Annotated in this window: 93 protein-coding genes, 9 tRNA genes and 3 pseudogenes (1 of these 105 running past the window's edge); 66 read left to right on the forward strand and 39 right to left on the reverse strand. The window is 58.4% G+C overall.

Going from position 1 to position 115,343, the window contains the following annotated elements; translation table 11 throughout:
* Window positions 1-193: 193 nt before the first annotated feature.
* The 5 genes from L6D81_RS14605 to pvdM all read right to left on the reverse strand — a co-directional run bounded on the left by L6D81_RS14605 (window position 194) and on the right by pvdM (window position 8,157).
* Entirely contained in the window at window positions 194-2,650 is a 2,457-nt protein-coding gene (locus tag L6D81_RS14605; protein ID WP_236180422.1) for a TonB-dependent siderophore receptor, read from the reverse strand.
* Between the two features lie 117 nt (window positions 2,651-2,767).
* A complete protein-coding gene (locus L6D81_RS14610) occupies window positions 2,768-4,417 on the reverse strand; it encodes a cyclic peptide export ABC transporter (protein ID WP_236180424.1) in 1,650 nt (549 codons plus the stop codon).
* A gap of 148 nt (window positions 4,418-4,565) precedes the next feature.
* Window positions 4,566-5,474, reverse strand: a complete 909-nt coding sequence (gene pvdO / locus L6D81_RS14615; RefSeq protein ID WP_236180426.1) for a dihydropyoverdine dehydrogenase — start codon at window positions 5,472-5,474, stop codon at window positions 4,566-4,568.
* A 32-nt stretch (window positions 5,475-5,506) separates the two neighbouring features.
* Window positions 5,507-6,790 (reverse strand): pyoverdine-tailoring periplasmic protein PvdN, encoded by a 1,284-nt coding sequence (gene pvdN, locus L6D81_RS14620; protein WP_236180428.1) that lies wholly within the window; start codon window positions 6,788-6,790, stop codon window positions 5,507-5,509.
* Window positions 6,787-8,157 carry a pyoverdine-tailoring dipeptidase-like protein PvdM gene (gene pvdM, locus L6D81_RS14625; RefSeq protein ID WP_236180430.1) on the reverse strand — a complete coding sequence of 457 codons (1,371 nt, stop codon included), beginning with the start codon at window positions 8,155-8,157 and terminating at the stop codon, window positions 6,787-6,789. The genes pvdN and pvdM overlap by 4 nt, the downstream gene beginning before the upstream one ends.
* Window positions 8,158-8,331: 174 nt before the next feature.
* On the opposite strand from pvdM, the gene pvdP reads away from it, so the two are divergent.
* Window positions 8,332-9,951, forward strand: coding sequence for a pyoverdine maturation tyrosinase PvdP (gene pvdP, locus L6D81_RS14630; protein ID WP_236180432.1), 1,620 nt, complete (start codon window positions 8,332-8,334; stop codon window positions 9,949-9,951).
* A 77-nt stretch (window positions 9,952-10,028) separates the two neighbouring features.
* On the opposite strand, the gene L6D81_RS14635 is transcribed toward pvdP, so the two are convergent.
* From L6D81_RS14635 to L6D81_RS14645, 3 genes are read right to left on the reverse strand one after another with little or no spacing between them, the layout of a single operon-like run.
* Window positions 10,029-11,423: an efflux transporter outer membrane subunit gene (locus L6D81_RS14635; protein WP_236180434.1), complete on the reverse strand. Its 1,395-nt coding sequence runs from the start codon at window positions 11,421-11,423 to the stop codon at window positions 10,029-10,031.
* Between the two features lie 7 nt (window positions 11,424-11,430).
* Window positions 11,431-13,404 (reverse strand): MacB family efflux pump subunit, encoded by a 1,974-nt coding sequence (locus L6D81_RS14640; protein ID WP_236180436.1) that lies wholly within the window; start codon window positions 13,402-13,404, stop codon window positions 11,431-11,433.
* Window positions 13,405-14,577, reverse strand: coding sequence for an efflux RND transporter periplasmic adaptor subunit (locus L6D81_RS14645; protein WP_236180438.1), 1,173 nt, complete (start codon window positions 14,575-14,577; stop codon window positions 13,405-13,407).
* 318 nt (window positions 14,578-14,895) lie between these two features.
* On the opposite strand from L6D81_RS14645, the gene L6D81_RS14650 reads away from it, so the two are divergent.
* From L6D81_RS14650 to L6D81_RS14680, 7 genes are all read left to right on the forward strand, one after another.
* Complete coding sequence (locus L6D81_RS14650; RefSeq protein WP_276574210.1) at window positions 14,896-15,378, forward strand: sigma-70 family RNA polymerase sigma factor; 483 nt, start codon at window positions 14,896-14,898, stop codon at window positions 15,376-15,378.
* A gap of 113 nt (window positions 15,379-15,491) precedes the next feature.
* Window positions 15,492-16,829 (forward strand): lysine N(6)-hydroxylase/L-ornithine N(5)-oxygenase family protein, encoded by a 1,338-nt coding sequence (locus L6D81_RS14655; RefSeq protein ID WP_236180440.1) that lies wholly within the window; start codon window positions 15,492-15,494, stop codon window positions 16,827-16,829.
* 550 nt (window positions 16,830-17,379) lie between these two features.
* A complete protein-coding gene (gene mgtA / locus L6D81_RS14660; RefSeq protein ID WP_236180442.1) occupies window positions 17,380-20,079 on the forward strand; it encodes a magnesium-translocating P-type ATPase in 2,700 nt (899 codons plus the stop codon).
* Window positions 20,080-20,133: 54 nt separating this feature from the next.
* Window positions 20,134-20,850, forward strand: a complete 717-nt coding sequence (locus L6D81_RS14665) for an MgtC/SapB family protein (RefSeq protein ID WP_236180444.1) — start codon at window positions 20,134-20,136, stop codon at window positions 20,848-20,850.
* A gap of 109 nt (window positions 20,851-20,959) precedes the next feature.
* Entirely contained in the window at window positions 20,960-21,433 is a 474-nt protein-coding gene (locus tag L6D81_RS14670) for a chemotaxis protein CheY (RefSeq protein WP_236180446.1), read from the forward strand.
* A gap of 100 nt (window positions 21,434-21,533) precedes the next feature.
* Window positions 21,534-22,160: a response regulator transcription factor gene (locus L6D81_RS14675; protein WP_236180448.1), complete on the forward strand. Its 627-nt coding sequence runs from the start codon at window positions 21,534-21,536 to the stop codon at window positions 22,158-22,160.
* 13 nt (window positions 22,161-22,173) lie between these two features.
* Window positions 22,174-25,398 carry an ATP-binding protein gene (locus tag L6D81_RS14680; protein WP_236180450.1) on the forward strand — a complete coding sequence of 1,075 codons (3,225 nt, stop codon included), beginning with the start codon at window positions 22,174-22,176 and terminating at the stop codon, window positions 25,396-25,398.
* Window positions 25,399-25,402: 4 nt separating this feature from the next.
* On the opposite strand, the gene dkgB is transcribed toward L6D81_RS14680, so the two are convergent.
* Window positions 25,403-26,206: a 2,5-didehydrogluconate reductase DkgB gene (gene dkgB / locus L6D81_RS14685; protein ID WP_236180452.1), complete on the reverse strand. Its 804-nt coding sequence runs from the start codon at window positions 26,204-26,206 to the stop codon at window positions 25,403-25,405.
* A 221-nt stretch (window positions 26,207-26,427) separates the two neighbouring features.
* Here dkgB and L6D81_RS14690 point away from each other — a divergent pair, with 221 nt between their 5' ends.
* From L6D81_RS14690 to L6D81_RS14705, 4 genes are all read left to right on the forward strand, one after another.
* Entirely contained in the window at window positions 26,428-27,294 is an 867-nt protein-coding gene (locus L6D81_RS14690; protein WP_236180454.1) for a pirin family protein, read from the forward strand.
* A 139-nt stretch (window positions 27,295-27,433) separates the two neighbouring features.
* Complete coding sequence (locus L6D81_RS14695) at window positions 27,434-28,876, forward strand: mechanosensitive ion channel family protein (RefSeq protein ID WP_236180456.1); 1,443 nt, start codon at window positions 27,434-27,436, stop codon at window positions 28,874-28,876.
* A 74-nt stretch (window positions 28,877-28,950) separates the two neighbouring features.
* Window positions 28,951-29,745 carry an exodeoxyribonuclease III gene (gene xth, locus L6D81_RS14700; RefSeq protein ID WP_236180458.1) on the forward strand — a complete coding sequence of 265 codons (795 nt, stop codon included), beginning with the start codon at window positions 28,951-28,953 and terminating at the stop codon, window positions 29,743-29,745.
* Between the two features lie 101 nt (window positions 29,746-29,846).
* Window positions 29,847-30,674 carry an arylamine N-acetyltransferase family protein gene (locus L6D81_RS14705; protein ID WP_236180460.1) on the forward strand — a complete coding sequence of 276 codons (828 nt, stop codon included), beginning with the start codon at window positions 29,847-29,849 and terminating at the stop codon, window positions 30,672-30,674.
* Window positions 30,675-30,677: 3 nt separating this feature from the next.
* On the opposite strand, the gene L6D81_RS14710 is transcribed toward L6D81_RS14705, so the two are convergent.
* Window positions 30,678-31,007 (reverse strand): BrnA antitoxin family protein, encoded by a 330-nt coding sequence (locus tag L6D81_RS14710; protein WP_236180463.1) that lies wholly within the window; start codon window positions 31,005-31,007, stop codon window positions 30,678-30,680.
* A gap of 347 nt (window positions 31,008-31,354) precedes the next feature.
* Between L6D81_RS14710 and L6D81_RS14715 the strand changes: the two genes are divergently transcribed.
* Window positions 31,355-32,875, forward strand: a complete 1,521-nt coding sequence (locus L6D81_RS14715; protein ID WP_085690393.1) for a nucleobase:cation symporter-2 family protein — start codon at window positions 31,355-31,357, stop codon at window positions 32,873-32,875.
* A 122-nt stretch (window positions 32,876-32,997) separates the two neighbouring features.
* Here L6D81_RS14715 and L6D81_RS14720 read toward each other — a convergent pair.
* Window positions 32,998-33,073: transfer RNA gene (locus L6D81_RS14720), tRNA-Asn, on the reverse strand.
* A 228-nt stretch (window positions 33,074-33,301) separates the two neighbouring features.
* Here L6D81_RS14720 and L6D81_RS14725 point away from each other — a divergent pair.
* Window positions 33,302-33,532, forward strand: a complete 231-nt coding sequence (locus tag L6D81_RS14725; RefSeq protein WP_236180465.1) for a hypothetical protein — start codon at window positions 33,302-33,304, stop codon at window positions 33,530-33,532.
* Here L6D81_RS14725 and L6D81_RS14730 read toward each other — a convergent pair.
* Both L6D81_RS14730 and L6D81_RS14735 read right to left on the reverse strand, forming a co-directional pair.
* Window positions 33,529-33,729 (reverse strand): hypothetical protein, encoded by a 201-nt coding sequence (locus L6D81_RS14730; RefSeq protein WP_007956421.1) that lies wholly within the window; start codon window positions 33,727-33,729, stop codon window positions 33,529-33,531. The two genes, L6D81_RS14725 and L6D81_RS14730, sit on opposite strands and share 4 nt — an antisense overlap.
* Before the next feature lie 111 nt (window positions 33,730-33,840).
* A complete protein-coding gene (locus tag L6D81_RS14735; protein WP_039770139.1) occupies window positions 33,841-35,037 on the reverse strand; it encodes an amino acid aminotransferase in 1,197 nt (398 codons plus the stop codon).
* 337 nt (window positions 35,038-35,374) lie between these two features.
* On the opposite strand from L6D81_RS14735, the gene uvrB reads away from it, so the two are divergent.
* On the forward strand, window positions 35,375-37,390 hold the full coding sequence (uvrB, locus tag L6D81_RS14740; protein WP_236180467.1) for an excinuclease ABC subunit UvrB: 2,016 nt from the start codon (window positions 35,375-35,377) through the stop codon (window positions 37,388-37,390).
* A 60-nt stretch (window positions 37,391-37,450) separates the two neighbouring features.
* On the opposite strand, the gene L6D81_RS14745 is transcribed toward uvrB, so the two are convergent.
* Together L6D81_RS14745 and L6D81_RS14750 are read right to left on the reverse strand one after the other, a co-directional pair.
* The gene (locus L6D81_RS14745) at window positions 37,451-39,001 is read right to left on the reverse strand and encodes an MDR family MFS transporter (RefSeq protein WP_476748320.1); all 1,551 of its coding nucleotides are present in this window, start codon (window positions 38,999-39,001) and stop codon (window positions 37,451-37,453) included.
* Entirely contained in the window at window positions 38,991-40,040 is a 1,050-nt protein-coding gene (locus L6D81_RS14750; protein ID WP_236180469.1) for an HlyD family secretion protein, read from the reverse strand. Before L6D81_RS14750 ends, L6D81_RS14745 begins: the two co-directional genes overlap by 11 nt.
* Before the next feature lie 230 nt (window positions 40,041-40,270).
* On the opposite strand from L6D81_RS14750, the gene gltX reads away from it, so the two are divergent.
* The 12 genes from gltX to L6D81_RS14810 all read left to right on the forward strand — a co-directional run bounded on the left by gltX (window position 40,271) and on the right by L6D81_RS14810 (window position 49,697).
* The gene (gene gltX, locus L6D81_RS14755; RefSeq protein WP_007956429.1) at window positions 40,271-41,752 is read left to right on the forward strand and encodes a glutamate--tRNA ligase; all 1,482 of its coding nucleotides are present in this window, start codon (window positions 40,271-40,273) and stop codon (window positions 41,750-41,752) included.
* Between the two features lie 202 nt (window positions 41,753-41,954).
* Window positions 41,955-42,030, forward strand: a tRNA-Ala gene (locus tag L6D81_RS14760).
* 79 nt (window positions 42,031-42,109) lie between these two features.
* A tRNA-Glu gene (locus L6D81_RS14765) sits at window positions 42,110-42,185 on the forward strand.
* Window positions 42,186-42,238: 53 nt separating this feature from the next.
* A tRNA-Ala gene (locus tag L6D81_RS14770) sits at window positions 42,239-42,314 on the forward strand.
* Between the two features lie 78 nt (window positions 42,315-42,392).
* A tRNA-Glu gene (locus tag L6D81_RS14775) sits at window positions 42,393-42,468 on the forward strand.
* Window positions 42,469-42,651: 183 nt separating this feature from the next.
* Window positions 42,652-43,191 carry a TetR/AcrR family transcriptional regulator gene (locus tag L6D81_RS14780; protein ID WP_236180471.1) on the forward strand — a complete coding sequence of 180 codons (540 nt, stop codon included), beginning with the start codon at window positions 42,652-42,654 and terminating at the stop codon, window positions 43,189-43,191.
* A 30-nt stretch (window positions 43,192-43,221) separates the two neighbouring features.
* The gene (locus L6D81_RS14785) at window positions 43,222-44,055 is read left to right on the forward strand and encodes an alpha/beta fold hydrolase (protein ID WP_236180473.1); all 834 of its coding nucleotides are present in this window, start codon (window positions 43,222-43,224) and stop codon (window positions 44,053-44,055) included.
* A 47-nt stretch (window positions 44,056-44,102) separates the two neighbouring features.
* A complete protein-coding gene (locus tag L6D81_RS14790) occupies window positions 44,103-44,564 on the forward strand; it encodes an acyl-CoA thioesterase (protein WP_039770148.1) in 462 nt (153 codons plus the stop codon).
* A gap of 35 nt (window positions 44,565-44,599) precedes the next feature.
* Window positions 44,600-45,559: a tRNA dihydrouridine synthase gene (locus tag L6D81_RS14795; protein ID WP_236180475.1), complete on the forward strand. Its 960-nt coding sequence runs from the start codon at window positions 44,600-44,602 to the stop codon at window positions 45,557-45,559.
* A gap of 120 nt (window positions 45,560-45,679) precedes the next feature.
* On the forward strand, window positions 45,680-46,123 hold the full coding sequence (locus L6D81_RS14800; RefSeq protein WP_236180477.1) for an Hsp20 family protein: 444 nt from the start codon (window positions 45,680-45,682) through the stop codon (window positions 46,121-46,123).
* Between the two features lie 185 nt (window positions 46,124-46,308).
* Window positions 46,309-47,004, forward strand: coding sequence for a DUF1266 domain-containing protein (locus L6D81_RS14805; protein ID WP_236180479.1), 696 nt, complete (start codon window positions 46,309-46,311; stop codon window positions 47,002-47,004).
* A complete protein-coding gene (locus L6D81_RS14810) occupies window positions 47,001-49,697 on the forward strand; it encodes a J domain-containing protein (protein WP_236180481.1) in 2,697 nt (898 codons plus the stop codon). The genes L6D81_RS14805 and L6D81_RS14810 overlap by 4 nt, the downstream gene beginning before the upstream one ends.
* On the opposite strand, the gene L6D81_RS14815 is transcribed toward L6D81_RS14810, so the two are convergent.
* From L6D81_RS14815 to L6D81_RS14825, 3 genes are all read right to left on the reverse strand, one after another.
* Window positions 49,694-51,385 (reverse strand): molecular chaperone HscC, encoded by a 1,692-nt coding sequence (locus L6D81_RS14815; RefSeq protein ID WP_236180483.1) that lies wholly within the window; start codon window positions 51,383-51,385, stop codon window positions 49,694-49,696. The two genes, L6D81_RS14810 and L6D81_RS14815, sit on opposite strands and share 4 nt — an antisense overlap.
* 108 nt (window positions 51,386-51,493) lie before the next feature.
* Window positions 51,494-54,772, reverse strand: coding sequence for a bifunctional diguanylate cyclase/phosphodiesterase (locus L6D81_RS14820; protein WP_236180485.1), 3,279 nt, complete (start codon window positions 54,770-54,772; stop codon window positions 51,494-51,496).
* 68 nt (window positions 54,773-54,840) lie between these two features.
* The gene (locus tag L6D81_RS14825; protein WP_236180487.1) at window positions 54,841-55,731 is read right to left on the reverse strand and encodes a LysR family transcriptional regulator; all 891 of its coding nucleotides are present in this window, start codon (window positions 55,729-55,731) and stop codon (window positions 54,841-54,843) included.
* Window positions 55,732-55,871: 140 nt separating this feature from the next.
* Here L6D81_RS14825 and leuC point away from each other — a divergent pair, with 140 nt between their 5' ends.
* The 23 genes from leuC to L6D81_RS14940 all read left to right on the forward strand — a co-directional run bounded on the left by leuC (window position 55,872) and on the right by L6D81_RS14940 (window position 80,602).
* Entirely contained in the window at window positions 55,872-57,290 is a 1,419-nt protein-coding gene (gene leuC / locus L6D81_RS14830; protein ID WP_074687686.1) for a 3-isopropylmalate dehydratase large subunit, read from the forward strand.
* Window positions 57,291-57,300: 10 nt separating this feature from the next.
* Window positions 57,301-57,945, forward strand: coding sequence for a 3-isopropylmalate dehydratase small subunit (gene leuD, locus L6D81_RS14835; RefSeq protein WP_236180489.1), 645 nt, complete (start codon window positions 57,301-57,303; stop codon window positions 57,943-57,945).
* A 34-nt stretch (window positions 57,946-57,979) separates the two neighbouring features.
* Window positions 57,980-58,744: a class I SAM-dependent methyltransferase gene (locus L6D81_RS14840; RefSeq protein ID WP_236180491.1), complete on the forward strand. Its 765-nt coding sequence runs from the start codon at window positions 57,980-57,982 to the stop codon at window positions 58,742-58,744.
* Between the two features lie 69 nt (window positions 58,745-58,813).
* On the forward strand, window positions 58,814-59,896 hold the full coding sequence (gene leuB, locus L6D81_RS14845) for a 3-isopropylmalate dehydrogenase (protein WP_236180492.1): 1,083 nt from the start codon (window positions 58,814-58,816) through the stop codon (window positions 59,894-59,896).
* A 66-nt stretch (window positions 59,897-59,962) separates the two neighbouring features.
* On the forward strand, window positions 59,963-61,075 hold the full coding sequence (gene asd, locus L6D81_RS14850) for an aspartate-semialdehyde dehydrogenase (protein WP_003226428.1): 1,113 nt from the start codon (window positions 59,963-59,965) through the stop codon (window positions 61,073-61,075).
* Window positions 61,076-61,274: 199 nt separating this feature from the next.
* Complete coding sequence (locus L6D81_RS14855; RefSeq protein ID WP_236180494.1) at window positions 61,275-62,285, forward strand: aspartate-semialdehyde dehydrogenase; 1,011 nt, start codon at window positions 61,275-61,277, stop codon at window positions 62,283-62,285.
* Between the two features lie 209 nt (window positions 62,286-62,494).
* Window positions 62,495-65,149, forward strand: a complete 2,655-nt coding sequence (locus L6D81_RS14860; protein WP_236180496.1) for a motility hub landmark protein FimV — start codon at window positions 62,495-62,497, stop codon at window positions 65,147-65,149.
* 150 nt (window positions 65,150-65,299) lie between these two features.
* Window positions 65,300-66,124 carry a tRNA pseudouridine(38-40) synthase TruA gene (gene truA, locus L6D81_RS14865; RefSeq protein WP_236180788.1) on the forward strand — a complete coding sequence of 275 codons (825 nt, stop codon included), beginning with the start codon at window positions 65,300-65,302 and terminating at the stop codon, window positions 66,122-66,124.
* Between the two features lie 64 nt (window positions 66,125-66,188).
* The gene (locus tag L6D81_RS14870) at window positions 66,189-66,803 is read left to right on the forward strand and encodes a phosphoribosylanthranilate isomerase (RefSeq protein ID WP_236180498.1); all 615 of its coding nucleotides are present in this window, start codon (window positions 66,189-66,191) and stop codon (window positions 66,801-66,803) included.
* A 192-nt stretch (window positions 66,804-66,995) separates the two neighbouring features.
* A complete protein-coding gene (gene accD / locus L6D81_RS14875) occupies window positions 66,996-67,916 on the forward strand; it encodes an acetyl-CoA carboxylase, carboxyltransferase subunit beta (protein ID WP_236180501.1) in 921 nt (306 codons plus the stop codon).
* On the forward strand, window positions 67,913-69,220 hold the full coding sequence (gene folC, locus L6D81_RS14880; RefSeq protein ID WP_236180503.1) for a bifunctional tetrahydrofolate synthase/dihydrofolate synthase: 1,308 nt from the start codon (window positions 67,913-67,915) through the stop codon (window positions 69,218-69,220). The genes accD and folC overlap by 4 nt, the downstream gene beginning before the upstream one ends.
* Entirely contained in the window at window positions 69,204-69,866 is a 663-nt protein-coding gene (locus L6D81_RS14885; RefSeq protein WP_236180505.1) for an SPOR domain-containing protein, read from the forward strand. Before folC ends, L6D81_RS14885 begins: the two co-directional genes overlap by 17 nt.
* A 98-nt stretch (window positions 69,867-69,964) precedes the next feature.
* A complete protein-coding gene (locus L6D81_RS14890) occupies window positions 69,965-70,525 on the forward strand; it encodes a CvpA family protein (protein WP_236180507.1) in 561 nt (186 codons plus the stop codon).
* 41 nt (window positions 70,526-70,566) lie between these two features.
* Window positions 70,567-72,072 (forward strand): amidophosphoribosyltransferase, encoded by a 1,506-nt coding sequence (gene purF / locus L6D81_RS14895; protein WP_007956466.1) that lies wholly within the window; start codon window positions 70,567-70,569, stop codon window positions 72,070-72,072.
* Window positions 72,073-72,151: 79 nt separating this feature from the next.
* Window positions 72,152-73,363, forward strand: coding sequence for an O-succinylhomoserine sulfhydrylase (locus tag L6D81_RS14900; RefSeq protein WP_236180509.1), 1,212 nt, complete (start codon window positions 72,152-72,154; stop codon window positions 73,361-73,363).
* Entirely contained in the window at window positions 73,360-74,136 is a 777-nt protein-coding gene (locus L6D81_RS14905; protein WP_115077215.1) for an SDR family oxidoreductase, read from the forward strand. The genes L6D81_RS14900 and L6D81_RS14905 overlap by 4 nt, the downstream gene beginning before the upstream one ends.
* A gap of 90 nt (window positions 74,137-74,226) precedes the next feature.
* Window positions 74,227-74,302, forward strand: a tRNA-Val gene (locus L6D81_RS14910).
* Between the two features lie 55 nt (window positions 74,303-74,357).
* A tRNA-Asp gene (locus tag L6D81_RS14915) sits at window positions 74,358-74,434 on the forward strand.
* Between the two features lie 93 nt (window positions 74,435-74,527).
* Window positions 74,528-74,604 (forward strand) — tRNA-Asp (locus L6D81_RS14920).
* A gap of 422 nt (window positions 74,605-75,026) precedes the next feature.
* Entirely contained in the window at window positions 75,027-77,858 is a 2,832-nt protein-coding gene (locus L6D81_RS14925; RefSeq protein WP_236180511.1) for a xanthine dehydrogenase family protein molybdopterin-binding subunit, read from the forward strand.
* Window positions 77,851-78,390: a (2Fe-2S)-binding protein gene (locus tag L6D81_RS14930; RefSeq protein ID WP_007956473.1), complete on the forward strand. Its 540-nt coding sequence runs from the start codon at window positions 77,851-77,853 to the stop codon at window positions 78,388-78,390. Before L6D81_RS14925 ends, L6D81_RS14930 begins: the two co-directional genes overlap by 8 nt.
* A 2-nt stretch (window positions 78,391-78,392) precedes the next feature.
* On the forward strand, window positions 78,393-79,628 hold the full coding sequence (locus L6D81_RS14935) for a c-type cytochrome (RefSeq protein ID WP_236180513.1): 1,236 nt from the start codon (window positions 78,393-78,395) through the stop codon (window positions 79,626-79,628).
* A 2-nt stretch (window positions 79,629-79,630) separates the two neighbouring features.
* Complete coding sequence (locus L6D81_RS14940; protein WP_236180514.1) at window positions 79,631-80,602, forward strand: XdhC family protein; 972 nt, start codon at window positions 79,631-79,633, stop codon at window positions 80,600-80,602.
* A gap of 52 nt (window positions 80,603-80,654) precedes the next feature.
* Here the strand turns inward: L6D81_RS14940 and L6D81_RS14945 are convergent, their stop codons facing one another.
* Window positions 80,655-81,938, reverse strand: coding sequence for an NAD(P)/FAD-dependent oxidoreductase (locus L6D81_RS14945; RefSeq protein WP_236180516.1), 1,284 nt, complete (start codon window positions 81,936-81,938; stop codon window positions 80,655-80,657).
* A 184-nt stretch (window positions 81,939-82,122) separates the two neighbouring features.
* Here L6D81_RS14945 and L6D81_RS14950 point away from each other — a divergent pair.
* Window positions 82,123-82,199 (forward strand) — tRNA-Val (locus L6D81_RS14950).
* Between the two features lie 875 nt (window positions 82,200-83,074).
* Window positions 83,075-83,530 (forward strand): DUF2214 family protein, encoded by a 456-nt coding sequence (locus L6D81_RS14955; RefSeq protein ID WP_236180518.1) that lies wholly within the window; start codon window positions 83,075-83,077, stop codon window positions 83,528-83,530.
* 207 nt (window positions 83,531-83,737) lie between these two features.
* Here L6D81_RS14955 and csrA read toward each other — a convergent pair whose 3' ends face one another.
* Window positions 83,738-83,932, reverse strand: coding sequence for a carbon storage regulator CsrA (gene csrA / locus L6D81_RS14960; protein ID WP_186532595.1), 195 nt, complete (start codon window positions 83,930-83,932; stop codon window positions 83,738-83,740).
* Between the two features lie 250 nt (window positions 83,933-84,182).
* On the opposite strand from csrA, the gene L6D81_RS14965 reads away from it, so the two are divergent.
* Entirely contained in the window at window positions 84,183-84,548 is a 366-nt protein-coding gene (locus L6D81_RS14965; protein WP_236180520.1) for an SPOR domain-containing protein, read from the forward strand.
* Window positions 84,549-84,567: 19 nt separating this feature from the next.
* Window positions 84,568-84,708 (forward strand): hypothetical protein, encoded by a 141-nt coding sequence (locus tag L6D81_RS14970; protein WP_236180522.1) that lies wholly within the window; start codon window positions 84,568-84,570, stop codon window positions 84,706-84,708.
* Window positions 84,709-84,854: 146 nt separating this feature from the next.
* On the opposite strand, the pseudogene L6D81_RS14975 reads toward L6D81_RS14970, so the two are convergent.
* Together L6D81_RS14975 and L6D81_RS29585 are read right to left on the reverse strand one after the other, a co-directional pair.
* Window positions 84,855-85,187: pseudogene (locus L6D81_RS14975) on the reverse strand (endonuclease); the annotation flags it as partial.
* A gap of 546 nt (window positions 85,188-85,733) precedes the next feature.
* On the reverse strand, window positions 85,734-86,210 hold the full coding sequence (locus L6D81_RS29585; RefSeq protein ID WP_309295822.1) for a helix-turn-helix domain-containing protein: 477 nt from the start codon (window positions 86,208-86,210) through the stop codon (window positions 85,734-85,736).
* A gap of 246 nt (window positions 86,211-86,456) precedes the next feature.
* On the opposite strand from L6D81_RS29585, the gene L6D81_RS14985 reads away from it, so the two are divergent.
* The 3 genes from L6D81_RS14985 to L6D81_RS14995 all read left to right on the forward strand — a co-directional run bounded on the left by L6D81_RS14985 (window position 86,457) and on the right by L6D81_RS14995 (window position 87,754).
* Window positions 86,457-86,861 (forward strand): DUF6957 family protein, encoded by a 405-nt coding sequence (locus L6D81_RS14985; RefSeq protein ID WP_236180524.1) that lies wholly within the window; start codon window positions 86,457-86,459, stop codon window positions 86,859-86,861.
* Between the two features lie 132 nt (window positions 86,862-86,993).
* Window positions 86,994-87,347 (forward strand): hypothetical protein, encoded by a 354-nt coding sequence (locus tag L6D81_RS14990; RefSeq protein WP_236180526.1) that lies wholly within the window; start codon window positions 86,994-86,996, stop codon window positions 87,345-87,347.
* Window positions 87,348-87,376: 29 nt separating this feature from the next.
* The gene (locus L6D81_RS14995; RefSeq protein WP_236180527.1) at window positions 87,377-87,754 is read left to right on the forward strand and encodes a hypothetical protein; all 378 of its coding nucleotides are present in this window, start codon (window positions 87,377-87,379) and stop codon (window positions 87,752-87,754) included.
* A gap of 88 nt (window positions 87,755-87,842) precedes the next feature.
* Here L6D81_RS14995 and L6D81_RS15000 read toward each other — a convergent pair whose 3' ends face one another.
* Entirely contained in the window at window positions 87,843-88,100 is a 258-nt protein-coding gene (locus L6D81_RS15000; protein ID WP_236180529.1) for a hypothetical protein, read from the reverse strand.
* Between the two features lie 222 nt (window positions 88,101-88,322).
* On the opposite strand from L6D81_RS15000, the gene L6D81_RS15005 reads away from it, so the two are divergent.
* A complete protein-coding gene (locus L6D81_RS15005) occupies window positions 88,323-88,979 on the forward strand; it encodes a hypothetical protein (protein WP_236180531.1) in 657 nt (218 codons plus the stop codon).
* A gap of 39 nt (window positions 88,980-89,018) precedes the next feature.
* Here L6D81_RS15005 and L6D81_RS15010 read toward each other — a convergent pair whose 3' ends face one another.
* The 5 genes from L6D81_RS15010 to L6D81_RS15030 form a co-directional block, all read right to left on the reverse strand.
* Window positions 89,019-89,357, reverse strand: coding sequence for a hypothetical protein (locus tag L6D81_RS15010; RefSeq protein WP_236180533.1), 339 nt, complete (start codon window positions 89,355-89,357; stop codon window positions 89,019-89,021).
* Window positions 89,358-89,424: 67 nt separating this feature from the next.
* Entirely contained in the window at window positions 89,425-91,596 is a 2,172-nt protein-coding gene (locus tag L6D81_RS15015; RefSeq protein ID WP_236180790.1) for a DEAD/DEAH box helicase, read from the reverse strand.
* Between the two features lie 43 nt (window positions 91,597-91,639).
* Window positions 91,640-92,935 carry an ATP-binding protein gene (locus L6D81_RS15020; protein ID WP_236180535.1) on the reverse strand — a complete coding sequence of 432 codons (1,296 nt, stop codon included), beginning with the start codon at window positions 92,933-92,935 and terminating at the stop codon, window positions 91,640-91,642.
* Window positions 92,932-95,349 carry a tellurite resistance TerB family protein gene (locus tag L6D81_RS15025; RefSeq protein WP_236180791.1) on the reverse strand — a complete coding sequence of 806 codons (2,418 nt, stop codon included), beginning with the start codon at window positions 95,347-95,349 and terminating at the stop codon, window positions 92,932-92,934. The genes L6D81_RS15020 and L6D81_RS15025 overlap by 4 nt, the downstream gene beginning before the upstream one ends.
* A gap of 744 nt (window positions 95,350-96,093) precedes the next feature.
* Window positions 96,094-96,312, reverse strand: a complete 219-nt coding sequence (locus L6D81_RS15030; RefSeq protein ID WP_236180537.1) for a hypothetical protein — start codon at window positions 96,310-96,312, stop codon at window positions 96,094-96,096.
* Window positions 96,313-96,531: 219 nt separating this feature from the next.
* Between L6D81_RS15030 and L6D81_RS15035 the strand changes: the two genes are divergently transcribed.
* Window positions 96,532-97,287 (forward strand): bestrophin-like domain, encoded by a 756-nt coding sequence (locus L6D81_RS15035; RefSeq protein ID WP_236180539.1) that lies wholly within the window; start codon window positions 96,532-96,534, stop codon window positions 97,285-97,287.
* A 285-nt stretch (window positions 97,288-97,572) separates the two neighbouring features.
* Window positions 97,573-97,938: a histone-like nucleoid-structuring protein, MvaT/MvaU family gene (locus tag L6D81_RS15040; protein ID WP_236180541.1), complete on the forward strand. Its 366-nt coding sequence runs from the start codon at window positions 97,573-97,575 to the stop codon at window positions 97,936-97,938.
* A 147-nt stretch (window positions 97,939-98,085) separates the two neighbouring features.
* On the opposite strand, the pseudogene L6D81_RS15045 reads toward L6D81_RS15040, so the two are convergent.
* Window positions 98,086-98,653: pseudogene (locus tag L6D81_RS15045) on the reverse strand (isochorismatase family protein).
* Between the two features lie 325 nt (window positions 98,654-98,978).
* On the opposite strand from L6D81_RS15045, the gene L6D81_RS15050 reads away from it, so the two are divergent.
* Window positions 98,979-99,323: a hypothetical protein gene (locus L6D81_RS15050; protein WP_236180544.1), complete on the forward strand. Its 345-nt coding sequence runs from the start codon at window positions 98,979-98,981 to the stop codon at window positions 99,321-99,323.
* Window positions 99,324-99,769: 446 nt separating this feature from the next.
* On the opposite strand, the gene L6D81_RS15055 is transcribed toward L6D81_RS15050, so the two are convergent.
* The 10 genes and pseudogenes from L6D81_RS15055 to L6D81_RS15100 all read right to left on the reverse strand — a co-directional run bounded on the left by L6D81_RS15055 (window position 99,770) and on the right by L6D81_RS15100 (window position 110,861).
* Window positions 99,770-100,600 carry an alpha/beta fold hydrolase gene (locus L6D81_RS15055; protein ID WP_236180793.1) on the reverse strand — a complete coding sequence of 277 codons (831 nt, stop codon included), beginning with the start codon at window positions 100,598-100,600 and terminating at the stop codon, window positions 99,770-99,772.
* 453 nt (window positions 100,601-101,053) lie between these two features.
* Window positions 101,054-101,953: pseudogene (locus L6D81_RS15060) on the reverse strand (LysR family transcriptional regulator); the annotation flags it as partial.
* 361 nt (window positions 101,954-102,314) lie between these two features.
* Window positions 102,315-102,695, reverse strand: coding sequence for a response regulator transcription factor (locus L6D81_RS15065; RefSeq protein WP_276574211.1), 381 nt, complete (start codon window positions 102,693-102,695; stop codon window positions 102,315-102,317).
* 113 nt (window positions 102,696-102,808) lie between these two features.
* The gene (locus L6D81_RS15070; RefSeq protein ID WP_236180548.1) at window positions 102,809-103,453 is read right to left on the reverse strand and encodes a response regulator transcription factor; all 645 of its coding nucleotides are present in this window, start codon (window positions 103,451-103,453) and stop codon (window positions 102,809-102,811) included.
* A complete protein-coding gene (locus tag L6D81_RS15075) occupies window positions 103,446-105,290 on the reverse strand; it encodes a PAS domain-containing sensor histidine kinase (protein ID WP_236180550.1) in 1,845 nt (614 codons plus the stop codon). Before L6D81_RS15075 ends, L6D81_RS15070 begins: the two co-directional genes overlap by 8 nt.
* 268 nt (window positions 105,291-105,558) lie before the next feature.
* Entirely contained in the window at window positions 105,559-106,167 is a 609-nt protein-coding gene (locus tag L6D81_RS15080) for a lecithin retinol acyltransferase family protein (protein ID WP_236180552.1), read from the reverse strand.
* A gap of 282 nt (window positions 106,168-106,449) precedes the next feature.
* A complete protein-coding gene (locus L6D81_RS15085; protein ID WP_236180554.1) occupies window positions 106,450-108,342 on the reverse strand; it encodes a monovalent cation:proton antiporter-2 (CPA2) family protein in 1,893 nt (630 codons plus the stop codon).
* A gap of 664 nt (window positions 108,343-109,006) precedes the next feature.
* Window positions 109,007-109,804, reverse strand: a complete 798-nt coding sequence (locus tag L6D81_RS15090; protein WP_236180556.1) for an alpha/beta fold hydrolase — start codon at window positions 109,802-109,804, stop codon at window positions 109,007-109,009.
* A 258-nt stretch (window positions 109,805-110,062) separates the two neighbouring features.
* Window positions 110,063-110,314, reverse strand: a complete 252-nt coding sequence (gene grxC, locus L6D81_RS15095) for a glutaredoxin 3 (RefSeq protein WP_236180563.1) — start codon at window positions 110,312-110,314, stop codon at window positions 110,063-110,065.
* Between the two features lie 28 nt (window positions 110,315-110,342).
* Window positions 110,343-110,861, reverse strand: a complete 519-nt coding sequence (locus L6D81_RS15100) for a carboxymuconolactone decarboxylase family protein (RefSeq protein ID WP_236180572.1) — start codon at window positions 110,859-110,861, stop codon at window positions 110,343-110,345.
* A gap of 133 nt (window positions 110,862-110,994) precedes the next feature.
* On the opposite strand from L6D81_RS15100, the gene L6D81_RS15105 reads away from it, so the two are divergent.
* The 5 genes from L6D81_RS15105 to L6D81_RS15125 form a co-directional block, all read left to right on the forward strand.
* Window positions 110,995-111,822 (forward strand): AraC family transcriptional regulator, encoded by an 828-nt coding sequence (locus tag L6D81_RS15105; protein ID WP_236180574.1) that lies wholly within the window; start codon window positions 110,995-110,997, stop codon window positions 111,820-111,822.
* A 105-nt stretch (window positions 111,823-111,927) separates the two neighbouring features.
* On the forward strand, window positions 111,928-112,509 hold the full coding sequence (locus L6D81_RS15110) for a TetR/AcrR family transcriptional regulator (protein WP_236180575.1): 582 nt from the start codon (window positions 111,928-111,930) through the stop codon (window positions 112,507-112,509).
* A 135-nt stretch (window positions 112,510-112,644) separates the two neighbouring features.
* Entirely contained in the window at window positions 112,645-113,172 is a 528-nt protein-coding gene (locus L6D81_RS15115) for a nuclear transport factor 2 family protein (RefSeq protein WP_236180578.1), read from the forward strand.
* Window positions 113,173-113,196: 24 nt separating this feature from the next.
* Window positions 113,197-114,309, forward strand: a complete 1,113-nt coding sequence (locus tag L6D81_RS15120; RefSeq protein WP_236180580.1) for a Gfo/Idh/MocA family protein — start codon at window positions 113,197-113,199, stop codon at window positions 114,307-114,309.
* Window positions 114,310-114,378: 69 nt separating this feature from the next.
* Window positions 114,379-115,343 carry the 5' portion of a quinone oxidoreductase family protein gene (locus tag L6D81_RS15125; protein ID WP_236180582.1) on the forward strand. The gene runs 1 nt beyond the window's last position, so the window shows 965 of its 966 coding nt (coding positions 1-965); its start codon is at window positions 114,379-114,381; only part of the stop codon is in view: it crosses the right edge, with 2 bases visible at window positions 115,342-115,343.

The following is a 115,343-nucleotide window of genomic DNA, read 5'->3' on the forward strand; positions in this document are numbered from 1 at the left end:
GTGAGTGAGTCGGTCTTGATCTACAACCGTGAGCGTCCGCATCTGTCGTTGAAATACAAAACGCCCGATGCGATGCATCGGGCGTTGGGGTGAAACAGGTGTAAACCTATTTCAGGACTAGACACCGGGCATTGCTTTCGCGCAGACAGCAAAACGCCGGCTGGTGCCGGCGTTTTGTTTGACGCTGAGCGTGTTACCAGTTGTAGGTCACGTCGGCGGTCATGGTCCGGCCTTCGCCGTAGTAGCAGTCCAGCGTGCTGTTGCAGCTGGCGACGTATTTCTCGTCGGTGAGGTTTTCCAGGTTCATCTTCACCTTCACGCCTTTGACGTGCAGTGGCGATTTTTCCAGGTCGTAGGAGACCATGGCGTCATACACGGTGTAGGACGGGATCTGGAAGGAATCTTCCTCGTAGTCCGAGCCGTAGCTGCTGCGCACGTAACGGGTGCCCAGGCCCATGCCCAGACCGGCCAGCGACGTCGAGATGTCGAAGTCGTAGTTGATCCATGCGGAGGCGGTCAGCGGCGGGCTCATGGCCAGGGTGCGACCTTCGCGGCCATCGTTGACGCTGCGCCATTTGATCTGGTTACGCGACACCGAGGCCAGCACGCGCAGATTCTGCGTGACGTTGACCTTGCCTTCCAGCTCCACACCGCGCGAACGCACCGAACCGCTCTGGATGCTGAAGCCCGGGTTTTGCAGGTCGTTGGTCAGCATGTTGTTCTGGTCGATCTGATAGGCCGACAGCTGGATGAAACCGTCGATCGACTTCGGCTCGTACTTGATGCCGACTTCGTATTGCTTGCCTTCGGTCGGCTCGAACCCGCGACCGTTCATGTCGGCACCGGTTTGCGGCAGGAACGATTCGGCATAGCTCACGTACGGCGTCATGCCGTTCTCGAACTCGTAGCCAAAGCCTGCACGACCGGTGAACTTCTCGTCCTTGAGGTTCGAACGGTTGCCGCCCAACGGTTCCTTGTTGATGGTCTCGGCGAAGTCATAACGACCGCCAAGGGTCAGGAACCACTGGTTCCAGCGCATCTGATCCTGGGTGTACAGGCCGGTCTGCTTGACGGTGTTGTCCCACTTGTAAGGCTGGCGGAAATTGAACTCGCTGCCGTAGACCGGGTTGTACAGGTCGATGGCCGGGCCCGTGCGGTCATAGCGACCGAGGAACTTGGAGTTGAAGTGGTAGTAGTCCACGCCCAGCAGCAGGGTGTGGTCCAGTTCGCCGGTCTTGAACTTGGCCTGGGCGATGTTATCGATGCCGAAGACCTTGTTGTGCTGCGCCCAGTCCACGCCGTAACGGGTCTGGTAGCTGTTTTCGTCACCGGTGACCGGGTTTGTTTCGAACGAGTAGCCGTGCAGCGGCGCGACGTAACGGTCGTTGACGTCGGCGTAGCGGGCGTTCTGCTTGAGGGTCCAGACGTCGTTGAGTTCATGGGCGATCTCGTAGCCGATCACGAACTGTTCGCGGTCGTACTTGTTCACGCCCGGCTCGCCGATGAACAGGCTGCGGCTGATGCGCCCGGCACTGCTGCGGTGCACGGTGCCGTCGGCCGGCAGACCCTGGGCTTCCGGGGTGTCGCGGTCTTTCTGGTACTGGCCGTAGAAGGTGATGCTGGTGCGGTCGTTCGGCAGCCACGTCAGGCTGGGCGCGAGCATCATGCGGTTCTGGTCGGCGTGGTCGATCTGCGAGTTGCTGTCGTTGACCACACCGGTCAGGCGATAGAGAAACTCGCCCTGGTCATCGATCGGGCCGCCCAGGTCGAAGGCGCCGTATTTGCGGTCATAGCTGCCGCCACCCAGGATCACTTCGTGCAACGGTGTGGCAGTCGGACGCTTGCCGACCATGTTGACGATGCCGCCGGGCTGGTTCTGGCCGTACAGTACCGATGCCGGGCCTTTGAGCACTTCGATGCGCTCCAGGCTGTACGGGTCGATCTGCAGCGAACCGCCGGTGCTGCCGCCGCCGTAAGGCAGGTGCAGGCCGTCGAGGTAGAGCGGGGTAGGCGAGAAGCCGCGGGACGTCGGTTCGTCGAAGATTTTCACCCGGTCGGAGAAGCCGCCGCCGGTCATGCCTGCGGTGTAGCGCAAGGCCTCGGTGACCGACTGCGAACCGCGCATCTTGATTTCGTCCTGGGTGACGACGTTGATGGTCTGCGGGATTTCCTTGAGCGCGGTATCGGTTTTCGAGCCGGTGGCGCTGCGTTTCGCGACGATCCCGTCAACCGGGCCCCACGCCGATTCCTGGGCTGCTGTAATGTTGGTCGGCGCCAGGTCCAGGCTTGCGCTGTTGCCACTGGCGCGCAACGCAACGTTGTTGCCCTGGACGCTGTAGGCGATGCCGGTGCCCTGCAGCAATTGCGCGATCGCCGCGGTCGGTTCCAGGTTGCCGCTGACGGCGGCGCTCCGCAGGCCGCTCACTTCGTCCGGGCTGTACAGCACTTGCAGATTGGTCTGACGGCCGAATTCCTGCAGTGCGCTCCCCAGCGACTGAGCAGGAATATCGATCGCCACGGCCGCTGCCTGCGCCTGGCCGATCATCGGCAGGGTGAGGGCCAGGGCACATACGGCGGGAAGGGTGGTGCGCAAGGAGCGGCGGATCAGCAGAGCCTTGGCGAGTGGGTGGAGTCCGTGCGGTGCGGGCATTGTTCTTCTACTCTTCAAAGTATTGACTGAGAACTATTTCTATTAACTGTAAGTAAGACGTTGAGCCTTCCGAAAACCGGAAAGGCTCAACGCATTTTTTTTACAAAATTTTCACAATCAGGCGGGTAGCAGCTCGGTGACCACTTTGCCGGCGCTCATGCGCACCAGTTGGTCGGCGACGTCGAAGTAACGGTCGTCGTGGGAAATGACGATGATGGTCTTGCCCAGACGCTTCAGGTCCGGCAGCAGTTCGGTGTAGAAAATCCGCCGGAACGTCGGGTCCTGGTCGGCGGCCCATTCGTCGAACACCAGCACCGGGCGCTCTTCCAGCCACGCGTTGATCAACGCCAGACGCTTGCGCTGGCCGGTCGACAGATCGGTGGTGGTGAATGAGCCGTCGCGCACGCTGACCTTGTGCGCAATCTCCAGGCGCTCGAGGTATTTGTTGGCGTCTTGCGGAATATGCGTATCGCCCTGCACCACGTCGTCGAACAGGTAATAGTCGGCGAAGATCGTGGTGAACAACTGGCGATAGTCGTCGCGGGTGAGGGCGGTCACCACTTGATCGTTGAGGCGGATCTCACCCTGCTGCGGCGCATACAGGCCCAGCAGCAACTTGATCAGGGTGGTCTTGCCGCAGCCGTTTTCACCGACGATGAAGATGATGTCGCCCTGATCGATTTTCAGGTTCACCGGCCCCAGGCGGAACGGCGCAGCGCCGTCCACGGCCGGGAAGCTGTACGAGACGTCGGTCAGTTCCAGGCTGTGCACCGGGGTTTTCTGGTTGCCCTGATCACTGAGCAGCAAGTGCGGTTCAGGTGACGAAAACTGCTCGGACAACTCAGCGATCCGCCGGAACGCGATCTGCGCACGACCCACGATCGGCAAAGCCGCCATGACATGTTCCAGTGGGCCCTTCATGTACAGCAGCACCAGCACGAAGCCGCTCATCACCGCTTTGTCGGCGCTTGGCCACAGCGATTGCAGGGCCAGCGCCAGGCCGATCACCACAAAGAACAACATCGAGCCGAGGGTCTTGGCGACCACGTAAATGTTCACCGAGCGCACCTGGGTCTCGCAGATCTGGTCGGCGGTGGTCTGAATACCCGAAACGAACATGCGATTGCGACGCGGGCGGTGGATGCGCAGCTCCTTGGCGCCTTCGGCAATCGCGTTGTAGTGCTTCTGCAGGTCGTCTTCATGGTCGCGGGCCTTCATGAAACCCTGCATGCCACGGCCCTGGGCAATGTACTGGATGATCGTGCCGATCAGCACCGCCACCGCCATCATCAGGAACATCGGCCACGACAGCATCGCCAGATAACCCATGCAGCCGAGGGTGACGGTCATGGAAATCGCCAGCGGCGAAAACGAGAAGGCGAAATCGCTGATGGTGTCGACGTCGTGGGTCAGCACCGGGATCAACCGATGACTGCGATAGCGTTCGATCTGCTCGATGGGCGCCGACAGCACTTTTTCGCCCAGCTCTTTGCGCAGTCTGGCGATGATGTGCTGGCCGACGAAGTTGGTGCCGATGTCGGAGAAGATCGAGCTGGCCAGGGCCAGCAGGCACAGGCCGGCGAACACCGCGACCACGGTGCTGGTCAGGCCGGCTTCGGAGTGCAGCGCGTTGTTGATCGTCGCCAGCAGCGCCGTGACGCTCAGGCCGCCGACCATGCCGAGCAGGATCGAACCGACAACGATCAGCCGAAAGGGTTTGAGCAGGGCGAACAATTCATTGATCACCCCGCGTGTTGGTTTGCTCATGGAGGTTCCCTGCGTGAAAGAGCGGCGAGGTCCGGGATGGGCTGCGGGCTTCGCCTGGGTGACGTAGAGGGCAGTGGCGCGTCGCAATGGAGCGCGCCATCTGTAGAACGACTGGCGGGAGGGTTAATTTAGCGTGGCGGCGGGGGCGTTACAGATCCCGCGCGACCCGGAAACCGATCCAGTCGCCGCGCTCGGTCGGCACCAGCGCATTGCGGTTGCCGGAGCGAGAGAACACCGGTGCCTCGCCCCAGTCGTTGCCGCGAATGCGCTTGAACTGGCACTTGCCGGTCTGCCACGCACTGCCGTCGCTCGGCGCGCCTTCGTAGTTGTCGTTGTAGCAATCGGCGGTCCATTCGTAGACGTTGCCGTGCATGTCGTACACACCGAAGGCGTTGGGCGGGAAGCTGCCGGCCGGTGCGGTGAAATTGTAGCCGTCGGCTGCGCCGTAGGTATTGGCGTGCTTGGCGATGCTGTATTCCTTGCCTTCATCGAACGGGAAAGGGAACGGCCCGCTGGTGCCGCCTCGGGCGGCGTATTCGCGCAGGGACTCACTGACCAGCCGGTATGACTTGCCGGTTTTTTTCGACAGCCACGCCACATAGGCGTTGGCCTCGGCGAAGTCCATGCACACCGCCGGGTGCCTGTCGGTGTACTGCTTGCGCGGGTCGCTGCCGGCGTAATCCGGGATCCCGGCCTTGCATGCGCGGCCCGGGCGGTCATCGCCGTCGGGCATTTGGTAGCCGGTGTCCTTGAGGTAGGCGAACCATTCGCCCTTGAGTACCTGGAAGCGGCTGATCGCCAGCGGCCTGGCGAATGTCACCGGGTGCATCGGGCCTTCGTCGGGCTCACGGCCGACTTCGTCTTCCGGGGTGCCCATGGTGAACGTGCCGGTGGGCAGCACGACCATTTCCGGGCAGTCCTTGCAGTCCTTGAACACCTTGCCCGGTGCCGGCGGAGTGGCGGCCTGTGCAGCATTCGGCAACAGGCTGGCGGCGAGGGCGGCGAACATCAGCGCCGGCAGGGTTTTCAGGGCAGAGCGAGGCAGTTCACTGTTCATTTCGAATCTCGTCAAAAGGAAAAAGGTTCGGCTCACAGCACCTGATCCAGCACCGCCAGCAGGCGGTCGATCTGGGCTTCGTCGTTGAGCAGGCCCGGCGCGGTACGGATCACCGGCCCGACATCGCGCTCGACCGCGTCGGCCACGACCTTGTTGGTCATCAGGTGCGCCGCGATCGTGTCGCTGTTCTTGCCCCTGACCCGGAAGAAGGTGAAGCCGGCGGAAAATTCCGGGCTCAACGGCGTAATCAGCTCGATCTGCGGACGTTGCAGCAGGCGCGTTTTCAGGTAGGTATTGAGCTCATGAATGCGCGCCTGAACGTCGGCCTTGCCCAGTTGCAGGTGCAACTTGAATGCCTCGGTCAGCGCCCAGCGATGTTCGAAGGCGTGGTAGCCGCCCGGCGTCATGGTGGTGGAGAAGTGCTCGGCCTCGGAAAAGGTCGGGATGATCGGCGTGATGTATTTCACTTCCGGCGTGCGGCTGACCACGATCCCGGTGCCGCGCGGGCCGAACATCCACTTGTGGGTGCCGGCGATGAAGAAGTCGCAGTTCATGGCCGGGAAGCTCAGGTCCTCCACGCCGAAACCATGCACCCCGTCGACGACATACACGATGCGATCAGCTTCGCTGCGCCCTCGGTTGTGTTTGTCGACCAGCGCACCGATGTCGGCGAGGGGCAGTTTCACGCCGCTGCCCGAATGCACCCAGCACATGCCGAGCACGCGGGTCTGCGGGCGGATGCTGCGGTCGATGTTTGCCAGCAGCTCTTCCTTGCTGATCTGGTACGGATCCTTGAACAGGCGGATCTTGCGCACCTTGGTGCCGTCCCGCTGGGTGCGCAGTTCGAGGATGGTGTGGGTCGCGTAGTGTTCGTGTTCGGTGGTGAGGATTTCCTGATCGGGGCGCACCTGGACACCGCCGTAAATTATCGCCAGCCCTTCGGTGGTGCTGCCGGTGAGCGCAATCTGCCGGGCATCGGCCTGCACGTATTGGCCGGCCAGCACGCGCACGGCTTCCTCGCGTTTTTCGGTGACGCCGTGGTCCCAGTCCATTGCCAGCCCAGGGTTCTTGTCGAGGGCGGCGCGGTGCATTTCGATCGCCTCGCGCACCGGGCGCGGGTGGGTGGTGATCAGAAAGTTGGAGAAGTGCAGCCACGCCGGATCCTGATCGAACAGTTGCTGCAACTGCACCCATTTGTTACGTGGCGTCGGGGCGGCGGCGGTCGAAGCGCTGGCGAGGTTCGGCAGGCTCGCGCCCAGCGGCAAGGCAGCGGCGAGGATCCCGGCCTGCTTGAGAAAGTCACGACGGTTGCTCATGGCTTGGCGGCTTCCCGGGCAGTGGCCAGTGCCGGTTTGGCGGATTTCTCGACCTGATCCCAGACCCGCAGGAAGTTGCCGCCCCAGAGCTTGGCGATGTCCGCTTCCGAGTAGCCGCGCGACAGCAGTTCAGCAGTCACGTTGCGGATCTCGCCGACGTTCTCCCAGCCTTTGACGCCGCCGCCTTCGTTGAAGTCCGAGCTGATGCCGACGTGGTCGATGCCGATCTTGCGGACCGTGTAATCGATGGCGTCGCCCAGGTCTTTGAGGCTGGCTTTCGGCTCTTCTTCGAGGATCGCGTAGAGCTGGCCGGCATACTCGCCGAATTTCTGCTCCGACCAGGCCGCGATGATCGGATCGCCCGGCATCAGGGCCACGGCCAGGTTCGGCAGCGGCGGCAGGTCGAAGCGTTTACGCAGTTCGTTGAGCTTGTCCTGGGTGCCTTGGGTCAGGGGCCGCAGGTATTGCGAGAAGCCGACGATCTGCACCACGCCGCCGCTGTTCTTGATCAGCTGCATTTCCTTGTCGCTGAGGTTGCGCGGGATATCGACCATGGCCCGCGGCGCCGAGTGTGACGCCACCAGCGGGGTACGGCTCAGTTGCGCGACTTGCTCCAGGGCCTTGGTCGACATCTGCGACACGTCGATGATCACGCCCAGGTCGTTCAGGCGCTTGACCGCTTGCTTGCCCAGGTCCGAAAGGCCGTCGAGGGCGTCCGGCGAGTCATTGAAGAACGGCAGCGGGCGCGACGAGTCGGCCCAGTCGTTGTTGCCGATATAGCTGAAGCCGAACATGCGCATGCCGCGCGCGGCCCACAGGTCCAATTGGTTCAGGTCGTGCCCCAGCGGATAGGCGTTGAGCATGCTGATGAAGATCGCGAACTTGCCTTCGCCGTGCAGGCGCCGGAAGTCGTTGGCGGTGTAGGCGATGCCGACCTGGTTGGGAAAGTCGCGGACCATCCCGGAAATGATCTTGTAGCGGATTTCCTGCTGGTTGCGCGCCTCGTCGACGAAGCCTGCGGTGGGCTTGTGCGGAGCGTTCGGGCCGTTCCAGATTTCCGGCCAGCCAAAGATCGTCAGTGCCGCACCGGACAGCCGCCCGCGATTGGCCTTGACCAGGTCGAACTGGTCGCTGCCGTCCCTGTCGACTTCGTGGCCGGTGGTGCCGAAGTTCTGGGTGATGGTGATGTGGCTGTCGAACGAAAGCATGTGCTCGTGCAGTTCTTCGGCCTGCTGCATGACTTTGACCGGGTAGCCGGGGTTGTCCCTGAACCCGATGTCCCAGACCGCGAAACCGGCGCCGGCGCTGAGCGCCAGGGCTAGTGGCAGGCCGATGAATAGAGCCTTTTTCGAACGTGGTTTTGTCATTGCCATCTCAGTCAGGTTCGCCGTCGAGGTGCAGGCACAGAGGCCTTTGCTATCTGGGAAGAACGAGCGGGCGCGGCAGAAAATTAGTCCGCCCCGGTGGCGCTTAAATTTGTTCGGCCAGCAAACGTTCTAGCTTGGATAAAGCCTGCTTCAGGGCTGAACACAGGTAGGGCAATGAGGATTTCTCGACGATGGTTCATGGCAGGCCTGGCGCTGACCGGCGCTGCCGTACCTGCAGCTTATTTCGGGCATCGCGAATGGACGAAGCCCGACCCGACGATCACCCCCGGTGAGGCGTCGTTCGATGTCGCCGACGTGGCCGGGCAGCGCCTGGCGAATGCGTTGCGCGGGGTCTGGAAGATCCGTTTCACGGGGCGTGACGCGGGCCTGGACGGCTTGCCGACCCAGGGCCTGGAAGTGTTCATCGACATCGGCCAGAAAGGCCGGGGCGTGTGCGGTTTTCTCGACACGCCGGAGCGTCTGCGCTCTGCCGACACCCCCCGTTACCGGATTCTCGGCGATCTGGCCGGGGCCGAGGCATCCACACTCAGTTGGCGACTGCTGGGTGCCGGCGGCAGTGTGGACTACGAACTGAACATGATCCTCGATGAGGTCTGGGCCGATTTCGGCAATGCCGGCAGCGGCACCCTGAGCGGCACCGTGCAACGTCTCGATCGCTCGCTGGCCCTGCCAACGCAGGATCACCGTTTCGTGGCGGTCAAATGCCTGTTCCCGGAAGCGCGACAGCGTACGCCGTTGAACCCGACGCTGCTGGCGTGGCTGGTGTCGCCCGAGCATCGGCTGTTCCACCAGGTCTGGCATGCGACGCGGGATAAATGGCACACCCTGTCCGAGGACAAGCGCAATGCCTTGCGCGGCCTCGGCTGGCAGCCCGGCCCACGCGACCTGGAACGGGATGCCCGCGGTCCGCGCAAGGATCGCAATGGTTCGGGTATCGACTTCTTCTTCATGCACCGACACATGCTCGGCACGGCGCGCTCGATGCAGGATCTGCCGTCGTGGAGGTTCTTCCCGTTGCCGCAGCCGGAACTGGTACGCGACCGTGTCGGGTTTGCCCGGTACTTCGATAACCACGACGGCACTTCGCTGCCGCCGACCTGGCTGGCCGAAGGTGATGACGAGTACGCGCAATGGGTCAGCGACATCAAGACCGCCGAGACCTACCAGAGCAACTTCGAAGTCTGGGAGTCGCAGTACCGCGATCCGCAATACCTGTCGAAGCTGACCCTCGGCCAGTTCGGCTCCGAAGTCGAACTGGGGCTGCACGACTGGCTGCACATGCGCTGGGCGTCGGTGCCGCGCGATCCGTCCAACGGTCAACCGGTGCCCCTGGCCCGGGATCTGGACGATTTCGCCGCACGCTGGTTTGCCCCGGAGAACGACTTCCTCGGCGATCCGTTTTCCTCCCATGTGAACCCGGTGTTCTGGGCGTTCCATGGCTGGATCGATGACCGTGTGGAGGACTGGTTCCGTGCTCACGAGCGTTTCCATCCGGGGCAGGTCACACGGCTTGAAGTCAATGGCGTGCAATGGTTTGCCCCGGGGCGCTGGGTTGAAGTGGCGGATCCGTGGCTGGGCCCCACCACTCATGGTTGCAGCACGGTGCCGGGCTTGCAGGTGGGCAAGTCGGTGGAGATGGACCCGGAAACCATGAAGCTCGCGCTGCGCATCACCTTTGGCGAGGACGAGAAGAAACTCGAAGGGTTGTTCCGGCGGGTGCCTAAGCGGCCGTGGTACGCGCGTAACCTGAAGGCCAAAAACAGCGCGGTCTGAGAACCGCGTTATCGTTCAAGCGTCGCAACGCCGCCCGAAGCCAGTCCGCTTCGGGCGGCATTCGCGGTGGCGCACGATTACAGAGCCTGCCAGCCTCCACCCAGTGCCTTGTACAACCCGATACTCGCCTGCAATCGCAACAGGCGCAGTTGCACATTCAGATCCTGCGCCGCGTACAGCGTGCGCTGGGTTTCCAGTACCGTCAGCAAATCCTCGGCGCCGGCCTGATAGCGGCGCCGGGCGATATCGAACGCGGCCTGCGCCTGATTCAATTCTTCACTTTGCCATTGCCGCTGTTCGTCGAGCCCGCGAATCCCGTTCAAGGCTTTTTCGACGTCGGCGAAACCGTTGATGATCGCCCCGCGATAGGTTTCCAGCAGTTCTTCCTGGCGAGCCGTGGCCTTGTCGCGTTCGGCGCTCAGGCGACCATTGTTGAAGATCGGTGCAACCAGTCCGGCGGTGAGGTTGTAGAAAGGGCTGCGAATCATGTCATCGAACTGGTTGGCCCCGGAGCCCAGTTGGGCGGTAAGGGTCACGGTCGGCAGCATGGCGGCGCGGGCGACTGTGACATCGGCCTCGGCCGCCGCCAGTTGCGCTTCGGCGCGGGCAATGTCCGGGCGACGACTGAGCAGATCGCTGGGCACGCCGGCATCGATGGTCGGCCATTGCAGGCGATCGAACGGTTCCGCGCCGGTTTGCAGCTCCTGCACCGGCCGGCCGAGCAGCGCGGCGAGGCTGATCAGGGCATCCCGGGCCTGTTGTTGCACCTGTGGCAGTTGCCGTTGTTGCGCAGCCACCAGACTTTTCTGCTGGGCCAGCTCCAAAGCGGTGGCCGAGCCTGAGTCGTAGCGGGTCTGCACCAGTTTCAGCACGTTTTGTGCATTGGCCAGGTTCAGTTCGGCGATGCGACTTTGCTCACGCAGCGACAAGACTTGCGCATAGGTGTTGGCCACGCCGCTGAGCAAGGTCAGTTCCACGGTCGCCCGGTCGAACTCGCTGGCTTGCAGGGCAAACTGCGCGCTGTCGCGTGAGGCGCGTTTGCCGCCCCAGAAGTCGATTTCGTAGGACGCGCTCAGGTTGGCATCGAAATAATCCACCGCCTTGTTGCTGCTGTCCGCGTCGAGCTGGGAGTAGCCATTGCCGCGCAGCAGTTTCTGCCGATTGGCGTTGGCCCCTGCCTTGATTTCCGGCAACTGCGAGCCGCCGGCAATCACCGTGCCGGCCTGGGCCTGGCGCACTCGGGTAACGGCGGCCGCGAGGTCGAAGCTGCCGAGGCGGGCCTGTTCGATCAGGCGGTCGAGCTCGGGGCTGCCGAACTGCTTCCACCATTGCGGATCGACGCGGGCAACGCTGGCGTCGTGAGGCGACTGCCAGGTGGCGGGCGGTTGCAGGCCGCTGTCGGGGCGCTGGACGGGACTGCCGCAGGCGCTGAGCATCAGGCACACGGTCAACAGGCTGAGGCACGATTTCATAGATCGATCATTCACTGGTAAGGGCCGTCACCGGGTCGAGCCGGGCGGCTTTGCGGGCCGGCATGAAGCCGAAGACAACACCGGTCACGAGGGCGCAGCCGAAGGCGCCGAACACCGCCATCAAGGAAAACGCCACGGCGACTTCGCTGAGGATCAGCACGCCGCCGACGATCAGCGCCAGGGCGATGCCGGCAATCCCGCCGACCACCGAGAGCATCACCGCTTCGGTCAGAAACTGGCGAAGGATGTCGCGCTGACGGGCACCAGTGGCCATGCGGATGCCGATCTCGCGGGTGCGTTCGCGCACGGTCATCAGCATGATGTTCATCACCCCGATGCCGCCTACCAGCAGCGAAATCGCGGCAATCGAGCCGAGCATCAGCGACAGGGTGTTTTGCGTGCGGGCTTCAGCCTGGATCATCGCGGCGTTGTTGGTCAGCTCGAAATCCTTCTTGCCGTTGTGCAGGCGCAGCATCAGTTGTTCGATGGCGTGTTCGGCTTCCTTGACCTTGCGCGCATCGGCGGCGGCGATCGCCACGTATTCCGGATTGCGTGTGCCGAACAGGCGGACGCTGGCGGCGGAGTAGGGCACGGCGATCCGGTTGTCGCTGTCGGAGTCGCCGGAGCTGGCGCCTTTTTCCGCCAGTACGCCTACGACCTGGAACGGCACGTTCTCGATCAGGATGTATTGGCCGATGGGGTTGGCGACGTCCTTGAGCAATTTGGTGCGGACTTTGTGACCGATCACTGCGACCGCTGCGGCATTGCGCTCATCGGCCTCGGTGAAGTAACTGCCCTGCACCACGGGCCAGTTGAAGATCGCCGGGAAGTGGGTGTCGTTGCCGCCGACGTAACTCAGGTAGTCGGCATTGCCGAAACGTACCCCGGCCTCGGCGCCGTTGACCGGCATGATCCGCATGACCTGCGGCAGGCTCGCCAGCGCCGCCACGTCATCGAGGGTGACGATGCCTTGCGGTGTGCGCGGGTTGGGTGACGAGCCGCTGAGGTAAATGATGTTCGAACCGAAGGCGCCCATTTGCGCCATCACCTGGCGCTTGCTGCCTTCGCCGACGGCGAGCATGACCACCACCGACGCCACGCCGATGATGATCCCCAGCAAGGTCAGGGCGGTGCGGAAGCGGTTGATCCACATCACCCGCCAGGCGGCATGCAGGGCGTCCACCAGCTCGCCTTTCCAGGCGCCGGAAGCTTGCGCGCCTTCGCTCAGGCGTTTGCGCAGATCCACCGCCTGCAAGGCGCCGGGGTTGGCGCTGGTCTGGACCTCGGGGTTGTGGCGGGCGCTGTCGCTGACGATCAGGCCGTCGCTGATTTCGATGATGCGTTTGGCCCGTGCGGCCACTTCGCGGTCGTGGGTGATCAGGATGACCACATGGCCCTGGCTTGCCAGTTCGTCGAGCAGCGCCATGACCTCTTTGCCGCTGTGACTGTCGAGGGCGCCGGTGGGTTCGTCGGCGAGAATGATGTGCCCGCCGTTCATCAATGCCCGGGCAATCGACACCCGTTGTTGCTGGCCGCCGGAGAGCTGATGCGGACGGTTGCGGGTGCGCGAGGCAAGGCCCAGGCGGTCGAGCAGGGCGGCGGCGCGGGCGTGGCGTTCGGCGGCAGGTGTGCCGGCGTAGATCGCCGGCATCTCGACGTTTTCCTGGGCCGAGCCGGACGGAATCAGGTGATAACCCTGGAACACGAAACCAAAGGCCTCGCGTCGTAGCCAGGCCAGTTCGTCGGTGTCCAGGCCGGCGACGTTTTCCCCGGCGAAACGGTATTCGCCGGAGGTCGGTCGGTCGAGGCAGCCGAGGATGTTCATCAGCGTCGATTTGCCGGAGCCGGAAGCGCCGACAATTGCCACGAATTCGCCGGCGTGAATCGACAGGTCGATGCCGCGCAGGACATGAACCTCGGGCGCGTCGCCGCCGCCGTAGGATTTGCGGATGTCCTGCAGGTCGATCAGAGGCGTTTGCATTTAACCTCCGCTGCCGGTGGCCGGGCCGATCACCAGGTGATCGCCCTCGTTGAGGCCTTCGATAATCTGCACTTTGAGGCGGTCGCTGATGCCGGTGCGCACTTCGCGGGTTTCGATCTTGCCGTTGGCGCCGATCACCTGCGCGGTCTGCAGGTTGTCGCTGGTGCTGCCCTGCAGTGCGGCCACCGGTGCGGTGAGCACATTTTGCGCCTGGTGGGCGACGAAAAAGACTTGCGTGGTCATCTCCGCCATCAGCGCGTTGTCGGCGTTGTCGACGTCCAGCAATACGGTGTACAGCACCACGCGGGCACTGCCGCTCTTGCTGGTACTGGCGGGGCTGCCGCCGCCCTGGCTGGTCTGGTCCAGTGGCTTGGGCGGCACGGGCAGGATCTGCCGTACGGTGCTGCTCCAGCGTCGGTTACCGCCGCTGAGTGTGGTGAAGTAGGCGGTCATGCCCGGTTTGACGTGGCCGATGTCGGCTTCGGAAACTTCCGCCCACACGGTCATCGGCGACAGCTTGGCGATCCGCAGGATCAGCGGTGTCTGCTGCTGGGCGTTGAGGGTCTGGCCTTCGCGGGCATCGAGAGCAACCACGGTGCCGGCCATCGGCGCATAAATGCGGGTGTAGCCGAGTTCGGCCTGATCGCTGCGCAGGCTGGCTTCGGCCTGACGGATCTGGGCCTGGAACATGTCGATGCGCGCCTGGGTGGCTTTCAGTTCGGCGCGGGCGGTCTGTACGTCTTCTTCGCGGGTCGCTCCGCCGGCCGCGAGATTCTGCTGGCGCCGGTATTTCTGTTGCGCGAGTTCGTGCTGGGCTTTCTGCTCCTGCAATTGGGCCTTGAGGTTTTCGATGGAAAAACGCCCGGCGTCGAGTTTGGCCTTTTGCGTGGACGGATCGATCTCCACCAGCAGTTGACCTTCCTTGACCACGTCACCGACTTCGACGTGGATTTTGCGGATCTGCCCCGACGCCTGGGCGCCGACGTCCACATAACGCCTTGGCTGCAGCGTGCCCAGCGCGGTGACGCTGCTTTCGATGTCGCCGCGGCTGACGGAGACGGTGGCGAATTGATCGCGACCGGGCGGCAGGACTTGCCACGCCGCAATGGCAAGGACGGGGATCAGGCAAAGAGCGATAAGCAGGGCGCGTCGGGCGGGGCGGGGACGTTTCATGCGGGGTTCCGGCCAGTGTGAATCGGCCCGTCATCCGCCGGGCACCGCAAGCGGGCACGACCGGATGCTGTCGCAGGGCACGACAGACACGGGAGGGCTGTTGGTTAAACGACAGAAGGGGCGGCGAATTTAAGCGCTGAAAAACGCGGTAACAGGTATAGGCGAGAACAATTTGTCGGGCAAACCGAAACAGTACTTTAAATCTATATGAGAATTACTATAAATTACGCACTGAATTTGCCACCATCGTGCTACTGCCTGTTCCGGCCGTCGCCGATCTGGCTCAAGGATCGAAACCGCACGCGGCGGCGGGGAGTCATGTTGGAAAACTACTATCGCGAGTTGGTGTGTTTCCTGAACGCCAGGCTCGGCAATCGTCAGGTGGCCGAAGACGTGGTGCATGACGCCTATCTGCGGGTGCTGGAACGGTCCAGCGAAACGCCGATCGAGCAACCCCGGGCATTTCTTTATCGCACGGCGCTGAACCTGGTGATCGATGATCATCGGCGCAATGCCCTGCGTCAGGCCGAGTCGCTGGAAGTGCTCGACAGCGAAGAGCGCTATTTCACCCCGTCTCCCCACAACACCTTCGATCAAGGTCAACGACTGGAGATGCTCCAGCGTGCCCTGGCAGAACTTTCGCCGCTGTGTCGCGAAAGTTTTCTGTTGCGCAAGATCGAAGGCCTGTCGCACCCCGAAATCGCGCAGCACCTCGGGATTTCCAAGGCTCTGGTGGAAAAGCACATCGTCAACGCGATGAAGCATTGCCGCCTGCGCATCAAACAATGGGATGCCCATTGAGCCGTCGTCGTTAAATTTTTTTTCACTGTCCTCGTTCCTACTCAACAGACGATCTGCTGTCCTGCTCAAGGCCGGTCAGGTCACTCAGGCTTTTCGTCCAGAGGACACTGGAAATGACACAGGCAATTGCATCGCCCATCATCCACGACTTGATCGGCGTCGGTTTCGGCCCTTCGAACCTGGCGCTGGCCATCGCTCTGCAAGAGCGCGGCCCGACCCAGGGGGAACTGGATGTTCTGTTTCTCGACAAACAACCCAACTACAGCTGGCACGGCAACACCCTGTCGACCCAGAGCGAGTTGCAGATTTCCTTTCTCAAGGATCTGGTCACCTTGCGCAATCCGACCAGCCCGTACTCGTTCGTCAACTACCTCAAGCACCACGGCCGTCTGGTGGACTTCATCAACCTCGGCACCTTCTATCCATGCCGCATGGAGTACAACGACTACCTGCGCTGGGTGGCCGCGCAGTTCACCGAACAGAGCCGCTATGGCGAAGAAGTGCTGACCATCGAGCCGGTGCTGCACAACCATCAGGTCGAAGCCCTGCGGGTGATTTCCCGGGATACCGAAGGCCAGCAGTTTGTGCGCACCGCGCGCTCGGTGGTGGTCAGCGCCGGCGGCACGCCGCGCATTCCCGAAGCGTTCAAGGCGCTGAAGGGCGACGGTCGGGTGTTCCATCACTCGCAGTACCTGGCGCAAATGGCCAAACAGCCGTGCATCAACAACCAGCCGATGAGCATCGCGATCATCGGCGGCGGACAGAGCGCGGCGGAAGCCTTCATCGACCTGAACGATTCGTTCCCGTCGGTGCAGGTCGACATGATCCTGCGCGGCTCGGCGCTGAAGCCGGCGGACGACAGCCCGTTCGTCAACGAAGTGTTCTCGCCCGAGTTCACTGACCTGATCTTCCAGCAGGACAGCAGCGAGCGTGAGCGTCTGGTCAACGAGTACCACAACACCAACTATTCGGTGGTCGACATCGATCTGATCGAGCGCATCTACGGCATCTTCTATCGCCAGAAGGTTTCCGGTGTTGCCCGCCATGCGTTCCGCACCCTGACCGCGGTCGAGAAAGCCGCCGCCACCGAGCAGGGTATCGAACTGACCGTGCGCAACAACGCCACCGGCGAAGTCACCGTGCGTGCCTACGACGCGGTCGTGCTGGCTACCGGTTACGAGCGCCAGATGCACCGCAAACTGCTGGCGCCGCTGGAAGAGTACCTGGGTGACTTCGAGGTCGACCGCAATTACCGGTTGATCACCGACGAGCGCTGCAAGGCCGGTCTGTACATGCAGGGCTTCTGCCAGGCCAGCCACGGTCTGAGCGATACACTGCTGTCGATCCTGCCGATCCGCGCGGACGAGATTGCCGGCTCGCTGTATGAGCATGGCAGGAACCGCGGACACAGCCGTTCGGTGATGGACTTGTTGCTGGCTACCGCCAGCTAAACCAGACCGTTGATCGTTCCCACGCCCGGGGACGCTCTGCGTCCCATTGGAACGCGGAGCGTCCCTTGAGGCGTTCCCACGCGGAGCGTAGGAACGATCTCGGGATCAATCCTGAACCCTTCCTGAACACCCGCCACATTCCCCGACACACGTCCTTTTGCAGGTTTACTCTCCAGACATCGGGGCGTAAGCTTCGCGCGTTTTCATCAATAGCGGAGACCCACAGTGGGTACTTGTTCGAGTGACAGTTGTCGGCCGGTCCTTGTAACCGGCGGATTCTCGGCAAGATAACGCGCATTCCTTTGTGCCGTTGTCTCGCCGAACAGCGAGCAGCGGCATCCCGATCATGACCGGTCCGGTCATGTCCCGACGTCCTTCTCATCGACACTGAAAAGCCTGTGAAGTCGACTTCATCGTCGTCATTGCAGCCCTATCGACACGCCTGTCTTTTCTGACCGGCGCGCCACGCCTTGCCGTGCCGGTTTTCCGGTGCCCGGGACGAGGACGTACCTGCTCGACGGTTTCCCGGCTGACCATAGGGGCAACAGCCATGAAACTTACGCTCAAGGAATTTTTCGCAGGCTTCCTGCGGACTCGCCACATCGCCCGGCACTTCCGTCGCCTGGCCTTGCTGGAAACCCTCAACGACACCACGGTCAGCCGTGAAGTGCCGCCCACCCTGGCCAATACACTGGTGGACGCCGCCCATTGCGACAGCGGCGTGCTGCTGTCGAACCTCGGCACCCACAGCGACGGTCTCACCGATTTCGAAGTCGATGTGTTGCGTGCGCAGCATGGCCTCAACGAAGTCGAACACGAGCAACCGCTGCCGTGGTGGACCCACCTGTGGCACTGCTACAAGAACCCGTTCAACCTGCTGCTGACCCTGCTGGCGGTGATCTCGTGGCTGACCGAGGACCTCAAGGCCGCCATCGTGATTTTCTCGATGGTGGTGCTCTCGACCCTGCTGCGCTTCTGGCAGGAAAGCAAATCCAACCAGGCCGCCGATGCGCTCAAGGCGATGGTCAGCAACACCGCCACCGTGCTGCGTCGGGATGCGCCGCGCGCTGAATTACCGATCAAGCAATTGGTGCCCGGCGATCTGATCGTACTCTCGGCCGGCGACATGATTCCTGCCGATTGCCGAGTGCTCAGTGCCAAGGACCTGTTCGTCAGCCAGGCCGCGATGACCGGCGAGTCGATGCCGGTGGAAAAATTCCCCCGTCAGGCCGATCGCGACACGCGCAATCCGCTGGAGCTCGACAACATCCTGTTCATGGGCACCAACGTGGTGTCCGGCACGGCGGTGGCGGTGATTCTTACCACCGGCAACAGCACCTATTTCGGTGCACTGGCACAGCGGGTCGGGGCGACGGATCGTGCGGTGACTTCGTTCCAGCAAGGTGTGAACAAAGTCAGCTGGCTGCTGATCCGCTTCATGTTCGTCATGGCGCCGCTGGTGTTGTTCATCAACGGCTTCACCAAGGGCGACTGGACCGAAGCACTGTTGTTCGCATTGTCCATCGCCGTGGGCCTGACCCCGGAAATGCTGCCGATGATCGTCACCTCGACGCTGGCCAAGGGGGCGGTGTTCCTGTCGCGCAAGAAAGTCATCGTCAAACGCCTCGACGCCATCCAGAACTTCGGCGCCATGGACGTGTTGTGCACCGACAAGACCGGCACTTTGACTCAGGACAGGATCTTCCTGGCACGCAACGTCGACGTCTGGGGCGAAGACTCCGATGACGTGCTGGAAATGGCCTACCTCAACAGCTACTACCAGACCGGCCTGAAAAACCTGCTCGACGTGGCGGTGCTGGAGCATGTGGAAATCCACCGTGAGCTGAAGGTCGGGACGGCGTTTCGCAAGGTCGACGAAATCCCGTTCGACTTCAACCGCCGGCGCATGTCGGTGGTGGTCGAAGGGCGCGGTCAGCCCCATCAACTGATCTGCAAAGGCGCAGTGGAAGAGGTGCTGGCGGTGTGCAGCCGGGTGCGTCACGGTGAGGTCGACGAAGCCTTGAGCGATGAATTGCTGGCGAAAATCCGCCAGGTCACAGCAGCATTCAACGCTGAAGGCTTGCGCGTGGTGGCGGTGGCGGCACGCTCGATGCCGCAAGGTCGTGACACTTACAGCCTGAGCGATGAGCAGGAACTGACGCTGATCGGTTACGTGGCGTTCCTCGATCCGCCGAAGGAAAGCACGGCCCCCGCGCTCAAGGCCCTGGCCGAGCATGGCGTGGCGGTGAAAGTGCTGACCGGCGACAACGAACTGGTGACCGCCAAGATCTGCCGCGAAGTGGGCCTGGCCCAGCAAGGCCTGCTGATGGGCAACGACATCGAGCGCATGAGCGACGCCGAACTGGCAGTGGCGGTAGAGACCACCAACGTGTTTGCCAAGCTGACGCCGTCGCACAAGGAGCGCATTGTGCGCATCCTCAAGGGCAACGGCCACGTGGTCGGGTTCATGGGCGACGGCATCAACGACGCACCGGCACTGCGCACCGCAGACATCGGGATCTCCGTGGACAGCGCGGTGGACATCGCCAAGGAAGCGGCCGACATCATCCTGCTGGAAAAGAGCCTGATGGTGCTGGAGGAGGGCGTGCTGGAAGGGCGCCGCACCTTCGCCAACATGCTCAAGTACATCAAGATGACCGCCAGCTCGAACTTCGGCAACGTGTTCTCGGTACTGGTCGCCAGTGCGTTCATTCCGTTCCTGCCGATGCTGCCGATGCACCTGCTGGTGCAGAACCTGCTCTATGACATTTCGCAGATCGCGATCCCGTTCGACAACGTCGATGACGAGATGCTGAAACAGCCGCAACGCTGGCAGCCAGGGGACGTCGGGCGCTTCATGCTGTTCTTCGGCCCGATCAGTTCGATCTTCGATATCACCACGTTCGCCTTGATGTGGTACGTGTTCGATGCCAACACCCCGGATCACCAGACCCTGTTCCAGTCCGGCTGGTTCGTGGTCGGGCTGCTGACCCAGACGCTGATCGTGCACATGATCCGCACGCCGAAGATTCCGTTCCTGCAAAGCCGCGCGGCCATGCCGTTGCTGGTGATGACCGCAATCATCATGGCCGTGGGCATCTTCCTGCCGATGGGACCGCTGGCGCACTACTTCAAATTGCAGGCACTGCCGTCGATGTATTTCGTGTTCCTGCCGATGATCCTGCTGGCGTACATGGCGCTGACTCAGGCCGTCAAAGGTTTCTACATCCGCCGGTTCGGCTGGCAGTAACAGGAAAGATTCCCCCCTTGTGGGAGCAAGGGGGGCGGTCTCAGGGAGTTCGACATGCAAGCAATCAACAATCTCAACCTCGGCTCATTGCTCGACACGCTGGTCAGCCTCGGGGCGGCCTTCACCCTCGGCGGCCTGATCGGCTTCGAACGTCAGTACCGGCAACGCACGGCGGGTTTGCGCACCAACGTGCTGGTGGCGGTCGGTGCGGCGATTTTCGTCGACATGGCCAACCGGCTCGGCGGCGCCGATGGCGCGGTGCGGGTGGTCGCGTATGTGGTCTCCGGCATCGGTTTTCTCGGTGCCGGGGTGATCATGCGCGAAGAGGGTAACGTACGCGGGCTCAACACCGCCGCCACGCTGTGGACCTCGGCAGCGGTCGGCGCCTGCGCCGGTGCCGATTTGCTGGCCGAAGCGGTGCTGGGCACCTTGTTCGTGCTCGCCGCCAATACCTTGCTGCGGCCGATCGTCAACAACATCAACCGTCAGCCGCTGGATGTGGTGTCGGCGGAAGTCACCAACATCGTTTACGTCATCGCCCGGCGTTCCCAGCAGAAAGCCGTGTTCGCCTTGCTCGAGGCCGAACTGGAACGCAGCAATTACCCGGCCAGCGATGTCGATGTACATGCTTTCGGTACCGATGAAATCGAAATCGAAGCGACACTGGCGACCACTTCGGTGGACGGTGATGAATTGGATGCGCTGGTGGCACGAATCTCGACCTCGGCGCTGGTAGTGCAGGCGTTCTGGAGTCCGAGCACCACGGAGTAACTTTTTCAATCCGGATGAGTGACAGTGCTTTTCGGAAAAGTCCTACAGAGTGCATCCCGATGCTTGGGTAGTCTTGCCGCCACTTGAAGCGACTACCCGGACTCTCACGTTGACCGACAAAACCCTGCGCATCCTGATCGCCGACCTGCAGCATCTTCAGCGGATGAGGATCGAGCGCCTGTTCAATGGCCTCGATTACTACCGCATTGCACCGGCGCAAAACCTTGCCGAGCTGCTGACACTGGTCGATTACGCCTGCCAGCCGTTCGATGTCCTGGTGGTCAACGCCGAGCTGGCGGCCGGGATCGCGGACCGGCGTGGCCTTCTGTTCGATCAATCACAAATCCGGTGGGCGCTGATCTACGGTGAGCCGGCGGATTGCTCATGTGTTCCAGGGCATCTTGGGTCAAGGATCATCACCAGCCCTGAAGCCTTGCCTTCCATGGGCACCATCGAACAGTTGATGGCCTCGGTCGAGTCGTCGCCGCAGCGTTCTTCGTCCGCCTGCTCGGCGATTCTCTGGGGCGATCGCGCGCTTTATCACAGATCCGCAGATGGCGCACCTGTCAGATCTGACAGGTGATTCGCGGTACTTCCCGTGCAACAGTCGTTACGCCGCTACATATCGTCCCGTTCAGCGAGAGCGGTGGCGTCATTGTCATGTATTTGCACTTGGAGTGGCCATGAGTTCAGTACTGATAGCCGAAGACCATCCGGTGGTTGTCATTGCTATCCGAATTCTGCTGCAGGGGTTGGGTTACAAAGAGATTTACGAAGTGTCGAGTGGCGCCGGCGTCGTGCCGATGATCCGTGCACATCAACCCGATCTGGTTCTGCTCGACCTGGGGCTCGATAAAATGGGCGGTCTGCAAGTATTGGAGCATATCAAGGCGGTCGGACTGGTCTGCAAGACCGTGGTTTTTACCTCGGCGCCTGCGGAAACGTTCCTGAGACGCTGCCGGTATGCCGGTGCAATGGCATTTGTCGACAAGTCCGCCGATTTGAAACAACTGGAGAATGCCATCAAGGCCGTCCGTTCGGGCTACTGCTTTTTTCCTGCCCAGTCGGTGGACAGCGCAGGGCAACTCGATGGGCACAGTGATGAAGGCCGGCTGATTGAATCGCTGTCCGATCGCGAAATGGAAATCCTGAAGAAGCTGGCGCAAGGCATATCGAACAAGCAGATTGCCGCGGAGATGAACCGCAGCCACAAAACCATCAGTACCTACAAGACCCGTTTGATGCTCAAGCTCGGGATCAAATCGACAGTGATGTTGCGAGAGATTGCCCTGCGCCACCGTCTGCTCTGAAAGGATTCGCACGATGAGGACTTGGCGATTCATCCTCCTGCTGATGCTGTTGTTTGCAGGCGCAGTGCAGGCGGCGACAAGTGCGCAACGGCTGGAAATCGTCTCGCGCACCCGCCTGGAAGGCGTGCAGATTCGCCTTGATGAGCAGGACAGACAGTGGCTGAGTGCGCACCCGGTATTGCGTATCGGTGCCTCCTGGCCGGATTACCCGCCCTTCGAGTTGACCCGCAAGCGCCATGAGCTGGAGGGGCTGACGGCCGATTACGCTGACGCGATTGCACAGATTCTGAATATCCGTGTTGAAGTCTGGTGCTACGCCGACCGGGGAAGCGCCATGGCCGCGCTCAAGGCCGGGGAAGTGGACCTGCTGGGGACGTCGAACAACTTCGAACTCGCCGACCCGGACTTGATGTTGTCCCGCGCCTACGCCGAGGATCAGCCGATGTGGGTAACCCGGCTCGAAGACTCGTTGCCGGGCGACCTGGTCGGCAAACGCATCGCCATGGTGGATGACTACCTGCCAGCCTCGACCATCGAAGCGGCATACCCGCAAGCCTCCCTGCAGCATTACCGCTCGATTTTCGATGCTCTCGGTGCCGTGGCGTTCGGTCGGGATGATCTGTACCTGGGCGACTTCATCAGCGCCAGCTATCTGATCAACACTCATTTTCACAACGACCTGCGACTGGCCGGTACTTCGGGCCTTGACGCCAACCCGTTCGGCTTTTCCCTGGCTCGCAGCAACACGCGTTTGAAGCGCCTCGTCGACAAAGCCCTGCTGGCGATTCCCATGGAACAGCGCCTGGCGATGGAGCTGCGCTGGAGTGCCGGTCGCGCTGACAGGGCGGCGCAATCGCGGGTGAGCCTGAGTGACATCGAGCAACAGTGGCTGGATCAGCATCCGGTGGTGTGGGTCGGCGCTGTCGAGGATTTTGCGCCATTGACATTCTTCGACGCCGATGGCCACTTCAGTGGCTTGGCTGCCCAACTGCTCAACCTGATCAGTCAGCGCAGTGGCCTCACATTCCGGGTGGTGCGCGGTCAGTCTCTGGATCGTCAGGTTGAACAACTCAAGAGCGGGGAGCTGGATCTGTTGCCGGTGCTGACACCGAGTCGCGAGCGCGAAATGCAGATGCGGTTTACCCGGTCGTACGTCAACAGTCCCTTTGTTCTGATCACCGACTCGAAGGAGCAGGCGCCGCGCAGTCTGGACGAGATGACGGGCAAACGTCTGGCGCTCTATCGCGGCAATCCGCTGCGCGATTACCTGTTGGACCACGTGCCACAGATTCGCCTGATCGAGTTGTCCAGCCCGGCCGACGGCACGCAGGCGCTGCTTGCCGGGCAGGCCGATGCGACATTGAATTCGTTGCTGGTGGCGCGCTACCAGATTGACCGCCAGTACCGCGGTCGCTTGCGGATTGTCTCCACGCTGGGCGATCAGCCGGCCCGGGTTGCCATAGCCACAGCGCTCGATGCCCCCCAGTTGCATTCGATTCTGAACAAGGCACTGCTGAGCATTGCGCCACAGGAAATGGACGAGCTGGTTGCGCGCTGGAGTCATAACGTGGTGTTGCAGGACAGCTATTGGCAGCGTCATCGAGAGCAAATCCTGCGCGGGTTTGCCGTGGCCGCAGGGTTGCTGTTGCTGGCTCTGGTCTGGATAGGCTTTCAGCGCAGGCAGATCCGCCAGCGCCAGCAATGGCTGCGGCAGTTGCAGGAGGCCAAGGAGGCAGCCGATGACGCCAATCGTGCCAAGAGCACGTTCCTGGCGACCATGAGCCATGAAATCCGTACACCGATGAATGCCCTGATCGGCATGCTCGAACTGGCCCTCAAGCGTGCCGATGAAGGTGTGACCGATCGCCAGGCGATCGAAGTGGCGTCCAGCGCCGGGCAGCAGCTGCTGGCACTGATCGGCGATATTCTCGATATCGCACGCATCGAGGCGGGGCATTTGTCGCTGGTGCCCGAACGGGTCAATCTGCGTGAGGTGGTGGCGTCGGTGTGTCGGATCTTCGAAGGCCTGGCCCGGCAGAAGCCCTTATTGTGGAATGTAGAACTGGATGAGCGCAGCGACGTCGACGTGATGCTCGATCCCCTGCGTTTCAAGCAGATATTGTCGAATCTGCTGAGCAACGCGATCAAGTTCACCGACGACGGCGAGGTCAGCCTGCGCTTGCGAGTGTTCAGCGAGCAGGGCGGGCAGTTGGATGCGGGGGTGATCATTGAAGACAGTGGCCGGGGCATCAGTGCCGAGGATCAGCAGCGGTTGTTCAGTCCGTTTGTACAGGTCGGCGAACATCAGTCTGTAGTGCATGGCGGTTCTGGTCTGGGGCTGGTGATCAGCCGCAGCCTGTGCCGGATGATGGGGGGTGAGCTGTGGATGAGCAGCGAGCCGGGAAGGGGTACGCAGGTCATGCTGCGGCTGGAATTGCCTGTGCCGCAGCCGCTCGTGCAAGAGGTGGCACCCGCGTCAGCGACGGCGACGGCGACGGTAAAGTCGCTGAACGTGCTGGTGGTGGATGACCATCCGGTAAATCGCCTGTTGCTGTGCCGACAGTTGAGTGAGCTCGGGCATTGCGCCATTGACTCTGCTGGCGGTGAAGAGGGGCTGGCGCTGTGGCGCGGGCAATCCTTCGATGCATTGATCACCGACTGCAACATGCCGGGGCTCAACGGTTATGCGCTGACAAGAGCAGTGCGTCAGGAAGAAGCCGCGACGGGCAGGGCGCCTTGTCTGATCCTCGGATTTACCGCCAATGCGCAGATGGAAGAAAAGCAGCGATGCCTGGCGGCCGGAATGGATGATTGCCTGTTCAAGCCGGTTCTGCTGCGCGAATTGAGCCAGGCGCTGATGGTCGCCACATCCGGGGGAACACAGGTCGAGAGTGTGGACGATCCGGCAGTGGCCGAGTTCGATCTGAGTGCGCTGTTACAACTGGCAGGCGCGGATAACCCGCTGATCGAGCAATTGCGTGAGGAGGTGCTGGGCAGCCTGCGCATTGACCTCGAACGTCTGGACGAATCAGGTCGCAAAGGTGACCGCGCCGGTTTGCGTGATCTGGCTCACCACGTCACAGGCGGGGCGCACATGATCGGTGCCGAGCGGGTGGTCTCGGCATGTCGGGTACTCGAGCAGGCCTGCCGGGCCGATGAGCCCGAAGCGGCATTGAAGGCCGCCATCGATTCGCTGCGCGTGGCCATGCACGACCTCGCGCAGCAGCTTCAGGCCTGATCGATCAGTCCCACTGTGGCGCAATGCCTTTGGGGCTGGTCAGGCGATGGCCGCGATCCAGGGTGGCGATCAGCGCCATGTCGGCGTCGCTCAGGGTCAGCGCCGTGGCGCCGAGGTTGCCTTGCAGGTTGGCGCGTTTGGTCGACGACGGAATCACCGCGTAACCCGATTGCATCGCCCACGCCAGGGTGACCTGCGCCGGGGTGGCTTGCAGACGCTCGGCGATCTGCACGATCAGCGGATCCTTCAACACTTCGCCATAGGCCAGGGTCATGTACGACGTGATCTGGATGCCCTGACTCTGGGCGAATTCCACGACCTTGCGGTTTTGCAGGTACGGGTGCAATTCGATCTGATTGGTAGCGATATTTTCCGCGCCGACCGCAGCAATCGCCTGTTTCATCAGGTCGATGGTGAAGTTGGACACGCCGATCTGTCGGGTCAGGCCCAGGCGTCTGGCTTCCAGCAGCGCGCCCATGAATGCTTCGACCGGTACCTGATCTTCCGGCGACGGCCAGTGGATCAGCGTCAGGTCGAGGTAGTCGGTCTGCAGCTTTTGCAGGCTCTCCCTGAGGCTTTCGATCAGACGATCCTTGGCGAAGTTGGCGATCCAGATCTTGCTGGTGATGAACAGTTCATCGCGGGCGATGCCACTGGCGGCAATGGCCTCGCCTACGTCGGCTTCGTTTTCGTAGATCTGCGCGGTGTCGATGACCCGGTAACCGAGTTCAAGGGCAGTGCTCACCGAATCGATGACCACCTGGCCTTGCAAGCGAAACGTACCAAGACCGAAAGCGGGAACAGACATGCAGGACTCCAGGGTAACAGTGGGAATGGGCAGGAGTATCCGCGTCTGATTCCTTGGGAAAAACCGCTGTCGGGGCAAAGTACTGTTGACTGAAAGTCACGAATCACGACAGTTGGATATTGTTCTATCAGTAGGACGATGAGGGCGGTTTTGGCTGACTAGTACTGAATACGTGGCGAATTTATGATCGACCCATGATCAACCTGATTGCGGAGTCCACCATGAAAAAACTCATCGGTATTTACACCAGCCCTCGCGGCCATTGGGTCGGCGATGGGTTCCCGGTGCGTACCCTGTTTTCCTACGACAACCTTGGTCAGCACATTAGCCCGTTCCTGCTGCTGGATCACGCCGGGCCTGCGCAATTCACCCCGACCACCGAGCGACGCGGCGTGGGTCAGCATCCGCACCGTGGCTTCGAAACCGTGACCATCGTTTACGAAGGCGAAGTGCAGCACCGCGACTCCACCGGCAGCGGCGGCACCATCGGCCCGGGGGATGTGCAGTGGATGACCGCCGCTTCCGGAATCCTGCACGAGGAATTCCACTCGGAAAACTTCGCCCGAACCGGCGGTAACCTGGAAATGGTGCAACTGTGGGTCAACCTGCCGGCCAAGGACAAAATGGCCGCGCCCGGCTACCAGACCATTCTGGACAGTGACATCCCGAACATCGCACTCACGGGCGGCGCCGGCAGCCTGCGTCTGATCGCCGGTGAGTTCGATGGTCACAAGGGCCCGTCCCGCACGTTCACGCCCATCGATGTGTGGGATCTGCGGCTGAACGCTGGCAAGTTGCTCTCGCTGAATCTGCATGAAGGCCGTAACACCGCATTGGTGGTCTTGAAGGGTTCGGTACAGATCAACGGTGGGGAGTCGATGCGCGAAGGCCAGTTGGCGCTGTTCGAGCGTGATGGCGATCGCATCACCCTTGAAGCCAGCCAGGACGCGGTGGTGCTGCTGCTCAGCGGCGAGCCGATCGACGAACCGATCGTCGGCCACGGCCCGTTCGTGATGAACACCGAGCAGGAAATCCACCAGGCCTTCGCCGACTTCCAGTCCGGCCGCTTCGGCCAGATGCACGGCTGAAAATCCCGGCAGGCGCCACGTGCGCCGGCCGGTTTTTTTTGAGCGTGCGCAGCGGCGTTCATCTCGCCAAATCAATTACTCCTACACTGAGCCCAATCTGTGCGATCTTCTCGCGACTGGCCCCTGTCGGAGTTGTTTGATGCTGTCTCTGCTCACCGATCATCCGTTGTTTTGCGCCCTGATTCTGATCCTGATCGATCTCGGTCTGTGGCGCCTGATCAGCGCCCACGGCAGCGCGTGGAAACTGTTGGTGCGGGTGCTGATTTTTGCCCTGTTCAGCATCTTGTTGTTCAACGAAGGGCTCAACCCGATGGAGCCCGCACCGTGGGCCGACAACGTACCGTTGCACCTGGCGGCGACCGGGCTGCAGATCGGCTGGTGGCTGTTCGGCGCTCGGACCCTGACGGTGTTGATCGGCGCGGTGATGATGCAGCGGGTCGGGCACACCGGGCGGTTGTTGCAGGATCTGCTCGGTGCGGTGATCTTCCTGATTGCGATCATCGCGGCACTGGCCTACGTACTGGATCTGCCGGTCAAGGGCGTGCTGGCAACGTCCGGGGCGCTGGCGATCATCGTCGGGCTGGCGTTGCAGAGCACTTTGAGCGACGTGTTTTCCGGGATCGTGCTCAACACCACCAAGCCTTATCAACTGGATGACTGGATCTCCATCGACGGCACCGAAGGCCGGGTTACCGACATCGACTGGCGCGCCACGCGCCTGCAAACCAGTCAGGGCAGCATGGCGGTGATTCCCAACTCGCTGGCGGCCAAGGCCAAGATCATCAACTTCAGCCGGCCGAGCAATATGTTCGGGGTTGCCGTCAGCGTGCAGGTCAGCCCGCATGCGCGGCCCGGTTCGGTGATCGATGCCCTGGAGCGGGCGATGCAGGGCTGTCGCCAATTGCTGGAGAGCCCCGCGCCGAGTGTCGCGCTGAAGAGCTCCAGCAGTGCCGGCAGCGAATATGAAATCAGCGGGTTTGTCGCCTCAATGAGCGAAAAGCGCGTGGTGCGCAATCAGCTGTTCGACCTGGCGTACCGGCATCTGCAAGCATCCGGGGTCAATCTGCTGTCGAGCAATGAGCCCGGCGTGCCGAGCAATCTCTCACGCCCGCGGGCGCTGCTCGACAGTTCGCCGATTTTTTCCACGCTGCGTCAGGAAGAGAAAGAAACGTTCAGCCAGAACATGACCCTGCAGACCTTCCGTGCCGGCGAGATGATCCTGGCGGGCGGCGAGGTCAGCGATCACCTGTTCATCATCGAGTCCGGCGTGGTGTCGGTGACGCTCAAACGCCACGGCACGCCGTTCGAGTCCGGGCGGATGGGGCCGGGTGAAGTGATCGGCGAGGCGGGTATTGTGTCCGATACGTCGTTGCCGGCCGACTTCTCGGCAAAAACCTTTTGCGCGTTGTACCGCATCGAGAAGTCCTATCTCAAACCGTGCCTGGACGCCCGCCACGACGTCAACGACGCGATGAAGGCGCTGCTTGATTTCCGCCTGCACAAGGCGCAATCCCTGACGGAAGAAATGCCGGTGGCGGTGCCGAAAAAAGGTTTCCTGCAGTGGCTGCGCAACCGCGTGTGAGTGGTGGATCCGACGCAACCGTTGTGCAGGGCTGATGTCACAGTTTTTATCGGTCAATGGCAGGAGCCCGGACGATGAAAAAAATGCGCATTGCCACGTTCAACGTCAACGGTCTGCGTGCCCGTCTGCCGAACCTGCTGGAGTGGCTCAAGCGCGAGCAGCCGGACATCGCCTGTCTGCAGGAGCTCAAGCTGGTGGACAGTGCGTTTCCTGCCGCCGAGCTGGAGGCCGCCGGCTACGGTGCCATCTGGCACGGCCAGGCGTCATGGAACGGTGTGGCGATTCTTGCCCGTGATGCGCAACCGCTGGAGAGCCGGCGCGGTCTGCCCGGCGATCCCGACGATAAACACAGTCGCTACCTCGAAGCGGCGGTGCACGGGGTGTTGGTGGGGTGCCTGTACCTGCCCAATGGCAATCCGCAACCGGGGCCGAAGTTCGACTACAAACTGGCCTGGTTCGAGCGCCTGATCAAATACGCCCGGGATCTGCAAAGCAGCGATCACCCGGTGGTGCTGGCCGGCGATTACAACGTGGTGCCCACGGATCTGGATATCTACAACACCCGTTCGTGGCTCAAGGATGCGCTGTTGCAACCGCAAAGCCGCGAGTGCTATCAGCGCCTGCTGGATCAGGGCTGGACGGACTCTTTGCGGCATCTGCATCCCGAAGATCGGCTGTACACCTTCTGGGACTATTTCCGTCAGCACTGGCAGAAGAACTCCGGGCTGCGGATCGACCATCTGCTGCTCAATCCAAAGCTGAAACCTTATCTGCACGAGGCCGGTGTGGATGCCTGGGTGCGTAATGAACCGCATGCCAGCGACCACGCGCCGACGTGGATTTGCATCGATTCGCGTAAAAGACGCTAGCCGGTGATTGGTTAATTCAATTGTCGATTCGAGCCCAGGATCCCGTATACAGGGCGAACATCGGCGGAACGATCCGCGCCCCCATGCAAAAGGACCCAGCAATGAGCGAGCCACGCCTGACGAATCTGAAACAGTATTTGCAACGCCTGGGATTCGATGTGCCCCCGACACCGACCCTTGAAACCCTGCGCCTGTTGCAACTGCGCCATACCGGCGCCTTTCCTTTCGAAAACCTGTCGACGCTCAGTGGCGAGCCCGTCCTGATCGATCTGCCGTCCATCGAACGCAAAGTCTTTCATGACGCCCGGGGCGGTTACTGCTACGAGCTGAACAACCTGTTTCTGGCGTTGCTGTTGGAGCTGGGGTTCGATGCGCGGGGGATCAGCGGGCGAGTGGTCATGAATCAGCCCGAGGGCAGCTGGACGGCGCGCACCCACCGCTTGAGCCTGGTGACCATTGACGACGTGCGCTACATCACCGACGTCGGCTTCGGTGGCATGGTGCCGACCGCACCGCTGGTGCTCGATACCGAGGCTGAGCAATTCACGCCGCACGAGCCGTATCGCATCGAAGTGCAGGCCGATGGCTACATGCTGCGGGCCAGGGTCGCTGGCGAATGGCGGCCGATGTACCTGTTCGACCTGCAACGCCAGGAAGACATCGATTACACCCTCGGCAATTGGTACGTCTCGACCCACCCGGACTCGCCATTCGCCCAGCGCCTGATGGTGGCGCGTACCGGCGACGGCTGGCGGCGTACGATGAACAACGGCAGTTTCGCCATTCACCGCATCGGCGCCGAGAGCGAGCGGCGCGAAGTGACGGATGTCGATGAGTTGATTGAATTGCTGGAACGGGAATTTGGCCTGCGCTTGCCGCACCAGCCTGGTGCGCGAGAGGCTCTGGCGCGCTTGATTCAGCCAGTTTGAACGCTACGGTTTGACGTCCGGTTCCAGTACCCGCCGGATCTCGTTCACGGCCGCCGACAGTTTTTTCTCAAGGCTCTTGAGGTCGGTGGCGGTGATGCCTTGCTTGAATTGCCCGCTGGAATGTTCGAGTTCATCGGTTGCGCCACGGCTGTTAAGCAATGCGTGGCGCAGGGTGTTGTTGATCACCGTCTGATACCCAAACCCTTCCTCTTCGGCGACCGTACGTGCCGCTTCGATGACCGCATCATCAAGCATGATGGTGATGCGCGTTTTACCCTTGGTGGGCGCACTGGCGCCGCGTTTACCTTCGCTGAAATCGTATTCATCTTTCATTGATCACCTCTGCGCAAAGTTGCCATTGCTCGCTGGGCTCGAACGCGTTGGCAGCATTCTTGCTTTTGTCGAACTGAATCTTGAATGACTTCATTATGCATATTTTATATGTATAAAAAGTGCGGCCGCGCCGTCGGTCGCCGTGAACACTTCAGCCTGGGCGGATAAAACGTGAACTCGATTGGGGATGTGTTGCCGGATTTGTGGGGGGATGAAAGCAGCGGGATAGAAGGTGGGGTGGCTGGCTAACCATTATGTGACTGATAAGTTGTATACAAGTCTATGGACATTTGTCCTGACTCTTGCATACAGTGTGTGCATAACAAAAACCAGGGAACTCCCCCACCATGAAAACGCCCCATGTTTCACACCAACGGCCCGAGGACGAGAATCTCGGGGTCGGCGCGAATATGGCTTACGGCCTGCAACACGTTCTGACCATGTATGGCGGTATCGTCGCGGTGCCACTGATCATCGGTCAGGCCGCCGGGCTGTCGCCGGCGGACATCGGTCTGTTGATTGCTGCTTCATTGTTTGCGGGGGGGCTGGCCACGTTGCTGCAAACCCTGGGTTTACCGTTTTTCGGATGTCAGTTGCCGCTGGTGCAGGGCGTGTCGTTCTCTGGCGTTGCCACGATGGTGGCGATTGTCAGCAGCGGCGGGGAGGGCGGCTTCCAGTCGGTGCTCGGCGCGGTGATTGCGGCGTCGTTGATCGGCTTGCTGATCACCCCGGTGTTCTCGCGCATCACCAAGTTCTTCCCGCCGCTGGTCACGGGTATCGTGATCACCACCATCGGCCTGACGCTGATGCCGGTGGCCGCACGCTGGGCCATGGGCGGCAACAGTCATGCGCCTGACTTCGGCAGCATGCAGAACATCGGTCTGGCGGCGGTCACGCTGGTGCTGGTGTTGTTGCTGAGCAAGGTCGGCAGCTCCACCATTTCGCGTCTGTCGATCCTGTTGGCCATGGTGATCGGCACGGTGCTGGCGGTGTTCCTCGGCATGGCGGACTTCTCCAACGTCACCCAAGGCCCGATGTTCGGCTTCCCGACACCGTTCCATTTCGGCATGCCGACCTTCCACTTCGCCGCGATCCTGTCGATGTGCATCGTGGTCATGGTGACCCTGGTGGAAACCTCGGCGGACATCCTGGCGGTCGGTGAAATCATCGGCACCAAGGTCGATTCCAAACGCCTGGGCAACGGCCTGCGGGCGGACATGCTGTCGAGCATGTTCGCGCCGATCTTCGGCTCGTTCACTCAAAGCGCCTTCGCCCAGAACGTCGGGCTGGTGGCGGTGACCGGCATCAAGAGCCGCTATGTGGTGGCAACCGGCGGCATCTTCCTGGTGATCCTCGGCCTGCTGCCGTTCATGGGCCGGGTCATCGCAGCCGTGCCGACTTCGGTACTCGGCGGTGCCGGTATCGTGCTGTTCGGCACCGTGGCGGCGAGCGGGATCCGCACGCTGTCCAAGGTCGATTACCGCAACAACGTCAACCTGATCATCGTCGCCACCTCGATCGGCTTCGGCATGATCCCGATTGCCGCGCCGAACTTCTACGACCACTTCCCGAGCTGGTTCGCGACCATTTTCCATTCGGGCATCAGTTCGTCGGCGATCATGGCGATCCTGTTGAACCTGGCGTTCAACCACTTCACGGCGGGCAACTCGGATCAGCAGTCGGTGTTTGCGGCGGCAGAAGAGCGGACCCTGCGTTATCGCGATCTGGCGGCGCTGCGTGAAGGCGACTACTTCAGCGACGGCAAGCTGCATGACTGCGACGGCAACGAAGTGCCGGTGATCGATCCGGATTCGGACCACGGTCATGGCGCGCCGAAGGCACATGCCAAGAGCAGCGAGCACGTCTGACTGCTGTTCCTGAATAGAAAAGGGCCGATCAGTTGCGAAACTGATCGGCCCTTTTTCTATGGCGCCGCTTTTTCAGCGCCCACAAAAAACCCCTGAATCTTTCGATTCAGGGGTTCTGTATTTGGCTCCACAACCTGGACTCGAACCAGGGACCCAGTGATTAACAGTCACTTGCTCTACCAACTGAGCTATTGCGGAATTGGTGCGTATGTTACTGATTTAAAAAGACTAGTCAAGCGCGAGATGTAAATTTGTTGGAAAGGTCAGGACGGGCGGCGCTTTATCGGCAATTGGCGGTTACCAGAAGGCCACCAGAGGTCTACCATGGCCGCCCGGAAGTGGTGACACGCGCTGCCGGCCATTCGCCGAAAAGGTATGCGCCATGAATAGCCCCATCCTCACCCATTGTCCTGTCGAGGTGTTCGCATGAGCACCGCGCAAATCAGTCTGCCCAAAGGCGTTGGCCCGCACGCCGAAAAGCTTTACGACGCGATTACTCAGGCCGGTACGGCTGAAGAGCTGAACCGCGCAGGCGGCAAGGCCGAAGGTTTTGTCCTCGGCCTGGAAAGCACCAAGGCGATCAAAAGCCAGGTCGCCGAATCGCTCTATGTCGTTTATGACGACGCGGCGACTCAGCGTGCAGCGGAGCTGGTTTAACCGCCGAAGGTGAAGGTGCCGAGCATCAGCTTGGCGTAGAGCATCGTCGCGCCCAGTTGCACCAGCCACAGCGCCAGCCCGCCGAGAAACACCCCGGCCGCGACTTGCAGTACCAGATTATTGCCGCGTTTGGCCGGGGCGCGAGGGATGAAGTCATCCAGATCGTCGCGGTCGGCGCGCAGGTCATCGTTTTTCATGTCGGTTCTCTGAAATATCGTCTGTGTGCAGTCTAGAGGCTGTAGCGGTATTTCTTCAGACAAATAAAAACGGGAGGCCCGAAGGCTTCCCGTTTTCAGTGCTGCGCCGGATCAGATGACCTGAACGATGGCGTCCGTCACGGCTTCAATGTTGCTCTGGTTCAGCGCGGCGACGCAGATGCGGCCGGTGTCCAGGGCGTAGATGCCGAACTCGTTGCGCAGGCGGTGAACCTGTTCGGTGGTCAGGCCGGAGTAGGAGAACATGCCGCGCTGACGACCGACGAAGCTGAAGTCACGCTGCGGGGCTTTCTTCGCCAGCAGAGCAACCATCTGCTCGCGCATGCCGCGAATGCGCAGGCGCATTTCAGCCAGTTCGGCTTCCCACTGAGCGCGCAGTTCCGGGCTGTTGAGCACAGCGGCGACGATGCTTGCGCCGTGAGTAGGCGGGTTGGAGTAGTTGGTGCGGATCACGCGTTTGACTTGCGACAGTACGCGGGCGCTTTCTTCTTTCGATTCGCTGATGATCGACAACGCACCGACGCGCTCGCCGTACAGCGAGAACGACTTGGAGAACGAGCTCGATACGAAGAAGGTCAGGCCGGACTCGGCGAACAGACGCACGGCAGCGGCGTCTTCGGCGATGCCGTCACCGAAACCCTGGTAAGCCATGTCGAGGAACGGCACGTGACCTTTGGCCTTGACTGCTTCCAGCACGTTGTTCCAGTCCGCCGGGCTCAAATCGACGCCGGTCGGGTTGTGGCAGCAAGCGTGCAGTACGACGATCGAGCCGTTCGGCAGGGCATTGAGGTCTTCCAGCAGGCCGGCACGGTTCACGTCGTGGGTGGCGGCGTCGTAGTAGCGGTAGTTCTGCACCGGGAAACCGGCGGTTTCGAACAGCGCGCGATGGTTTTCCCAGCTCGGGTCGCTGATCGCCACGACGGCATTGGGCAGCAGTTGCTTGAGGAAGTCGGCACCGATTTTCAGTGCGCCGGTGCCGCCTACGGCCTGGGTGGTGACAACGCGGCCCGCCGCCAGCAGCGGCGAGTCATTGCCGAACAGCAGTTTTTGCACGGCCTGGTCGTAGGCCGCGATACCGTCGATCGGCAGGTAGCCGCGCGAGGCGTGCTGAGCGGCGCGAAGGGTTTCGGCTTCGATGACGGCGCGCAGGAGTGGAATTCGCCCCTCTTCGTTGCAGTACACACCCACCCCGAGATTGACCTTATTGGTCCGGGTATCGGCGTTGAATGCTTCGTTGAGGCCCAGGATTGGATCGCGGGGTGCCATTTCGACAGCGGAGAACAGGCTCATTTTTACGGCGGCTCTGAATGGAGAGTGGAGGGACGTGTCGCGCTCCAGCCGAATGCACTAGAGCGGTGCACAAACGGGGAGCTAGTATAGAGGCCATCATCGATCAATGGCGACAGGCGATTCGGCTTTTAAGGTAAGTTTTTCCGATTATTTCTCGACCGTTAGTCGAATGGATCTGTCGGAGACTTTACCGGATGTAGGACGTTTGCCTTGAAAGGCGAGGCAATCGGCTCCACATTCAGCACAATCTTCGTTTTTTCTTGCGCGACATCGGTCGTTTGCGGTCTTTCTCGTGGTGCTGCGGTTTGCCCGTCGCGTCTCGATTCCAGAGGTGTTTATGTCTGAATTCCAGCTCGTCACCCGTTTCGACCCCGCCGGCGATCAACCCGAAGCCATTCGCCTGATGGTCGAAGGCATCGAAGCCGGGCTGTCGCACCAGACGCTGCTCGGGGTGACCGGGTCGGGCAAGACCTTCAGCATCGCCAACGTGATCGCCCAGGTGCAGCGTCCGACCCTGGTGCTGGCACCCAACAAGACCCTGGCCGCGCAGTTGTACGGCGAGTTCAAGTCGTTCTTCCCGAACAACGCCGTCGAGTATTTCGTTTCCTACTACGACTACTACCAGCCCGAAGCCTACGTGCCGTCGTCCGACACCTTCATCGAGAAGGATGCGTCGATCAACGATCACATCGAGCAGATGCGTCTGTCGGCCACCAAGGCGTTGCTGGAGCGCAAGGACGCGATCATCGTCACCACGGTGTCGTGTATCTACGGTCTGGGCAGCCCGGAAACCTATTTGAAAATGGTCTTGCACGTCGATCGCGGCGACAAGCTCGACCAGCGTGCGCTGGTGCGGCGTCTGGCCGACCTGCAATACACCCGCAACGACATGGATTTCGCCCGCGCAACCTTCCGCGTGCGCGGCGATGTGATCGACATCTACCCGGCCGAATCCGACCTCGAAGCGATCCGTATCGAGTTGTTCGATGACGAGGTGGAAAGCATTTCCGCGTTCGACCCTCTGACCGGCGAAGTCATCCGCAAGCTGCCGCGCTTCACCTTCTACCCGAAAAGCCACTACGTGACGCCCCGGGAAACCCTGCTCGACGCCATCGAGGGGATCAAGGTCGAGTTGCAGGAGCGCCTGGAATACCTGCGCAACAACAACAAACTGGTGGAAGCCCAGCGTCTGGAACAGCGCACCCGCTTCGACCTGGAGATGATCCTCGAACTCGGTTACTGCAACGGCATCGAAAACTACTCGCGCTACCTGTCGGGCCGTCCGGCCGGTGCGGCGCCGCCGACGCTCTACGATTACCTACCCGCCAACGCGTTGCTGGTGATCGACGAATCCCACGTCAGCGTGCCGCAGGTCGGCGCGATGTATAAGGGTGATCGCTCGCGCAAAGAGACGCTGGTGGAGTACGGTTTCCGCCTGCCATCGGCGCTGGACAACCGGCCGATGCGCTTCGACGAGTGGGAGGGGGTAAGCCCGCAAACCATTTTCGTCTCGGCCACCCCCGGCAACTACGAAGCCGAGCACGCCGGGCGGGTGATCGAACAGGTTGTGCGCCCGACCGGGCTGGTCGACCCGCAGGTTGAAGTGCGCCCGGCGTTGACTCAGGTCGACGATCTCTTGTCGGAAATCACCAAGCGCGTGGCCGTGGAGGAGCGGGTTCTGGTCACCACGCTGACCAAACGCATGGCCGAAGACCTGACCGATTACCTGGCCGATCACGGCGTGCGCGTGCGTTATCTGCACTCGGACATCGACACCGTCGAGCGGGTCGAAATCATCCGTGACCTGCGTCTGGGCACCTTTGACGTGCTGGTGGGGATCAACCTGCTGCGTGAAGGCCTGGACATGCCGGAAGTGTCGCTGGTGGCGATCCTCGATGCGGACAAGGAAGGCTTCCTGCGTTCCGAGCGTTCGCTGATCCAGACCATCGGCCGTGCGGCGCGTAACCTCAATGGGCGGGCTATTCTCTATGCTGATCGCATCACCGGTTCGATGGAGCGGGCGATTGGCGAAACCGAGCGCCGTCGCGACAAGCAGATCGCCTTCAACCTGGCCAACGGCATCACGCCGAAGGGCGTGTTCAAGGACGTCGCCGACATCATGGAAGGCGCCACCGTGCCCGGTTCGCGCAGCAAGAAGCGCAAAGGCATGGCCAAGGCCGCCGAAGAAAACGCCAAGTACGAGGCCGAACTGCGCTCGCCGAGCGAGATCACCAAGCGCATCCGCCAACTGGAAGAGAAGATGTACCAGCTGGCCCGGGACCTGGAATTCGAAGCGGCAGCACAGATGCGCGACGAAATCGCCAAGCTGCGTGAGCGGCTGTTGGCCGTCTGACGGATCGTTCCCACGTTCTGCGTAGGAATGCAGCCCTGGACGCTCTGCGTCCGCTCAAGGTTAATGTGCCTCGCCGGCCTTCAGTCCGGCGGGCAGTTTCTTGGTCAGCAAAATCGCCAACATGCTGATTCCCAGCGCAATCCCGACAAAATGAAACGCATCGTTGTAGGCCATGATCAGTGCCTGCTGATGAACGATTTCACTCAACTTGCCCAAAGCCGCCGTGTCACTGCCGAACCGATCAGTCATCGAGGCCAGGCGTTCGGCCACCTGCGGATTGGTCGGCACCACCGCTTCACGCAGGTAATCGAAGTAGGTCTTGGTGCGCGCATCCAGCAGGGTGGCGAGCAGCGCGATGCCGATGGCGCCGCCGAGGTTGCGCAAAATGTTGAACAGGCTCGATGCCGAGCCCGCGTCCTGCGGCAGGATGTACGCCGTGGCGATCAGCGAAATGGTCACCATGATCAGCGGCTGACCCAGCGCGCGGATGATCTGGATCTGGTTGAACTGCGGCCCGGCGAAATCCGGGTTGAGCACCCCGGATGAAAAACTCGCCAGCCCGAACAGGCCGAAACCGATCGTGCACAGCCATTTCGGCGAGACGAATTTCATCAGTTTCGGCACCAGCGGAATCAGGAACAGCTGTGGCACGCCCATCCACATGATCACTTCGCCGATCTGCAGGGCGTTGTAGTTCTGGATCTGCGCCAGGTACAGCGGCAGCAGATAGATCGAACCGTACAGCCCAACGCCCATGCCGAGGCTGGAAATACTCGACAGCCCGAAATTGCGATTGCGCAGGATGCCGAGGTTGATCAGCGGGTTGGGTTTGGAAATCTGCACGATGACGAAGGTGATCAGGCTCAGCAGGGCGATGCTGCCCAGCGTCACGATCAGGCTCGACTCGAGCCAGTCCTTGCGATGGCCTTCCTCAAGAAAAACCTGCAGGCAACCGAGGCCGACACCTAGCGTCAGAATGCCGGTGTAATCGGTGCTTTTCAGCAGCTCCCAGTGCGCTTCTTTCTTCTCCAGGCCGTACATCAGTCCGGCGATCATGATCAGTCCCGGCGGAATGTTGATATAGAAGATGTACTCCCAGCCCCAGTTTTCCGTAAGCCAGCCGCCCAGCGTCGGGCCGATGGACGGGGCGAAGGTGGCGGTCATGGCAAACATCGCCATGCCTTTGGCGCGGTGGTGTTCGGGGAGTTTGATCAGGGTCAGGGTGAACGCCAGCGGGATCAGCGCGCCGCCGGTGAAGCCCTGCATGGCGCGAAACACGATCATGCTCTCCAGGCTCCAGGCCATCGAGCACAACAGCGAAGAAATCAGAAAACCCAGCGACACCCACACCGCCAGTCGCCGGGCCGACAGCAACTGCACCAGCCAGGCGGTCAGCGGAATCATGATGATTTCCGCCACCAGATAAGAGGTGGAAATCCACGAGCCTTCTTCCAGCGTCGCCGACAGGGCGCCCTGAATGTCCTTGAGCGAGGAGTTGGTGATCTGGATGTCGAGCACCGCCATGAAGGCGCCGAGCATCACGCTCATCACCGCGATCCAGTCCCGCCGGGTCGGTTCGCCGACCGGGCGGATCAGCGAATCACCGGACATTGTCCGGGGCGTCTTTGATGTTCACGGTGGCGGTGACGGACATGCCCGGACGGATCTTGCCGTGCAGCGGGTTATCGGCCTTGAAGGTCAGCTTGACCGGAATCCGCTGTACCACCTTGGTGAAGTTGCCGGTGGCGTTGTCCGGCGGCAACAGGCTGAACTGCGCGCCGGAGGCTGCGAACAGGCTGTCGACCCGGGCTTCGATCGGCGTATCGCCATAGGCATCGAAGACCAGTTCGGCCTTCTGGCCCGGCTGCATGTGACCGATCTGGGTTTCCTTGAAGTTGGCCTGCACCCAGATGTCTTCGTCCGGAACGATCGACAAAAGATAGGCCCCGGCCTGCACCACTTGACCATTGCGCGCGGCACGCTGACCGATCAGGCCGCTGATCGGTGCATGGATTTCACTGCGGGTCAGGTTCAGTTCAGCCTGGGCGAGGTCGGCGCGGGCGTTGGCGATCTGCGCATCGAGGCGTTTGATCTCGGCCGTCAGCGCGTTGACTTGCTGGCGCTGGCTTTGGGCATCGGCCTGGGCCTTGGCCACTTGCGAGCGGGCAATATGGGCGTCGGCGGAGAGGGTGGTGACCCGCTCCTCGGAGACGTAGCCGGGTTTGCGCAGGGTTTCTGCCCGCGACAAATCCATCTGCGAGCGCCCGAGGGTGGCTTGTGTGGATGCCACTTGCGCATCGCTGGCGGCGATCAGGCTCGATTGCTGAGTCAATTTGCTCTGGGCCTGCAGGCGTTCGGCTTCGCGGGTGGCGAGGGCGGCATTGGCGCGATCGACGGCGAGACGGAAATCATTCGGTTCGAGACGGATCAGCAACTGGCCTTTTTCCACATGCTGGTTGTCCTGCACCAGCACTTCGTCGATGCGTGCGCTCAACTGGCTCGACACGCGGGTGATTTCACCCTGGACATAGGCGTTGTCGGTGCTTTCATAAAAGCGTCCCTTGAAAAACCAATGGGCGAAAAAGCCCCCGGCAATCAACAGGACCAGCAGCAGGAAAATCAACAGGCGACGCTTGAGTTGGGCAGGCATGGGCAAACTGCAGTCGAGTAATTGTAAGGAAAGTTATCAGCGGGCGAATCTGGCATACAGCCGATGAACGGTAAATGCCGTCTGGTGATATTCGGCCATTCACCTCGGCCAACGGGCGTTCCAGACGCAACCTTGGCTTAAATGCCCTGCCCGCTGGAGCGGGGCGGGTGTCGCCTGTTACCATTCGCCGCTTGATCGTTCTTTGCTTTTCATTCTTTTCGAGACATGCCATGACCACCGTCCGCACTCGCATCGCGCCATCGCCTACCGGGGATCCCCACGTAGGTACCGCTTACATCGCACTGTTCAACTACTGCTTTGCCAAGCAGCACGGCGGTGAGTTCATCCTGCGCATTGAAGACACCGATCAATTGCGTTCGACCCGCGAGTCCGAACAGCAGATCTTCGACGCCCTGCGCTGGCTGGGCATCGACTGGAGCGAAGGCCCGGACGTCGGCGGCCCGCACGGCCCGTACCGGCAGAGCGAGCGCGGCGATATCTACCAGAAGTACTGCCAGCAACTGGTCGACATGGGCCATGCCTTCCCGTGCTTCTGCACCGCCGAAGAGCTGGACCAGATGCGCGCCGAGCAAATGGCTCGCGGCGAAACCCCGCGTTACGACGGCCGTGCGCTGCTGCTGTCCAAGGAAGAAGTTGCCCGTCGCCTGGCTGCCGGCGAGCCGCACGTGATCCGCATGAAAGTGCCGAGCGAAGGCGTCTGCGTGGTGCCGGACATGCTGCGTGGCGATGTCGAGATCCCGTGGGATCGCATGGACATGCAAGTGCTGATGAAAACCGACGGCCTGCCAACCTACTTCCTGGCCAACGTGGTCGACGACCACCTGATGGGCATCACCCACGTATTGCGTGGTGAAGAGTGGCTGCCATCGGCGCCGAAACTGATCCTGCTTTATGAGTACTTCGGCTGGGAACAACCGGAGCTGTGCTACATGCCGCTGCTGCGTAACCCGGACAAGAGCAAGCTGTCCAAACGCAAGAACCCGACTTCGGTGACGTTCTACGAGCGCATGGGCTTCATGCCTGAGGCGATGCTTAACTACCTGGGCCGCATGGGCTGGTCGATGCCGGACGAGCGCGAGAAGTTCTCGCTGCAGGAAATGGTCGACAATTTCGACCTCAAGCGTGTGTCGCTGGGTGGGCCGATCTTCGATATCGAGAAACTGTCGTGGCTCAACGGTCAGTGGCTGCGTGATCTGCCGGTGGAAGAGTTCGCCGCTCGCGTGCAGAAGTGGGCGTTCAATTCCGAATACATGATGAAGATCGCGCCGCACGTTCAGGGCCGCGTCGAAACCTTCAGCCAGGTTGCACCGCTGGCCGGGTTCTTCTTTGCCGGTGGCGTGAACCCGGATGCCAAGCTGTTCGAATCGAAAAAGCTTTCGGGCGATCAGGTGCGTCAACTGATGCAATTGATCCTGTGGAAGCTGGAAAGTCTGCGTCAGTGGGAGAAGGACAGCATCACCGCGACGATTCAGGCGGTGGTCGAATCCCTCGAGCTGAAGCTGCGTGATGCGATGCCGCTGATGTTCGCCGCGATCACCGGGCAGGCGAGTTCGGTGTCGGTGCTCGATGCGATGGAAATCCTCGGGCCGGACCTGACCCGTTTCCGTCTGCGCCAGGCGATTGACCTGCTGGGCGGCGTGTCGAAGAAAGAAAACAAAGAGTGGGAAAAGCTGTTGGGCGCCATCGCCTGATTGCGTTTGACGCTGCAGGACGCGCCGAAGGTCAGGATCTTTTGATCCTGTCCTTCGGTGTTTTCCCCCGAATTTACGGGGGGAGGGCGGTAAGTGATTGTTATGCCGACAAAAAATTTTGAAATTTTTCAAAAATAAGTTTGACAGCCTTTCGATACGCCCTTAAGATTCGCCCCGTCCTCAGCGATGACATCAGCGATGAGGGGCTATAGCTCAGCTGGGAGAGCGCTTGCATGGCATGCAAGAGGTCGACGGTTCGATCCCGTCTAGCTCCACCAATTTACACTTCGAAGCCTGGCCACACCGGCTTCGAAGCGATCAACACTCAGCGTTGATCAGTTGTATAGAAGGGTTTGCGTCCCCTTCGTCTAGTGGCCTAGGACACCGCCCTTTCACGGCGGTAACAGGGGTTCGAGTCCCCTAGGGGACGCCAGTTTTACAGAAGCGATGTTGCAAGATGTCGCTCCGCCGAGAGGCGAAAAATCCGGGGCTATAGCTCAGCTGGGAGAGCGCCTGCATGGCATGCAGGAGGTCAGCGGTTCGATCCCGCTTAGCTCCACCAATTTACAGTTCAAGGTCTGGCCACACCGGCCTTGAATCGATCAGTACTCAGCGCTGATCAGTTGTATAGAAGGTTTGTGTCCCCTTCGTCTAGTGGCCTAGGACACCGCCCTTTCACGGCGGTAACAGGGGTTCGAGTCCCCTAGGGGACGCCACGATTACCCGCTTTGCGGGATTTTATAAGGGTCATTCAATTATTGAATGGCCCTTTTGTTTGTCTGGCGTTTGGCCAAATTCTCTTTTTCCTTAACACTGTGCTTCAGACCAGCGGTCACGCATGTGACTTGCGGAATATTATTATGAGAATAATATTGCTATCGTAATATTCGGAGGCGACGATGAACGACAAGAAAGCTCAAACCCGCGAACGCATTCTCAAGGCCGCCAGTGCTGCACTGATCCAGCGCGGCCCGGCTGAACCGAGCGTGGGCGAAGTGATGGGGGCGGCCGGCCTGACCGTCGGCGGATTCTACGCGCACTTCGAAAGCAAGGACGCCATGATGCTTGAGGCGTTCAAGCAATTGCTCGGTCGCCGCCGCGACCTGATTGCCGACATGGACAGCGACCTGACCGGTGAAGAACGCCGCGCCCTGGTGGCTGCGTTCTACCTGTCGCGCAAGCATCGCGATTCCAGCGACTCTGCCTGCCCGATTCCGGCCTCCATTGGCGAATTGGGCCGTCTGCCGGAGGCCTTTCGGATCGCGTTGAACGAACACTTGGAATTGATGATTGCGCAGTTGGCGGCAACGCCGGAAGACACCGACAAAGCGTTGGCCGACGTAGCCTTGATGGTGGGTGGCCTGGCGCTCGCAAGAGCGTTGGGCCCTGGGGATTTATCCGATCGATTGCTGCGCGCTGCCAAGTCGGCGGTGCGTTGACCTGAAGGCTACAAGCCCGGGGAGAGAGCGATGAGCACGTTGAAGTGGGTTCGCGGCGTTAATGGCACCTTGGGCTGGTTCGCACCGAAACTGGTGGCGAGCAAAATGCGTTTGGCGTTCATGACGCCGCGCGCGAATGCACCGCGAGACTGGGAATTGCCGCTGCTGGCGAAATCCGAACGCATCACCTTGCGCTTCGGCCTCTCGGCCCTGCGCTGGGGGCAAGGCCCGACTGTTTTGCTGATGCACGGCTGGGAAGGGCGGCCCACCCAGTTTGCCGCGCTGATCACGGCGCTGGTCGAAGCGGGCTACACCGTTGTCGCGCTTGATGGCCCGGCCCACGGTCGTTCCCCGGGGCGTGAAGCCAACGTGGTGCTGTTCGCCCGCGCGATGCTTGAAGCCGCGGCCGAGTTGCCGCCGTTGCAGGCCGTAATAGGCCATTCCATGGGCGGCGCCAGTGCCATGCTCGCGGTGCAATTGGGCTTGCGTACCGAAACCCTGGTGAGCATCGCCGCTCCAGCGCGGATTCTCGGGGTGTTGCGCGGGTTTGCCCGTTACGTCGGCATGCCGCCCAGAGCTCGTTCAGCGTTCATTCGACAAGTCGAACAGGACGTCGGCATGCGCGCCGCCAACCTCGATGTCGCCCACTATCAACTGGATATGCCAGGCCTGATCGTGCATGCCGAGGACGACACCTTTGTCTCGGTCAAGGAATCCCAACTGATTCACGAGTCCTGGTTCGACAGCCGCCTGTTGCGCCTGGAGGCCGGCGGTCACCAGCGCGTGCTGGCCGACCCTCGGGTGATTGATGGCGTGCTATCACTGCTGGCCGGGCGCAGCCTTCAGGCGCGGCAATCGGCGTAGTCATCCGTTACACTGCCCCGGTTGAATCATCTGACCGGGAGTAGGGCATGGGCTGGGATCGGGCAACGCCGTTTACCATTGATCTGCAAGTGGGCGCCGAGGACATCGACGGGCTGGGCCACGCCAACAACGCGGTCTACGTGACCTGGCTCGAGCGCTGCGCCTGGCGCCACTCGCAGCGCCTGGGGCTGGATCTGGTCGAGTACCGGCGCCTGGACCGGGCGATGGCCGTGGTGCGACACGAAATCGACTACCTGGCCGCTGCCTACGAAGGCGATGAACTGCAACTGGCGACCTGGATCGTCGATTGGGACCAGCGTCTGAAAATGACCCGTCACTTCCAGCTGATCCGCCCCAGCGACAACGCCACGCTGCTGCGTGCCCAGACCACTTTCGTCTGCATCGAGCTGTCCACCGGCAGGCCCAAGCGCATGCCCGCCGAGTTCATCGAAGGCTACGGCCCGGCCATACAGACGGCGGACATGGGTTTAGCCCGCGAAACCCAGTAAACTGCCGCACGTTTTTCCTTGAGTGTGTGTTTCCCATGCAAATTGCTCTGGCGCCGATGGAAGGGTTGGTCGACGACATCCTGCGCGATGTTCTGACCCGTGTCGGCGGTATTGACTGGTGCGTGACCGAATTCATTCGGGTCAACGACCAGTTGCTGACCCCAGCCTATTTCCACAAGTTCGGCCCTGAACTGCTCAATGGTGCGCGCACGGCTTGCGGTGTGCCATTGCGCGTGCAGTTGTTGGGTTCCGATCCGGTGTGCCTGGCAGAAAACGCGGCGCTGGCTTGCGAGCTGGGCTCTGAAGTGATCGACCTGAACTTTGGTTGCCCGGCCAAGACCGTCAACAAATCCCGTGGCGGTGCGGTACTGCTCAAGGAGCCGGAGCTGCTCAACCGGATTGTCGAGCACGTCCGTCGCGCCGTACCCGCGCACATTCCCGTCACCGCCAAGATGCGCCTGGGTTTCGACAGCCCGGACGGCTCGCTGGTCTGTGCCACGGCACTGGCCGAGGGCGGCGCCGAGCACATCGTGGTTCATGCCCGCACCAAGGTCGACGGCTACAAGCCGCCGGCACATTGGGAGTGGATTCCGCGCGTGCAGGACGTGGTCAAGGTGCCGGTATTTGCCAACGGCGACATCTGGAGCGTCGAAGACTGGCACCGTTGCCGGGAAATCAGCGGCGTCGAAAACATCATGCTCGGTCGCGGTCTGGTCTCGCGTCCGGATCTGGCCAAACAGATCGCCGCCGCCCGTGCCGGTGAGGAGGTCGTCGAGATGACCTGGGCCGAGCTGATGCCACTGATCCAGGACTTCTGGCTGCAAGCCAAAGCGCAAATGACTGCTCGCCAGTCGCCGGGCCGTTTGAAGCAATGGCTGGCCATGCTGACCCGCAATTATCCTGAGGCCACCGAGCTGTTTACCGTGCTTCGGCGTGAAACCGAGCCGGATCAAGTCTCGCGTTTACTGGGGTTGCCGGTCGCCGAAGCGGCCTGAAAAAATCTTCAAATACGCTCTTGAAAACAAAACGCAGGTCCCTATCTAAGGGTTACGCGATGCCGAATTCGGGTCGCGGAGACAAAAAAACTTGCTGATTGTTTTCAGGAGATTTGAATCATGAGTACTGCATTTTCCCTCGCTCCACTGTTCCGTTCCTCGGTAGGTTTCGACCGTTTCAACGACCTGTTCGAAACCGCCCTGCGCAACGAGCCAGGCAGCACCTATCCGCCTTACAACGTGGAAAAACACGGTGACGATCAATACCGCATCGTCGTGGCGGCGGCCGGTTTCCAGGAAGAAGACCTGGAACTGCAAGTCGAAAAAGGCGTGCTGACCATCAGTGGCGGCAAGCGTGATGCCAATGAAGGCGTCACGTTCCTGCACCAGGGCATTGCCCAGCGTGCATTCAAGCTGTCCTTCCGCCTGGCCGATCACATCGAGATCAAGGCCGCCGGCCTGAGCAACGGTCTGTTGAGCATCGACCTGTTGCGCGTGATTCCGGAAGAGGCGAAAGCCAAGCGCATCCCGATCAACGGGTCGCAGCCGGCGCTGCAACACTGAGTCACTTACAGAAACAAATCGTCTGAACGGGCGATAAGCCGCTGAATGAAGGCCCCGATACGTCGGGGCCTTTTTTGTGGGCGCAAGAAAACAGCTGTTCGACTTTGCCGGCGGCGGCGGTTTCTCTACAATCCGCCGCAGTGTTGCCGACCCCATCCTTATCGGTCGGCGTGGAGCCTTTTTTCATGGACGATATTCAACAGCGCTGGCTGTGCGCCCTTTCTGCGCCAATGGCAGCGCTCAACACCGGCGCTGGGTACGACGACCCCGCGTTCTGCGACGACCGCTACATCGATCTGAAGGACAGTTGGGGTATCGATGACCGGCGGCAATTGTTCGACATGCTCCAATGGATGACGGACGACGGACATGCCAAGCACCTGAGTGGAGCCTATTCGGCGTGGCAACGTTGTCTGCCGAGTGAATGGCAGCGCTTGCTGGAGCAGCTGACCCCTCGCGAGCGTGTTCTGCATGAGTTTGCCAGTCGCACTTTTGGAGGTTGCGGTCCCGGAGGGATTTTGTCCTGGGACTACGGGCGGATGGGATTTCTCCTGCGTTGCGCGGTGCGCAATCAGTGGATTGATCTGGCCGAAAGCAACTGGCTGCACAGTTGTTTGGCCGTCAGGGCGCAATTTCACTACGGTAGCTGGATGTCCTACTTCAATGGCTTTGTCGTGGGGCGCAGCTTCTGGTGCTGCCTGAACACGAGCGACGACGAGCTGGCCTGCGAGCTGGAACGGCAGGGGGACAGTGCTCATAACCTGCGGATCGCCCGCGGCCTCGCCCAGAACATCCCGCACTTTCTGTCCGACCTGTCCTGGCACATGGAGATTGATCTGCTGCCCCGTCCGGCATCGCTCAAGGAGTTCGACTGGTCATGAGTTGCTGGATTCGCCTGGGCATCGAGCCCACCTCCGACGAAACCCTGATTCGCGATGCCTACCGCGCACGTCTACCGTCGCATCATCCGGAAACCGATCCGGAAGGATTTCAGGCGCTGCGCATGGCCTACGAAAACGCGTTGCGCCTGGCGCGTGAAGACGAGGAACAAGCGCTCGAGGAAGAAACTGAAGAGTCAGAGCAGGAGGTTGTCGAGGTCCCGCAGGCGTTCGTGGATTTCTGCGAATTGCTTGACGATCCCGCGCGACGGTTCAACTTCGAGGCGTGGCAGGCATTTGTCCGGGCGCTTGATGAGCTGTCGCTGGAACAGCTTGATGAACTCGGTTGGGGGCTCTACCACCGGATGGCTGATGCCGGTCCGCTGTCCTACCGCTGCGCGAATCTGTTGGCCAGGCGAATGGCCTGGGATCAGCAGTTGCTGGATCTGGAATTCGAAGACGCGCGGCGGGTGGAAGCCTTTCTGCAGCGAATCGAAACGCCTGACCCGTTTGATACCGATCTGATGAGCGCCTGGTCAGAGGCTGCGCAGACCGAAACACTCTGGTACGCCCGCAGCCTCGACTTCATTTTCACCCAGCGTCCACTCCATGAGTTTGCCGACTTCGCCAGCCAGCACACCTGTCTGCCGTTGCCGGATGATGCTGCGTTCATCAAGCGTTTGCTGGTGCAGTTCACTCAGGCGGGCATCGGTGCATCGACTTTTTTGCAGTGCTGCGTCGAAAAGCAGCTGGAAGCACCTGATGATGTGGACTGGCTTTACCTGTTGGCGTGTCAGAGCAGTCTGCTGGGGCGGGACGATCAGGCATTGCCGTGCTGGATCAGGCTGTGGAACGAGTTCCGCCATCCGATGGCCGAAAGTCGTCTGCTGGAATTGTGCACCAAGCGGCAACCGACTTTTCTGCCTCTGCTGGTTCAGGCGTTCGATTGTCTGGACGAGTTTTCTCACTGGCCTGCGGATCTCGGGGATGACGCTCAGGTATACGGCAGTCCGTCGCAACGCCCCGAGACGCTGAACCGTTGGTTGGGTGTCGGGCGGTTGAAGCTTAATAGCCTGGCGCAGAGTTTTGTCGATTGGCGCATGACGGGCGATGAACTCCCGTTGCTTGCCCAACTGCTGGGTGAGAATGCCGACAGCCGGCTGCTGCAACTGTACCGGCATGCGTGGGCGCTGCATCGCGGTGATGCGGTCTTGCTGCAGCGGATTCTGGATCAGCCGCTCCCGGTCGATGCGCTCGAATGCCTGGTGTTGAGCGGGTTCAAAGCCCAGGCCGGGCAGCATCTGCGCTGGTTGGAGAATGCGCCGATTGCGCAGGCGATGAGCGCCTTCAGCGAAGCGGATTCAACATCGCAGCAATTGCCGCAGGAGCTGACAAACGGCGCGCTGCACAAGGTCTGTCGCCTGTGGTTGCGTCGCTTGCGGCCCTACAGTGACACCGCCCTGGAGCGCATCGCCGAAGCGTTCAGTTTGGGTGCCGTCAAAGACGACTGTGACCTGTCCGAACTCGATCTGCTTTTTCAGTTGAGCCGTCGCGGGATCGGGTTGCCGCCGGTCGGGCTGGGGGAGGCCGCGTGGGAATGGCACGCTCAAACCATGTTTTTGCTGGCATTGCTGGATCAGCCGGAACGCTGGCTGCAATTGATCGATGGGCAGTGCCTGGAACGTCTGCCGTTCAATCCGGCTCATCCCGTTAGCCGATTGCAGCCACTGTTGCGCCGTTTGCAACGCGAACAAGGCAATTGCGACGGTTTGCTGGGCTGGCTGCAAGGCAATGATCCGGTACACGGCTTGTTGGTGCAGCAATTGTTCAGCGTGCAGCAGGCCCTCGACAGTGCCCGTCTGCCTGCCAATACCCTGCTCTACACCTGCATCGAAAGCGATCGCGCTGCATGTGGCGACGACCTGCTGGGTTTGTTGATGTTCTGGGGCGTGCTCTATCACGACCCGAGCCTGAGCGCCGAGCAACATCGTGCGTTGTTGCAATCCATCGCGGCGGTCAGTTGCGAGGACGACTGGTTCGAAGGGTTTCGTGACGGCTTGATCAAGGGCGAGCCGGTGTGGCCGCCGCGCAAGGTGTTGACGGATTTCGGGGTCGACAAACTGTTGGCGTACGAGTCTCTCGATGCGCTCAAGGCCATGGTTCGCTATGGCGCTGCCGGTGTGCCGACAACGCGAGTGCTGCGCCAATTGCAGCAGGGCAAGGATGACGTGCAGAACAGTATCGGCTTGCGCCTGGCGCTGTGTGCCTTACTGTCCTGGTCGGAGCGTTTGATGCTGGCCAACAGTGATATTCAGCCGGTGCCGGCTGGGGCGATCTGGCGCCTGGGCTCGCGGCTGGGGCGCAAGGCTTTTATCGCTCAGGTTCTGGGGTGTGTGGTGATTGCGCCGGTGGCAGGGCTGATCAGCAGTACCACGTTCTTAGGCATTCTGATTCTGTTATTCAGTGTTCTGTTGTTATTCGGCGCCACTCTGCGTCGTTTGCACGACATGGGTCGAGGTTTGCCCACGTTGCTGATATTCATGGCCCTGTCGCCGGTCTTGCCATTCCTGCCGCTGCTGCTGTTCGGCTTTCCCGGTGACAAGTTGCCCAACCGGTATGGGGTGCCTCCGGACAGCGGGGGTGGCGAGATGCTGTCCGGTGGCCTGCAGGCTGCTCTGCGGCGACTCAACGGCTAGAGGCGCAACTGGTCCAGCGCCTTGTTGAGTTCCGAGCGGTGGCTGGCGATCTCTGCCGGCTGCTGCCCGCCGAGTACCGTGGTGAAGTTGTGCAGCCACTCGGCAATGTGTTCGCGCTGTGTGCCCAGACTCTGCATCCATGCCCGTTCCAGGCGGGCCAGCAGTGTGCGGTTGGGCAATGCATCGCGTGGATGGACCTTCAGTGTTGACAGTCGGTTATGGCTGTCTCTGCGCGCTTGCTCATCCAGTCCGGTGGGACTGCGGTCGATACTGTGGCTGTGGCGTTCGCCGGTCTCGAGCAGCGTGACGTCGACTTCGAGCAAACCGTTGATGTCGTAACTGAAGCGTACGTCCAGCTCCTGAATGTTATCGGTGGGCGTCAAGGTGACATCGAAAGCGTCAATGAGGATGTTGTCACGTACCCACGGCCGCTCACCCTGGTAAACGGCAATGCGGATCAGCTCCTGCCGCGGATGGGTGGTGTGGTAGCGCTCTACCCGTGACGTCGGGATGATGGTGTTGCGTTCGATGATCGGCGAAAAGGCGCCGTCGATGCCTTTGCCACGCATGGTCGCGATGCCCAGCGTATACGGGCAGACATCGGTCAGGATCAGTTCTTCGATCGCACCATCGCGTGCCTTGCAGGCCGCTTGCGTGGCAGCACCGAGCGCGACGATCGTGTCCGGATCAAGATGCCGGTAAGGCAGGCGTCCGAACAGGGTGGCGACCAACTGTTGTACCGCAGGCATCCGCGTCGCCCCACCCACCAGCACCAGACTGTCCAGATCCCGTGGTTTCAGGCGCGCATCGCGCAGGGCCTGTTCGATCGGCGCGCGCAGCCGTGTCAGCAAGGGTTCCCAGATCTTCACGGCAGCGGCTTCGTCCAGCGACCATTCGTACAGTTTGTCAGCATGGCGCCAGTTCAACGATTGAGTGCCTTCGCCGAGTTTGCATTTGAGTTGTTCCAGGGCATCACCCAGGCTGGCCATGCCTTGCGGATCAATCATCGACGGGGTCAGCTGCCAGTTTTTCAGACAGGCATTCAGCAGGGCAGCGGTAAAGTCTTCGCCACCCAAAAAGTTGTCGCCGGTGGACGCATGCACCTCGATCAGCGGCAGTGCATATTCCAGCACCGTGACATCGAACGTCCCGCCGCCCAGGTCGAAGATCAGCGTGCGTTCGAACTTCTGCTCGTGCAGCCCGTACGCCATCGCGGCGGCGGTTGGCTCGTTGATCAGTCGGGAAACCTTCAGGCCTGCCAGTTCGGCGGCAAACAGGGTGCGTTTGCGTTGCTCGTCACTGAAATACGCCGGCACGGAAATCACCGCTTCAGCCACCGGCTGGCCGAGAAAAGCCTCGGCGTCCTGCTTGAGTGAGCCAAGTACCAAGGCCGATAACTCTTCCGGGCTGAAGGTTTGTGTGCCGAGTTCGATTTTCCTGTCGCTGCCCATGAAGCGCTTGAACGCGGCGGCTGTGCGTTCCGGGTGGGTCGTCAGGCGTGCGCGGGCGGCCTTGCCGACCAGAATGGTCTCGTCTTCATCGAGGCTGACCACCGACGGGGTCAGCACCTCGCCAAGGGCGTTGGGGATCAATCGGGCCTGACCGTCCTGCCAGACGGCGATCAAACTGTTGGTGGTACCAAGGTCAATGCCCAGCAGGGCCGGGCGGGGAAGGGTTGCATCCTGCATGATCGATCTCGAAACAGCGCGAAAAAAAGCGACCCTACAGGTTGCCGCCAACCCTGGCAATTACCGGCCAGGGGTCAATGCCCGGGGTAAGTAACCGCAGATGTCAGGTCATTCCAACAATCCCTTCAGCCCCTCCAGCGGCAACGGCCGGCTGTGCAGATAACCCTGATACAAATGGCAACCCAACCCTTGCAGAAAGGCCAGTTGTTGCGGGGTTTCCACGCCTTCGGCGATCACTTTCAGTCCCAGGCTGCGGGCCATGGCGACGATGGCGCGGATGATCTCGGCGTCGTTGGGGTCGGTGGTGGCGTCGCGGATGAACGACTGATCGATCTTCAGCGTGTCCACCGGCAATCGTTTCAGGTACGTCAGCGATGAATAACCGGTGCCGAAATCGTCCATGGCAAAACTCACGCCGAGTTTTTTCAGGCGGCGCATTTTGCTGATGGTGTCTTCCAGGTTCTGAATGACGATGCCTTCAGTGATTTCCAGTTTCAGCAGCGAGCAGGGCAGGCCGTGGCTGCTCATGCTGTGTTCGATGCGCTCGACGAAGTCGTTCTGGCGGAATTGCCGGGGACTGATGTTCACGCACAGGCTGAAGGCCAAAGGATCGATCAGTTTTTCGGCGATCAATTGCTTGAAGGCTTCGCACGCTTCATCGAGGATCCAGGTGCCGACCTCCAGAATCAGCCCGCTGTCTTCCAGCACCTTGATGAACTCGGTGGGCGATTGCGCGCCGAGTTCCGGGTGATTCCAGCGCACCAGAGCTTCGGCGCCGATGATGCGATTGTCCCGGGCGTCCACTTGCGGTTGGTAATGCACGTCAAATTCGCCACGGGACAGCGCCAGGCGCAGGTCGGTCTCCATGCGCAGCCGTTCGCTGGCCGCTTTCTGCATGGTGTTGTGGTACATCTGCGTGGTATTGCGCCCCGAATCCTTGGCGCGGTACAGCGCAATGTCGGCGCGTTTGAGCAGGTCGGTCGGGGTCGAGCCGTGATCGGGAATCAGCGCCACGCCGATGCTCGGCGTCACTTGCAGGCGCTGGCCGTCGAGGAACATCGGCTCCGACAACAGTTCGCGAATGGTGTCGGCCAGTTCGCGTACTTGCGTGCTGACCTCGTTGCGCGTGCCTTCCAGGCCGCTGAGCAGCACCACGAATTCATCGCCCCCAAGCCGCGCCACGGTGTCTTCCATGCGCACGCTGGCTTCAAGCCGCGCGGTGATGATTTTCAGCACCGTGTCGCCGACCGGGTGACCCAGCGAGTCGTTGATGTGCTTGAAGTGATCCAGATCGAGAAACAGCAGTGCGCCGCGCAGGTTGTGGCGCTTGAGCAGGGCGATCTGCTGGCTCAGGCGATCCATCAGCAACGCGCGGTTGGGCAGGTTGGTCAGCGGATCGTGATAGGCCAGATGGCGGATCTGCGCCTCGGCGTTCTTCAGCAGGCTGACATCCCGTGCGGTGAGCAACAGGCAGGCGGTTTCATTGAGGGTAATCGGCTCGACCGAAACTTCCACCGTCAGGATCTCGCCGCGCTTGTTGCGCCCGAGCATTTCCTGATGGTGCACACGGCCCTTGATCTGTAGTTCGGCAAGCAAGGCCGAACGTTGCTTTTCCTCGGCCCAGATACCGACCTGATACACGGTTTTGCCTACCACTTCGTCGGCGCGATAGCCGGTGAGGCGGCAGAAACCGTCGTTGACCTCCAGATAGCGCCCGGTGTCGCGCTCGGTGATGGTGATGGCGTCGGGGCTGGAGTGGAACGCCTTGGCGAACTTCTCTTCGCTGGCCTTGAGCGCCGCTTCCGAGCGCTGTTGCTGGGTGATGTCGCGCAGCGTGGTGACGATGCAGGGCTGGTTGCCGACGCTGATCTGGCGGCTGGAAATCACGCAGGTCAGCGATTGGCCGTCCTTGTGCTGGACGATGATCGCGACATTGCTCAGGCCCTGTTCGCGGATCACCCGTTCGATGCGTTGCAGGCTTTTCGCCGAGGCGTCCCACAGGCCGATTTCCTCGGCGGTGTGGCCGATGACATCGGCGGCGCTCCAGCCGAAGGTCTGGGAGAAGCTGGAGTTGATCTCGATGAATTCCCCGGTTTCCTGGCGCGTGACGCAGATCGGGTCGGGGCTGACCTGAAACAGCGTGGCGAATTTCTCTTCCGAGGCCACCAGCCGTTGTTCGCGCTCGACCTGATCGGTGATGTCCAGCAGGGTGCCGGCCATCCGCAGCGGTACGCCGTTGTCGTCGCGATAGAGGCGGGCACGGCTTTCGAGGTAGCGCGAGCTGCCGTCCGGCAGTTGCACGCGGTATGTCAGCTGATAATTGCCCGCCGGGCCTTCGCGCAGGCTGCGATAGGCGTCGCGCATGCTGTCGCGCTCTTCGCCGGGGACACCCTCGAAAAACTCTTCGAACGACTCATGAAACGGTTTCGGCTCCAGACCGTGTAATTGCGCAGCGCGGGCCGAGCCGTAGAGCATGCCGCTGGGAATGTGCCAGTCCCAGGTGCCGAGCTGCGCCGAGTCCAGCGCCAGGTCGAGGCGTTCCTGGCTGTCTTTTAAGGCATGTTCGGCGGCTTTGCGTTCGGTGGTGTCGAGAAAGGTGCTGAGCAGATACGGCTGGCCTTCGAGCTCGACCTTTTGCGCGCTGAGGATGCCGTCGTGGATCTGACCGTTGCTGGCGCGAAACTGCACCTCCATGCTGACCAGTTCGCCCTTGGCCTTGGTCTTCTTGACCAGCTCCGCCCGTTGCTCGGGATGCACCCACAGCCCAAGTTCCAGGGTGGTACGACCGATGGCACTCTGCACCGGCCAGCCGAACAGGCTTTCGAAATACTGGTTGGCTTCGCTGATCAGGCCGTCTTCCTGGCGGGTCAGCAGCACCATGTTCGGGCAGAGATGAAACAGTGTCGCGAAACGTTTCTCCGAACTGCTGAGGGCCTGTTCCCGTTGCCGCTGGTGGGTGATTTCACGGATCACCCCGATCATTCGGGGGCGGCCGTGTTTGTCCGGCAGCAGACTGCCGTTGATTTCCAGCCAGTGCAGACTACCGTCGGGCCAGCGGATGCGGTGGTGCATCGCCTGTTCCAGCGGTGCACCGGCAATCACCGCGTGGAAGGCGCGAATGGTTTTTGCCCGGTCTTCCGGCGGCAGCAGGTCGAGGTATTCGAGGTCTTCGGGCAGCGGTTGCCGCGGATCGAAGCCGAACAAGGCCTGAGTGCCGCGCGACCAACTGATCTGCCCGCGCTCGATGTCCCAGTACCAGGCGCCTAGCCGGGCACCGTTGAGCGCCGCGAGCAATTGCGGCGCGCTCTCCCAGCTCTGCTCGGATCGCCGTGGATCAATGGCCTGAATACGCGGCATCGGCGGAATACGGTCAACAGATTTCGGCATTGTTAAGGGGCCTTGAGCTGATTTGGGCGTTTGACACAGGGGCGGCAGCTCTATAGGAGTAGCACAAGTTAGCCGAGAGTCCCTGGCAGATCGATTTGAGCGTCCAGCAGGGCCATAAACGCCCGTGCAGCATTCGACAGCGTCCTTTCAGTGTGCAGGATATAGCCTAGCTGGCGACTGAGCTGTATGCCCGGTAAAGCTATGCGCGCCACCTGATCGTCGAGCATCGTGCGCGGCAAAACGCTCCAGGCCAGGCCGATCGACACCATCATCTTGATGGTTTCCAGGTAGTTGGTGCTCATGGCGATGTTCGGCGTCAGGCCCTGAGCCTCGAACAGCCGCTGCACAATATGGTGGGTAAAAGTGTTGCCGCCGGGGAAAACCGCCGGATGACCGGCAATGTCCGCCAATGTGACGGCACCGTTGCTGATCAACGAATGTTCCGGGGCGACCACGAAATCCAGCGGGTCATCCCAGACCGGCGTGGCCTTGACCAGTGTGTGCGGCTCCGGCGCCAGGGTGATGACTGCCAGTTCTGCCCGACCGTGGAGAATTTCCTCGTAGGCCACTTCCGAATCGAGGAACTGAATATCCAGCGCCACCTGTGGGTAGCGGCGGGTGTATTCCCTCAACAGGGGTGGCAAACGGTGCAGGCCGATGTGGTGACTGGTGGCCAGGGTCAGACGACCGGTGACTTCGCCGGTCAGGTTGGTCAGGGCGCGACGGGTGTCATCGAGCACGTTGAGAATCTGATAAGCCCTTGGCAGCAAGGCCCGTCCGGCCTCGGTCAGGCCCACTTCACGACCGAGCCGGTCGAACAGCCGCACATTCAATTGTTGCTCCAGGCCGGCGATGCGTTTGCTGATCGCCGGTTGCGTCAGGTGCAGCCGTTCGCCGGCGCCGGAGAAGCTGCCGGTCTCGGCAATCGCGATAAAAGCATTGAGGTTGGCCAGGTCCATATTCGTATTCCAGTTGGTTATCCAAAGCATAAAAAATATGAATTTGAGTTATTTAATCTAACCCCATAGGATCGGCCTCACAAGCCAAAGGGTTATTGATAAGCCCAGGGCATAGAAACAAGCTGATGAGGAACCGTCTGATGGCCGGCAAAACGCTCTACGACAAGCTCTGGGATTCGCATTTGGTCAAGCAGCGCGACGATGGCTCGGCGCTGATCTATATCGATCGTCACATCATCCACGAAGTGACCTCGCCGCAAGCCTTTGAAGGCCTGCGTCTGGCCGGGCGCAAACCGTGGCGCATCGATGCCAACATCGCCACCCCGGACCACAACGTACCGACCACCCCGGAGCGCAAGGGCGGCATCGAAGCCATTGCCGACCAGGTCTCGCGTTTGCAGGTTCAGACCCTCGACGACAACTGCGATGAATATGGCATCGTCGAGTTCAAGATGAATGACGTGCGCCAGGGCATCGTCCACGTGATCAGCCCGGAGCAGGGCGCCACTTTGCCGGGCATGACCGTGGTCTGCGGCGATTCCCACACCTCGACCCACGGCGCATTCGGCGCCTTGGCGCACGGTATCGGCACTTCCGAGGTTGAGCACGTGCTCGCCACCCAGTGCCTGGTCGCCAAGAAAATGAAAAACATGCTGGTGCGCGTCGAAGGTCAGTTGCCGTTCGGCGTGACCGCCAAGGACATCGTCCTCGCCGTCATTGGCAAGATCGGCACCGCCGGCGGTAACGGCCATGCCATCGAGTTCGCCGGCAGCGCGATCCGTGACCTGTCCATCGAAGGCCGCATGACCATCTGCAACATGTCCATCGAAGCTGGCGCCCGCGTGGGTCTGGTGGCGGCGGACCAAAAGACCGTGGATTACGTCAAGGGTCGTCCGTTCGCACCGAAAGGCGCCGAGTGGGATCTGGCTGTCGAGTCCTGGAAAGACCTGGTGTCCGACGCCGACGCGCATTTCGACACCGTGGTCGAGCTCGACGCCGCGCAGATCAAGCCGCAAGTCAGCTGGGGCACTTCGCCGGAAATGGTCCTGGCTGTTGATCAGAACGTGCCGGACCCGGCTAAAGAAATGGATCTGGTCAAGCGCGACTCGATCGTTCGCGCCTTGAAATACATGGGGTTGACTGCCAATCAGGCGATCACCGACATCCAGCTCGACCGCGTATTCATCGGCTCCTGCACCAACTCGCGGATCGAAGACTTGCGCGCTGCGGCCGTGATCGCCAAGGGCCGCAAGGTCGCGTCGACCATCAAGCAGGCCATTGTGGTGCCGGGGTCGGGTCTGGTGAAGGCCCAGGCCGAGGCCGAAGGTCTGGACAAGATCTTCCTCGAAGCCGGTTTCGAATGGCGCGAGCCGGGTTGCTCGATGTGCCTGGCGATGAACCCGGACCGTTTGGAGTCCGGCGAGCACTGCGCCTCGACCTCCAACCGTAACTTCGAAGGCCGTCAGGGCGCCGGTGGTCGTACCCACCTCGTCAGCCCGGCCATGGCCGCTGCGGCGGCGGTGAACGGTCGTTTCATCGACGTTCGTGAATTGATCTGAGGAGCGCAGCATGAAAGCTTTTACCCAGCACACCGGCCTTGTCGCACCGTTGGATCGTGCCAACGTCGACACCGACCAGATCATTCCGAAGCAGTTTCTGAAGTCGATCAAACGCACCGGTTTCGGCCCGAACCTGTTCGACGAATGGCGTTACCTCGATGTGGGTCAGCCGTATCAGGACAACTCCAAGCGCCCGCTGAACAAGGAATTCGTACTCAACGCCGAGCGTTATCAAGGCGCCAGCGTATTACTGGCCCGTGAGAACTTCGGTTGCGGCTCCAGCCGTGAGCACGCGCCGTGGGCGCTGGAAGAATACGGTTTTCGCAGCATCATCGCGCCGAGCTACGCCGACATTTTCTTCAACAACAGCTTCAAGAACGGCTTGCTGCCGATCATCTTGAGCGACGAAGAAGTCGATGAGCTGTTCAAGCAGGTCGAGGCCGAGCCGGGCTATCAGTTGCAAATCGATCTGCACGAGCAGACCGTGACCAGCCCGAACGGCAAGGTTTACCGCTTCGAGATCGACGCCTTCCGCAAACACTGCCTGCTCAATGGCCTGGACGACATCGGTCTGACCTTGCAGGACGGCGATGCGATTGCCGCGTTCGAAGCCAAACATCGCGCGAGTCAGCCGTGGTTGTTCCGCGACGCGTGAATCTGAAAGGTTGAACCCAGAAAAGGACGTACCCATGACCAGCACCGCCCACAGTCAGGTTGTACAGAAGCAGTTCGGTGATCAGGCCGCCGCCTACCTGAGCAGCGCCGTTCACGCTCAAGGCACTGAATTTGCGCTGCTGCAGGCTGAGCTGGCGGGGCAGGGCGAGGCACGGGTGCTGGATCTGGGTTGTGGCGCCGGGCACGTGAGTTTTCACGTCGCCCCGTTGGTGAAGGACGTGGTGGCCTACGACCTGTCGCAGCAGATGCTCGACGTGGTCGCCGCCGCGGCCGTTGATCGCGGCTTGAGCAACGTGTCCACGGTCAACGGCGCCGCCGAGCGCCTGCCGTTCGCCGATGGCGAATTCGACTTCGTGTTCAGCCGTTATTCGGCGCACCATTGGAGCGACCTCGGCGTGGCCTTGCGCGAAGTGCGTCGCGTGCTGAAGCCGGGTGGCGTGGCGGCGTTCATTGATGTGCTGTCGCCGGGCAGCCCGCTGTTCGACACCTACCTGCAGAGCGTCGAAGTGCTGCGCGACACCAGCCATGTGCGCGATTATTCGGCCGGTGAGTGGTTGCGCCAGGTCAGCGAGGCCGGTCTGCACACTCGCAGCACCACGCGTCAGCGCCTGCGTCTGGAGTACAGCAGCTGGGTCGAGCGCATGCGCACACCCGAAGTGATGCGCGCCGCGATCCGCCAGTTGCAGCAATCGATGGGCAACGAAGTACGCGAATATTTTGAGATTGAGGCCGATGGTTCGTTCAGTACGGATGTACTGGTGCTCTGGGCCGAAAAGTAAGTTTCGAACGACAAGCATTTTTCCCGGCGCGCCCGTCGACGGCGCACCGACTGAAGACACGAGGAAAGCATGAGCAAGCAGATTCTGATTCTCCCAGGCGACGGTATTGGTCCGGAAATCATGGCCGAAGCGGTCAAGGTGCTGGCGTTGGCCAACGACAAGTACAGCCTGGGCTTCGAGCTGAGCCATGACGTGATCGGTGGCGCCGCCATCGACAAGCACGGCGTGCCGCTGGCCGACGAAACCCTCGATCGCGCCCGTGCCGCCGACGCCGTGCTGCTGGGTGCCGTGGGCGGCCCGAAATGGGACGCCATCGAACGTGACATCCGCCCTGAGCGCGGTCTGCTGAAAATCCGTGCGCAACTGGGCCTGTTCGGCAACCTGCGCCCGGCGATCCTGTACCCGCAACTGGCCGAGGCTTCGAGCCTGAAGCCGGAAATCGTTGCCGGCCTGGACATCCTGATCGTCCGTGAGCTGACCGGTGGCATCTATTTCGGCGCGCCACGCGGCACTCGCACCCTGGAAAACGGCGAGCGCCAGTCCTACGACACCCTGCCGTACAGCGAAAGCGAAATCCGCCGCATCGCCCGCGTCGGTTTCGACATGGCCCGCGTACGTGGCAAGAAGCTGTGCTCGGTGGACAAGGCCAACGTGCTGGCGTCCAGCCAACTGTGGCGCGAAGTGGTCGAGCAGGTGGCCAAGGACTACCCGGACGTCGAGCTGAGCCACATGTACGTCGACAACGCCGCCATGCAACTGGTGCGAGCACCAAAGCAGTTCGACGTGATCGTCACCGACAACATGTTCGGCGACATCCTGTCCGATGAAGCTTCGATGCTCACCGGCTCCATCGGCATGCTGCCGTCGGCCTCGCTGGACGCCAACAACAAGGGCATGTACGAGCCTTGCCACGGTTCGGCACCGGATATCGCCGGCCAAGGCATCGCCAATCCGCTGGCGACCATCCTGTCGGTGTCGATGATGCTGCGTTACAGCTTCAATCTGCACGAAGCGGCCGATGCCATCGAGAAAGCGGTCAGCGTGGTGCTGGATCAAGGTCTGCGCACCGGCGATATCTTTTCGACCGGTTGCACTAAAGTCGGTACGCAGGAAATGGGTGACGCAGTAGTCGCCGCGCTGCGGAATCTGTAATCTCTCGGGCCCGCTGCGAAATTCAATACAAAGCAGCGGCCCACTTTTCAAGAAGGTGTAGTTGCGATGAAACGTGTAGGTCTGATCGGTTGGCGCGGCATGGTCGGTTCCGTGCTCATGCAGCGGATGCTGGAAGAGCAGGATTTCGATCTTATCGAGCCGGTGTTTTTCACCACTTCCAATGTCGGTGGCCAAGGCCCGTCCGTGGGCAAGGACATTGCTCCGCTCAAGGACGCTTACAGCATTGAAGAGCTGAAGACCCTCGACGTGATCCTGACCTGCCAGGGCGGCGACTACACCAGCGAAGTGTTCCCGAAGCTGCGCGAAGCCGGCTGGCAGGGTTACTGGATCGACGCGGCCTCGAGCCTGCGGATGAACGACGACGCCGTCATCATCCTCGATCCGGTCAACCGCAAGGTCATCGACCAGCAGCTCGACGCGGGCACCAAGAACTACATCGGCGGCAACTGCACCGTCAGCCTGATGCTGATGGGCCTGGGCGGTCTGTTCGAGGCCGGCCTGGTCGAGTGGATGAGCGCCATGACCTATCAGGCGGCCTCCGGTGCCGGCGCGCAGAACATGCGTGAACTGATCAAGCAGATGGGCGCGACCCACGCCGCTGTCGCCGATCAACTGGCCGATCCGGCCAGTGCGATCCTCGACATCGACCGCCGTGTGGCCGAAGCCATGCGCAGCGATGCGTACCCGACCGAAAACTTCGGCGTACCGCTGGCCGGCAGCCTGATCCCGTGGATCGACAAGGAACTGCCTAACGGCCAGAGCCGCGAAGAGTGGAAGGCCCAGGCCGAGACCAACAAGATCCTCGGTCGCTTCAAGAGCCCGATCCCGGTCGACGGCATCTGCGTGCGCATCGGCGCCATGCGTTGCCACAGCCAGGCGCTGACCATCAAGCTGAACAAGGATGTGCCGATCGCCGACATCGAAGGGCTGATCAGCCAGCACAACCCTTGGGTCAAACTGGTGCCGAACAACCGTGACATCAGCATGCAGGAGCTCAGCCCGACGAAAGTTACCGGTACCCTCAACGTGCCGGTCGGTCGTCTGCGCAAGCTGAACATGGGTTCGCAGTTCGTTGGTGCTTTCACCGTCGGCGACCAACTGCTGTGGGGCGCGGCCGAGCCGCTGCGTCGCATGCTGCGGATCCTGCTTGAGCGTTGATCGCTTGATGCCATGAAAGAACCCGTGCCTTGTGAGAGGTGCGGGTTTTTTTATGCCTGATGGTTCTCGATTGCCTGTACCGGTCTCTTCGACTTGCTCGCGAAGGCGTCCGAACGGCCACCACAAATCCGGCAGAAATTGCCTGCATTGCAACCACCCGGTAAAGTGCCGCTCCCCCCGTTTCGCCAGAGGTAGCAACATGACCCAGACCCTTGATATTGCCGTGATCGGCGCCACCGGTACTGTCGGCGAAACCCTCGTACAGATTCTTGAGGAGCGCGACTTCCCGGTCGGCAACCTGCACCTGCTGGCGAGCAGTGAATCCGCCGGCAGCTCGGTGCTGTTTCGCAACAAGAACGTGCGAGTGCGTGAGGTCGATGAGTTCGATTTCAGCAAGGTCAAGCTGGCATTCTTCGCCGCCGGCCCGGCCATCACCCTGAGTTACGCCGCCCGCGCTCACGCGGCGGGCTGCTCGCTGGTCGATCTGTCCGGCGCCTTGCCGGCGGATCAAGCGCCGCAAGTGGTGCCGGAGGCCAACGCCGATGTGCTGGCCGGTTTGAAAGTGCCGTTCCAGGTCAGCAGCCCGAGCCCGTCGGCCACCACGCTGGCCGTGGTGTTGGCACCGCTGGTCGATCTGATCGACCTGCAATACGTGCATGTCACGGCCAATCTGGCGGTTTCCGCTCAGGGTCGTGAAGCCGTGACCGAGCTGGCGCGCCAGACCGCCGAGCTGCTGAACATGCGTCCGCTGGAGCCGACATTCTTCGACCGACAGATGGCTTTCAACCTGCTGGCTCAGGTCGGTACGCCTGATGCGCAAGGTCATACACTGCTGGAAAAGCGCCTGGTGCGCGAGCTGCGCCAGGTGCTGGCCAAGCCTTTATTAAAGATTTCCGCAACTTGCGTTCAAGCCCCGGTGTTTTTTGGCGATAGCTTTAGCGTGACCTTGCAGTCAGCGAGCGCGGTCGACCTGGAAAAGGTCAATGCTGCGCTTGAAGAGGCCGAGGGCATCGAGCTGGTCGAGGCCGGCGATTATCCGACCGCTGTCGGTGACGCGGTGGGGCAGGACGTGGTCTACGTCGGGCGGGTGCGCGCCGGTGTCGACGAGCCGTCGGAACTTAATCTGTGGCTGACGTCAGATAACGTACGCAAAGGTGCGGCCCTCAACGCGGTGCAGGTCGCCGAGTTGTTGATAAAAGACCTGCTGTAAAAGATACTTGGCAACAATTTGTCGACTGATTCTAGCCGGGCGCTATGCTTGGCCAGATCGCTTGATGACGCAACACCCTCCGGGACTTTCCGGGGCATCAAAGAAATGATCGCGCGCGGCATGCTGTCGTCGTCGCGCGCAATGCCTTACGGCAGCGACAATCAACATCTTCTCGCTGGCCGAGGAACGTTCAAACAAAGGAAGAGGCTATGGTTCAAGTTCGCAAACTGGTGTTAGCAATAGCGGCCGCCTCGGCGCTGTCCTCCGGTATGGCGCATGCCCTCGGGCTCGGGGAGCTGACCCTGAAGTCGACCCTGAACCAGCCGCTGGTGGCGGAAATCGAGCTGCTCGATGTCAAGGACCTGACCGCTGCCGAAGTGGTGCCGAGCCTGGCTTCGCCGGAAGATTTCGCCAAGGCCGGCGTTGATCGGCAGGCCTTCCTCAATGATCTGACCTTCACCCCGGTGCTCAACGCCAGCGGCAAAAGCGTGCTGCGCGTAACGTCGAGCAAGCCGCTGTCGGAGCCGATGGTGAAGTTCCTCGTGCAGGTGATGTGGCCGAACGGCCGTCTGCTGCGTGATTACAGCGTGCTGCTGGATCCGTCGAAATTCTCGCCACAGACCGCTGATGCCGCCGCCCAGCCTGCGCCGGCGCAAACCATCACCGCACCGACCACCGGCGCCACGCATTCCACCCATACCACCACGCCGCGCGACACCCTGTGGGAAATCGCCGCGAAGGCGCGCACCGGCGGTTCGGTGCAGCAGACCATGCTGGCGATCCAGGCCTTGAACCCGGACGCGTTCATCGGCGGCAACATCAACCGCCTGAAAACCGGTCAGGTGCTGCGTCTGCCGGATCAGGTGCAAAGCACCGCACTGCCGCAATCCAAGGCGATTGCCGAAGTCGCCGCGCAGAACGAAGCCTGGCGCCAGGGCCGTCGTTATGTGGCCAAACCCGGCACTGGTCAGCAGCAGCTCGATGCGACCAATCGTGGTCGTGGCAATACCGGTGCTGCGCAAAACGCCAGGGACAACCTGAGCCTGGTTTCCGCCGAAAGCGCCAAGGCGCGTGGCAAGGGCCCGGCCGGCGATGCCAAGGCCCTGAGCAACAAACTGGCGGTGACCCAGGAAAGTCTCGACGCCACCCGTCGTGACAACGAAGAACTGAAAAGCCGCATGGCCGATCTGCAAAGTCAGCTGGACAAGCTGCAACGCCTGATCGAGCTGAAGAACAATCAACTGGCGAAAATGCAGGCCGAAGGTTCGGGTGCCGCGCCAGCCGCCGCGACTGCGCCAGTGGTGCCGGCGATCACCGCGGAACTGGCCGCCACGCCACCGGCCAGTCCGACAGAGGCGGCCCCGACCGCGCCTGAGGCTGCCGCTCCGACTCCGGTCGAGCCGGTGGTCGAGCCGGTGGTCGAGCCTGTGGTTGAAACGACGCCGGCCGCCGATGACGAAAAAACCTTCAACGAACTGCTGACCAATCCGATCCTGTTGGGTCTGGTCGGTGGCGGCGCGGTGGTTCTGCTGCTCCTGCTGTTGCTGCTGGCCCGTCGCCGCAAGGCGCAACAGGAAGCCGAAAAACACCTGCGCATGGCCCGTGCCCTGGAAGAGCAATCCTTCTCCCAGGACCTTGATCTGCCGGAAAGCAGCTTCGAGGGTCTGGAAGTGCCGGCGGCCAGCGTCAAGCTGACTCCGGCTCCGGCTCCGGCTCCGGCTCCGGCTCCTGCTGCCGCTGCTGTGGTTGCACCGGTGGTGATGGCCGAGCCGATCGCCGCGCCGCTGGTGGCGCCGGCCGCCGAGCGTTCCGACGACGTGCTGGACAAGGCGCAGTCGCACATCGACGGCGGTCGTTTGAATCAAGCCGCCGCGTTGCTGGAGGAGGGCGTGAGCCTGGAGCCGCAGCGTAGCGATCTGCGCCTGAAACTGATGGAAGTCTACGGTCGCCAGGGTGATCGTGATGCGTTCGTCGGTCAGGAGCGCCAGCTGGTTGCCAATGGCGACAACTTCGCCAAGGTCGAAGAACTCAAAAGCCGCTTCCCGGCCATGGCGGTCGTCGCGGCCAGCGGTCTGGCGGCAGCGGCCATGGCCGCCGAACTGGACGCCGAATACGTCAAGGAGCTGCTGCTTGACGAGCCCGAAGCGCCTGCTGCAACAGATGACGAGCTGGACAGCGCTTTCGACCTGAGCCTCGACGATCTCGACAACATCACACCCGTAGAGCCTGTGGCTGCGGCAGTCGAGCCGCAAACGCCAGTCGAGCTGGACGCGTTCCCGACTGACGATGATCTGAGCTTCGAGTCGGTGCTGCAACAGCAGACCGATATCAAGGAAAACCTCGATGATCTGTCGGACTTTGACCTGGATCTGGACCTCGGTGCCGATCCTGCGCCTGCGCCGGTCGAGCTGGCAGACGATGATTTCCTGCTGGATCTGGATGAAGGTGTGAAGGATCTGCCGTTGGTCGAAACCCCGGCCGTGGCCGATGTACCGCAAGATGATCTGGAACTGCCCGCCGATTTCGATCTGTCCCTGGCCGACGAAATGGACGCGGCGCCAGCCGAGCCGGATGCGTTCGCCGCCGAACTGGACGACGTCAACGCCGAGTTGGATCGTCTGTCAGGCAACCTCGGCGAGCCAAGCTTCACCGAGGCCGATGCGGCGCTGGGTGATGATCTGGGCGACGACGAGTTCGACTTCCTGTCCGGCACCGACGAAGCCGCGACCAAACTCGATCTGGCGCAGGCCTACATCGACATGGGCGACAACGACGGCGCGCGTGACATCCTCAATGAAGTCATCAGCGAGGGTAACGACAAGCAGAAGAGCGAAGCGAGCGAAATGCTGTCGCATCTGGCCTGAGTCGGCCGTCAGCGGTAAACAAAACGGCAGCCCATGAGGCTGCCGTTTTTGTTTGGGTCTGGTTTCCCCGTCCCGCCGCCTTATAATGCCCGCCTTTGTAGATCAGCAGGCTGTCCCGACTTGGCAAACATAGATAACCCGGCCGCCGAAATGGCACCCGAAGGCTTTTTCCGCGTCGCGCTGGGCGTTGAATACAAGGGCTCGCGCTACAGCGGCTGGCAGCGCCAGTCCACCGGTGTGCTCACCGTGCAGGAAACCCTGGAAAAAGCCCTGTCGAAGGTCGCCGATTCGCCTATCTCGCTGCAATGCGCCGGGCGCACCGACGCCGGTGTGCATGCCTGCGGGCAAGTCGTGCATTTCGACACCCAGGTCGACCGTTCGCTGAAAGCCTGGGTCATGGGCGCCAACATCAATCTGCCCCACGACATCAGCGTCAGTTGGGCGAAGGTCATGCCGGCGCATTTCCATGCGCGATTCAAGGCGATCGCCCGGCGCTATCGCTACGTGATCTACAACGATCAGATCCGTCCGGCGCATCTCAATGAAGAAATCACCTGGAATCACCGTCCGCTGGACGTCGAGCGCATGGCCGCGGCCGCGCAGTACCTGATCGGTACCCATGATTTCAGTGCCTTCCGTGCCGGCCAGTGCCAGGCCAAGTCGCCGATCAAGCAGATGCATCATCTGCGCGTGACCCGTCACGGCAAAATGATCGTTCTGGACATCCGCGCCAACGCGTTCCTGCATCACATGGTGCGCAACATCGCCGGGGTGCTGATGACTATCGGTGCCGGCGAGCGGCCGGTGGAGTGGATGAAAGAAGTGCTGGAGAGCCGCGAGCGGCGTTCCGGCGGGGTCACGGCGCATCCGTTCGGCCTGTATCTGGTGCAGGTCGAGTATCACGACGAGTTCCCGTTGCCCGAGCGTTTCATCGGGCCACATTTCCTTACGGGTTTCTCGGAACTTGACGGCTGACGCCCTCGAACGCATTTGTTACCATCCGGGACTTTCTCGGATTTGCCTTGGGGTTTTTATCGACATGTCAGCCGTTCGCAGCAAGATTTGCGGGATTACCCGCATGGAAGATGCGTTGGCAGCCGTCGAGGCCGGGGCCGATGCCATCGGTTTTGTGTTCTACGCTAAAAGTCCGCGGGCGGTGACCGTGCTGCAGGCGCGGGCGATCATCGCCGCATTGCCGCCGTTCGTGACCACGGTCGGGCTGTTCGTCAATGCCAGTCGCTGCGAGCTCGGGGAAATCCTTGATGCCGTGCCACTGGATCTGCTGCAGTTCCACGGCGACGAGACTGCCGCCGAGTGTGAAGGCTGGCATCGGCCGTACATCAAGGCTTTGCGGGTCAAGGCGGGTGATGACATTGCCGCTGCCTGCAATGCCTACCCGAGCGCCAGCGGTGTGTTGCTCGACACCTATGTCGAAGGTGTGCCCGGTGGAACCGGCGAGGCGTTCGACTGGTCACTGATTCCGCAGGGTCTGAGCAAGCCGTTGATTCTGGCCGGCGGCCTGACACCGGAGAACGTTGCCGATGCGATCGCCCGGGTGCGGCCGTATGCCGTGGATGTCAGCGGCGGGGTCGAGGCGAGCAAGGGCATCAAGGATCATGCAAGGATTCGTGCATTCATCAACGCCGTACGCTGATGTGACGGCTGGCAGACTGCCGCCGTCCACAGCTCTGTAGAAAAGAGGCTGAGGGTCTTTTCGGGGTGTACGCAGGTCAGTTCCGCTGACCCGGCAGCCCGGACGATCATCGCCACACATGAATTTTGCTGAAGGGCATACGCGGGGCCGCGAACCAGAGCGTTCGGGCCGCCGGTACTGGAGAAAGAAAGCATGAGCAACTGGTTGGTAGACAAGCTGATCCCTTCGATCATGCGTTCCGAGGTCAAGAAGAGCTCGGTGCCTGAAGGTCTGTGGCACAAATGCCCGTCCTGCGAGGCTGTGCTGTATCGTCCGGAGCTGGAAAAGACCCTGGACGTTTGCCCTAAATGCAACCACCACATGCGCATCGGCGCACGTGCGCGCATCGACATTTTCCTGGATGCCGAAGGCCGTGCCGAGCTGGGTGCTGACCTGGAGCCGGTTGACCGTCTGAAGTTCCGTGACGGCAAGAAGTACAAGGACCGTCTGGTCGCTGCCCAGAAGCAGACCGGCGAGAAGGACGCGCTGGTTTCCATGAGCGGCACCCTGTTGGGCATGCCTGTCGTGGTTTCGGCATTCGAATTCAGCTTCATGGGCGGTTCCATGGGCGCCATCGTCGGTGAGCGCTTCGTGCGCGCCGCCAACTACGCGCTGGAAAATCGTTGCCCGATGGTCTGCTTCTCCGCCTCCGGTGGCGCGCGGATGCAGGAAGCCCTGATCTCGCTGATGCAAATGGCCAAGACCTCGGCTGTGCTGGCGCGTCTGCGTGAAGAAGGCATTCCGTTCATCTCCGTGCTGACCGACCCGGTCTACGGCGGCGTTTCCGCCAGTCTGGCGATGCTGGGCGACGTGATCGTCGGTGAGCCCAAAGCCCTGATCGGCTTCGCCGGCCCGCGCGTGATCGAGCAGACCGTGCGCGAAAAACTGCCGGAAGGCTTCCAGCGCAGCGAGTTCCTGCTGGAGCACGGCGCCATCGACTTGATCATCGACCGTCGTGAACTGCGTCCGCGTCTGGGCAACCTGCTGGCTCAGCTGACCGGCAAACCGACACCTGAATTCGTTGCTGCGCCGATCGAGCCGATCGTCGTGCCGCCGGTGCCTGCCAACGTATGACCGAGCGCACCCTTGGCGAGTGGCTCGCCTACCTTGAGCAGTTGCATCCTTCGGCCATCGACATGGGGCTGGAGCGTTCGCAACAGGTAGCGTCCCGCATGGGACTGGGCCAGCCGGCGCCACGGGTGATTACGGTCACCGGCACTAACGGCAAGGGTTCGACCTGTGCTTTCGTGGCTTCCTTGCTGCGGGCGCAGGGCCTGAACGTCGGTGTCTACAATTCTCCGCACCTGCTGCGTTATAACGAGCGGGTGCAGCTCAATGGTGTCGAAGCCACTGACGCGCAGCTGTGCGAGGCCTTCGCGGCGGTCGAAGCGGGGCGCGGCGAAACCTCCCTGACTTATTTCGAAATGGGCACCCTGGCGGCGTTCTGGCTGTTTCAACAGGCCGGGCTCGATGCAGTGGTGCTGGAAGTCGGGCTGGGCGGGCGTCTGGACACGGTCAACGTGGTCGATGCCGATATCGCGCTGGTCACCAGCATCGGTGTCGATCATGCCGACTACCTGGGCAATACCCGCGAATCCGTGGCCTTCGAGAAGGCCGGGATTTTCCGTCAGGGCAAGCCTGCGCTGTGCGGCGATCTGAATCCTCCACAACCGTTGCTGGACAAGGCGCGTGAATTGGCCTGTCCGTTCTTCCTGCGCGGGCGCGATTTCGATCTGGGTATCACGGATCGGTTCTGGCAGTGGCGCGGTACCGACGCTGAAGGTAAGGTCGTCGAGCTGCGTGATTTGCCGCTGCTTGACCTGCCGATGGAAAATGCCGCGCTGGCGTTGCAGGCTTATCTGCTGCTCGGTTTGCCATGGGAGGCCGGGCAGATTGTTGCGGCGTTGCAGGCGACTCGTGTGGTCGGTCGCCTGGATCGTCGCTCGTTCGAATGGAACGGCAAGCGTCTGAATCTGCTGCTGGATGTCGGTCATAACCCGCATGCGGCGGAATATCTGGCCCGGCGTCTGGCTGCTCGTCCACCGGTCGGCAAGCGTCTGGCGGTGTTCGGCCTGCTGGCGGACAAGGATCTGGACGGTGTGGTCGGTGAGTTGAATGCCAGCGTCCAGCACTGGGCGGTTGCGCCGCTGGATTCGCCACGTGCGCGTCCGGTGGATGAATTGAATCAGGCATTGCAGAACCTTGGCGCCTCGGTCACGTCTTATGACAGCGTGGCGACCGCTCTGGAAGGGCAGTGCGCAGTGGCCAACAGCGACGACGAGATCTTGCTGTTCGGATCATTTTATTGTGTCGCCGAGGCCCTTGAATGGCTGTCTCGGCGCTCCACGGAGGAAGCGGCAAATGGCTTTGCTGGATAAAGCGTACAAGCAGCGCATGGTCGGTGCCCTGGTGCTGGTGGCGCTGGCGGTGATTTTCCTGCCGATGCTGTTTTCCCGTCAGGATGAACAGCGTCAGGTGACCGTCGAGGCGCCGGCTGCGCCGCAAGCGCCCGCCGTGGCGCAGATCCAGATGGAAACCGTGGCGGTGCCTGAGCCTCAGGTTCTGCCGCAGGAGCCAGTGCCGAGCGATGACGAAGTCGCCGAGCAGGCTGCGCCAGCGGCGCCGATTGCTTCCGCCGCGCCAGCCCCGACTCCGGCGCCCGTGGCCAAACCGGTTGCGCCGGCTCCTGCTCCCGTGGTCAAGCCTGCTACAGCCCCGGCCCAGCCGATCGCTGCGCTTTCCACCAAGCCGGATACCGCCCAGAGCCGCGTCGATGCCAATGGCCTGTCGGTGAGCTGGTCGGTGCAACTGGCCAGTCTGTCGAGTCGCGCCAGCGCCGAAAGCCTGCAGAAAACCCTGCGAAGCCAGGGTTACAACGCTTACATCCGTTCTGCCGATGGCAAGAACCGGGTGTTCGTCGGCCCGCTGATCGAGCGCGCCGAGGCCGATCGTCTGCGTGATCTGTTGAGTCGCCAGCAGAACCTCAAGGGGTTTGTGGTGCGCTTCCAGCCCGAACGCGGCTGATATCTATCACGTCGATAGAAATGCACTGAAAATCGCAGCTTACCGACAGCCATGCGCTCTGCTAAAATGCGCCGCCTTATCCGTCTGTAGGCTGCACTGTGCCATTTACCTGGGTTGACTGGGCGATCGTTGCAATCATCGCCATCTCCGCTTTGATCAGTTTGAGCCGCGGCTTCGTCAAAGAAGCATTGTCGCTGGTGACCTGGATCATCGCAGGAGCTGTTGCCTGGATGTTCGGTGGCTCACTGTCCGAGTACCTCGTCGGATACATCGAAACACCGTCGGCTCGCGTGATCGCGGGCTGTGCCATCATGTTTGTCGCCACACTGATCGTGGGCGCAATGATCAATTATCTTATCGGCGAGTTGGTTCGCGTCACCGGGTTGTCCGGGACCGATCGATTCCTCGGCATGGCCTTCGGCGCTGCGCGTGGCGTGTTGCTGGTGGTCGTGGCGGTCGGGCTGTTGAGCCTGGGGCCGGTACAGCAGGACGGGTGGTGGAAAGAATCACAGCTCGTGCCAAAGTTTCTATTGGTCGCAGACTGGTCCAAGAACCTGATTCTCGGGTGGAGCAGTCAGTGGCTTGCCAGCGGAATCAGCGTACCCGCTGAAATTCCGTTCAAGGAGCAACTCTTGCCGTCGGCCAAAACGCCTCAGTGAGTGTTGTTCAGTTCAGATCCATTAAGTAGGGGTTGCGTCGCATGTGTGGCATCGTCGGTATCGTCGGTAAGTCGAACGTCAATCAGGCGCTGTATGACGCGCTAACCGTGCTCCAGCACCGCGGCCAGGACGCTGCCGGTATCGTGACCAGCCATGATGGCCGGTTGTTCTTGCGCAAGGACAATGGCCTGGTGCGTGACGTGTTCCAACAGCGTCACATGCAGCGCCTGGTCGGCCACATGGGTATCGGCCACGTCCGTTACCCGACTGCCGGCAGCTCGACGTCGGCCGAGGCTCAGCCGTTTTACGTCAACTCGCCTTACGGCATCACCCTGGCGCACAACGGCAACCTGACCAACGTTGAACAGTTGGCCAAAGAGATCTACGAATCCGATCTGCGGCACGTCAACACCAGCTCCGACTCGGAAGTGTTGCTCAACGTGTTCGCCCACGAGCTGGCCCAGCGCGGCAAGCTGCAACCGACCGAAGAAGACGTGTTTGCCGCCGTGACCGACGTGCACAACCGTTGCGTCGGTGGTTACGCCGTTGTGGCAATGGTGACCGGCTACGGCATCGTCGGTTTCCGTGACCCGCACGGCATTCGCCCGATCGTGTTCGGTCAGCGTCACACCGACGAAGGCGTCGAGTACATGATCGCGTCCGAAAGCGTTTCGCTGGACGTGCTCGGTTTCACCCTGATTCGCGACCTGGCACCGGGCGAAGCGGTCTACATTACTGAAGACGGCAAGCTGCACACCCGTCAGTGCGCGACCAACCCGTCCCTGACGCCGTGCATCTTCGAACACGTCTATCTGGCGCGTCCGGATTCGATCATCGACGGCGTGTCGGTGTACAAGGCCCGTCTGCGCATGGGTGAGAAGCTGGCCGAGAAGATCCTGCGTGAGCGTCCTGAGCACGACATTGATGTGGTCATCCCGATTCCGGACACCAGCCGCACCGCGGCACTGGAGCTGGCCAACCATCTGGGCGTGAAATTTCGCGAAGGCTTCGTCAAGAACCGTTATATCGGCCGTACCTTCATCATGCCCGGCCAGGCCGCGCGCAAGAAATCGGTACGTCAGAAGCTCAACGCCATCGAGCTGGAATTCCGTGGCAAGAACGTGATGCTGGTGGACGACTCGATCGTTCGTGGCACCACCTGCAAGCAGATCATCCAGATGGCCCGCGAAGCCGGCGCGAAAAACGTCTATTTCTGCTCGGCGGCTCCGGCGGTGCGCTTCCCGAACGTGTACGGCATCGACATGCCGAGCGCTCACGAGCTGATCGCACACAACCGTTCGACCCAGGACGTGGCTGATCTGATCGGCGCTGACTGGCTGATCTACCAGGATCTGCCTGACTTGATCGAAGCGGTCGGCGGCGGCAAGATCAAGATCGAAAACTTCGATTGTGCAGTGTTCGATGGCAAGTACGTCACCGGCGACGTCGACGAGGCTTACCTGAACAAGATCGAACAGGCACGCAACGATGCCTCGAAGGTCAAGACCCAGGCGGTCAGTGCGATCATCGATCTGTACAACAACTGAGTTTCAACCGGCCCTTAGGGGCCGGTTTTGTATCTGGCAAAAGACTTTATTTATCGAGAACAGGGCAAGGAGTGACAGCATGAGTCAGGAATGGGATGCCGGTCGGCTGGACAGCGACCTCGAAGGCGTAGCGTTCGATACCCTGGCCGTACGTGCCGGTCAGCACCGTACGCCGGAAGGCGAGCACGGTGATCCGATGTTCTTCACTTCCAGCTACGTGTTCCGTACCGCCGCCGATGCGGCTGCGCGGTTTGCCGGGGAAGTGCCGGGCAACGTCTACTCGCGTTACACCAATCCGACCGTGCGCGCGTTCGAAGAGCGTATTGCCGCACTGGAAAACGCAGAGCAGGCGGTGGCTACGGCCACTGGCATGGCCGCGATCATGGCCGTGGTGATGAGCCTGTGCAGCGCCGGCGACCATGTGCTGGTGTCGCGCAGCGTGTTCGGTTCGACCATCAGTCTGTTCGAAAAGTACTTCAAGCGTTTTGGCGTAGAAGTCGATTACGTGCCGCTGGCCGATCTGTCGGCCTGGGACGCAGCGATCAAGTCCAATACCCGATTGCTGTTCGTCGAGTCGCCGTCCAACCCGTTGGCTGAGCTGGTGGATATCACCGCGCTGTCGGAAATCGCCCACGCCAAGGGTGCGATGCTGGTGGTCGACAACTGCTTCTGCACGCCTGCGTTGCAGCAGCCGCTGAAGTTGGGCGCAGACATCGTTGTGCACTCGGCTACCAAGTTCATCGATGGCCAGGGCCGTTGCATGGGCGGCGTGGTTGCCGGTCGCAGCGAGCAGATGAAAGAAATCGTCGGTTTTCTGCGTACTGCCGGGCCGACCCTGAGCCCGTTCAACGCCTGGATCTTCCTCAAGGGGCTGGAAACCCTGAACCTGCGGATGAAGGCACACTGCGTCAACGCCCAGCAACTGGCCGAGTGGCTGGAGCAGCAGGACGGCATCGAGAAAGTGCATTACGCCGGTCTCAAGAGTCATCCGCAGCACGAGCTGGCTCAGCGTCAGCAAAAGGGCTTCGGCGCGGTGGTGAGCTTTGAAGTCAAGGGCGGCAAAGAGGGCGCGTGGCGTTTCATCGATGCGACCCGTTTGATCTCTATCACGGCCAACCTTGGCGATAGCAAAACCACTATCACTCACCCCAGCACCACGTCCCACGGCCGTCTGGCGCCGCAGGAGCGTGAAGCGGCAGGCATTCGTGACAGCCTGATCCGCATCGCGGTCGGTCTGGAAGACGTGGCTGACCTGCAAGCCGACCTGTCGCGCGGTCTGGCGGCGTTGTGATCGAGTTGTCTACGCCGAAGATCGGCACCCATGGCCGCGTTGCATTGGTCACGGGGGCCGCGCGCGGGATCGGTCTGGGCATCGCTGCGTGGCTGATCAGCGAAGGCTGGCAGGTGGTGTTGACCGATCTGGATCGTACACGGGGTTCGAAAGTGGCGAAGGTGCTCGGCGAAAACGCCTGGTTCATCGCCATGGATGTGGCGGACGAAAGTCAGGTGGCCCTGGGTGTTGCTGAGGTGCTGGGGCAGTTCGGTCGTCTGGATGCGCTGGTGTGCAACGCGGCCGTGGCCGATCCGCACAACATCACGCTGGAAAGTCTCGATCTGGCTTACTGGAATCGGGTGTTGGCGGTGAACCTCGGTGGGCCGATGTTGCTGGCCAAGCACTGCGCGCCTTATCTGCGTGCGCACAACGGGGCGATCGTCAACCTGGCCTCGACTCGTGCGGCGCAGTCGGAACCTGATACGGAAGCGTACGCGGCGAGCAAGGGTGGCTTGCTGGCGTTGACTCACGCGCTGGCGATCAGCCTCGGGCCGGAGATTCGCGTCAATGCGGTCAGTCCGGGCTGGATCGATGCGCGGGACCCGTCCGCCCGGCGCGCGGAACCGCTGACCGACACCGATCATGCCCAGCATCCTGCGGGCAGGGTAGGGACGGTCGAGGACGTCGCGGCGATGGTGGCGTGGTTGCTGTCGAAGAATGCGGGGTTTGTGACCGGGCAGGAATTCGTGGTCGATGGCGGTATGACCAAGAAGATGATTTATACGGAATGAAGCCATTTCGTCTTTTTTAGAAAAACTTCAATCCTGCTATTGACTTAGGTTCGCTACCTGCGTAAATTTCGCGGCCTCGGAGATGCAAACGGGTGATTAGCTCAGCTGGGAGAGCGTCTGCCTTACAAGCAGAATGTCGGCGGTTCGATCCCGTCATCACCCACCACTCCGGAGATACTTGCATAAGCAAGAGCGTAGGCTGAAAGTGCCTGCACCGACGCGCAGCGGTAGTTCAGTCGGTTAGAATACCGGCCTGTCACGCCGGGGGTCGCGGGTTCGAGTCCCGTCCGCTGCGCCATATTTAACGAGTCAGGCAATGTCTGATTCGCGATTGAAAAGCACCGAAGCTTTCAGTCAAACGAGTTACTTGAGCATCAGCTCAAAGCGATACGCAGCGGTAGTTCAGTCGGTTAGAATACCGGCCTGTCACGCCGGGGGTCGCGGGTTCGAGTCCCGTCCGCTGCGCCATATCTGTTTCAAGGACCACTGAACGCCTTGAAACACCGAACGCAACCGCTGGTTGATTCGGAATCGATAGCAAAGACCCTGGTCGAAAGACCGGGGTTTTTTGTGTCTGAAATTTGGCATCTTCCCAATATTTCCCTCCTTGTTACCGCGAATGCAGATTGCAACCTGTTCGATCTCGCAAGATGAATCTGCCTGCGTCTAGCGACTCACTGCGCTGCAATGCCGCATTGATTTTTTGATTCTTTGGTCAAATTTTTGTAACTGGTTGTTTGCTGCGAGCTCGGAAACCTATAAAGTTAACCTTTCGGTCAGCTTTGCACTGTCATCACGCCCTTTGTTTCGTCAAGAAGGGCTTCTGCAAGACTCGAGATTCCCAGTAGATAACCAGAAGGGCGGATCCATAACCGCTCAGAGGATGATCCATGTCCAACCGTGAAATATCCCGGCGCTCGTTCCTTCAGGGCGGGCTGGTGGCGGGTGTGAGCGTTACGCTTACGCCGCTCAGCAGTCAGGCGCTGGCTGCCTTGATGGAAAACAGCGTGACCGTGCCGTCCGAGCAGTGGCTCGGCAACAACGGCAAGGCGCGCCAGCGTAACGATGCATTGTCCAAGGTCTGCGGCAGCAAAGTGTTTGCCCGTGACATCCGTTCTAAGGACATGCCGGGCTGGCCCCAGCAGCAAGGCCACGCCATGTTGCTGAAAACCATCAAGGCCGACCGCATCTACGACGGCTACGACCTGTCGTGGCTCGGCGCCGATCTGCAGCCTGATCGTATCGTTACCGCTGCTGACCTGGACAAGGACGGCATTGTGTTCCCTGAAGAGCACGCGCCGGATCCACTGCTGCCGGAAGGCAAGGTGCCGATGTTCATTGGTCACCCGGTTGCGATTCTGATCTGGAACGACTTCGAGCGTTTCCGTCAGGCCAAGAACAAACTCAAATTCAATGACAAAGCGATTCGTTACGGTGCGCAAGTACCGTTCTACGAAGGCGATCCCTATGGCAGTTTCCGCTATGTGCGCGTCGGTGGACCGACGTCGGCGGACGAGGACGAATTTGCCAGCCTCAAGGACTCGATCCTGTTTCCGATGCTGAAAAATCGTCGTCCGGTGTGGAATTCCCAACCGAACCTGCATGGCAACCTGACCGAGCGCGGCCTGTTCTACGCCGACCGCATGAAGAAAGAGATCGACACCCCGCCGGACAACTGGCTGGTGTTCGACGAGCGCTACAAAACCCCATCGATCGAACCCGCCGCGATGGAGCCGGACAACGGCAACGGCTGGTACGACCCGGCGACCAAGACCCTGCATTTCGTTGTCGCCACCCAATGCCCGCTGGAAACCGCCACCGACACCGCGAAGATGATCGGGCCGTCGCGTTTCGGCCTTGCCAACCTCAACATGCACCCGGGTTACACCGTCGGTTACGGCTCCAAGGATCACAACATTTTTGTCTACTACGCGGCCCTGGCGGCGTTGTACGGCGCGGGTGTGCCGATTCGCCTGGCCAACGACCGCTACGAGCAGTTCCAGAGCGGCATCAAGCGTCACCCGTTCGACATCCGCTACCAGTTGGCAGTGGACAAGACCGATCACAGCTTCAAGATTTTCCGTGCCGAAATGAGCGTCGATGGTGGTGGTCGGATCAACTACAGCCCGTCAGTGGCCGCGGTTGGCGCCACGGCGGCGCAGTCGATCTACTACATGCCGCAGAACGACCTGCAGGTCACCGCTTATCATTCCCGTGCCGTTGAAGCAGGCTCGATGCGCGGCTATGGCACGTTGCAGAGCATGGCCTCCACCGAGATGATGGTCGACGAAATCGCTGATCGCCTCGGTGTCGATGCCATCGATCTGCGCCGCAAGAACGCGTTGCGCTCGGGGATGAAAAACACCCAGGGCGCGATCCCGGCCGGTGCGTTGCGTCTGCATGAGATTCTCGACAAGGCTTCGCTGCACGAAGTCTGGAAAAACCGCGATGCGATCAAGAAACAACGTGAAGCGGCGGATCCGGACAACTGGTATGGCGTGGGTTTTGCCATTTGCCAGAAAGACTTCGGCACCGGGTCCGAAGCACCGATGGCCAGCATCGAGTTCACCGCCGATGGGCGCATTTCCCTGCGTCATATTGGTATCGAGATCGGCACCGGCATGTCCACCTCGCAAGCGTTGGTGGTGGCTGATTTCCTCGGCAGCCCGGCTCACGACGTGAAGACCGGTGAAACCGAGTGGGATGAAATGCAGCTGGTCACCGCCGGCAACCCTTACATCATGAGCCAGGCCGAGCAGGATAACTTCCTGCGCAATCCGCGCTGGGTCGGCAAGCTGGCTTCCGCCTCGTCCGCGACCAACTCCGCCTACTACTTCAGCCACGCCACCCGTGAAGCGGCGCGCGTGCTGTTCAACCACGGTCTGTGGCCGGCGGCGCTGGAGATCTGGCGTCAGGGGCCGTATGGCGGCCAGGCCAACCCCTACGTGGTGCGTCGCGAAGATGCGCATTGGGTCGACGGCAAGCTCACCGCCAACGGCATGCAGCCACTGACCTTCGAAGAGCTGGCCAGGCGTGCGCACGAGCGTGGTCTGGTCACCGGCGCCACCGTTCATGGTTTCAACCGCTGGAGCTGGGCCGAGGCCGAATACAGCATCGACGGCGTGCGCGAGCGTCTGCCGCTCGACGGTCTGGCGGTGAAGTATGGTGACGGCGCCCCTAAGGCGAAGAAAGCGCAGATGACCAGCGCCGGTTTCCATCTGTTGGATCGGCAGAACGTCGCCTATCCGGTGGTTCAGTTGAACAACGCCGCCGTGACCTACTACAGCCCGGTAGCGACGCTGGTCGAGTTGAAGGTCAACAAAGGTTCGGCAGAGGTCGAAGTGCTCAACCATCACTCGTGGCTGGAATGCGGCCGGGTGCTGGTCGAAGAACTGGTTCGTGGTCAGCTCGAAGGCGGGATCGCCATGGGCATCGGTCACGCCTTGATGGAAGAGATGCCGCTGTACGAAGGCGGGCCGGGGGAGGGTGACTGGAACTTCAACCGTTATCGCCTGCCGATGGCGCGCCATGTGGCGGTGTGGAAGCAGACGTCGGAAATCCTGCCGCCGCTGTCCCCAAGCGACCCGTCCAAAGGCATCGCCGAAGTGGTGATGATCCCGGTGGTCGGTGCCATCGGTAACGCCGTGGCCCACGCCATCGGTAAACGTGTTCGCGATCTGCCCATCACTGCTGCGCGCATCAAGGAGGCCCTCAATGGCTAACCGTCCGCTTCAACTGACCCTCAACGGTCAATCCGTCGGCCCGGTGGACATCCCTGATGACCTGCCGATGATCGATTACCTGCACGAATACAAGAACCTCACCGGTTCGCGCCTGGGCTGCGGCCAGGGTATCTGCCACGCCTGCGTGGTGATCGTCGATAACCCGGACGGTACCAGTGAAGAGGTGCGCACTTGCATCACCGGCGCGCATTACTTCGAGGGCAAGAAAGTCCGCACCATCGAAGGCCACGCCAAGCGTGACGAGCAAGGCCAGGTCACCGAGCTGAACCCGATCCAGCAGCGTTTCGTCGATGAATTCGCCTTCCAGTGCAGCTACTGCGCACCGGGTTTCGTCAACGCCGCGACCGTGCTGGTGGAAAAGCTGCAGCGCCAGCCAATCGTCAAAAGCAAACTGGAACAAGTCATCGAGGACAGCCTCGGTCATCACGTCTGCCGTTGCACTGGGTACGTGCGTTATTACAACGCCACTCGCAACGTGCTGACCGATCTCGGTCTGGTCAAGGAGGGTTGAGCATGAAGCAATTACTGACCCGCCTGACTATGGCGCTCGGGCTGGCTGTGCCTGTGTTGGCGGCGCACGCGGATGATCAGGTCAAGCGCGGCGAATACCTCGCCCGCGCCGCTGACTGCATGGCCTGCCACACGGCGCCGGGTGGCGCGCCGTATGCCGGCGGGCTGCCAATCGTGTCGCCGTTCGGCACGATCTACGGCACCAACATCACGCCGAGCAAGGAGCACGGCATCGGTCTCTACACCGATGAAGAGTTCTTCGCGGCACTCACCGAAGGCAAGCGTCGTGACGGTGCCAACCTGTACCCGGCGATGCCGTACACCTCGTATCACTTGATGCCGCGTGCGGATTCGGATGCGATTCACGCGTACCTGAAAACCATCGAACCGATCGAGCGCGCCGCGCCGGTGACCAGTCTGAGCTTCCCGTTCAACGTGCGTCCGGGCTTGATCGGCTGGAACATGATGTACGGCAAAGCCTTGAAGCTGGAGCCTGCGGATGGCAAAAGCGACGCCTGGAAACGTGGCCAGTACATGGTCGAAGTGCTCGGCCATTGTGGCGAATGCCATACGCCGCGCGGCTTGCCGGGCGCCATGCAGTTGGACAAGCGCCTGACCGGCGGCATCCTCAACGGCTATCTGGCGCCGAGCCTGCTGGCAACCGATCTGGCGGCGCGTGGTTGGAACCATCAGGACCTGAGCGCGTTCCTCAAGCACGGCATGAGCGCCCAGGGCACGATGTTCAACGAGATGTTCCCGGTGTTCCACAACAGCACTCAGGGCCTCAGTGATCCGGATCTGGCGGCGATGGCGACTTTCCTGCTGGGCGACAAGCCTCCGGCGGCAAAAGAACTGACTGAAGTGCCAGTGGAAAAGCTCAGTGCCAGCGCCCAGCGCGGCCGTCAGGAATACTTGAACGTCTGCGCCGGTTGTCACGCGGCCGGTGGCGAGGGCAAGCCGCACATCGCGGTGGCCATGCGCGGCAATACCACACTGCGTCTGGAAGACCCACGCAACCTGTTGCGAGTGATCGAAGATGGCATCGGTGAGCAGAAATTCGCCGGGTTCGAACATATGCAGCCTATGCCGGGTTTTGCCGACAAGCTCAGCGCCGAACAACTGACCGATCTGCTGAACTACCTGCGTCAGGGTTGGGGTGGTCAGTCGGCCGAGCTGGCGATTAGCGAAGTGCAGAAGCTGCAAGCTGATGCGCCATCCATCGAGCACAAGGCGCACTGATCATGCAGCATCTCGATCTGCAAGTGGTTCGACGGGCGCTGGAGTGGTCGACGGCGGGGCGACGCGTCTGGCTCTGCACCGTGCTGACCACCTACGGCTCGGCGCCACGCGCGCCGGGTTCACTGCTGGCGGTGAACGACGGCGGCCAGTGGATCGGGTCGCTGTCCGGTGGCTGCGTCGAGGAAGATTTTCTCGAGCGCGTCGCTGAAGGTGCGTTTCTTGATGCGATCAATGTCGTGCGTTATGGCGAAGGTGACGATCCGCGTTCGCGGGTCAGCCTGCCGTGTGGCGGCATTCTCGATGTGCTGGTAGAGAAATTTGACGCCGGCTGCGATGTGCAGGCGCACCTGCGTGAACTCGAATCGGCGTTGCTCGGGCGGCGCCGGTTGATTCGCGAGGTCGATCTGGCCACGGGCGCGCGCAGCCTGTTTGCCGATCGCGAGCAGGGTGCGCGAATCGAGCGTGAAATCGACCGGGTGCGGATCCGCATCGGCGCTGCCCAGCGTTTGCTACTGGCGGGTTATTCCAGCGTGGCGCAGGCGTGTGCGGAGTTTGCGGTCGGTCTCGGCTTCGAAGTGATTCTCTGCGACCCGCGCGATGAGGTGCTGGAAGGTGTGGTGCTCAATGGTGTGGAGATTCGTCGGCAATTGCCGTCGGTGTTCATCGCCGATGGCGGATGTCACCGTGATACGGCGGTGGTGGCGTTGACCCATGATCCGCGTATCGACGATCTGGCGATGATGGAAGCGGTGCGCACCGAAGCGTTCTACATTGGCGTAATGGGCTCGTTGCAGACGTCGCAGAAGCGCTTTGAGCGATTGCGTCGGATTGGCGGTCTGGAGGAAAGCGAACTGGCGCGAATTCATGCGCCGATCGGCCTCAACCTGGGCAGCAAGACGCCGGCGGAAATCGCTTTGGCAGTGCTCGCGGATATCCTGCGGATTCGCAGCGGGATTGCGCGGGATCAGTTGTGATTGATGCTGGATGTAAAAAGGGCCGCTCTTCAGCGGCCCTTTTTTTGGCTCGTCAGAAACCGAGCTTGTCGCGCAGCCCGTAGTACCAGGCGCCCATTGCGGCAAACGGTGTGCGCAGCAGTTGCCCACCTGGGAACGGGTAGTGCGGCAGGTCGGCAAACGCATCGAAGCGCTCGGCCTGTCCGCGCAGTGCCTCGGCCAATACCTTGCCGGCCAGGTGCGTGTAGGTCACGCCATGGCCGCTGCAACCTTGGGAATAATAGATGTTGTCGCCCAAGCGTCCGACCTGGGGCAGGCGCGACAGGGTCAGCAGGAAGTTGCCGGTCCAGGCGTAGTCGATTTTCACATCCTTGAGTTGTGGGAAGGCCTTGAGCATTTTCGGGCGGATGATCGCTTCGATGTTCGCCGGATCCCGCGCGCCATACACCACGCCGCCGCCGAAGATCAGGCGCTTGTCGCCGGTGAGGCGGTAGTAGTCGAGCAGGTAATTGCAGTCTTCGACACAGTAATCCTGTGGCAGTAGGGATTTCGCCAGGTCATCGCCCAGTGGCTCGGTGGTGATGACCTGAGTGCCGCACGGCATCGATTTGGCCGCCAGCTCCGGCACCAGATTGCCGAGGTAGGCGTTGCCGGCGACGATGATGAATTTGGCCCTGACCTTGCCCTGCGGCGTGTGAACGACCGGATTGGCGCCGCGCTCGATGCGCACGGCCGGCGACTGCTCATGGATTGTGCCACCCAGGGATTCGACGGCAGCGGCTTCGCCGAGCGCCAGGTTAAGCGGGTGAATGTGACCGCCGCTCATGTCGAGCATGCCACCGACGTATTGATCGCAAGCCACCACTTCGCGGATGCGCCGCTGATCCAGCAGTTCCAGCTGGGTATGGCCGAAGCGTTCCCACAAGCGCTTCTGCGATTCCAGGTGATCCATCTGTTTGGCGGTGAGGGCGGCGAATACGCCACCGTCCTTCAGGTCGCACTGAATGTTGTATTGGCTGACGCGCTCACGAATGATCCGGCCGCCCTCGAACGCCATCTGCCCGAGCAGTTGAGCCTGTTTCGGGCCAACGCTGCGCTCGATCACATCGATGTCACGGCTGTAGCTGTTGACGATCTGCCCGCCATTGCGTCCCGAAGCGCCGAAACCGACCCTGGCGGCTTCCAGCACAGTCACGCGAAAACCGTTCTCCAGCAGGAACAGGGCCGAGGACAGTCCCGTATAACCCGCGCCGATTACACAGATATCCGTCTCCACGTCGTCCTGCAGGGCAGGGCGCGGTGGTACGGCGTTGGCCGACGCAGCGTAATAAGACTCTGGGTAAGGGGTGTTCGCCATCCTGCAGCCTCTGTTTAATATATTTTACGAGTGCAGCGATCCTACCCCAGTTGAAAAACCTCCGCCAGCCACCGGGAAATCTTCTTGCGGCAGGTCGAAATTAAATATTTTGCATATTCATAGGGTTAGGTGAAAAAAAGGTGTTGACACCCCTCCGGAATTCCGTAGAATGCCGCCTCACAGCAGGCACGTAGCTCAGTTGGTTAGAGCACCACCTTGACATGGTGGGGGTCGTTGGTTCGAGTCCAATCGCGCCTACCAAACATAATCCGCTCTGCTGGGCGGTCTGAAAGGGCTCACCGAAAGGTGGGCCCTTTTTTGTTGTCTGCGATTTTTCAAAGCCTTTGCAAATTCGGTTGGGTCGACTGCAGCTGCGCTTCGGCACATTGCAGGGGGTATTCATGAGTCGCAAATTCAGGCGCGCCTGTCGTGGTGATATCTAAAGCCTGTTGAAGATTGATCCTGTCGCTGAAAAAGATAGCGGTTGCCGAGAGTGCATCGCGAGGGCGATGAGGGCGGAAGAATGCTGGGTTGTCTTCGAGGCGAGCTATCCTGGCGTTCCCTTCGGCTAGGGATGTGTGGATCGAAGCTTTTTGGGTGAGTGGTTCATTCCTCTCGTGGTTGTCTCCATTAAGAACAGGCGTTCCGGGGTGGGGCAGACAAGATCTTCACGTCGACCAATACGCTCTTGGATATCCGTACAGCGGAACGGTCGAGAACCCTGATCCGAGGATCCTGAGCTTATTTTTGTAAATTTCTTGAGCCTGGCGCGAATTGACTGCGATGGATTTTGATCCGTTCGTCACCGGTCCGTCGCGAGCGGCCTTTTAAATAGTGTGGATATTTAATGGGTTACCGACTTTATTAACCATCCGGTTATCAAAAATACGTTGTTACAAGACGAATAAATCAGTAGTATTCGCCCCGCGTTCACCACCACGGTTTATGCATTTTTAAATCCCAAGCTTCCATCAGCTGCTTGGGATTTTTTTTGCCCGCGATTTGCCTTTCTCACATTTCTGCCCCGACTCGCGTCTCGTCCGTTCCTGTTTTCCGGGAGGGGTGACAGGCAAGTCCTCATTTTTTCGACTACTACTGTCAGGCTGATTTCAACTGTGCCGAACAGGAGTTCATTGATGCTGGTTCATTGGTTTCTCGCAGCGATCCATTTACTGGCGTTTGCCATGGGCTTGTGGGCGGTGCTGACGCGTGGAGCAGCCTTCAGCCGCCTGGCATCTGGCTCGGGTGAGGTCGGGCGCGTATTGCTTGCCGATAATGTCTGGGGGCTTTCGGCGTTGGTGTTGCTCATCACCGGCGGCATGCGGGCTTTTGGAGGTTACGAAAAGGGAGCCGACTATTACCTGCATCAGCCGCTGTTCCATCTGAAGATGACATTGTTTGTGCTGATTCTGCTTCTGGAGCTCATGCCGATGATCTCGCTGATCAAGTGGCGCGTGGCCAAGGCGCGCGGTGCTGCCCCTGACACGGGACGTGCGAAGGTGTTCGCACGAATCAGTCATGCCGAAGCGCTGCTGTTGATATTGATGGTCGTGGCGGCCACCGGGATGGCGCGTGGCGTTACATTCGGCTAGGCGGGCGTGATTCCCAGCCGCTATTCGGAAATGTCCGACAGCCAGCCCATTGAATGATGGTTAGTATCGGTTGCGAGAAGGGTTGAGGCAGGAAGGGACGTGGCACGCGCCGTCACCAAGGAGGTGGGGGAATGGCGATACGGCGCTTGAATCTTTAGCCAGTCATTGCGCGCGGGCAAACGAACTGGCTACTGACTGCGATGGGGCTCAGGGTGTTTGTGGCTTTTCCGGAGCGGTCAGGCCAGCCTGAATGCGCTGGTAGATCTCTTCCCGATGCACTGCAACGTTCTTCGGAGCATTGATGCCGATTCGAACTTGCTGGCCGCTGACGCCGAGAATGGTGATCGTGATGTCATCACCAATGTTTATGCTTTCACCGACTTTGCGGGTGAGTATCAGCATGGTCTTCTCCTTGATTGCTTTGTAGGGCACCTGATTCAGACAGTGCAGAGGTCGGTGGTACGTATAGATTAGTGCGAAGTCTTACAGTTTGGGTGCCTCTTTCTGACGCGCAGCAGCGGCATTAATTCCCAGCGCGTAACTATACAGGGGCTGTCAGCATCAATCTCGTAGTTTTGCGCCCATTTTGCGGGGCTGCGAAAGTATTCTCGAGTGTTAAGATCGCCGCTTTGAAAATTCAGAGGGAAGCGTTGTGCGCAAATTGGTCTGGGTAGTCGCGGCACTGGCGTTGGCAGGATGTGGCGAAGGCAGGAGTGTGGATGCGCAAAAGCCGAAACCGGCGACGGTAACTGCGCCTGCTGCGGTGGGGCCGCAGTGGGATCTGGAAGTGCGCGGTGAAACACCTCAAGCCGTCAGCGACCTCAGCGGCTGGTTGATCGAGCATGCCTTTGTGGCCAGCGTCATCAGGGACGCCAGTGGAAAGACCCGGATCCTGCTAGGCCCTTTCAATTCGAAGGCTGACGCCGAGGCGCGCCAGGCGGATGTGAATGCCGCGTTGATCAAGGCGAAGAAGCAGAACATCGAAACGCTGGTGATTGAGCGCACGGCCGCTCAATAAGCGATCCATTGAGCGGGGGATGCCTGTCGATACAGTGCCGGTTGGCCAGACGGTGACACTGACAGATGTCGACATCGAAGAAGAGATTCTGTGGGCGATCGCCGATACGGCTAGCAAGGGATTCTATGGCTGGATCGCCGAAAATCCGCTGCGGTCATGAGCCTGCGCAAATACCTGATCAGGGAGCACGGCATCCTTTGCGAGTCGCTCAATCAGTTGGGCTACTGGCGTGACAACAAGTCCGGTGGTTGAGCATAAAAAAGGCCTTGAGTTTATCGCTCAAGGCCTTTTCTTTCGATCAAGCAATCAACCGCAGGCTTTCAGGTTCACCGGGCCGACAAATTCGTTGCCGCGTCTCATCACGCACGCCACGCTCTGATTGCGCTGGCGTTCCCAGTCCTGCACCGGATAAGTCTTGTTCCAGGCTTCGTACAGTTGCCGGTCCTGCTTCGACAGGCGCAATCCGTATTGTTTGCTCATGTAAAAGTAAGTGCGGGCGATCATCCCGCGAATCGAAGGGCGGGGCATGACCTTCTTCGCCTTGAAGTCGACCTGAGTCAGGCACGAGCCGTACTGACCCTTTTCGACCGGCAACCAACCGTAGCTGAAATTGCTGCGGTCGCCATTCACCTCGTTATACGGTATTGCATTTCATTGACACGGCTCGTCATGAAGACAAAATATTCAATAAATTCAACGAATTGCATGCTATTTACGTCGTTATTCTTCCGGCAAAAATCGTGTCAACGTTGACATTTTTACCCTGTCGCGCCTGCGCTTAAATCCGACAGACGGTATCGATTTATTAGCCTCCCAAACGATGGTATTCGGCGCCAGTCGACCGACATGATCGCGGCCCTCATCCAAGAATGCCCCTGACCCAAGCTCTCCATACTCTCAACCCCGCCAACACCAAGCCTTCACTGAAACCCTTGAGCTCCTAACCGCTGCATCACCACCATGACCTCCGTCTGCGTGAGCGTGGGCACGTGCTGACGACTACGACCTCTTTCTACAATGACACCAAGCTCTAGAGAAGAACATCATTACCCAGAGGAACACTCTCGTCATATTGCCGAGTCTGGAACCGCATGCAGTAGTTGCTGTAGTGACTCACGTAGAACTGTGGGGAAGGGGAGTTATAGCGGTAGATGAACAAAACGCGCGGATCAGTGAGTACTCAAACTATGAGGAAGGCGGAGTTTTGAGGTATCTGCGAACGGTTGTTGCCGATAGCTCCAATGCGCTTCCGATCTCGGCAATGGACACTCCAGCATTCTTCATACGAACGGCCTCTGCAGCTTTCTGCGCTGCCCCTGTTCGCGCTGGCCGGCCAGGACGAAGCTTTCCGGCACTGGAAAGCGCCTCCATCTGTAGATCGATCCCGTCTTTTTTTATCCTGTTCAGTTGCTTCGTAAGACGTTTTAAAGCGTCCGTGAATGGCTCTTGAGACTGGAGCGAAGTCGCCATGAGAATCAACACAGCAGCATCAAGCTCCAGGATTGTTGCCAGGCGGATCAGGATATCAATCGTAATGTTCACCTCTCCGCGTTCTATCCGACCGAGATACGAAAGATCAATAGTGTTCAGATCGTCTTGTGAAAGACCCTTCTCTCTACGCATCACTCGTATTACGACAGCCAACGCTTTTGCTGCCTCCATCAAACTTCCCCTAACAAATCGAGGATAAAGCCATATTGCGTTGCGCCATAACACGGGCTATCATCCGTGTTGTGGTGTTTTGTGCTTCATCCTTTCCCTGATATCTCGAATCTTGAGTTGGCGTGCAGTGCGAATCGATTGCCCAAAGGGATGTTTTGTTAGTTATCAAGCGTTGGGTTAGATGTTAGTGATCCCTACGCGGGGAGCACACCTAACAAATCAGATGTATTGACGGAGATTTTGTGGTTGAGCACAGATGAAAACGAAGGTGGCGACGACCTGCGAGGCGGCCCCGGTGAATCTCGCCAGGGATCGATGGACTCAGACGAAATTCTCATCGAACTCGTCAGGGGGCTCTATCCGCGTAAGCCTTACTGTTTAGTCGAGGATTGGACAGTTTTCCGCGTCGAAGCCACAGAAGACGAGCTGAGCAAGATCCAAGCAGCTGGCCAGTTACCCATGATCGTTTTTGCACATAACGTCCTGTTTGATAGCCAAAGAAGATTTGATGTTGGCGACTGGGTACGTTCCACATTCGCGACCTCGTTTGAAGACGGCTTCCTATTTGAGACTAGGAACACGGTTTACGTGCTCAAGGGTGTAGGCCATGAGAAGAAGGCGAGTTTGGAAACCATCTTTTCCTTTTTCTAATCCAGTGGCTGCGGCCGTTGCAAATATCAGAGATTAGACATGTTCAGAACTCAAGACAGCGACCTTTTAGGAGTACCCGGGATGTTCGGGGCAGGCCTGGCGCACTGGCACACCGTGTCGCGAGTGCTCCGAATGCACTGGTACTACGTCACTGTTCAACATGAGTTGGAAGGCCGACAGGTCGAATACGAGTTGATGATCAACGATGAACATCAGCTGGAAGCGATATTGAACTCCCACGACCCCAAAAAGGTGGTGATCGGTGCTCAAGTAGTAACCCCGGCCTACATGAGTGGGAGAGGGATACCGAGTATGGAGCCACTTACCAGGGTGTCTGTGGGGGTAGATGAACTCGGGTGCGTCGTTTGCGTTATAGAAGTAGAAAGCGGTGCCGTGTACCACGACTCGCATCGTCAAAATTTCAACCGAGCATTGGTTTCCAATTTGAAAGAAATTTTCCACTCAAGTCGCATTCGTCCAGTCTGAAGCTGACCACGGCCAAACGGAGCTTTCGTATGAGCGGTACCGAAATGACGTTTCACAGCAAACGACTATCTGATTTCGACCTACTTCGAATTCACAAGGCGCAAGCGCAAGGTTTTGATCTTCCAGTTACGGCTTATCTCAATCATGTGGCCATCGTTGGTAAAAGTGCGATGGGAGTCGTCTTCGGCCACGTACGAAAAGGCCCATTGGGCCGCTTCGATGATGGTCACTACATGCGTACCTCTGACATCGTTTGCGCCCGACGTGAAGGTCGATTTTGGGTTCTCAAAACAGTCAACTCGCGATACGTCATCGCGACGTTTCAGCGTGACATCGGACGAAAAACCCTTCGCAACTTTCTGATGGTTTCTAGCCAAGCAATGCAAGAGTCCACCTCCATTCAGTGAGCTTCGAGGTGCAAGTCAAGGAGGAGAAAAAGGCTATTACATCTAAAACCTCTTCCGTGTTATTCGAGCAAGGAGCGTAATGGCAATATTAGATTGGTTCTGGTACTAGCTCGATCCGGAGGACTTTTACTTTGGCTTGAGCGCAAAGCAAACTTTCACCATCCTCCGCATAATTCCTCTTGGCTTCGAAGGCTGCTTCGATCTCGTGCAGGTTGCTGCAGTCCTGAAAATCAGACGTGTCAGTCGTCACGTATTCGTGGCACACGCTACTCAATGCAGAACCATTGGCCCATAAGTCGTCGGGTATAGTCGTGTCGATGTGAATCAAGCTGATAAGAAATTTCATGCGGCGCCCTTAAAGATTTGTTCCTGAATATAGAAAGGTGGGCGTCGTGCACAAGGTCAATAATTGTTGGCCATTGGTCAATATGAATTGTGTTGTTCGTACAGTCTTTTTAGACGGGGCGGTGTGCTCAGAAAATATTTTTGATTGGCGCTAAAGTATTCTCGGTTTTGAGCCGTTTAACAAATAAACAACAAAATAAACGTACTGAGAGGCTCAAGATATATGGCTACCATCACCCCACAAAAAACAATTTACCCACTGGACTTTTTCCGAGGCAGAATAGCCTACGAGATTTCTAGTCATGTAGGCGCCTTCAGGGATGGAGACGAGGTTGTGCTCAAAGTTGATGAGTACACCTACCACTTGAGCCCAGCAAAAGCCGATCTCCTGGCTCAAGGCTTTCTAATGGCAGCTCTACGCACTCGTCTTCGACGTTTCGATATGCCATGGCGTAATGGACAGATCCATAATGTAAGTGCAATGCCCAAAAAAGCTTTCCAGAGGGGAGTGGCAATGGGGATGGGGTTCCATGACATCACACTCCCCGAGTCAGAAAAATTTATCGCGACGGGTTGGCTTTACGAGGGAACTGGGGAGGATTTGGATTACCCCGCAAACGTGGTGTTTCTTAAAACCAGGCGGGATGGCGTTGTGGAATTCAGTAAGGGAAACGATGAATTTCTTTTGAGCCCAAAGCAAGCCGTTCAGCTCTGCTTGGAGCTTGCAGATTCTTCCAGTTCACTTGTCACGCGTGTCTGGAGTATTTGGGACAGGCATATCGAGTGGAGTACCGGGCGCGCAGCATCGGATAAAGCCTCTTTCGATCTGGCGAATAAGGCACTGTTTGAGTATCTGAAGTCTTACAAATCCTTCGCTTGAGATTCGCACTGATGTTATCTGAGAACTGAGATGTATTCATTATGGTTGTCGTAGATCAAATGTCGGCATACGTCTCGTACTTTTTTGCGGGTTTAGGATACAGCGACCCTTGATCTGAGTTCTCGCGACGTCATCTTCCAGCGTCTCTCTGGCGTCGTAATCTGCCTGCCTTGCAGGATGTAGTAACAGACCGAGTCTAGTAGCAGCTTTGTACTCTGCGACCTCGCCTGTCACGCCCAGCGGCTTGCCAGTCAAGCGATAGAATCTACGCGCAAGCACCTTGGCTTCTTTCACGATTTCTAGGATTTCTAGGATTTCATCCTGGATCAATGCAGCCTGTTGAAGTTCGTTGCCATGACTGAGTTCAGTCTTCTGCAAACGCCTCGAGTGCAGTGAGCAGCTTGGCAAGCTCCGCCAAGTTCGGCATCATTTCATTGGGATTTGTTCAGGTTGCGGCGTGCGTTTGCGCAAACTCGATCGCGGTTGGGATATCCAATGAAATCGAGGCAAATGATTTCATCAGTAATGATTCGGGCAATGCCCAATCCCATTTTTCGCGCAGCATGTTTTCCACGTCTGCAAGTATCGATTCCAGATCGTTTGCATCCAGTTCACCTACGTCCTTGAGTGCCGCCAATGTCCGTTGGATATCGGCGTCAATCTCAATCGCCAAGCCCGCGTTATCACACGGAAGCCCCACATGATTGAGTAAAAGACGAAGCGCATCGTTGGCGTAATCACCCAGCCAACTGATCAGATAGCATCTGCCACCAGACTCAATGAGGTAGCGTTCACCGATGCCTAACGCGTTGAATGTCTTTTTGGCTTCGTCGAGTAACGCTTGGGCATCGCGGTCTATGAATGGGCAGGGATTAGGGTCTGCGAGGACAGCTCGCATTTCCTTGCGCACGTTGTCATGCACCATGGCGCCTAAGCCGTCGAAAAGAGGAGGGGCGCCCCCGCGTGCTGGGGCTACGATGATGACCTTAGCCTGAAGATCCACATCACGAACCTGCCACCGTCGGCCACCGAAGATGATGCGCTGATCCTTTGTCAAAGGCCTGCTGACGGGGACAGAGCCTAGGGCTTTACCGTCGCACACCAGGCGGAACTCCTCATCGCTAATAAAGGCGCTATAGAACTCATAGTGGTTGATCAGGCGCTCACCGACTGTCCCGGGCAGCAATAAGCCCGAGCTGTCTTGGATGATGAGTTCATGTTCTCCCAGCGATTTGAGCAGCTTGAGAAAGTCGGGCTTTTCTACGTTCTGGAATGCCGCTTCAGCCACCAAGTGTTTCCAAAGATCAGCCGCAGTTGCACCACCACACTGAGCAATCACAGAAAGGCATTGCTGAACGAGTGTGGAAGCATGAAGTCCCTGAGTCCGGGGAGGTTCGAACCATCCACCAAGCAACAAACGAACCATAGCAATGGTCTGAACCAAACTTTGGCGTAATTGATCCGAAAGGCTGGAGTTATCCTTGAGTGGCGACTCCTTGCAGTAAACGCGCAAGACCGCGTTCTCCCCCGGTCGCCTACCCGATCGACCCAGTCTCTGTCGCAAGCTGGCCACCGAGGGTGGGGCGCCAATCTGTACTACTGTCTTGATGCTACCGATATCTATGCCGAGCTCCAGCGTCGTAGTACAGATGGCTGATGCTGCTTGGCCGCCTGCCTTGAGGGCGTGCTCAGCTTGCTCGCGCAAGTCTTTCGAAAGGCTGCCGTGGTGGGGCCAGAACTCATTGGGCACACCATCTTTCTCACAACGCCGCCGCAACTGATCTGCGTACCATTCAACTTGCTGCCGGCTGTTTGGGAAAATCAGATTGTTGCTACCGCGCAATACCTTGTAGAGATGGTCAGCGATCGCAAAGTCGGGACTTGCCTTGTTTTCCGTTTCGTCTTCTTCGCTTTGTGCGTCAGCAGATTGGATGAGAAGCTTTTTAAGCTCGCTCATGGGAGGCTGGATGTAACCGCGCACCTGTACCTGGAGTGTCTGGCCTGAGTTTTCAGACTTAATGACGGTTACTCCTCCTGCGTCTGCAGAACGAAGAAACTCCTTAGCTAAACTCATTTTGCCGAGCGTGGCTGAAAGCCCGACCCTGGGGAGACGGCGTCTGACAACGAGCTCTACTCGGTGCATCAAGGATTGAAGCTGTTTGCCTCGCTCACTTCCAATGAATGCATGCAACTCGTCCACGACGATATAACGCAGGTTCTGGAACACTCCGGCAAGACTGGAGCCTCGGTTGACGAACAGAGCCTCCAGGGATTCAGGCGTGATCAGTAGCACCCCTTCAGGCGACTTAAGGAAGCGATGCTTTTTACTTGATGAAATGTCGCCATGCCAAGCCACCACGGGAATTTCGAGCTGCTCACAGAGGCGGCCTAGTCTGTCCCATTGATCATTGATCAAGGCTTTAAGTGGACTGATGTACAGCACAGAGCCGGGAGGGTCATTGTGGTTGAGTAAATGGGTCAGGATGGGGAGAAACGCGGCCTCGGTTTTCCCCGCCGCCGTTGCGGCGGCAATGATGACATCCTGATCGGCATCCACCAGTACTGGCACAGCCCTTTCCTGGGCGTCACGTAAGGACGTCCAGCCTTCAGCCCAAATCCATCGCTGAATACGGGGTTCCAGCTGGTCGAATCCCGATGACTCAGAGTGTGAAGGTGGCAAGTTCATCGTCCGTGTCGACTTTCGTGTCTTCTTCTGCGCCCAGGTCTTTGGCTACCTCGACACCTCCCAGCAGCGTTTTCCAGTCAGCTCCCGGGTTCTGCTCCAAGATGGCTAGCAGATTGATAAATGCAGTGATCGTGGTGCGCGGCGTGCGGAAGTAGGCTTCACCCAAGCGCTGATTACAGTGCGCCATAAAAAGGGGGAGCGCTTCGTCAGGTAGTAGATATTTTTCGACATCGCCGCCCGCGTAAACATGGCGAAGCTTCTGCAGCAGTACATAGAAGTCTTCGGGGGTGAGGCTGGTCAGACGAATCACCGGGCCCGAGAGATCCACCAGCCCTGACTTGGCAAACGAGTTCTCTGCCAAGCGCGATTGCAGGGCAGGGTAGCTAAACAGACCTCGACGAGTGTCCATCAAGAACTCTGGGGTGCCGCCCAAGACGAATCCGAGCCCCTCAGACGACCCTTGCAGCGAATCATTGAGGATGCGCAGTATCTGCTCGTAGTTGGCATTGCGTGCCTGCGTGTTGGCCAGCTTGTAGAGGTTGACCAACTCGTCGAGGCAGATCATCAGACCGCCAAAACCTGCGAGTCTGACGAATCTCGAAAGCAGCTTGAGCTGGTCGTAGACGGAGGCATCATCAATGATGGTTCGCACACCCAAGGCTGTGCGGGCATCGGTCTTGGTGGTGAACTCGCCACGCAACCAGCGAATGGCATCAGCCTTGAGTTGTTCGTTGCCTTCCTCGAAACCTCGGCAATATGCGGCGATTACTTCAGCGAAATCGTAGCCGTTGACCATCTCGGTCAATTCAGCCAGGTGTGCTCGAATGACAGTCTCACTGTCTGTGCCTGCCGCCTTGGCTTCCGTTTTGGCCTGCGAGATAAATTTCTCAACAATGCCTTGCATCGCACCACCGTCTGGCTTGGTGCGCGTCGACATGTTCTTGGCCAGCTCGGAGTAAAGCGAGCGTGCTTGACCTCCGGTGGCGTGCAACCTGCGATCCGGGTTTAAGTCAGCGTGCATGGTGACGAGTTTGCGCTCCATGGCGATGGCTCGAACCAAGTTCAAAAAGAACGTCTTGCCTGCACCGTACTCACCAATCACCACTCGAAATGCCGATCCGCTCTCAACCAGGCGATTGACGTCCTTGATCAGCGCATCCAGCTCTCCCACCCGGCCAACCTGAATTAAGTGTTGGCCGACGCGTGGAACAACGCCTGCACGCAACGATTGGATGACCGCGTCGCGATCCTTGGCTCTGATAGTGCTCATAGGGCTAATTCTTCCAGAATGTCTGTATTGATCTCGATGGGATCATCACCTTCGGTGACGGGCATGTCGAAACGCTCAAAAGCCATGTCATTGATTTGCTCCAGGGCGCCATCGAGCATCAGCTCCATATCGCTGGCAGCGGCTTCAAGTTCGGATCGGCTCCATTCGGCACGGGAAATCAACAAGCGCAAGAATGCAGAATGTTCCAGATCGAGGCCGGCAACGTCAGCCGTGATTTCGGTCGCCGACTCTACAGTCTCAACGGCCTGTTCCGGCTCCTCAACCTGGTCATCAGTGAATACCTGGGCGAGGAGGGCAGAGACTTTAGCCGTTTCACGTTGCAGCTCAGCAATGCGCTCGTGATCGAGCACGAAGCCCTGATTTGCAACGGCGGCTGATTGTGTGCCGGGTTCGGTTGGAGTTGAGCTTGTTGCAGGTTTGACGGGAGTAATACTCGCCCCAGATGCGGCGCCGTGAAGATCGCTGTAGAGCAGTTGATTATCCAGTTGCAGCGCCTTGTAAACACGCTCAAGAAGTTTCACTTCAGCAGGGCTGACGATCCCATCGGCTTGAGCCAAGTGAGCCAGGAAACTGGCAATCGTGCGCTTGGCTTCGACAGTTAATGGATCGAGTTTTTTCTTCAAGCTTGCCAGCGTTGGCGGTTGCTGGATTTGAATCTGCAGGTGCGCCTTGAGACGTTTGCGATGGGCAACGCTCAGGTGACTCCAGGAGTCGATGTGCTGAGCAAGTAGTGAAACTTCTTCATTGGATGTATCGCCGTCGGCAGAGGCGACTGAACTGGCCAGATCGAGTGTGACTGAGGCCGCATTGTAGGCCGCTGACGCTCGCAGTGATCCGTCCTCTGGTTGGGTCACGAACAGCGCGATACGATCTTCAGCTTTTGGAGTCCTGCTCCCAGCGAGAACATCAGGCTCCATACCGATATGAAGTGATTCTAATGCACGAGCAAGGGCCAGAACCTTGTCACGAGATAACGCACCAGCGCTTTTGAAGCGACCGGCGAGTTCTCCAAAGCTCATGACAATCAGATCGTCACCGATTCTGCTTTGAAGTTCATCCAACTCCATACGGGCTCTAGCTGGCCATAGGGGGACTGGAAGTTGCAGCAGGCCTTCAAGGGCTTCTGCGCTTTCAGGGTTTCGGCCTAGATAACGGCTGTAGGGTTCTAGTTCGCTGGTGCATAGCTCCACCAACCACTGCAGGCTTTTGCGCGTTCCCGACGTTGCCATGACATCAGGAAGATCACCCACGTTAAGCGAGGGGGCCATTAGAACTGCCGAGGCAGGTCGATAGCTGGCTTTAAGCTTGGTCTTGTTTTGAGCGAGCATTAGACCCGCAGGATGTGTACTGGCGTACTTGAGCTTGAACAGCGCCGCGAAGACATTCTTGCACCGAGTTACAGGAGTGCGCCTGCTGATATTGGGGTCAGCTAACGCCCATGCCAATGCCCAGGTGGCATCAAGTGGTCGTCTGTTTGCGGCGTGTTGCCCCAAACCAATACGCAGTGGAAGCGGCATTTCATAGCTGTAAGCAACTACATCGGGAGGTGGGCCAAGGTAAAGGCTGGGGTCGAGCGTTTGATTGCTGAGGTAGTCCAGAAAGCCCTCTGCGTACCCTCTGAACGATCGGCTCTCTCCATAAATCCTGAGCAATCGTTGGACTTCTTTGACAATCAGGGGAATCTCGGTCTTCACCTGCGGATCGCTTAGTGCATCAACCAGAGCACGACGCTCAAGGCCATAGAAAAACAGAAAAACGTAGCCAGTGTCTGCCAGCGGATCACGCCGTCCGCCTTCTAGCCACTGCAGATAACCGCGCCGAGCCTCAGGCGATATGGAATGAAAACTGGGCCAGTAGGACATCAGCCGATCTTCAATATCAACGTACGACTTGGCTATCCGTAATTTGGGATTGAGCAGTGATGGCTCTTGCGCGTCGTATCGACCCAGCGCGCTTCCTACATAAAGCATTCCACCTGGAAGTGAAAAGCCAGCCACGGTAACTGACTCACCCGCAGGCACCCAGCGGGCATCTGATTTCTGCTTACTCGCATCTGGAATTTTGAAGGAGACGGCAGAAGGGGAGCCGAGTTGGACGGTATAAAAGTCGGAGGTTTCTTCAGATATATTGCTCGACGAAACCTCTTGCATCGAGAAGGTCACGTTCTTGTCACGTGGCTCATGCAGAGGTGTTGTCGTTGAGGCAGATTTTTGCAACTGCGCAAGCTGCCGTTTCGTGCGTGTGGCTAACAACCACATGACCCCGCCGATGCAAGCAATCACGCCAATAGCGATCCATGCATTCTTCGGGATCGAAGCGAGCGCACCAAAGACCAGTGCAAAGAAAATCAAGATGCCAGTGCCGTTGGAGTTTTTTGCTTTCTTCCTTGCCATGAGAATTTCAGCCTTGAAAGGTGGATGCTGGCGCAATGGAAGTATCCGACAAATGCGTTCATAGGGCCATGGGCTACGCATCGCTTCTGATCGGAAAAAAGCCCATCAGAGAGCCCAAGGCGTTAGCTGTCCCAGTCATCCTGGTGATCGAGCGCTTTGGCTATAGCCGTTTTGTCCAACGGGTTGAATTACTCAAGCATGGAATATAGCGTCGGACAACTTTATGCGTGTCAGTCCGCAGATCAGTTGGAGAGAGCAGATGGAAGGCGAGAATGAGTCTCAGGTTTGGCGCACGGCGCAGTAGGCATGTAGCAAGGTGTAGTTTGCGCGACTGCTTGAAGAGGCGGTCGCCAGTTTCAAGAGAGTTCCTAGGCTTGATCCTATCGTGCGGCTGCACGCGTCACGGATCGGCGCTGAGAGCAACAGGGTGCTACGTGATGCTCTGAAATGTCATGATATCGACGCTGGCCCAACTGAAAGTTACGTCGAGCTTAGATCTCGTCTGAGAATGCATTTACGCGATCATCTGCAATCGCACCTGATGAAGTTCGGCTTTGCTTCTGACGTGATGAAAGCGGATCAGTTGGATAGAGATTTGGGGCTGTAGAGGGGCGGGGAGAGCCCAATAGCAGAGCCTTAGTCACCTTCCGATAAAGGGGATTCCGACAGTGTGGTAAACGGCAAAGAGCTGTTAGTGCCTCAGTCCGATTGTTCGCAAAAAAGGCGGTGCCCGCAAAGGTGATGTTAGGACTGCCGTATCCGCATAATCGCATCTGTGATCGCTTTAGCATTTGTGTCTAAGGTCTCCATAGCCATCACAGCGTTATCTGCAACCACTGCCGCGCCACTGGCTGCAAGCCAAACGGCGACCTCCTCGATTGCCGCCGCCAGTGCATGCTGGTTGTGCACGAGCAATGTCAGGGCGTCAGCAGTTGCGATATTAGAAACTGAGTTATTTGGCATGCGATCCATCCTGGCAATGAGGTTTCGCAAAGACTAGCTCATGCGGCAGCAGCAGAGGGGCTTAGATACTGAAGGCTTAAAATTGCTACGCCGCGCAGATGATTTGAGACTTTAGCCAATGAGTTGGGGGGGGAGGCGGGGCTACTGCGTCAACTCCATCATCGGGGCCAACCAGTGGCCGCTTTCGGCTGTGGATTCAATCGGTCAGAGCACTAATGCATGAATTCACTCTGGATCGCACTGGTCATTTTCGTGTGCCTGGTTGCAGCGTCGCTTCTCACGATGCGCTGGTACCCAAGACTGGCAGCCCATCATCGGGATGACGACACCAACACCGTCATTCGTTTGGTAGCCAACATTTTTGTGGTCATGACATCACTGGTATTCGGTCTGATGATTAATTCTGCCAAGAATACCTTCGAATCGATTGACGCGAACTTTCATGGATATGCAATCAGCCTGATCATTTTTGACCGGACGCTACGAGGCTACGGAGAAGCTACACAAGACACGAGGAATCGCCTGATTACCTACCTCGAGCGAGCAATCGAAAACCCGTACCGAGGTGACGAAGCACTGCAGCATCGGAACAGTGAGGCGGCTAAATACTTGGATGACATCGGCAAGTCATTAGCCGGTATTAAGCCCCCGGATCGCTTCCATGAATCGATGCTTCAGGATATCCGTCAGCAATATCACTCGCTTATCGAGCAACGCTGGAGGATTGTCGAGCAGTCGGACGGAGCGATTCCGGGCCCTTTGATTGGGATGCTGGCCGCCTGGTTGACACTCATCTTCGCTAGTTTTGGTTATCGCGCACCACGAAACTCGATGGTAATTGGAATGTTCATAATCTCGGCATTGCTCATCGCAGCTTCCGTTTACCTTGTATTGGACATGGATATTCCTTTCCACGGCCCTATCCAGATATCCGACGAGCCTCTGCGCAGGGCGCTTGCCGTAATGCGGCTTTAGGCGGTTTTGTGAGCGCGTACAAGCAAATCACAGCTTTTTACCCGAAAACGCTTTTTACCTAAAATCGCCACCGGCCAACCGCATCCGGTCACCGGTCGGATGGAAAAGGTGAGATATAGCGCCAGCCATTCAAACGATCCTCTTCATAGGCCTTTTCGACTCCCGAGAACGCTTACCACGCCTCTTTCAGAAAGAATGCCAAAGAAGCAAAATATTGATATTTTTCTCCCATTTGAGTGTCTATTCTGTTGTAGCGTAACAAGACTAATTGCCAAGGAAGTTCCCATGTCCAAACTCGCAGAGTTCCGCCAGCTCGAAAAACATCTCGCCGAACAGCTCCAGGCTCTGGAAGCCCTCAAGGGTGACGCAGGCCTCAAGAAAGAAATTGAGTTTGAAACCAAATTGCGCGATTTGCTCGCAAAATACAGCTACAGCCTCAAGGACGTGATCAACCTGCTAGATCCACAAGCAGGCCGTCGCGCTCCAGTAGCCGAGTCCAAAGTGGGCAGTCGCAAGCCTCGCCAGTTGAAGGTTTATAAAAATCCTCACACTGGTGAAGTCGTAGAAACCAAGGGTGGCAATCACAAAACGCTGAAAGATTGGAAATCGAAACACGGCGCCGCGACTGTCGAGTCTTGGTTGACCAAGTGATTTTGGTTTAAGTACAAAAGGGCCCTTCGAGGGCCCCATTTCATTAAGCGCGATGTACAAGACATTCCACATGACGTCCATGCCTAAAGCCCGCAGGAGTGGGCCTGGGGTTGCAAATCAGACTTACGATTGGCGTGCCGCTAACGCTCAATAGCTGTTCATCAGGTTGCAATAATTAGGGATGCGCGGGGACAGGAGGTTACCCAGAACTTCGATGTCGTTGCGCCAGTCGCGCTGCAGTTCACAGGCCACCGAGAACCAGTTCATCATTTGCGCACCGGCCTGTGTCATGCGATACCAGGCTGCCTGTTCCACAGTAATGTTGAGCGTGCCGGAAAAGTCGGTCACAACGAACACGTCAAGATCTTCTCCCAGCGCCGATATGGTCGGAAACGCTACACAGACGTCAGTGACCACACCGGCAATGATCAATTCCTTGCGAGCGGTGGCCTTGATTGCCTTGACGAAATCTTCTTTATCCCAGGCATTGATCTGCCCTGGTCGAGCGATGTAGGGCGCGTCAGGAAACATCTCTTTCAGGTCTGGCACCAATGGCCGTTCGGGTATTGCTCGACGTTGGTCGTGAGGATGGTCGGCAGCTCGAAGAGCTTGGCAGCGTCAGCCAGAGCCAACACATATTCTTGAACTCATTGGGCGTAAAATCCTGAACCAGAGGAATCTGACCGGTTTGGTGTACCCGAATGGCGAATCTCATCTGGCACGTTGCCCCATTTTGGAGTCTGAAGTTGAGGAAGGCTAGACACTGCTCTCAGCCATTCAGACGTCACCCTGAACTGACCTGGAGACGAAGCACATTTTTCGCTCAGATAACTCTAGACATGCCGGCAACGTCACTCACGCTGTAAGTGCCTCGCATCAAATCACCACTGAATATGAAGGGGCGTAATCGACTCACTTCTGTATAGACGACAAGGAACCCGCAACGTCAAGAAGGTCTAAAATTCAGAGAGACATGCTGCTCTTCTGATGGAGCGGCTGCACAGATCTTTGGCAGCCATAGAGATAAAAAAGGATTTCACATGAGTAAGTATCTGGTCTTTTTGTTTTTTGGTGTCTCGGGTTTTGTTCAGGCGCAATCCATATGCTCAGAGGCATGGTATCAAGCGATCGACAAAAAATTGCCGACTGCCGATACGCAAGGACACGGGCCGGACATAGGCTCCGACGAATGGAAATCGGTGATTGAATTCAAATTAGGAGTTCGCGGTGGGACAAGCGTACCTGAACGAAGCTCCGAAAAGTGGTGCAATTTCGTTGATCAGCGAACTAATGCGATTTTGGTCACTGGGTGTGGCACCGGAAAATCGCTCACCACCAATGTTAAATCTGGCCCTTCTTACGATTGCGCACAGGTAGAGCCTTAGTTATTTTTTGTTGTGATACTGAATGGGTATAACTCGATAAAGCTTCCGTTTTCATTTATAATTCTTACTGATGCATTTTTGTTTGTTAGATATGGTTCTGTAAGTTTTATTAGCTGGTGCTGAGTGTCGGCGGTAAAGATAGGTCTGGTTGAACCTCTTCGGAAAAGCGCCCATCCTTTTTGTGATTTCTTTATCGCGTAGATGATCATGTTGCATTGTGCCTGTGCCGGCTAAAGGTTTCGGGGAAGCGAATGTTTTAAATCGCTAAGTCCGTCGCTAAAGTCAAAGTTTGGGCATTGCCCGCATCGCTCTTATCTAAACTTCAGCCCATAACGCGCCGAACGGTGGTACATGCCAAGGTTTGAACACCTTAAGCATGAACCACCGTTTGGTGGCGCCTTGAAAATTGAACAGTATGGCCTATACAGTAGGCAGCAAACAGGTAGTCAGCTGCGTATAAATGCCAATATATCAGCGTTGATTACATCCGCATTGGTTGTCGGCATGCCGTGTGGAAAGCCAGGATATTTTTTGAGCGTACCATGCTTCAGTAACTTCACCGCCAGAGGTGCAGAGTCATCGTATGGCACGATCTGATCATCATCGCCATGCATTACCAAAGTGGGTATCTGGATCTGTTTTAGATCCTCTGTAAAGTCCGTCTCAGAGAACACCTTAATGCAGTCATATTGGGGTTTAGCACCACCCATCATGCCTTGGCGCCACCAATTTTGAATTGTGCCCTGCGCGATTTTGGCCCCTGGGCGGTTGTAGCCATAAAACGGCCCTGTAGGAATGTCCATGTAAAACTGTGCACGGTTTTCGAGCAATGCCTTACGCAGCCCGTCGAATACCTCGATACCCAAACCTCCTGGGTTGTTGGCAGTCTTGAGCATGATAGGTGGAACGGCACTGATCAATACAGCCTTGGCGACTCTGCCTGGCTTGGAGCGGGCAACATACCGTGCAACCTCTCCGCCGCCAGTTGAGTGGCCTACGTGAATTGCTCCTTTCAGATTTAGGGCGTCTGTGAGCTCAATCACGTCCGCTGCGTAGGTGTCCATGTCATTGCCAGTCCAGGTTTGGGTCGAGCGGCCATGTCCTCTGCGATCATGGGCGATGACCCGGAAACCTTTCTCCAGAAAGAACATCATTTGATTGTCCCAATCATCTGAGCTCAGTGGCCAGCCGTGGTGAAACACAACGGGCGTCGCATCTTTCGGGCCCCAGTCTTTGTAGAAAATTTCAGTGCCGTCTTTTGTTTTAATCGAGGTCATATCGGATAAACTCCCAGCTGTTGGTGAATGAACCGTCTTCTGAGTTGCAGCCATTACCCCTAAGGGTATGTTTGCAAATATGGTTACCGCAGCGACGCCGGCTATAAATTCGCGGCGTGGCAATGTGAAGCCGCTGTTGCCAATAGAAGTTTCAACATCTGTATTTTTACGCATCGTATTTTCCTCGCAAAAAACCACTTCATTTTATTGAAAGCGTGAACGCGGCGATTGAACGTGGTTGCTCGGTTTGTACAACCCTGCGGCCATGGGTGAGAAAAGTCGGCACGCCGCCGTGTCCATTTCATTTCAAGATGTAAGCTTGATTACGATCAACTACGCCTCTCGGAGCACATGAAGAGCAGCCCTCCCTGTGGATGCTCGGGTATGCGACATGCCTTGCTGACGATGCGTGATGCTGGATTTCAAGCGTATGTCGCCAATAGCTGCGCTCTGTTCACCCAAGTGCATGCTGATACGGGAACGTAACCACCGCTCTCCAGGGTCGTTGTCGAGAGTTCCAGTCCATGACATCGATAGATCAAGTGAAGGTAGAACCATGGGCAGCGGGGTCGCGCGCAGATCTCCCTGTTGGGTCATGATTTTTGCAACATACTCAGGAACCACCGCCACCAGGTCAGTGCCCTCGATTAGTGATTTCAGCGCACTGTATTGAGGCACAGCTAGGATCGTCCTGCGCTCAAGACCCATTGCCCGCAAAGCGCTATCGATTTCGTCACACATGTTCCCTTTGAGGGAAACCGAGATGTGCGGGCGATTGCAAAATTCGTCGAGATCCAAAGGTCTCGAATAATTACTCGAGCTTAAGACCGTAGGGCGAATGCTTCGTAAGACCTTAGATTTAGCGTTGGCTGGCAGGTCTCGGCTGTAGCAGATTCCTAGCGACACTTCCCCAGTTGAGAGTTGGTTCGACGCTTGGTAGTGGTCTGTACGCCGAACCACCAAGCCGATATTTGGGGCTTCAACCCGAAGCTGACTTAGCAGGCCGGGGAGCAGTGCGTATTCGACGTCGTCGGACAAACCAATCCGGAAAATGGTAGAGCTGGTTGCAGGATCAAACTCACTCATCCCTCCCAGTGCGACAGCCATTGAGTCAAGAGCTGGAGTTAAGCTAGCGTGAATCTCTATTGCTCTGCTTGTTGGCTCCATCGCACGGCCAATCCTGATGAACAGAGGATCATCAAAATATTGGCGCAATCTATTTAGGGCAGCGCTGATTGCTGATTGACATAGAAACAGCTTTTCACCTGTGCGGGTAAGATTGTGTTCCTGCATCAGGGTTTCAAACACGATCAGAAGATTAAGGTCGATTTTGCGAAGATCATTTCTGTTCATGGTCATCACTACCCAGGCATCAAGCCTATATCCGCTTTTCGGTTCATAGTGATCATCTTTACTCTGGAAAACGATCTCTATGCTTATGAGCTTGAGGACAGGTTGTGAATGTCAGGTTGAATGCATGTCGAGTGTTTAAGTTAACCCGAAACGCTATTTTCAATTTGTCCTTCGGCTTGGATTAAAGATACTTCTCAGGTGCGGATTCAACACTTCTACATAAGTTGGGATTTTTTAGTACGGCGGTGTGGGTAGCTAATACTAATGTATATGTCGGACGAAGAATTTCGTCACATGCGAAGGCGCGGCAAGGAATGTTGAGTCGTTGGAAAAGGGGGAGGGGAGTGCGACGTGATTTGGGTCAGTGAAGTTTAGGGTTTTGAATAATTCTCTCGATGCATTCAATCATCGTCTGTCCTTCGAAGGGCTTGCTCAGAAAGCATTCCGCACCGCTTGCTTTTGCACGCTTGCGCATTGACTCCTCTGGGTATGCGGTGATGAAAATTATTGGCATATCCAGTCCGATATTGATCAGCTGACTTTGCAAATCAAGGCCGCTCATTCCTGGCATTTGTACGTCCGTGATGAGGCATGAAGTGCGTTCGAGATTCGCCCCGGCCAGAAAATGTTCTGCGCAGGAGAATGGGTTTGATTCGTATCCGAGGGAGCGCACGAGATTGTCGATAGCCATTCGTACCGACCTATCATCATCGACAATAGCTATCAAAGGAATTCTAGTCACAATGCATACCTTTGTTGACGCTTGAACGAAGCATTAGTGCGTGGAGCGTTGGCTCGACACTATGACCTCGTTCCAGGAAAAGAAATCATACAGACGTATTATTCTGATCAGCGTCATTGTCCCATACCCAAAGACTCCGCCATGCGAACCAAGTCGGCAAAAGACTTGGCGTTCATTTTTTTCATTGCGTGACCGCGATGTATTTTTACTGTGATTTCACTTAGGTGGAGTTGCTCGGCAATCTGTTTATTCATCAGTCCTCTGGCCGCATGAGCCATCACTTGGCGCTCACGTGCTGTGAGCGATTGAAAACGATTCTGAAGGTCTGATCCCTTGATTTCTAATTCCCTGCGTCTCTCATCTTTCTGTAGGGCTGCTGAGACGGCGTCGAGCAGATCCTGATCACGAAACGGCTTCGCAAGAAAGTCTGATGCGCCTGCTTTCATGGCTTTCACAGACATAGCGATGTCACCATGGCCTGTGATGAAAATTATCGGCATTTTTATTTTGGATTCAGCCATCTGATTTTGGAAATCCAGACCACTGAAGCCTTGTAGTCTCACATCGAGGACGAGGCAGCTTGGGCTGTCCGGTTTTGGATGCTTCAAAAAATCTGAGGTCGTTTCAAAGGTGTTCACTTGTATCCCTTCAGAGCGGAATAGGTTGTCAAGGGCTTTGCGAATTGAGGACTCGTCATCGACAACATATACAACCGGAGCGTTTTTTGAGGGCTCATCTACCGAGGAATCGTCAATCATGTTCAGTCCTCATTATTGTTGGCAAAGAAAAGTGCAGAGTGGCGCCTTCACCGGGGTTACAGCTTCCCCAAATACGCCCCCCGTGCGCCTCAATGATTGAGCGACAAATCGACAGGCCCATGCCCATACCCTCTGATTTGGTGGTGAAGAAAGCGTTAAAAAGTTTGGGCATGTTCTCTGGCAGAATTCCTGGGCCGTTGTCTTGAACGTTCACGAGCACCTCATCTGCGGCGGAGTGACGTAATCGCAGAAGCAGTCGGCGATTGGTATTTTTGGTGTTTGCCATAGCCTGGATGCCGTTCATGATTAAATTGATAATCACTTGCTGCAACTGCACACGGTCACCCATTATCCACGCCTCTCGACTATCTATCTCACTCAGAACAACCACCTTGTTTCGGTTCAGCTCTCGATCCACCAAGGCGAGCGATTCATCGACTATCTCCTTGAGGTCAAGCAGCATGTTCTGCGGGGCCGTATTTCGCGCAAGCGCGCGAATGCGGCGGATAACTTCACTCGCTCGGCGCGCTTCGCTCATCATCTCCTCAATCGACGCGACAGCTTCATCGGCATTGGGCGTTTCACGTTTCAGCCAGCGAAGCCCAGCGTCACCGTTAGTTATGACTGCTGCCAGCGGTTGATTCACTTCATGCGCGATTGAGGCGGCGAGTTCTCCTAAGGTCGTGATCCGAGTTACGTGCGCTAATTCAGCCTGTGAGCGGTGAAGTGCCTCCTCCGCTAACTTTGAGGCTGTGACATCAACCAGCGCCCCAATGTACTCAAAGTTTCCGGATAAATCCGTCTGTCCTTGAGCAAGCATTCGCACATGTTTTACTCGTCCATCCGTCATTAGAAGGCGGGTTTCGGCTTTCAAGGTGGGGGCTTTGCGATGGGCCTCTTCGATCAGAGAGTTGACCTTGCTGATGTCTTCCGGGTGAGCTTTTTTCAGCATGCTCGCCAGAGAGGGCTGCTCATCCTGTGTGAACTCAAATATTCGTCGTGCCTCATCGGAGCAATACACGTCCTCGCTAGGAAGTTGTATACCAAAACTGCCTGTCTGGCTGAGACGCTGTGCGTAAGAGAGAAACGCCTCACTACGGCGCAAAGCATCCACCGCGCGTCTACGCTCGGATACGTCATTGTGAGTCGCGAGGATGGCTTTAGGGACATTGCGATTGTCACGTGACAGTGAGCATCTGCTCACCACGGTGACTCGAGTACCGTCTCGACGGTGCTCCACGACTTCTCCTTCCCACGTACCGACTTGGAGCAGCGAGTCCATTACGTCCTTTTCGGAAGACGCAAACTGCGGGTTGAGCAATGAGCGGAAGTCCTGACCTATGGCTTCGGCCTTTGACCAACCATAAAGCGCCTCCGCTCCTGGGCTCCAGGTAGTAATTCTTCCATCCATATCTCGAACGATTATGGCGTCATGAGTTTGCGCAAGCACTCTGACCTGCTCTTGCAACTCGTCGTTGGCAGCTTTGTTCTTCAGCGCCATGATGGTGGCGATTGCTATCGCAGTCAGGCTGACCAGGCAGCGGGCAAATGCTGCGCTGTGTATATCCGTGCCGTGGGAGAGAAAAAAGGCGATCAAGGTCAAGCCGACACACGATAACGCTACTGTAATGACCCCGCTTCTGGAGTACAGACTGACTGACATCAGAATGACTATCACGTAAAGCACGGCCACTGCGATCTGAATGGAGGTTAGGGTGTCCACGACGAATATGAAGGTTGCCAGTGAAAGTGCACCTATCCGCAACAGGACAGTTGCCATCGCTGGGCTGGGAGCAGAAGCTCCTGCATGTGCCACCGCTTCCATTTTGATTTTCATATGAATCAGAAGGCCTGGAGAGAGTCCAAATTCATTCAGTCAAGTCGTACCACGGTAGTTCAAACGACGAAACGTGCCGTTGTCGTTGATTTTAGATCAGGATCTGACACCGGGGGGCATAGGTAGCCAGTAAGGAAGGGGCTGAATGCCCAGCTGAAAGGAGGACTCAGATACAGGGAAATGCCCCAGTATGGCTGCCCGGTGTTGAGTGTCTGGAGGTAACCTTGCTTGCTTTCCACCCGAAATGAGCAATTCTAAGCTAAAGCACTTATGCAATAAGGCATGAGTCCAACGTCGCGACGAAAGCTAGAAAGCGACGAGGGCAATGGAAGAGTTCGCTAACTTGGGTGCTCTGGCTATTCCCTCGGATGCACCAATTACAAAAATGTTCACAGTTGTTGGAAAGAATTTTGTACTCACACTCACCGACTCTGGATTGTGCGCGATTTGCAATTTCATCGTTGGTGAAGTTGGAGTGCTCATGAAATATCCAAACCGGTTTTCCATTTGAGAATTTAACGATATTAGTTATTTCAATTGGCCCTGGTCTAAGTGATACGCTAAATCCTGAGTAGTGGGCGATATTTCCATTGCCGAGGTAAATCCCGTGATGTAAATAAACTTTCCGTGGGCTGACCAGATGTGCGCCTACAGGTATATCGATTGGTTGGCTATCAATATTAACAAAGGTGGTAGAACTTTCAAAGTTGGTATGTTTTTTGTCGAGTTGATTTTGGGGGATGTTGTCGGGGTAACTCCTTTTCGACAGATTGGAAAGGTGAGTGATGATTTTAGTGACAGCCAACACCCGGTGCATGATCTTGATTAGGCAATGTGTGCGTAGGCTGTATCCGAATATCGTTGTGAGGTTAAACATGATGAAATCCTCCGAGATCCTTAAGGTTCATGGTATCAATCCGTCGGAGGTTGTTCATTTGTACATGCGTTTCGATTACCTAATCATTTTATATACCCATCCTATACCAGGGTATTAGACCGAGGGTGCGCAACTGCCTCAATCTAGACCTATGACATTATGAGTTTCGCGATCACTCCCTTGGTTAGCAAACCCGTGTGAGGCACCGATGCGGTGCCGAGGAGCAAGGCTGTGTATAACTCGCTCAGCTTTGTGAAGTCGCTAATGCGCAATTTTTGTCTGTTAGACTGAATAAGAGGCTGGATATGCACTAGCCTTAAGTAACTGAGTTTCAGTAAGGCATTCACAGTTTTCTGAGCGTCTTTCTTTTAGTATGTCTGACTCAAACAACGTTTCTAAATCAACGCGAGCTTCTCTTGCGGTCTGAATAACAGCTGCTTCGTCGTCGTATACAAGATACTGGTCGGCAAGCAGCTTTTCATCGTGTTGCTGAAAGTGTCTTATTCTGCTCAAAGCCTGGGTTTCACTCAGTCCAAGCTTAAGCAAAGCAATTCGACTCATTTCTAGACTTGAGTGAAATAACTCACGCACAGGTGTTGCTTTAAGATCTAATAACTGGTGAGCATGTTGCCTGTTACGTGCTCGCCCTATTATCTTGATTTTAGGATAAAGTTGTCGCACCAGCTTTGCAGTTCTTAAATTTGCATCAGGGTCATCTGTTGCAATAATTATCAACTCGGCCTTGCCTGCATTGGCGGCACGTAATATCTCCGGTTTTGACGCATCGCCGTAGAAAATAGGCATGTGTTTGCTGACGCTGCGAGAGTACTCAATCGGTTCTACAGCGGTATCCAAAGCGAGAAATGGAACACCTTGAGCGCGCATCACACGTGCAATGATTTGGCCCATACGACCAACTCCAGCAATGATTACTTTTGGCGTGTCAGTATCATTACTCGTATGGTGATATTCCATGGGAACCGAGATTGGGATTTTCTTTTTCTTGAAAAAGTATGTTAAGCCAAGCACAAGGAAAGGTGTCAGTGCCATGGATAAAGTTATCGCTAGCACCAAGATATTATACAGGTGCGAGCCAAATATGTTCTGATCCCTAGCGGTTTTGAAGACCACGAAGGCGAACTCCCCTCCAGCTGCCAGGATTAGGCTTATTTGTAATGCCGCGTGCCGATCGAGACCGCCCGCTAATCTGCTAATGAAGTAAAGTAATGGTAGTTTCAATGCGATTAGTAACGAGGTCAGGAGGAAGATTAGCCCTGGTTGGACTAATAGCAGACGAAGGTCAGCAGTCATTCCTACGCTTATGAAGAATAGACCCAGTAATAGTCCTTTGAATGGTTCAACCTGGGACTTCAATTCATGGCGGTACTCCGAGTCAGCCAGTAATAAACCTGCAAGGAAGGCGCCAAGGGCCATTGAGATTCCCGCCAAATCCATCAGCCAAGCAGTGCCAAAGACGACGAGGAGTGCGGTGGCAGTTGAGACTTCCTGCAGGCCAGATTTCGCGACAATTCTAAATACAGGTCGTAATAGGTACCTCCCGGAAAAAACTACCAGCGACAGACTGAGGAGTACTTTACAAATGTGCTGCGGCACGTCTCCTGCCGCCGTTGTCTCGGTGACGCCATTGAGCAATGGTATCGTCGCGATCAGCGGGATCGCAGCTATGTCTTGGAACAGTAAGATTGCGAATGCAAGGTGACCGTGCGGGCTGCTCAGTTCGTTTCTTTCTGCCAGGATCTGCAATCCAAAGGCGGTGGAGGATAGGGCCAAACCGAAGCCAAGAATAAGTGAGCGATCCAATGATTGTCCGAAGCTTATGAGAGCTACGGCACCAATGACCAAAGCAGTTAGAAGAACTTGCGTTAAACCCACACCAAGCACGGTCTTTCTCATCACCCAAAGTCTTTGGGGTGACATCTCTAAGCCTAATAGAAACAATAGTAAAACGACTCCTAATTCAGAAATGCGGCTTACACTCTGTGGGTCGCCGATCAATCCAAAAGCTGAAGGGCCGATCAATACTCCTGCTAGCAGGTAGCCTAGTACGGCACCCAACTGTAAATGCTTGGAAATGGGCACAATAAGAACTGAGGCCGAAAGGAAAATAACTGCTGCCTGTAACATGCTTATTTCGTGATTGGCTATGCTTTCCATGGGCAAGACTCTTATGGGTGCAGTTAAATGGTAATTTCTTGGTATTTAATTGCTCTTACCGATTAGGTTGCGGCGGGGGTACATAAAGAAACCGCATGAATGGAGGCGCGGATAACTCCTGAGTTGGCGCGTATGCCACAATATCTGTGCTAGGCCGAGTTTTGTTGCAGATTCTACTCACACGCTTCACAATTAGTTTGTCGGAGCTTCCAGGGGCGACTTTCTGTAAGGTTAAGTTCTGCGCATTCAAGTCGGGGTGATCTGTATCCTCAACTCGAGCTGAATGGTCTGCGTCGATATATCGAGTATCTGACTGCGAAAGCATGTACTTGAGGGGAATGCTATCGGCATAAAACAAGAAGTATGCATTTGCCGTGAGTATTAATAATGAAGTACAGACAATGATTGCATTTTTCACGTTCTCCACCTCGCTGAATATCTAAAATATGCAGAGATTGTCATGTCTTCAGTTATGCAGGAGAACCTCAATTATCTGATTTTTGGTATCAGCCAAGGTGATGGAGAGGGAGAGCTGTTCAAGTGGTGAATCGATACTTCGCTAAAGCATGGAAACCGCAGTTGACTTGCTACTTGGGGGGGGAATACCCTGCCCGCAGCCCCCCCCCCGCGACTCTGGCTGTATAGCGGCACAATTCATTTAACCTCAGCGGCTTAATGAAGAAACGAAGCGCTGTACTGCGTTAATTACGACCTCGGGCATCTCCCGATGTGGAACGTGATAGCAATTGTTGAGCATCAGGATCTCGCTGCGGTTAACTGACAGTTGGGCTATTCGTTCGGGATGGGCTGCAGATCCGTATTCATCCTCTACGCCATGGATGACCAATACGGGGCACAGAATTTGGCCTAACCCTCGTTCGATCGTCCAATCAGCAAAGGATTCTGACAGCCAGGTTTGCGTCCAAGCATTCAATACCCATTGAGATTTCTCCCCGTGGTATTTCTGAAGTCGTTCAAAATAGCGGGCCTGCTCGAATTGCGCCTTCGCGGTCTTTATCCCAAGCAATGTCTGGTCTTCTACAAACGCTTGCGCTGACACTGATACCACGGCTAAACACTGCTCAGGAAAACGCGCAGCGCAGTTCAAGGCCATTGCGCCCCCTACGCTGTGGCCAAATGCGATAAATGTTTCTATACCAAGATGATCAGTCAAGGTAGCGAAAAACTTGGCCTCTTCACGAATAAAATCGGAGGAAATGGTTTCGGAATATGGCGAAGAAAGCCCGAAGCCTTGGCGATCGTAAGCAATCACATCTCTGCGGGTTGCGGCAGCGAGCTGCGCGGGGAAATCGCGCCAGAGTGCCACGCACCCAAGCGAGTCATGGAATAAAACAATAGGCGAAGCATGCTGTGCAGTGTTTTGATCATGCACCCATGTGCGAATGTAGACTCGCCCGTAATCGGTAGGTAACCAAAGCTCTTTTTGTCCAACTGTAGCCATCGTGACGCCCCTCAGATCAAGAGATGGTTGTTTGCATATCTGAACGATCCAAGCGAAGTGTCACTGAAGAAATGCGAAACAGATGATCGATCATGATTTCTTAGGAATGTACGCTATTTACCCGTGTGCTAGTGAGCCAGGACAAACCGAGATTAGCGATTTCCAGTTCATGGTCGTGGTGAGATCGCCCATCGTCGGCCTACTTTCGAGTGCTCTAGCGTAGGCCGAGATGGGTAGGAAGCATCTCTGTCAGTGGTCTCAAGCCAGCATCGCCATTAAATTGCCTTCGCGATCCAGCTTGGCCAGGTCGTCAAACCCCCCGATGTGATGTTCACCAATGAAAATTTGCGGCACGCTGCGTCTGCCACTTCGAGCGATCATTTCTTGGAATTTTCCCTGCTCAAATTGAACATTGATCTCTCGGGTTTCAACCCCCTTACGAGCCAGCAATGCCTTGGCATTGCGGCAGTAAGGACATGTATCGGTGGTGTAAAGCGTCACAATACTCATCGTCTACCTCCAGTGTTCTGTCTTCAATTCACGCGTGTACGGCTGGGAAGTCGACATCAGTTTGGGCAACGTTGTTGAGGTAGTTGGTCAACGTCATTGCCGCAACGTGAGCAATCACTTCAATAATTTTTGCGTCATTCACACCAACTGCACGGGCCGAGGCAATTTGATCATCAGTCAAGCGCCCACGGCTTTCCGTGATTTGCTTGGCAAGTGCGGCTATGGCATCGAGTTGACCGTTGCGAGCGCTTTCGATCTCACTGTCTGACATGCCGGATTTGCTGGCAAACAGAGTGTGTGCAGCCAGGCAATAATCGCATCCGTTAACTTGGGATGTAGCGAGTGCAATCGTTTCCTTTTCGACGGCTGTCAAAGACGTTTTGCTCAAGGCAGCCGAGTGCTGCATGTACGCTGAAAGAACTTCTGGCGCGTGAGCTAGAGTTTTAAAGACGTTAGGCAGGAAGCCAATTTTCTTTTGTACACCTTCAAGCATTGGGCGTGCAGATTCGACGGCTTGTTCGATGTTCAGGGTGGTGATGCGGCTCATGTTGATTCTCCGTAGGTAGTGCGCGGGATGCGCTGGGTACGGAGGTCATGCTACGGACGGCGTTCAATCCTAGGGATGCACAACGTCGAGGAAATGCGACAAATCGTCCAAATAATGGTTTGGGAGCTTTCTCATGGATCGTCTATCTATCTTGCTAACGCAGTTTGGGGTTAGCGCAGGCACGTTTCATAGCGGAGCTTTTTGCGGCATAACAGCGTTTGATGGAAGCCAGTCGTGTGGGCATGTGCACTTGCTTCAAGCTGGAGAGTTGGATGTTCGCTTGGCGGACGACCGTGAAGTTCATGTCAATGTGCCGACACTGATGTTTTTCCCGAGGCCGTATCGGCACCGACTTTCTGCCGGTGAAGAGTTTGCGACTCAGCTGGTCTGCGCATCTTTATCCTTCGACGGTGGAGCCAGTAATGCCTTGGCATCCGCGTTACCCGACTACATGATTTTGCGTCTCGATGACGCGCCCAGCATGTCTGTGACGTTGGAGTGGATGTTCACTGAGGCATTCGGTGGTGCGTGTGGTCGAGAGGCGGTTATGGATCGACTCTTTGAGTTGTTGGTCATCTTGTTGCTACGAAGAATATTGGCGGATCAAAGTCAGCGGCCAGGAATGATGGCTGGATTGGCGGATCCACGATTGGCTCGCTCATTGAATCTGATGCACGAGCAGCCTAACAAGGCATGGAGTTTGGCAACGCTAGCTGCTGCTGCGAATATGTCTCGTGCGAGCTTTGCTGAACATTTTCGTCGTGTAGTGGGGCAGCCTCCCGCAGAGTACCTCTTGAGCTGGCGAATTAGCTTGGTTCAAAAGCGACTGAGAGAGGGAAAATCTATCGCTCTAGTCGCCGATGAGGTCGGCTACGATAGTCCCTCTGCACTGGCAAGGGCTTTCCGCCGGAAAACAGGAAGCAGTCCTCGCGAGTGGGCGCAGGGTGCCAAGCTTCGATGACTCGACAAAGCGAAGAAGAATCTTGTTGAACTGATGAATATCGATCGTCATGTAGCCCTGAAAGCATTATTGACAGATTGATCCAGAATTGAGTACGATTTGAGTATGGCCAGACCGAAAGAGTTTGATAGAGACGAAGCACTTGATGTTGCGCTGAAAGTTTTCAGAGCAAAGGGATTCGAGGGCACCACGACTGACGACCTACGTTTGGCGATGAAAATCGGCCGACAAAGTATGTATGACACCTTTGGTGATAAGCGTCAGCTCTATCTGGAAGCACTAAAGCGTTACCACTCTCGGAGCATTATCCAATTTATGGAAAGTCTTGAGGGGGGGAGCTCTGCTCAAGGCGCACTTCGAGACGCACTTGGTCGCTTTGCGAACCAGGACACTGATGATTTGGCACTGGGCTGTATGGGCATCAATGCCGTATGTGAATTCGGTCGGTCAGACGCTCAAGTTAACGCCATCATTGATGCCGGCGGATCAGCGTTCATAGTGGCGTTTAAGGACTTAATAGCCAAAGGAAAGGAACAAGGAGAGTTTAGGAGCGATTTGGATGAAGACAAAGCGGCTTCTTACTTGCTCTCAATTTTGTCCGGCATGAAGGTCAGCGCAAGAGCAGGAGCTACGACCGAGTCAATCATCGATATTGCCGGTTTAGCTGTACGGGCATTGGCGGCCTAGTAGTAAGTGAATGACATGTGCACTGAGGTGCACATTTTTTTGCATGATTATGGACAGTTCAATCCAGAAAAGGCGCTGTCTCGGTTTTCATGCACCAAGGCAGACGACAGAGTTCAGAGATAATTGGAGGTAGCAATGCAGACTGATGATCCTTTAGCCGCTTTGGTGGCTCGTGCGGAGATTCAAGACGTTCTGTCACGATACACGCGAGCAGTGGATCGCATAGATATCGAAGCCATGAAAAGCTGCTTCCACGCGGACGCAACGCTCCATCAAGGCGGCTTTCAGATGGGGGGACGTGACTTCTGTGCTGCTGTAGAGGGAATGTTGCTTGAGCTTGTCTTAACGCATCACCAGACAGGCAACATCCAATACGACATTCGGGGCGAGACTGCCTACGTTGAAACCTACTTCACGGCAATTCACAGAATCGGCAGTGAGGGTTGGAGTCCATTTCCTCAGGCGTTACCTGGGGATGACTTACTGATCAGAGGTCGATATCTCGACCAGTTCGAACGGCGTGACGGTGTATGGGCAATCGTAAGAAGAGAGGCCACAACCGACTGGGCTCGATTTGATCGTGCGGATGATCGTGGACTTGTCGAATTCCCGCCCGCGCCTGTTAGTTCTCGCGACAAGAAAGATCCGGCCTATCGTCGTTAACGTTGTAATTAGAGGAATATCGGTATGAACACGAATCCTGAAAGAATTGGCGTCGGTGTGATCGGCGCCAGTCCGCTCAGTCCTGGCTGGGCAAACGTCGCACACCTGCCAGCGATTCTCGCTTTGCCAGATTATGAACTTCGAGCGGTGAGCACCAGTAGGCCTGAATCAGCTAAAGCTGCCGCAGAAGCCTTTGGTGTGCCTGCCTTCGATAATCATCAAGATTTGATCGCTCATCCTGGTGTTGATCTGGTAGTTATCACCGTCAAGGTTCCACATCACCATCTACTCATTTCCGCTGCGCTTGACGCGGGAAAAATGGTGTTCAGTGAATGGCCGTTGGGTAACGGGCTAGATGAAGCAATTGATCTCGCCGCTCGGGCTAAAGCTGCCGGAGTAAAAACGGCGATAGGCCTTCAAGCACGCTTTTCTCCTGTCGTACGGCATGCTCGAACGTTGATTGAAGAAGGCTATATCGGAGAGGTGTTGGGAACGACGCTGGTGGGGTCGGGCATTGCTTGGGGAGGCGTTACTGACCGTACGCATGCCTACTGGTTCGATGCAAAGAACGGCGCTACTACGCTTTCTGTGCCGACTTTGCATGCTTTGGAAGCCATCAACTACGTCCTTGGTGACTTTGCCTCAGTCGCAGCGACTTCCGCAGTGCGTAGGCCAACAGTGACGTTGGCAGAGGACGGCTCGACGCTTCCGGTGACCGCCCACGATCAAATCGCAATATCTGGGATTCTTAAAAGCGGCGTGATTGCATCGATTTTCTATCGCGGGGGAGTGTCTCGCGGCAACAATCTGCGCTGGGAAATCAACGGAACGAAGGGTGATTTGGTGATCACCGCAGCGCTTGGAAACCTTCAAATCGCGGACTTGAAACTTGAGGGCGGTGCGGGTGATGAGGAGGGTGTTTCACCTATCCCGTTGCCAGGTTTCTATGACAGCGAACCAGGTGGCGTATCAGGTGAAATCGGTGCAAACGTCCTCCGTTCTTACGCGCATTTTGCTAAAGATTTGCGAAACGGCACCAACACGATGCCCGATTTTGAGTATGGCGTTCGACGTCATCGGTTGTTAGCGGCTATCGAAGAGGCGAGCCGGTCAGGAGTTACTCAAGCAGTTGAGTAATGAATACGTCACGTACCGATTCATGAAATCGTCGTCACACCCCCGTTATAGATCTGTGGGAAGTAACCAATGAAAGCAATCATGATTAAACAGCACGGAGGCTCCGAAGAGCTTTATCTGCAGGAGCTGGCTTCTCCCGTCCCGGGCCCTGGAGAGGTGTTGGTTGATGTCGTGGCCGCCGGCGTTAATTTTATGGATGTTGGGGTACGTAAAGGACTCTACTCCATATCAGCCCTGCCGAAGATTCTCGGTGCGGAAGGCGCGGGGAGGGTGGCTCAAGTTGGCGAAGGTGTGACCCGTTTCAACGTCGGTGACAGGGTGGCGTGGTTTTACATAGTCGGCAGTTACACCCAGCAACTTGTTGCCTCAGTCGATGCGTTGGTACCCATACCTGAAGACATCAGCTTCGAAGTAGCGGCTGGCGCAATGATGCAGGGTCTGACGGCAATGAATCTCACGCACGCGACCTACAAAATCTGCCCTGGAGATACTGCACTCGTTCATTCGGCGGCGGGAGGAGTTGGGTTGATGCTAACCCAGATGATCAAGTTACTCGGAGGGAATGTAATCGGTAGGGTGTCAACGCAGGAAAAAGCAGAGCTTGCGCGTAAAGCGGGTGCTGATCACGTGATCGTTTCGACTGACAGCGATTTTTCCGAAGAGGTTATGAGGTTGACTCATGGGAGTGGCGTCAATGTCGTTTATGACGGTGCCGGCGCTGACACTTTTTACGGGTCTCAAGCGTCGCTAGGCTACTATGGCGTGCTTGCCTATTATGGGCAGACGATCAAGAGCCTCCCCCCGATAGACCTCACAGATCTTCCTAAAAGTATCCTGGTTACATTTCCTGTTGTTCACCATCTGGTGCGTACCTACGAAGCATTAACAACACATAGTAGCCAGTTATTCACTTGGATACAGAAGGGGCTTATCTCCGTTCAGATTGGTCAACGTTATCCGTTGGCAGACGCGGTGCAGGCCCATCAAGATATGGAAGAGCGACGTACGGTTGGGAAGTCATTGCTTATTCCCTA

The sequence above is a fragment of the Pseudomonas sputi genome, from assembly GCF_021603585.1.
In the GTDB taxonomy this organism is placed as follows: domain Bacteria; phylum Pseudomonadota; class Gammaproteobacteria; order Pseudomonadales; family Pseudomonadaceae; genus Aquipseudomonas; species Aquipseudomonas sputi.

Coding starts and splice junctions, on each gene's coding strand:
- L6D81_RS14605 (WP_236180422.1), bottom strand. CDS start 2,650: ATGCCCGCACCGCACGGACTCCACCCACTCGCCAAGGCTCTGCTGATC.
- L6D81_RS14610 (WP_236180424.1), bottom strand. CDS start 4,417: ATGAGCAAACCAACACGCGGGGTGATCAATGAATTGTTCGCCCTGCTC.
- pvdO (WP_236180426.1), bottom strand. CDS start 5,474: ATGAACAGTGAACTGCCTCGCTCTGCCCTGAAAACCCTGCCGGCGCTG.
- pvdN (WP_236180428.1), bottom strand. CDS start 6,790: ATGAGCAACCGTCGTGACTTTCTCAAGCAGGCCGGGATCCTCGCCGCT.
- pvdM (WP_236180430.1), bottom strand. CDS start 8,157: ATGACAAAACCACGTTCGAAAAAGGCTCTATTCATCGGCCTGCCACTA.
- pvdP (WP_236180432.1), top strand. CDS start 8,332: ATGAGGATTTCTCGACGATGGTTCATGGCAGGCCTGGCGCTGACCGGC.
- L6D81_RS14635 (WP_236180434.1), bottom strand. CDS start 11,423: ATGAAATCGTGCCTCAGCCTGTTGACCGTGTGCCTGATGCTCAGCGCC.
- L6D81_RS14640 (WP_236180436.1), bottom strand. CDS start 13,404: ATGCAAACGCCTCTGATCGACCTGCAGGACATCCGCAAATCCTACGGC.
- L6D81_RS14645 (WP_236180438.1), bottom strand. CDS start 14,577: ATGAAACGTCCCCGCCCCGCCCGACGCGCCCTGCTTATCGCTCTTTGC.
- L6D81_RS14650 (WP_276574210.1), top strand. CDS start 14,896: ATGTTGGAAAACTACTATCGCGAGTTGGTGTGTTTCCTGAACGCCAGG.
- L6D81_RS14655 (WP_236180440.1), top strand. CDS start 15,492: ATGACACAGGCAATTGCATCGCCCATCATCCACGACTTGATCGGCGTC.
- mgtA (WP_236180442.1), top strand. CDS start 17,380: ATGAAACTTACGCTCAAGGAATTTTTCGCAGGCTTCCTGCGGACTCGC.
- L6D81_RS14665 (WP_236180444.1), top strand. CDS start 20,134: ATGCAAGCAATCAACAATCTCAACCTCGGCTCATTGCTCGACACGCTG.
- L6D81_RS14675 (WP_236180448.1), top strand. CDS start 21,534: ATGAGTTCAGTACTGATAGCCGAAGACCATCCGGTGGTTGTCATTGCT.
- L6D81_RS14680 (WP_236180450.1), top strand. CDS start 22,174: ATGAGGACTTGGCGATTCATCCTCCTGCTGATGCTGTTGTTTGCAGGC.
- dkgB (WP_236180452.1), bottom strand. CDS start 26,206: ATGTCTGTTCCCGCTTTCGGTCTTGGTACGTTTCGCTTGCAAGGCCAG.
- L6D81_RS14690 (WP_236180454.1), top strand. CDS start 26,428: ATGAAAAAACTCATCGGTATTTACACCAGCCCTCGCGGCCATTGGGTC.
- L6D81_RS14695 (WP_236180456.1), top strand. CDS start 27,434: ATGCTGTCTCTGCTCACCGATCATCCGTTGTTTTGCGCCCTGATTCTG.
- xth (WP_236180458.1), top strand. CDS start 28,951: ATGAAAAAAATGCGCATTGCCACGTTCAACGTCAACGGTCTGCGTGCC.
- L6D81_RS14705 (WP_236180460.1), top strand. CDS start 29,847: ATGAGCGAGCCACGCCTGACGAATCTGAAACAGTATTTGCAACGCCTG.
- L6D81_RS14710 (WP_236180463.1), bottom strand. CDS start 31,007: ATGAAAGATGAATACGATTTCAGCGAAGGTAAACGCGGCGCCAGTGCG.
- L6D81_RS14715 (WP_085690393.1), top strand. CDS start 31,355: ATGAAAACGCCCCATGTTTCACACCAACGGCCCGAGGACGAGAATCTC.
- L6D81_RS14725 (WP_236180465.1), top strand. CDS start 33,302: ATGAGCACCGCGCAAATCAGTCTGCCCAAAGGCGTTGGCCCGCACGCC.
- L6D81_RS14730 (WP_007956421.1), bottom strand. CDS start 33,729: ATGAAAAACGATGACCTGCGCGCCGACCGCGACGATCTGGATGACTTC.
- L6D81_RS14735 (WP_039770139.1), bottom strand. CDS start 35,037: ATGAGCCTGTTCTCCGCTGTCGAAATGGCACCCCGCGATCCAATCCTG.
- uvrB (WP_236180467.1), top strand. CDS start 35,375: ATGTCTGAATTCCAGCTCGTCACCCGTTTCGACCCCGCCGGCGATCAA.
- L6D81_RS14745 (WP_476748320.1), bottom strand. CDS start 39,001: ATGTCCGGTGATTCGCTGATCCGCCCGGTCGGCGAACCGACCCGGCGG.
- L6D81_RS14750 (WP_236180469.1), bottom strand. CDS start 40,040: ATGCCTGCCCAACTCAAGCGTCGCCTGTTGATTTTCCTGCTGCTGGTC.
- gltX (WP_007956429.1), top strand. CDS start 40,271: ATGACCACCGTCCGCACTCGCATCGCGCCATCGCCTACCGGGGATCCC.
- L6D81_RS14780 (WP_236180471.1), top strand. CDS start 42,652: ATGAACGACAAGAAAGCTCAAACCCGCGAACGCATTCTCAAGGCCGCC.
- L6D81_RS14785 (WP_236180473.1), top strand. CDS start 43,222: ATGAGCACGTTGAAGTGGGTTCGCGGCGTTAATGGCACCTTGGGCTGG.
- L6D81_RS14790 (WP_039770148.1), top strand. CDS start 44,103: ATGGGCTGGGATCGGGCAACGCCGTTTACCATTGATCTGCAAGTGGGC.
- L6D81_RS14795 (WP_236180475.1), top strand. CDS start 44,600: ATGCAAATTGCTCTGGCGCCGATGGAAGGGTTGGTCGACGACATCCTG.
- L6D81_RS14800 (WP_236180477.1), top strand. CDS start 45,680: ATGAGTACTGCATTTTCCCTCGCTCCACTGTTCCGTTCCTCGGTAGGT.
- L6D81_RS14805 (WP_236180479.1), top strand. CDS start 46,309: ATGGACGATATTCAACAGCGCTGGCTGTGCGCCCTTTCTGCGCCAATG.
- L6D81_RS14810 (WP_236180481.1), top strand. CDS start 47,001: ATGAGTTGCTGGATTCGCCTGGGCATCGAGCCCACCTCCGACGAAACC.
- L6D81_RS14815 (WP_236180483.1), bottom strand. CDS start 51,385: ATGCAGGATGCAACCCTTCCCCGCCCGGCCCTGCTGGGCATTGACCTT.
- L6D81_RS14820 (WP_236180485.1), bottom strand. CDS start 54,772: ATGCCGAAATCTGTTGACCGTATTCCGCCGATGCCGCGTATTCAGGCC.
- L6D81_RS14825 (WP_236180487.1), bottom strand. CDS start 55,731: ATGGACCTGGCCAACCTCAATGCTTTTATCGCGATTGCCGAGACCGGC.
- leuC (WP_074687686.1), top strand. CDS start 55,872: ATGGCCGGCAAAACGCTCTACGACAAGCTCTGGGATTCGCATTTGGTC.
- leuD (WP_236180489.1), top strand. CDS start 57,301: ATGAAAGCTTTTACCCAGCACACCGGCCTTGTCGCACCGTTGGATCGT.
- L6D81_RS14840 (WP_236180491.1), top strand. CDS start 57,980: ATGACCAGCACCGCCCACAGTCAGGTTGTACAGAAGCAGTTCGGTGAT.
- leuB (WP_236180492.1), top strand. CDS start 58,814: ATGAGCAAGCAGATTCTGATTCTCCCAGGCGACGGTATTGGTCCGGAA.
- asd (WP_003226428.1), top strand. CDS start 59,963: ATGAAACGTGTAGGTCTGATCGGTTGGCGCGGCATGGTCGGTTCCGTG.
- L6D81_RS14855 (WP_236180494.1), top strand. CDS start 61,275: ATGACCCAGACCCTTGATATTGCCGTGATCGGCGCCACCGGTACTGTC.
- L6D81_RS14860 (WP_236180496.1), top strand. CDS start 62,495: ATGGTTCAAGTTCGCAAACTGGTGTTAGCAATAGCGGCCGCCTCGGCG.
- truA (WP_236180788.1), top strand. CDS start 65,300: ATGGCACCCGAAGGCTTTTTCCGCGTCGCGCTGGGCGTTGAATACAAG.
- L6D81_RS14870 (WP_236180498.1), top strand. CDS start 66,189: ATGTCAGCCGTTCGCAGCAAGATTTGCGGGATTACCCGCATGGAAGAT.
- accD (WP_236180501.1), top strand. CDS start 66,996: ATGAGCAACTGGTTGGTAGACAAGCTGATCCCTTCGATCATGCGTTCC.
- folC (WP_236180503.1), top strand. CDS start 67,913: ATGACCGAGCGCACCCTTGGCGAGTGGCTCGCCTACCTTGAGCAGTTG.
- L6D81_RS14885 (WP_236180505.1), top strand. CDS start 69,204: ATGGCTTTGCTGGATAAAGCGTACAAGCAGCGCATGGTCGGTGCCCTG.
- purF (WP_007956466.1), top strand. CDS start 70,567: ATGTGTGGCATCGTCGGTATCGTCGGTAAGTCGAACGTCAATCAGGCG.
- L6D81_RS14900 (WP_236180509.1), top strand. CDS start 72,152: ATGAGTCAGGAATGGGATGCCGGTCGGCTGGACAGCGACCTCGAAGGC.
- L6D81_RS14925 (WP_236180511.1), top strand. CDS start 75,027: ATGTCCAACCGTGAAATATCCCGGCGCTCGTTCCTTCAGGGCGGGCTG.
- L6D81_RS14930 (WP_007956473.1), top strand. CDS start 77,851: ATGGCTAACCGTCCGCTTCAACTGACCCTCAACGGTCAATCCGTCGGC.
- L6D81_RS14935 (WP_236180513.1), top strand. CDS start 78,393: ATGAAGCAATTACTGACCCGCCTGACTATGGCGCTCGGGCTGGCTGTG.
- L6D81_RS14940 (WP_236180514.1), top strand. CDS start 79,631: ATGCAGCATCTCGATCTGCAAGTGGTTCGACGGGCGCTGGAGTGGTCG.
- L6D81_RS14945 (WP_236180516.1), bottom strand. CDS start 81,938: ATGGCGAACACCCCTTACCCAGAGTCTTATTACGCTGCGTCGGCCAAC.
- L6D81_RS14955 (WP_236180518.1), top strand. CDS start 83,075: ATGCTGGTTCATTGGTTTCTCGCAGCGATCCATTTACTGGCGTTTGCC.
- csrA (WP_186532595.1), bottom strand. CDS start 83,932: ATGCTGATACTCACCCGCAAAGTCGGTGAAAGCATAAACATTGGTGAT.
- L6D81_RS14970 (WP_236180522.1), top strand. CDS start 84,568: ATGCCTGTCGATACAGTGCCGGTTGGCCAGACGGTGACACTGACAGAT.
- L6D81_RS29585 (WP_309295822.1), bottom strand. CDS start 86,210: ATGGAGGCAGCAAAAGCGTTGGCTGTCGTAATACGAGTGATGCGTAGA.
- L6D81_RS14990 (WP_236180526.1), top strand. CDS start 86,994: ATGCACTGGTACTACGTCACTGTTCAACATGAGTTGGAAGGCCGACAG.
- L6D81_RS14995 (WP_236180527.1), top strand. CDS start 87,377: ATGAGCGGTACCGAAATGACGTTTCACAGCAAACGACTATCTGATTTC.
- L6D81_RS15000 (WP_236180529.1), bottom strand. CDS start 88,100: ATGAAATTTCTTATCAGCTTGATTCACATCGACACGACTATACCCGAC.
- L6D81_RS15005 (WP_236180531.1), top strand. CDS start 88,323: ATGGCTACCATCACCCCACAAAAAACAATTTACCCACTGGACTTTTTC.
- L6D81_RS15020 (WP_236180535.1), bottom strand. CDS start 92,935: ATGAGCACTATCAGAGCCAAGGATCGCGACGCGGTCATCCAATCGTTG.
- L6D81_RS15025 (WP_236180791.1), bottom strand. CDS start 95,349: ATGGCAAGGAAGAAAGCAAAAAACTCCAACGGCACTGGCATCTTGATT.
- L6D81_RS15030 (WP_236180537.1), bottom strand. CDS start 96,312: ATGCCAAATAACTCAGTTTCTAATATCGCAACTGCTGACGCCCTGACA.
- L6D81_RS15035 (WP_236180539.1), top strand. CDS start 96,532: ATGAATTCACTCTGGATCGCACTGGTCATTTTCGTGTGCCTGGTTGCA.
- L6D81_RS15040 (WP_236180541.1), top strand. CDS start 97,573: ATGTCCAAACTCGCAGAGTTCCGCCAGCTCGAAAAACATCTCGCCGAA.
- L6D81_RS15050 (WP_236180544.1), top strand. CDS start 98,979: ATGAGTAAGTATCTGGTCTTTTTGTTTTTTGGTGTCTCGGGTTTTGTT.
- L6D81_RS15055 (WP_236180793.1), bottom strand. CDS start 100,600: ATGACCTCGATTAAAACAAAAGACGGCACTGAAATTTTCTACAAAGAC.
- L6D81_RS15070 (WP_236180548.1), bottom strand. CDS start 103,453: ATGATTGACGATTCCTCGGTAGATGAGCCCTCAAAAAACGCTCCGGTT.
- L6D81_RS15075 (WP_236180550.1), bottom strand. CDS start 105,290: ATGAAAATCAAAATGGAAGCGGTGGCACATGCAGGAGCTTCTGCTCCC.
- L6D81_RS15080 (WP_236180552.1), bottom strand. CDS start 106,167: ATGTTTAACCTCACAACGATATTCGGATACAGCCTACGCACACATTGC.
- L6D81_RS15085 (WP_236180554.1), bottom strand. CDS start 108,342: ATGGAAAGCATAGCCAATCACGAAATAAGCATGTTACAGGCAGCAGTT.
- L6D81_RS15090 (WP_236180556.1), bottom strand. CDS start 109,804: ATGGCTACAGTTGGACAAAAAGAGCTTTGGTTACCTACCGATTACGGG.
- grxC (WP_236180563.1), bottom strand. CDS start 110,314: ATGAGTATTGTGACGCTTTACACCACCGATACATGTCCTTACTGCCGC.
- L6D81_RS15100 (WP_236180572.1), bottom strand. CDS start 110,861: ATGAGCCGCATCACCACCCTGAACATCGAACAAGCCGTCGAATCTGCA.
- L6D81_RS15105 (WP_236180574.1), top strand. CDS start 110,995: ATGGATCGTCTATCTATCTTGCTAACGCAGTTTGGGGTTAGCGCAGGC.
- L6D81_RS15110 (WP_236180575.1), top strand. CDS start 111,928: ATGGCCAGACCGAAAGAGTTTGATAGAGACGAAGCACTTGATGTTGCG.
- L6D81_RS15115 (WP_236180578.1), top strand. CDS start 112,645: ATGCAGACTGATGATCCTTTAGCCGCTTTGGTGGCTCGTGCGGAGATT.
- L6D81_RS15120 (WP_236180580.1), top strand. CDS start 113,197: ATGAACACGAATCCTGAAAGAATTGGCGTCGGTGTGATCGGCGCCAGT.